General features: G+C 42.8%; 81 protein-coding genes, 1 tRNA gene and 1 riboswitch (1 of these 83 running past the window's edge). Of the genes, 33 read left to right on the forward strand and 49 right to left on the reverse strand.

Going from position 1 to position 115,343, the window contains the following annotated elements:
• The 9 genes from M1L62_RS19450 to M1L62_RS19490 all read right to left on the reverse strand — a co-directional run.
• Positions 1–367 carry the beginning of an ABC transporter permease gene (locus tag M1L62_RS19450; RefSeq protein WP_254561285.1) on the reverse strand. It extends 2,087 nt beyond the left edge of the window, so only the first 367 of its 2,454 coding nucleotides appear in the window; its start codon is at positions 365–367; the stop codon falls past the left edge of the window.
• An 84-nt stretch (positions 368–451) separates the two neighbouring features.
• Entirely contained in the window at positions 452–2,884 is a 2,433-nt protein-coding gene (locus M1L62_RS19455) for an ABC transporter permease (protein ID WP_254561286.1), read from the reverse strand.
• Positions 2,885–2,913: 29 nt separating this feature from the next.
• Positions 2,914–5,322, reverse strand: coding sequence for an ABC transporter permease (locus M1L62_RS19460; RefSeq protein WP_254561287.1), 2,409 nt, complete (start codon positions 5,320–5,322; stop codon positions 2,914–2,916).
• 212 nt (positions 5,323–5,534) lie between these two features.
• Entirely contained in the window at positions 5,535–6,575 is a 1,041-nt protein-coding gene (locus M1L62_RS19465) for a DUF4097 family beta strand repeat-containing protein (protein ID WP_254561288.1), read from the reverse strand.
• Positions 6,576–6,787: 212 nt separating this feature from the next.
• A complete protein-coding gene (locus M1L62_RS19470) occupies positions 6,788–7,150 on the reverse strand; it encodes a hypothetical protein (protein ID WP_254561289.1) in 363 nt (120 codons plus the stop codon).
• Positions 7,151–7,173: 23 nt separating this feature from the next.
• A complete protein-coding gene (locus M1L62_RS19475; protein WP_254561290.1) occupies positions 7,174–7,389 on the reverse strand; it encodes a Kazal-type serine protease inhibitor family protein in 216 nt (71 codons plus the stop codon).
• A 232-nt stretch (positions 7,390–7,621) separates the two neighbouring features.
• Positions 7,622–9,031 carry a GH1 family beta-glucosidase gene (locus M1L62_RS19480; protein ID WP_310589990.1) on the reverse strand — a complete coding sequence of 470 codons (1,410 nt, stop codon included), beginning with the start codon at positions 9,029–9,031 and terminating at the stop codon, positions 7,622–7,624.
• Between the two features lie 262 nt (positions 9,032–9,293).
• On the reverse strand, positions 9,294–11,780 hold the full coding sequence (locus tag M1L62_RS19485; protein WP_254561291.1) for a T9SS type A sorting domain-containing protein: 2,487 nt from the start codon (positions 11,778–11,780) through the stop codon (positions 9,294–9,296).
• Positions 11,781–13,216: 1,436 nt separating this feature from the next.
• Entirely contained in the window at positions 13,217–13,786 is a 570-nt protein-coding gene (locus tag M1L62_RS19490; RefSeq protein ID WP_254561292.1) for an RNA polymerase sigma factor, read from the reverse strand.
• A gap of 280 nt (positions 13,787–14,066) precedes the next feature.
• Here M1L62_RS19490 and M1L62_RS19495 point away from each other — a divergent pair, with 280 nt between their 5' ends.
• A complete protein-coding gene (locus M1L62_RS19495) occupies positions 14,067–14,996 on the forward strand; it encodes a serine hydrolase (protein WP_254561293.1) in 930 nt (309 codons plus the stop codon).
• A 56-nt stretch (positions 14,997–15,052) separates the two neighbouring features.
• Here the strand turns inward: M1L62_RS19495 and M1L62_RS19500 are convergent, their stop codons facing one another.
• The 11 genes from M1L62_RS19500 to M1L62_RS19550 all read right to left on the reverse strand — a co-directional run bounded on the left by M1L62_RS19500 (position 15,053) and on the right by M1L62_RS19550 (position 34,571).
• A complete protein-coding gene (locus M1L62_RS19500; RefSeq protein ID WP_254561294.1) occupies positions 15,053–16,261 on the reverse strand; it encodes a YncE family protein in 1,209 nt (402 codons plus the stop codon).
• Positions 16,262–16,425: 164 nt separating this feature from the next.
• Positions 16,426–16,719: a hypothetical protein gene (locus M1L62_RS19505; protein ID WP_254561295.1), complete on the reverse strand. Its 294-nt coding sequence runs from the start codon at positions 16,717–16,719 to the stop codon at positions 16,426–16,428.
• A 23-nt stretch (positions 16,720–16,742) separates the two neighbouring features.
• Positions 16,743–19,115, reverse strand: a complete 2,373-nt coding sequence (locus tag M1L62_RS19510; protein WP_254561296.1) for an ABC transporter permease — start codon at positions 19,113–19,115, stop codon at positions 16,743–16,745.
• Positions 19,116–19,130: 15 nt separating this feature from the next.
• Positions 19,131–21,554 carry an ABC transporter permease gene (locus M1L62_RS19515; RefSeq protein WP_254561297.1) on the reverse strand — a complete coding sequence of 808 codons (2,424 nt, stop codon included), beginning with the start codon at positions 21,552–21,554 and terminating at the stop codon, positions 19,131–19,133.
• 12 nt (positions 21,555–21,566) lie between these two features.
• A complete protein-coding gene (locus M1L62_RS19520; RefSeq protein ID WP_254561298.1) occupies positions 21,567–22,181 on the reverse strand; it encodes a hypothetical protein in 615 nt (204 codons plus the stop codon).
• A gap of 12 nt (positions 22,182–22,193) precedes the next feature.
• A complete protein-coding gene (locus tag M1L62_RS19525) occupies positions 22,194–24,575 on the reverse strand; it encodes an ABC transporter permease (RefSeq protein WP_254561299.1) in 2,382 nt (793 codons plus the stop codon).
• A gap of 254 nt (positions 24,576–24,829) precedes the next feature.
• Complete coding sequence (locus M1L62_RS19530) at positions 24,830–27,214, reverse strand: ABC transporter permease (RefSeq protein ID WP_254561300.1); 2,385 nt, start codon at positions 27,212–27,214, stop codon at positions 24,830–24,832.
• A gap of 199 nt (positions 27,215–27,413) precedes the next feature.
• Positions 27,414–29,822 carry an ABC transporter permease gene (locus tag M1L62_RS19535; protein ID WP_254561301.1) on the reverse strand — a complete coding sequence of 803 codons (2,409 nt, stop codon included), beginning with the start codon at positions 29,820–29,822 and terminating at the stop codon, positions 27,414–27,416.
• Between the two features lie 106 nt (positions 29,823–29,928).
• Positions 29,929–32,289 carry an ABC transporter permease gene (locus tag M1L62_RS19540; RefSeq protein ID WP_254561302.1) on the reverse strand — a complete coding sequence of 787 codons (2,361 nt, stop codon included), beginning with the start codon at positions 32,287–32,289 and terminating at the stop codon, positions 29,929–29,931.
• Positions 32,290–32,458: 169 nt separating this feature from the next.
• Positions 32,459–33,136, reverse strand: coding sequence for an ABC transporter ATP-binding protein (locus M1L62_RS19545; protein ID WP_090335338.1), 678 nt, complete (start codon positions 33,134–33,136; stop codon positions 32,459–32,461).
• A gap of 184 nt (positions 33,137–33,320) precedes the next feature.
• Positions 33,321–34,571 (reverse strand): efflux RND transporter periplasmic adaptor subunit, encoded by a 1,251-nt coding sequence (locus M1L62_RS19550; protein WP_254561388.1) that lies wholly within the window; start codon positions 34,569–34,571, stop codon positions 33,321–33,323.
• 423 nt (positions 34,572–34,994) lie between these two features.
• On the opposite strand from M1L62_RS19550, the gene M1L62_RS19555 reads away from it, so the two are divergent.
• Entirely contained in the window at positions 34,995–36,359 is a 1,365-nt protein-coding gene (locus M1L62_RS19555; RefSeq protein ID WP_254561303.1) for a sigma-54-dependent transcriptional regulator, read from the forward strand.
• A 974-nt stretch (positions 36,360–37,333) separates the two neighbouring features.
• Positions 37,334–39,283 carry a glycoside hydrolase family 127 protein gene (locus M1L62_RS19560; RefSeq protein WP_254561304.1) on the forward strand — a complete coding sequence of 650 codons (1,950 nt, stop codon included), beginning with the start codon at positions 37,334–37,336 and terminating at the stop codon, positions 39,281–39,283.
• A 68-nt stretch (positions 39,284–39,351) separates the two neighbouring features.
• Here the strand turns inward: M1L62_RS19560 and M1L62_RS19565 are convergent, their stop codons facing one another.
• Positions 39,352–40,269 carry an LEA type 2 family protein gene (locus M1L62_RS19565; RefSeq protein WP_254561305.1) on the reverse strand — a complete coding sequence of 306 codons (918 nt, stop codon included), beginning with the start codon at positions 40,267–40,269 and terminating at the stop codon, positions 39,352–39,354.
• Positions 40,270–40,571: 302 nt separating this feature from the next.
• On the opposite strand from M1L62_RS19565, the gene M1L62_RS19570 reads away from it, so the two are divergent.
• A complete protein-coding gene (locus M1L62_RS19570) occupies positions 40,572–41,111 on the forward strand; it encodes a YciE/YciF ferroxidase family protein (protein ID WP_254561306.1) in 540 nt (179 codons plus the stop codon).
• Between the two features lie 163 nt (positions 41,112–41,274).
• Here the strand turns inward: M1L62_RS19570 and M1L62_RS19575 are convergent, their stop codons facing one another.
• The 5 genes from M1L62_RS19575 to thiM form a co-directional block, all read right to left on the reverse strand.
• Entirely contained in the window at positions 41,275–41,775 is a 501-nt protein-coding gene (locus tag M1L62_RS19575) for a pyridoxamine 5'-phosphate oxidase family protein (protein ID WP_254561307.1), read from the reverse strand.
• A gap of 125 nt (positions 41,776–41,900) precedes the next feature.
• The gene (gene tenA, locus M1L62_RS19580) at positions 41,901–42,551 is read right to left on the reverse strand and encodes a thiaminase II (protein WP_254561308.1); all 651 of its coding nucleotides are present in this window, start codon (positions 42,549–42,551) and stop codon (positions 41,901–41,903) included.
• 19 nt (positions 42,552–42,570) lie between these two features.
• Complete coding sequence (thiD, locus tag M1L62_RS19585) at positions 42,571–43,395, reverse strand: bifunctional hydroxymethylpyrimidine kinase/phosphomethylpyrimidine kinase (protein WP_254561309.1); 825 nt, start codon at positions 43,393–43,395, stop codon at positions 42,571–42,573.
• 14 nt (positions 43,396–43,409) lie between these two features.
• Positions 43,410–44,036, reverse strand: a complete 627-nt coding sequence (thiE, locus tag M1L62_RS19590) for a thiamine phosphate synthase (protein WP_254561310.1) — start codon at positions 44,034–44,036, stop codon at positions 43,410–43,412.
• 292 nt (positions 44,037–44,328) lie between these two features.
• Positions 44,329–45,120: a hydroxyethylthiazole kinase gene (thiM, locus tag M1L62_RS19595; protein ID WP_254561311.1), complete on the reverse strand. Its 792-nt coding sequence runs from the start codon at positions 45,118–45,120 to the stop codon at positions 44,329–44,331.
• A gap of 80 nt (positions 45,121–45,200) precedes the next feature.
• A riboswitch (TPP riboswitch) is annotated at positions 45,201–45,293 on the reverse strand.
• Between the two features lie 105 nt (positions 45,294–45,398).
• On the opposite strand from thiM, the gene hxpB reads away from it, so the two are divergent.
• Together hxpB and M1L62_RS19605 are read left to right on the forward strand one after the other, a co-directional pair.
• Positions 45,399–46,049 (forward strand): hexitol phosphatase HxpB, encoded by a 651-nt coding sequence (gene hxpB, locus M1L62_RS19600; RefSeq protein WP_254561312.1) that lies wholly within the window; start codon positions 45,399–45,401, stop codon positions 46,047–46,049.
• 87 nt (positions 46,050–46,136) lie between these two features.
• Positions 46,137–47,477: a sensor histidine kinase gene (locus M1L62_RS19605; RefSeq protein ID WP_254561313.1), complete on the forward strand. Its 1,341-nt coding sequence runs from the start codon at positions 46,137–46,139 to the stop codon at positions 47,475–47,477.
• A 237-nt stretch (positions 47,478–47,714) separates the two neighbouring features.
• Here the strand turns inward: M1L62_RS19605 and M1L62_RS19610 are convergent, their stop codons facing one another.
• Together M1L62_RS19610 and M1L62_RS19615 are read right to left on the reverse strand one after the other, a co-directional pair.
• Positions 47,715–48,920, reverse strand: a complete 1,206-nt coding sequence (locus M1L62_RS19610; RefSeq protein WP_254561314.1) for a DUF1501 domain-containing protein — start codon at positions 48,918–48,920, stop codon at positions 47,715–47,717.
• Positions 48,921–48,944: 24 nt separating this feature from the next.
• Positions 48,945–50,348, reverse strand: a complete 1,404-nt coding sequence (locus M1L62_RS19615; protein ID WP_254561315.1) for a DUF1800 domain-containing protein — start codon at positions 50,346–50,348, stop codon at positions 48,945–48,947.
• A gap of 244 nt (positions 50,349–50,592) precedes the next feature.
• Between M1L62_RS19615 and M1L62_RS19620 the strand changes: the two genes are divergently transcribed.
• Both M1L62_RS19620 and M1L62_RS19625 read left to right on the forward strand, forming a co-directional pair.
• On the forward strand, positions 50,593–51,021 hold the full coding sequence (locus M1L62_RS19620) for a hypothetical protein (protein WP_254561316.1): 429 nt from the start codon (positions 50,593–50,595) through the stop codon (positions 51,019–51,021).
• Between the two features lie 36 nt (positions 51,022–51,057).
• Entirely contained in the window at positions 51,058–51,474 is a 417-nt protein-coding gene (locus M1L62_RS19625; protein ID WP_254561317.1) for a hypothetical protein, read from the forward strand.
• Between the two features lie 72 nt (positions 51,475–51,546).
• Here the strand turns inward: M1L62_RS19625 and M1L62_RS19630 are convergent, their stop codons facing one another.
• On the reverse strand, positions 51,547–53,247 hold the full coding sequence (locus tag M1L62_RS19630) for an amino acid permease (RefSeq protein ID WP_254561318.1): 1,701 nt from the start codon (positions 53,245–53,247) through the stop codon (positions 51,547–51,549).
• A gap of 273 nt (positions 53,248–53,520) precedes the next feature.
• Here M1L62_RS19630 and M1L62_RS19635 point away from each other — a divergent pair, with 273 nt between their 5' ends.
• The 3 genes from M1L62_RS19635 to M1L62_RS19645 all read left to right on the forward strand — a co-directional run bounded on the left by M1L62_RS19635 (position 53,521) and on the right by M1L62_RS19645 (position 55,788).
• Positions 53,521–54,306: a PI-PLC domain-containing protein gene (locus M1L62_RS19635; protein ID WP_254561319.1), complete on the forward strand. Its 786-nt coding sequence runs from the start codon at positions 53,521–53,523 to the stop codon at positions 54,304–54,306.
• 78 nt (positions 54,307–54,384) lie between these two features.
• Positions 54,385–55,689: an ethanolamine permease gene (gene eat / locus M1L62_RS19640; RefSeq protein ID WP_254561320.1), complete on the forward strand. Its 1,305-nt coding sequence runs from the start codon at positions 54,385–54,387 to the stop codon at positions 55,687–55,689.
• 26 nt (positions 55,690–55,715) lie between these two features.
• Positions 55,716–55,788: transfer RNA gene (locus M1L62_RS19645), tRNA-Lys, on the forward strand.
• An 86-nt stretch (positions 55,789–55,874) separates the two neighbouring features.
• Here the strand turns inward: M1L62_RS19645 and M1L62_RS19650 are convergent.
• The 6 genes from M1L62_RS19650 to M1L62_RS29750 all read right to left on the reverse strand — a co-directional run bounded on the left by M1L62_RS19650 (position 55,875) and on the right by M1L62_RS29750 (position 61,295).
• Positions 55,875–56,519: a hypothetical protein gene (locus tag M1L62_RS19650; protein ID WP_254561321.1), complete on the reverse strand. Its 645-nt coding sequence runs from the start codon at positions 56,517–56,519 to the stop codon at positions 55,875–55,877.
• Between the two features lie 281 nt (positions 56,520–56,800).
• Positions 56,801–58,156, reverse strand: a complete 1,356-nt coding sequence (locus M1L62_RS19655) for an MBOAT family O-acyltransferase (RefSeq protein ID WP_254561322.1) — start codon at positions 58,154–58,156, stop codon at positions 56,801–56,803.
• A gap of 4 nt (positions 58,157–58,160) precedes the next feature.
• Complete coding sequence (locus M1L62_RS19660; protein WP_254561323.1) at positions 58,161–59,396, reverse strand: cytochrome P450; 1,236 nt, start codon at positions 59,394–59,396, stop codon at positions 58,161–58,163.
• Positions 59,372–59,611 (reverse strand): acyl carrier protein, encoded by a 240-nt coding sequence (locus M1L62_RS19665; RefSeq protein WP_254561324.1) that lies wholly within the window; start codon positions 59,609–59,611, stop codon positions 59,372–59,374. Before M1L62_RS19665 ends, M1L62_RS19660 begins: the two co-directional genes overlap by 25 nt.
• Before the next feature lie 444 nt (positions 59,612–60,055).
• Positions 60,056–60,808 (reverse strand): SDR family oxidoreductase, encoded by a 753-nt coding sequence (locus tag M1L62_RS19670; RefSeq protein WP_254561325.1) that lies wholly within the window; start codon positions 60,806–60,808, stop codon positions 60,056–60,058.
• Between the two features lie 253 nt (positions 60,809–61,061).
• Positions 61,062–61,295: a PLDc N-terminal domain-containing protein gene (locus tag M1L62_RS29750; protein WP_374760310.1), complete on the reverse strand. Its 234-nt coding sequence runs from the start codon at positions 61,293–61,295 to the stop codon at positions 61,062–61,064.
• 1,161 nt (positions 61,296–62,456) lie between these two features.
• Between M1L62_RS29750 and M1L62_RS19675 the strand changes: the two genes are divergently transcribed.
• Positions 62,457–63,956 carry a choice-of-anchor E domain-containing protein gene (locus M1L62_RS19675; protein WP_254561326.1) on the forward strand — a complete coding sequence of 500 codons (1,500 nt, stop codon included), beginning with the start codon at positions 62,457–62,459 and terminating at the stop codon, positions 63,954–63,956.
• A 196-nt stretch (positions 63,957–64,152) separates the two neighbouring features.
• The gene (locus M1L62_RS19680) at positions 64,153–64,908 is read left to right on the forward strand and encodes a TerC family protein (protein ID WP_254561327.1); all 756 of its coding nucleotides are present in this window, start codon (positions 64,153–64,155) and stop codon (positions 64,906–64,908) included.
• 121 nt (positions 64,909–65,029) lie between these two features.
• Here M1L62_RS19680 and acnA read toward each other — a convergent pair whose 3' ends face one another.
• A complete protein-coding gene (gene acnA, locus M1L62_RS19685; RefSeq protein WP_254561328.1) occupies positions 65,030–67,780 on the reverse strand; it encodes an aconitate hydratase AcnA in 2,751 nt (916 codons plus the stop codon).
• A 273-nt stretch (positions 67,781–68,053) separates the two neighbouring features.
• Between acnA and M1L62_RS19690 the strand changes: the two genes are divergently transcribed.
• On the forward strand, positions 68,054–68,869 hold the full coding sequence (locus M1L62_RS19690; protein WP_254561329.1) for an AraC family transcriptional regulator: 816 nt from the start codon (positions 68,054–68,056) through the stop codon (positions 68,867–68,869).
• Positions 68,870–68,937: 68 nt separating this feature from the next.
• Positions 68,938–69,408: a VOC family protein gene (locus M1L62_RS19695; protein WP_254561330.1), complete on the forward strand. Its 471-nt coding sequence runs from the start codon at positions 68,938–68,940 to the stop codon at positions 69,406–69,408.
• On the opposite strand, the gene M1L62_RS19700 is transcribed toward M1L62_RS19695, so the two are convergent.
• Positions 69,409–73,500, reverse strand: coding sequence for a hybrid sensor histidine kinase/response regulator transcription factor (locus M1L62_RS19700; protein WP_254561331.1), 4,092 nt, complete (start codon positions 73,498–73,500; stop codon positions 69,409–69,411). It lies immediately after the preceding gene.
• Between the two features lie 273 nt (positions 73,501–73,773).
• Here M1L62_RS19700 and M1L62_RS19705 point away from each other — a divergent pair, with 273 nt between their 5' ends.
• The 6 genes from M1L62_RS19705 to M1L62_RS19730 all read left to right on the forward strand — a co-directional run bounded on the left by M1L62_RS19705 (position 73,774) and on the right by M1L62_RS19730 (position 88,101).
• Positions 73,774–77,166: a SusC/RagA family TonB-linked outer membrane protein gene (locus M1L62_RS19705; RefSeq protein WP_254561332.1), complete on the forward strand. Its 3,393-nt coding sequence runs from the start codon at positions 73,774–73,776 to the stop codon at positions 77,164–77,166.
• Between the two features lie 18 nt (positions 77,167–77,184).
• A complete protein-coding gene (locus M1L62_RS19710) occupies positions 77,185–78,984 on the forward strand; it encodes a RagB/SusD family nutrient uptake outer membrane protein (protein WP_254561333.1) in 1,800 nt (599 codons plus the stop codon).
• Positions 78,985–79,067: 83 nt separating this feature from the next.
• Positions 79,068–82,883 carry a polysaccharide lyase family 8 super-sandwich domain-containing protein gene (locus tag M1L62_RS19715; RefSeq protein ID WP_254561334.1) on the forward strand — a complete coding sequence of 1,272 codons (3,816 nt, stop codon included), beginning with the start codon at positions 79,068–79,070 and terminating at the stop codon, positions 82,881–82,883.
• Positions 82,884–82,977: 94 nt separating this feature from the next.
• Positions 82,978–83,757: a glycoside hydrolase family 16 protein gene (locus M1L62_RS19720; RefSeq protein ID WP_254561335.1), complete on the forward strand. Its 780-nt coding sequence runs from the start codon at positions 82,978–82,980 to the stop codon at positions 83,755–83,757.
• A 179-nt stretch (positions 83,758–83,936) separates the two neighbouring features.
• Positions 83,937–85,358, forward strand: a complete 1,422-nt coding sequence (locus M1L62_RS19725; RefSeq protein WP_254561336.1) for an arylsulfatase — start codon at positions 83,937–83,939, stop codon at positions 85,356–85,358.
• A gap of 25 nt (positions 85,359–85,383) precedes the next feature.
• Positions 85,384–88,101 (forward strand): GH116 family glycosyl-hydrolase, encoded by a 2,718-nt coding sequence (locus M1L62_RS19730; RefSeq protein WP_254561337.1) that lies wholly within the window; start codon positions 85,384–85,386, stop codon positions 88,099–88,101.
• Between the two features lie 170 nt (positions 88,102–88,271).
• Here M1L62_RS19730 and M1L62_RS19735 read toward each other — a convergent pair whose 3' ends face one another.
• Positions 88,272–88,877 (reverse strand): hypothetical protein, encoded by a 606-nt coding sequence (locus tag M1L62_RS19735; protein WP_254561338.1) that lies wholly within the window; start codon positions 88,875–88,877, stop codon positions 88,272–88,274.
• Between the two features lie 57 nt (positions 88,878–88,934).
• Positions 88,935–89,114 carry a hypothetical protein gene (locus M1L62_RS19740; RefSeq protein ID WP_254561339.1) on the reverse strand — a complete coding sequence of 60 codons (180 nt, stop codon included), beginning with the start codon at positions 89,112–89,114 and terminating at the stop codon, positions 88,935–88,937.
• A gap of 379 nt (positions 89,115–89,493) precedes the next feature.
• Between M1L62_RS19740 and M1L62_RS19745 the strand changes: the two genes are divergently transcribed.
• The 3 genes from M1L62_RS19745 to M1L62_RS19755 all read left to right on the forward strand — a co-directional run bounded on the left by M1L62_RS19745 (position 89,494) and on the right by M1L62_RS19755 (position 91,997).
• Complete coding sequence (locus M1L62_RS19745; protein ID WP_254561340.1) at positions 89,494–90,057, forward strand: hypothetical protein; 564 nt, start codon at positions 89,494–89,496, stop codon at positions 90,055–90,057.
• 150 nt (positions 90,058–90,207) lie between these two features.
• Complete coding sequence (locus M1L62_RS19750) at positions 90,208–90,837, forward strand: hypothetical protein (RefSeq protein WP_254561341.1); 630 nt, start codon at positions 90,208–90,210, stop codon at positions 90,835–90,837.
• Between the two features lie 98 nt (positions 90,838–90,935).
• Entirely contained in the window at positions 90,936–91,997 is a 1,062-nt protein-coding gene (locus M1L62_RS19755) for a hypothetical protein (protein ID WP_254561342.1), read from the forward strand.
• Between the two features lie 632 nt (positions 91,998–92,629).
• On the opposite strand, the gene M1L62_RS19760 is transcribed toward M1L62_RS19755, so the two are convergent.
• From M1L62_RS19760 to M1L62_RS19775, 4 genes are read right to left on the reverse strand one after another with little or no spacing between them, the layout of a single operon-like run.
• Positions 92,630–93,385, reverse strand: coding sequence for a LytR/AlgR family response regulator transcription factor (locus M1L62_RS19760; protein WP_256527735.1), 756 nt, complete (start codon positions 93,383–93,385; stop codon positions 92,630–92,632).
• A gap of 19 nt (positions 93,386–93,404) precedes the next feature.
• A complete protein-coding gene (locus M1L62_RS19765) occupies positions 93,405–94,472 on the reverse strand; it encodes a sensor histidine kinase (protein WP_254561343.1) in 1,068 nt (355 codons plus the stop codon).
• A gap of 46 nt (positions 94,473–94,518) precedes the next feature.
• Positions 94,519–95,172 carry a hypothetical protein gene (locus M1L62_RS19770; RefSeq protein WP_254561344.1) on the reverse strand — a complete coding sequence of 218 codons (654 nt, stop codon included), beginning with the start codon at positions 95,170–95,172 and terminating at the stop codon, positions 94,519–94,521.
• 50 nt (positions 95,173–95,222) lie between these two features.
• Positions 95,223–97,376, reverse strand: coding sequence for a TonB-dependent receptor (locus tag M1L62_RS19775; RefSeq protein WP_254561345.1), 2,154 nt, complete (start codon positions 97,374–97,376; stop codon positions 95,223–95,225).
• A gap of 219 nt (positions 97,377–97,595) precedes the next feature.
• Here M1L62_RS19775 and M1L62_RS19780 point away from each other — a divergent pair, with 219 nt between their 5' ends.
• A complete protein-coding gene (locus M1L62_RS19780) occupies positions 97,596–97,943 on the forward strand; it encodes a hypothetical protein (RefSeq protein WP_254561346.1) in 348 nt (115 codons plus the stop codon).
• Between the two features lie 731 nt (positions 97,944–98,674).
• Entirely contained in the window at positions 98,675–99,175 is a 501-nt protein-coding gene (locus tag M1L62_RS19785; protein ID WP_254561347.1) for a hypothetical protein, read from the forward strand.
• A gap of 321 nt (positions 99,176–99,496) precedes the next feature.
• Here the strand turns inward: M1L62_RS19785 and M1L62_RS19790 are convergent, their stop codons facing one another.
• The 5 genes from M1L62_RS19790 to greA all read right to left on the reverse strand — a co-directional run bounded on the left by M1L62_RS19790 (position 99,497) and on the right by greA (position 104,078).
• The gene (locus tag M1L62_RS19790; RefSeq protein WP_254561348.1) at positions 99,497–100,762 is read right to left on the reverse strand and encodes an exo-beta-N-acetylmuramidase NamZ family protein; all 1,266 of its coding nucleotides are present in this window, start codon (positions 100,760–100,762) and stop codon (positions 99,497–99,499) included.
• A gap of 50 nt (positions 100,763–100,812) precedes the next feature.
• Positions 100,813–101,865 (reverse strand): PA0069 family radical SAM protein, encoded by a 1,053-nt coding sequence (locus tag M1L62_RS19795; RefSeq protein WP_254561349.1) that lies wholly within the window; start codon positions 101,863–101,865, stop codon positions 100,813–100,815.
• A gap of 152 nt (positions 101,866–102,017) precedes the next feature.
• Complete coding sequence (locus M1L62_RS19800) at positions 102,018–103,088, reverse strand: M42 family metallopeptidase (protein ID WP_254561350.1); 1,071 nt, start codon at positions 103,086–103,088, stop codon at positions 102,018–102,020.
• 48 nt (positions 103,089–103,136) lie between these two features.
• Positions 103,137–103,460 carry a hypothetical protein gene (locus M1L62_RS19805; protein ID WP_254561351.1) on the reverse strand — a complete coding sequence of 108 codons (324 nt, stop codon included), beginning with the start codon at positions 103,458–103,460 and terminating at the stop codon, positions 103,137–103,139.
• A 135-nt stretch (positions 103,461–103,595) separates the two neighbouring features.
• A complete protein-coding gene (gene greA / locus M1L62_RS19810; RefSeq protein WP_254561352.1) occupies positions 103,596–104,078 on the reverse strand; it encodes a transcription elongation factor GreA in 483 nt (160 codons plus the stop codon).
• 237 nt (positions 104,079–104,315) lie between these two features.
• Between greA and fmt the strand changes: the two genes are divergently transcribed.
• The 3 genes from fmt to M1L62_RS19825 all read left to right on the forward strand — a co-directional run bounded on the left by fmt (position 104,316) and on the right by M1L62_RS19825 (position 107,250).
• On the forward strand, positions 104,316–105,236 hold the full coding sequence (gene fmt, locus M1L62_RS19815) for a methionyl-tRNA formyltransferase (protein WP_254561353.1): 921 nt from the start codon (positions 104,316–104,318) through the stop codon (positions 105,234–105,236).
• 274 nt (positions 105,237–105,510) lie between these two features.
• Positions 105,511–106,002, forward strand: a complete 492-nt coding sequence (locus M1L62_RS19820) for a dihydrofolate reductase (RefSeq protein ID WP_254561354.1) — start codon at positions 105,511–105,513, stop codon at positions 106,000–106,002.
• Positions 106,003–106,272: 270 nt separating this feature from the next.
• Entirely contained in the window at positions 106,273–107,250 is a 978-nt protein-coding gene (locus tag M1L62_RS19825) for an alpha/beta hydrolase (protein WP_254561355.1), read from the forward strand.
• A gap of 193 nt (positions 107,251–107,443) precedes the next feature.
• Here M1L62_RS19825 and hslU read toward each other — a convergent pair whose 3' ends face one another.
• The gene (hslU, locus tag M1L62_RS19830; protein ID WP_254561356.1) at positions 107,444–108,841 is read right to left on the reverse strand and encodes an ATP-dependent protease ATPase subunit HslU; all 1,398 of its coding nucleotides are present in this window, start codon (positions 108,839–108,841) and stop codon (positions 107,444–107,446) included.
• 365 nt (positions 108,842–109,206) lie between these two features.
• On the opposite strand from hslU, the gene M1L62_RS19835 reads away from it, so the two are divergent.
• From M1L62_RS19835 to M1L62_RS19850, 4 genes are all read left to right on the forward strand, one after another.
• On the forward strand, positions 109,207–111,492 hold the full coding sequence (locus tag M1L62_RS19835; protein WP_254561357.1) for a GH92 family glycosyl hydrolase: 2,286 nt from the start codon (positions 109,207–109,209) through the stop codon (positions 111,490–111,492).
• Between the two features lie 271 nt (positions 111,493–111,763).
• On the forward strand, positions 111,764–112,759 hold the full coding sequence (locus M1L62_RS19840; protein WP_254561358.1) for an aldo/keto reductase: 996 nt from the start codon (positions 111,764–111,766) through the stop codon (positions 112,757–112,759).
• Between the two features lie 79 nt (positions 112,760–112,838).
• A complete protein-coding gene (locus tag M1L62_RS19845; RefSeq protein WP_254561359.1) occupies positions 112,839–114,017 on the forward strand; it encodes a PQQ-dependent sugar dehydrogenase in 1,179 nt (392 codons plus the stop codon).
• A gap of 70 nt (positions 114,018–114,087) precedes the next feature.
• Complete coding sequence (locus M1L62_RS19850; RefSeq protein WP_254561360.1) at positions 114,088–114,495, forward strand: c-type cytochrome; 408 nt, start codon at positions 114,088–114,090, stop codon at positions 114,493–114,495.
• The last annotated feature ends 848 nt before the right edge of the window (positions 114,496–115,343 follow it).

Below are 115,343 nucleotides of genomic sequence, written 5' to 3' on the forward strand. Positions count from 1 at the left end.
CGTAAAATGCCTTTTCCTGCTTCCCTGGCTGTGCGACTTTCAGCAGCGTTTTGTCTTCCAAAAAATTTATCCACAATCGGCTCACCTGAACAACCTCTGGAAACTCGGCCTTTACAGCTTGTGCATAAGGGGCCGGGGCTCTGGGATTATCCATTTTCTCACCGTTGGACTGTACGTTTTCACTCCGTAAAAGATACAGATCGTTCGCATGTTCCTGATGTTTATCAAAGGATGTTTCACTCAAAATGTAAAGCAAAAGCAGCATGCAGCAAGTCATCCCAACAGACAGGCCGAACACATTAATGAAGGAGAAAAGCTTACTGGATAGCAAGTTCCGCCATGCGATTTTGAGATAATTTTTAAACATGTCGTTTAGATTTTCAGGCTAATAAGATTTTGAGAATAATTTCTTTTATACCCGTCCGACGGCAAAAAAGCCGTCGGACGGGATTTACTGACTCTTCAAAGTTTTCGCAGGATCAATTAAAGCGGCTTTAATCGCCTGGTAGCTGATTGTCAGCAAAGCAATAGCAGCAGCCAAAATTCCTGCAAAGGCATAAATATCCCAGGTAATATCAATTCTGTATTCATAATCCTGCAACCATTTTTGCATGATATACCAGGCGATAGGCGAAGCAATCACGGCTGAGATAAACACCAGGACCAGGAAATTCCGGGTCAAAAGCCCAAGAATACTTTGCACCGAGGCTCCCAAAACCTTCCGTATACCAATTTCTTTTCTCCGTTGTTCTACCAAAAATGCTGAAAGCGCAAACAAACCGAGTGAGGCGACAATAATGGCCAGAATAGCAAAGCTGCTAAAAATCATCCCCATGCGGTTGATATCATCATACATTCTGGAAAAATTCGCATCCATAAAAGTGTAGCGGATCGGCTGGTTTGGAGCAAATGAGTTCCAAACGCCGGCTATCGACGCAATCGTCCGTTTCGTATCGGAAGCACCTATTTTTATGGAAACAATCGAAGGGCTGGAACCCAGGCTCATGCAAAGACCGCCAATATCTTCTTTCATCGATTCGAAATGAAAATCTTCAACAACGCCGATCACTTCCAGGTCATTGCCAGCCTGATTGGTGATATGCTGCCCGATCGGATTTTTCAGCCCAAGTTCCTTTGCAAGTTTTTGATTGATAATAGCCGCCTTTTCATCGGTTTTCCGGTCTTGCGAAAAATTCCTGCCTTGAATCAGTTTCATACCAAGGGTTTCAATATAATCACAATCCGTTATCCAGAACTGTCCGCTGACGGAAGCCGTTTCCTTCGTTTTCCCATACAGCCAAAATGGATTTCCATTTCGCTTGGTATTTTTTATTGGCAGATAATCGCTTATGGTCGCGTTTTTCACCTGCGGAAGCTTTTTAATTTCTTTTTTGAAAACAGTAACCTGATCACCCAGCGTATTGGCCCCGTGCACAAGCAACACCTGATCGCGCTCATAACCCACTTTTGCATTCAGGATAAAATTGACCTGGCGGTAAATCACAAACGTTCCGATGATCAAAATGATAGAGGTCGTAAACTGAAAAACCACGAGCGTGCTCCGCAGGTCAGCTCCTTTGGAACCCTTAACCAGCTGTCCTTTTAATACATTGATCGGCTTAAAACCGGACAAATAAAATGCGGGATAAAGTCCGGCCAGGAGGCCTATGATCAACGAGCTTAGGATCAACACCGGAACCGGCCACCATTCGGTAAATGGGAATACCAGCGATTTCGAAGAAAGCGTATTAAAAAACGGCAGCAGAATATAAGCGAGAACAAAACCAAACGAGATTGAAACAAAACTGATTAGCAGAGATTCGGTAAGAAACTGACTGATCAAACCACTTCGCTCCGACCCTACGGTTTTTCTCAACCCGACTTCTATGGCTCTGTTTGCAGATTTCGCTGTGGCCAGATTTACAAAATTGATACAGGCCAGTAAAAGTATAAATCCTGCAATAGCTCCAAAAAGCCAGATAAACCGGATATCTCCATGACTCAATCCATCCTGAATGATTCCATTTCGCAAATAGATTTCAGAAACAGGCTGCATTAAATATTTTTTTTCAGCTTCAATTTGCCCCGCGTTAACCTTTTGGCCGCTGGCAATTTTCTGAGGTATGTAATATTTTTTGGTAATCGCTGACAGTTTTGATTCAAACTTCCGCACATCTGTTCCCTCTTTCAGCCGGACATACGTGTGATAATTGGTTGCCAGCCAGTTTGTTTGTTCTCCCTCGTAAAAAACCACACCGGCCATTGTCATCAGAAAATCAAAACCGACGTGAAAGTTCTTTGGAAAATCTTCGATGACACCGGTAATTTTTCTCGGCTTTGAAAGATCATTGTTAATAATCATGATCTTCCCGATCGCGCTTTCACCGGGGAAAAATTTAGCTGCTTTCGATTTTGTGATCACCAGGCTATTGGGCTCATCCAAAGCATGGAGTTGATCCCCTTCAAGCATTTTCAAACCCCAGATATCGATCAGCCCCTGGTCCATATAGACAAAACGTTCTTCATAAACATTTTGCATTTTGTCCGACCTTCTGACCTGGTTAGGACCTGCTCCGAATAATTCGCTGTTTAAGAATCTGCCCGCTTTTTCAACTTCCGGGTAATCCTCCTTAATTACTTTGGCTACCGCGGCCTGCTGCCAGATATAAAATTCCTTTTCCCCCTGATAAAGCTCTTCATTAACAACCCTGAACGTCCGGTCTTTGAAAGGAATATCCCGATCATAACTCAGCTCATCCTTGATAAACAAAGCAATCAGCAGGCACGCCGCAATACCAATGGCAAAACCTCCAATTTTCACAAAGGAGTACATTTTTTGTTTTACCAGATGCCGCCAGGCAAGTTTCAAATAATTGCTGAACATAACGGAACAGGAGTTAAAAGCTGTAAAAGTTACTCTGTTTTAAGCGATTTTACCGGGTTGACGAGCGCTGCTTTCACAGACTCATAACCAGCCGTGACAATGGCGACGATAAACGTAATGGCGATAGCCAGTAACATGATTTCGGCGCCGATCGGGATCTTGTATTCGTAATCCTGCAACCAGCCGCGCATCAGATACCAACCCAGCGGAGCGGCGATGAGAAAGGCGAGACCAATTAAAAGCATAATTTCTTTCCCGAAAAGACTAAGTATGCTGGCGATACTCGCACCCAGCACTTTGCGAACGCCTATCTCTTTCGTCTTTTGGGAAGCCATAAATTTAACCAGACCGTATAACCCGAGGCATCCGATAAAAATGGCGATCATCGAAAAGCCTCTGACCAGTTTCAGCATGATATTTTCCAACCCATAACTTTTGGAGATATTTTCGTCCAAAAATGATTGTTCATAGAGATAATCCGGGAAATATTCGTTCCATAATTTCTCGACGCCCTTCATGGTCTGATGCAAATTGGTTGAGCTCAGTTTTATTGCACAGCGATAGTTCGTCTTATTTCTTGTAAAAACGGCAATCGGGTCAATACCGCCTTTCAGTGATTTATTGTTCCAGTTTTTTAACACCCCATAAACAGGAGCCGTAACGCCCCATATTTTTAAATTCTTGCCGATGGCATCATTCGGATTTTTGAAACCGAGACGTTCCACCACTTTTTCATTGATCAGATAACCGCGGGTGGTATCACTCAGCGGAATATTTTTACCGGCAACAAATTCAAGTCCGAAAGTCTGTACATAATTGTTATCCGCCGTTTTGATGTTGATCTGCCAAACCTCATCTTTCTGACGGGTGTCAAACCTGAGATTGGAAGTATTGTTAGATGTCGCCGTTGGCAAAAAGTGACAAAAAGAAACGTCCGAAATACCCGGTATCTGCATCAGTCTCTGGCGGAACGTTGCCTGATTAATCTTATCAGGAGTTGGAATCTGAATTTCAGCGATGCCCTTGGTTTCATAACCGATAGAATGCGACAACATAAAATCGACCTGATTATTGACCACCAGCGTGCAGATAACCAGCAGCTGAATCAGCACAAACTGAAAAACAATCAGTCCTCTGCGTAATGAAATCCCGCCGATCTGCCTCGTAGAAACACTTCCTTTTAACGCCAGCACCGTTTTGAAGCCAGCCAGAATGCCGCCGGGATAAGATCCTGCCAGAAGAATAACGACACAAAAAAGAGCGGCTAAAAATATCCATAACAAACTGTCAGCCCAGTTGATCGCCTTTGGCCATGCACCCGGCTGATCGAGCCACTGATTTATTTGCGGCATGATCAATGCCGCAAGGAGTAATCCAATAACCAGCGATGCAAGTGTAATCAATGCGGTTTCCGTCATAAACTGAATAAAAACCTGACTTCTTGTGCCACCTACTGCCTTGCGAACACCTATTTCTTTGGAGCGTCTCAACGCCTGAGCCGTTGCCATATTGATAAAATTGAAACAGGCCGTAACGATCAGAAATATTCCGATCGCACTCATAAACCAGATCCATTTCATTGGCATCATGCCATAATACGTTTCGGAATGGTGCATTTCCTTGTAAGGCAGCACCGGGTGCACGTAAGATTTATGATCATCGCCATGGTACTTCTTGTTCAAGGCAGCCATCTGCTTTTCCACGTGCTTCACATTACCATTTTCGGGCAACAAAGTGAAACAATAGGTATTGGAATTTACACCGCCCCAGTGATCCAGCCCGCTCCCGCCGTACCGGTAATCAGGGTTTGCTATGAGCGTTTCATACGACACAAAAAACTCATACGGCATATCGGTGTTGTCCGGGATATTGTCTACAATCCCGGTAACTTCCAGATTGATCTCATTTTCAAGGCGGATTATTTTTCCGATCGCGTTTTCTTTGCCGAAATATTTCCTCGCCATATTTTCACTCAACACCACCGCGTTCGGTTTCGTCAATGAGGTTTTAGCAGTACCAACCTGCCAGTGCGAATCGAAAATTGAAAAGTATTCGGGATGGACAAAAGCCAGCGTCGGGCCCTCTTCTTTGAATTTTTTGACTGCTTTTCCGCTGTTATCCAGGGCTGCTAAAAAGGCATCATACTTTTCGATGCACATGCTTGAAATATTTTCCGGCAATTCTGTTCTCATGGCTTTCCACATTGGAGTCGGGACGCCACGGGAATGACCTATGCCATCAAAATGAAATTCTGTGGTAATCTGATATATCCGGTCAATTTTGGAATGAAAATGGTCGTGGGTCGTTTGAAAACGAATAAACCAAAACACAATCAGCGCACAAGCCAGTCCAATCGACAAACCCGCTACATTTAATAATGCATACAGGCTGTTGCGTCTCAGATTCCGCCAGGCGATTTTGATGTAATTTTTTAACATGGCTAACAGATTATTTATGAGGGAACGGGTTCTTATCTGAAAAAAACGCAGGTTGCTTTACTTCGAGGTAATTAAAGTAAATTTTATGCCAAAACAATAGACAACTATCAATCAATAAGTTACACCACTTTAAACCAACAAAAGTGTCCGTTATCGGACACTTTTGTTCAGGGACGAACGCCCCTTTGAGTAAGAGCTTACGATCTATATTTTTATTGGTTGATGCTTACCGATCCGCCATTTGCAGACAAATTAACCGGAATTCCACCTCCATTCAGTTTTCCCTGAACATGGTCCTTTTCTACCTGCCCGTCAAAATTTTTCAGATTGACAGTCACCTTATTACCTTTCAGGTTCAAATCCATCCCCTTGTCCATCGGCATTGTAACCCGAACGCTTCCCGATGATGTTGACAAGTCTACAAATTTGCCAAGCTGGGAAATTTCAACTTCCATGCTTCCACCGCTTGTATGCGCCTTCACACTTCCCGCAACACCTGCCAAACGAACAGAACCTCCGGAAGTACCGGCATCCAACGCACCTTTGATACCATCGCCTTTGATGCTGCCACCACTTGTGTGCGCCGTTACATCGCCGTCAAGGGCATTTAAAGTAATACTGCCACCGGATGTCTGTAAATTGATTTTCCCGTTCAATTCATTTGCTTTGATACTGCCTCCGCTCGTTTGCAGCGTAATATCCTGTCTGCACTTTTCAACGTCAATGCTTCCACCGGAAGTTTGGCCGTGGATCACTCCATCCAGATCCGACACTTTCAGGCTTCCGCCACTGGTTCTGAAATTTTGTTCACCGCTAAGTGAAGAAATTCGGATACTTCCACCGCTGGTTCTCAAATTGGTAGCGATGCTACGCGGCGTATAAACTTTGAAAGATATAGAAACGCTGTTTTTATCCCATCCGTTTTTATTTTTCCGGTTGGCTGTCGCTTTTACTTTATTTCCTTCGGTACCGATAAAAATATCAAAATCTTCAAGACGGTCTTCGATTTCTTCTTTGCTTAAATTGACTTTGCCATTCCAGTTATTGGGACGAACATACATTTCTACTTTAACGCCACTGGCCTGATCCCCGGCTACTGTGATGGAACCACCGGAAGTTTCCACGACCAGGTTCGAGAATGAAGAACCGGTAAAGTTTTTGGTAACATATGGTTTTTCATCAGAATTCTGCGCACAGGACGTGATGGCGACAAGCAAGGCAAATACAAGCGGTAGTAATTGTGTTCTTTTCATGATCTAATAAGTTTCGTTTGGTATAGGATGTTAATTTCAAAAAGGAGGTTGCGTCAGGGCAAAATCTTTTTTTCGCAACAGAGCAAACAATACCTTTTTTCAAGCAACAATCAAACCCAGCAAACTATTAATCAGCATTTTACACATTCAACAAAAACAAAAAAGTGCCCAATAACGGACACTTTTTTGTGAACTATCTATAACCCTTACTTTTATTTTTTCGATATTTCGTGAATCTCTATTTCGTCGTAGGTGTTGGTCGCGCCCCATCCGCACTGCACATCCTTCTTTTTCCCCGTCAGACTATAACGGATACGCACTTTGGTAAATGAATAACTTTCCTCTTTTTTCCCGAGCACTTTTTCAATCTCTTTGACCGAACTATCATCCGGCAAATAATAAGTCATTGTTTTATCCTCAGACGGGATTTCAAAATGCCAGGAGCAGCCGTCTGTCGCCAACATATTCACCCATTCCCCTTCACTTTCGAAAACTTCAACATCTTTTTTAACAATGGTTTCGTCGTTGCAGCTGATCCAGGCCAGCAAAGCAAATAATATGATCCCGATTTTCATGGCATTTAGGTCTAGGTATAGATTTATTTATTGCAAGCTCCTTTTGTATACTTTTTTACACCTTCTGATTGCGCCTCACAACTGTTACCATAGGTTTTCCCATCGCAACCACAAACCGGGTCGAATAGATCATAACAAGGATTGTGCGACGCCTTCCCGATACAGTCAGATTCCGGTGCATCATCATCCTGACAGCTTTCAAGCGCCAGAAAGAAAAAACATACGAATATTTTTTTCATGTGACCGAATGAAATTTTTAACAAAGATTCATTCGGCACGAAAAAGGTTGGAAGGAGCAGGAAAAATTATGGGGCGGCAGTCGGCCGTCGGCTACCGGCTGTTGTTAACCGGAAGTCGGTAATCGCTATTCATTTGTCAGCCGTCAATGGGCCGCCGCCATTAGCCGGAAGCCTGTGAACCGGCCTTAATTTGCCAGCGGACAATGGTCAGCGGTCAATCGTCAATGGTCATTCACCCCCTCAAAAACCGCGTAAACCATTTTCCGGAATCTTTGACCGTTCTTTGCTGAGTTTCGTAGTTGACATAAACCAGTCCAAAACGCGGGTGATATCCTTCGGCCCATTCAAAATTATCAAGCAATGACCAGGCGAGATATCCACCGACTTTGACACCTTCTTTCTTGGCCCTGAGCACGTGGGTTAGATAATCTTCAAAAAACTGAATCCTTCTTGTATCCTTTATTTCTTCGTTCTGAAAAATATCCTCAAAAGCGGCTCCGTTTTCCGAAATGATAATTTCTTTTATTCCTTTATAACTGCCAAACTGTTTGAGAATTTCATAAATCCCGTCCGGCGCCACTTCCCAGCCCATGGCGGTCAACGGAACGTTTCTTTTTTTAGCAGGAACTTCTTCAAGCCAAAGCACAGGCGCAAAATACGAATGCCTGACAATAACGCGGAAATAATTCTGTAACCCGATAAAATCAAAATCGAAAACAAGTTTTTCTGCATCACCAGGTTTCATGAATTTATTGATCCCTTTCAGGAAAGGAAACACATCGGACGGATATCCCAGTCCCAGCGTCGGCTCAATAAAAAGACGGTTCATAATGGCATCCGCTCTTTGGGCAGCCCTTATGTCCCTTGGTTTGGTAGAAAACGGCTGTACATGGGAGCAGGAAAGTGCCGTCCCGATATAAGCCTTATCAACATTTGCACGAAGAATACGCCCACCCTCAGCCTGACACAAGGCAAGATGATGCACAACAGGCAGAAAATTAAACAAACCTTTTTTCCCGGGTGCATGAAGGCCTGTCGTGTAACCCAGCCCCGCGACCGCCATCGGTTCGTTCAATACGATCCAGTTTTTCACTTTTGCCCCGAATTCCAAAGCACAGCGTGTCACATACTCGGAAAACCAGTCAACAATATCCCGGTTTTTCCAGCCTCCCCGGTCTTCAAGCGCTTGGGGTAGATCCCAGTGATATAAGGTGATCCAGGGTTCAATACCGAGTGCAAGACACTTATCAATAATCCGGTTATAGAAATCAATTCCTTTTTGATTGACCTGCCCGGTTCCCGCAGGCAAAATCCTCGACCAAGAGAGCGAAAATCTGAATTCCTTAAAACCCAGCGCCACCACCAGATCCAGATCCTCTTCGTAACGATTATAAAAATCACAGGCAATTTCGGCATGATGGTTGTTCTTGATCTTGCCTTTCTGCTTTGTAAAAGTATCCCAAATAGACGGACCGCGACCGTCATCAGCAAGCGCACCTTCTACCTGAAATGCGGCTGTTGCCGTTCCCCACCTGAAATCCTTCCCAAAATCCGCGGCGGAAAGCTTTTCGATACCCGGCTCGTCCGACATTAGAGATGGAACGTGAAGTGCCTCGGTATGACCAAAATTAAAATCTTTCAAAACTTACACTAATTACATTTAGTACAGGAAGTTAGCAACGCAAAACTAAACGGAATAATTTCGAAAAAGGTAACAATTTCATAATGATAGAGAAAACTTAATATTGGAGCGCCATAACGGACGGATTTTCATGCAAATCATTGAAAATCAGAAACCCTGTTTTTCGTTTCGAAACAATTCCTTAACACAATCCCTTTCAACAAAAAAATCCTTCACCTGTACAAAACAGATGAAGGAATTTCAAACTAATAACGCTATTTAATTATCTCACTATTTGAATTCTTTGCTTATTCAATAGTCCGCTGCTTTGTTTAAAGGTTACGATATAAGTTCCCTGTGCAAGGCTGCTGACATCGATATCATTGCCATCTTGTGGAACAAAGTCTCTTACTTTAACACCTCTCACATCATAAATCTGGATACTTGCTACTTTATCGCTGCCAGATTTCAGTTTCATGAAATTTGAACTTGGATTCGGGTAAAGTACTACCGATTCTTCTGTAACAAAGCTCTCGCTTACAATCCGGCTGAAAGCGAACGTTTCGTCCTGATCAACCATTCTCAAACGATACAGGTTACTTCCGTTGGAAGGAGTAGCGTGTGTATAAGTGTACGACTTAGTAACTGCGCTTTCGCCCTGTGCGGCAACCACACCAAGTATTTCCCACTGCTTGCCATTCAGGCTGTGCTGTACTTCAAATTCTTTTGAGTTTGTTTCCGATGTTGTGTTCCAGACAAGCGTAGCAGCAGTTCCTTCTTTCTTCACTTTGAAATCTGTAAGGGTTACTGGCAGCGGAGTGCCTGATTCTACTGTTACACAACCAAGATCAAAAACAAAGGTCTCGCCGTTGGAAACAATTTCAATCGAAACATATTTTGTATTCAAAGGTGCTTTATCAGAAACTGTGAACTTTTGCAGACCCAGCGGACTCGTCGAGAACTCCTTGGTTACGTTTGTTTCTTTGAATGAAAGTTCGCTTCTGTCCGCTTTAAGGAATCTCAGTTTAATCTTCTGACCGTTGTTGACATTAAATCCGGCATAGATTGAGAAAGTTACTGTACTACCAGGCGCCACTTCTTTTTCCTGAGCGATCGTCGATTTACCTGTCAATTTACCCGATTTAGTACCACAAACTACATAGTCCTCAGAGGATGCAAATGTACCCACTACCGTAGTCCATGATGCTGTTCCGCTTTCAAAACTTGGGTTAGACAAGATATTGTTGTTACAAGTTTCGCAAGGTGGCACTGAGATCGACAAACAAGCTGCATCCACTTTGAAATAATCACCTGATGCACTTCCTAACACTCTCACATATTTCGCTCCTGCCGGTGCAACGGCTGTCAAGGTATACTGCGTCAATCCGCTGCTGCTTGTTTTTGGCAGGTCGTCAACAGACTTATTCAGCGTTTTCTCATCACCTGCACCTGGTATCACTGTTCCCGAAGGACTGATGAACTGAAGTTTAAAAGTATGTGCGTTTTTGTTGTGATATCCACCCCAGATCGTCAGCGTTGCCGTGCTACCTGCAGCGATTGTCACATCCTGCCAGAAACTTCCTGCACCTGTCAGCAAGCCATTTTTAGTTCCACAAACCGGATATGCGCCATCATCTGTAAAGTTGGCACCGTTTGAATAATTCCAGCTTGTTGGCACTTTCTTGTCTCCAACCTGCGTAAAGTTTTCGAAGCTACCGTTGTTAAGCATATTTACTGTACAGCAAGATACTGGCGGGATAGTCAACTGAACACAACCTGCATCTACTTTGAAATAGTCACCAGAAAGAGAAGTTGCTTCTGCACGTACATAAGTTGTGTTTGCCGGTGCTGTTCCGTTCAAAGTATATTGTTTTAACTTAGGCTGTCCTGCTGGTACTACATCAACATCCCAATCAACGGATACTGTTTTTGTTAACAATGGGCTGTTTGCAGCATTGTAGAACGTCAGCTTAAATGTCTGGCTTTTGAAAACGTGGTATCCGCCATAGATAGAGAAATTAACACCAGTTCCTGCGTTAACAGGGATATCCTGATAGAGTGTTCCTGCGCCATTAAGCACAATGGCTTTGGTACCACAAACTTCGTAATCTGTATTTGAGCTCCATGAACCCGTTTTTTGCCATGAAGTAGATCCGTCTTCGAAACTTGCGTTTTTCAACACGTTACCGTCACATCCGCAGCTGATCGCCGGAGCAGTGATTTGAAGACAGGCACCGTCTACTTTGAACCAGTCACCTGAACCAGATACTGCTTCAACGCGAACATATACCGTTCCTTCAGGCGCTGTTGCTTCCAACGTATATTTTTTAAGAATTGGTCCCGTGTTAGGAGCTGTATCTACATCCCAATCTACCGCAACGGATTTATTGGAAAGTTCGTCAAGGTTGGCGTTAAGAAAAGAAAGTCTGAACGTCTGGTCTTTCTTCACATGGTATCCACCCCAGATCTGGAATTTCGCGACCGTGCCAGGAACTACCTGAACATCCTGATAAAGTTTACCGGCATTCTGAAGTACGACTGCCTTGCTTCCGCAAACATCGTAAGAGGTATTATCATCCCAGCTTCCCGATTTTTTCCAGCCATTGAATGGATCGCTGTCTTCAAAGCTCGGGTTTTTAAGCACATTACCATCACAGCCACAATCAGCTGTAGTCAAGGCAGCGATTGCTGGCGCAGCAGCAGAAAGCTTATTGACTGTTGTGCATAGCAAGACCACGCACGTAAGAACGAGTGAATAAAAAGTTTTCATTAGGTTGTATAGTTTAAACAATAGAGATAATTTAAAAATTTTTGGATTTACGGAGTTTGCAAACTCGATCGTTCAGCCCACATCAAAAAAGTTCTATAAAAAGGCGCTAACCTGTTTCAAAAATGACCGCGAATTGTGGTGGTAAGTTTTTATTAACCGACTTAGTTCTACTTACAACAGCTTAACTGTGAAACGTTTTAGCAACTTCCATCAAACTTCGTTCGATGATGAAAATGAGACGATTAGATGTGCAAATGTAAAAAAATTTCTATTAAATAATCAAGTCGATTTTATGATTAATTTTATATTTACTAAAAATAAAAACTAAATCTACCAAATTTTTTGAAGTACTTCTACACTCAAATTAAACTACCTCTACCATCAAAATCACATAAAATTCAACCTATTAAGTCCTTTCAATATAGAATAATATACTTTACTTAGAAATGTGTCCATTTTACAATCTCAGTTTTAAAATATAACTTTTCCAAGACAACAGAAATATACATTTTGTACTCTCCAATCTTTTAGAAACGAAAAGTGAGGGAACCAATACATTTTGTCTCAAATCGGTATTTTTTTCACTAAACAGATGGTGAGAATCGGTCCGCATCAAATTACTTAAATCCTAAATCATAGAAGCCCGAAATAGTACAATAATCGCACATAAATCACTCCGAGTATAACTTCAGACACAAAATCAAGCATACCTATATAATGCATTAAAACACACCAATTATTTAAAACCTTTATCTATATACGCGAGACCCCATATTACGGAGGCAAAATCCAAAGACCGCGTAATTTTACGTATAGGAATTTAAGCACTTAAATGACAGGTTAACAGACGGGCAAATTACCAATAGGAAGATTTATGATCCACAGGCCCTAAAATTTCAATTAGAAAAATTTCACTACTTCAAGAAATATAAGGTGTTTCAAATGTTCCTTTCTTTCTACATAATCATTTCCAGAGAGGCATTTTTGGCGTAGAACTCATTAGACAGTTAGATTTCATCAAAAAACCGGAATGTAGAATCGTTTGTAACTTCCGCCTTCAAAAAAATTTTTCATTTTTAATCTGAAATTAATGAAAAAATGCTGCACTACTACAAGCCAAGTTGCAGTAAACACACGATGTCGGGAAGAAAAATAATCATTGATGGGCGCTAAAATCCGGAAAGTGTACACATCATAGCGGCTGTTTGAACTTTCCGGAACCTCGTTGCAACATATTTCGACACAGCCGAGCGAAAAATCAAAACTATTAAGACACAATTTTAAAACAATACCAAGAAAAAATTAGACTAAAAATCCAAGCTTAGAAGATACAATGGCCTCATAACCGGACATTTACGAGCGGATCCGTCGATAAAGATTGATAAAAAAGCGTGAGAATAACTTTTCGTGAAGGTAAGGTAATACAAATATATTGCTCAGGCGGCGCCCAAAACCATTGGTTGAACACCGAAAATATCCCGCAATTCGCTCAACGCTTTCCTGATCCGAGATTTGACCGTTCCCAACGGCATCCCTAATTTTTCAGAAACTTCTTCATGCGTATAACCCTGAAAATAGATCAGTTCCACCAACAGACTTTTTTCCGGCATTAACCTTTGTACAATCGCACGAATATCGATGGTTCCGGGCAGCGGATTGAAAACCATACCCTGCCCCATTTCCGACTCTGTCACGTTATCCAGGTTAACCACCTTCTCTCTTTTCACATCAACCCGCAAACGGTCAATAGCCGTGTTTCTCGCCACATTAAGCACCCACGTAAACAGCGTGCCTTTTTCAGCATTGTAGCTTCGGATATTTTTCCAGATTTTCAGAAAAGCGTCCTGCATCACATCAGCCGCTTTTTCCTCATCCTTGACGATCTTCATGATGATGCCATACAACGCAGGCGCGTAATGGTCATACAAATACTCAAAGGCCTCTTTCTTGTTGTTCTGTAAAGATGTTATCAACTCTTTCTCAGTGTAGGTAAATTTCCTTATCATTTTCTCTTTGCTTTGACCGCAGTAAAAATTTTTAAATTCTTAAAACACAGCACACACTAACTGCTCTTGTACAAAGAGCATTCCACCTGCCCGAGCCAATAATATGGGTAACTCTTTCCCGCTAATTTGTGTAAGTAATGATAAACAAGACAGAAAATCTTTCCGGATTTCCCCATAAGACAAGAAAATTGTGGAAATTTCAGTGGCGCCGCGTAGCCACCAGATTATTCCTGACAAACTTTAATTTTTTAGCAAAAAGTTAATAAACAATCCCTTAACCATGAAAAACATACTTGGAATCCTGATTTTCCTGTTAATTTCAATCCCGATTTTCGCGCAGCCTTTTAAAAACAAATCTTCCGGCATTGATAAAAATTTGACCTCAAAACTGGAAAAAGCGATGCTCGCTTTCAACGGGTCAGCTGGCGTTTATGTGCGGAATTTAAAGACTGGTAAGGCCGCCATGGTTAACGCTGACACCATTTTCCCGACGGCAAGCATGGTAAAAGTTCCGATCATGATTGGGGTCTTTAATAAACTTAGCAAAGGGGAGCTCAAATTCGATCAGGTGCTGACTTATCGGGATTCATTGAAATACGACGACGGCGTGGTTGGTTCATTCCGTGACAGCACGAAAATACCATTGCCAAAAGTGATACATCTGATGATTTCCGAAAGCGATAATACGGGCAGTTTGTGGCTTCAGGCACTCGCGGGAGGCGGCATTTCCATTAACCAATGGTTAGAGGAAAACGGTTTCACCAGCACGCGGGTAAATTCCCGGACACCCGGCCGTAAACAGGAACAGGCAACCTATGGCTGGGGGCAGACTACACCCAAAGAAATGGCTGAATTGATGGCCATGATCTGGCAGGGAAAAGTGATCAGTCCTGCTGCCAGTGAAAGAATGTACCGCTATCTGGGTATGCAGTTTTGGGACGGAGAAGCGCTGTCACAAATACCGCCTTACATCAAGGCCAGCGCAAAGAGCGGGGCCGTAAACCAGGCAAAATCCGAGGTTGTTATGGTGCATGCACCACACGGAGATTATGTTTTTTGTATTACCACCAAAAATCAGCAGGACCAGCGCTGGGAGAGAGAAAATGAGGGCTACAAGCTAATCCGGAAAGTCTCCGAGATTATCTGGAACCATTTTGAACCGAAAAACAAATGGAAACCCGTAGCAGGTTACGACCGGTGGTGGTTTTAAAAATAGCCATGGTTATCAATCAGACAACCATGGCATTTGTTTCAAAAAAGTATCGCTTAATGACTTTCGCTCGACTCAATACCTAAAATAGTAAGACGGTAAGGTGTCGTTGAAACCTTTATTTTATTGATCTTGCTAAAATCAGCCACATCAACTTTGAGTAATTCTCCGCTTTTGGGCTGGGTGATATATAAATACTTCGATGTCGCTTCGATCTGCGGCTTCTGCGTTTCATCCTTGGCAGTTGCTCCGATCACATTCCCGCTTTTGACAAGGCTATTGGTTTTCAGATCATAAATTTTCACCTCCCCGTTATGTAAAAGTGCGATCAGTCTGTTTCCGGCATAATCCACTTTAACCTGTATCAGATCAGCGCTTTCGATAATTGGTGTGACCTTATCCGCAACAGGATCGATCAGATAAGCGCCCACCGCGGCAGTATATCCGATAAATTTACCTGCTCCTTTGGCTTCCAGAATTGAGCCGAACCAGGCTGTCCCAAAAGTGGTGGGATGAGCAATCAAATGTTGCTTGCCCGTAGGCTCAACAACCAAAATACCACTGAATGAGCCAAAAAGCGAGATTTTACCATCACTGGCATTACCATGAATACCTTTCGTTTGAACCGTCGATGCAAAAAGTGTCTTGCCAGCCGCGTCGATAATCTTCACCCGCTCAGGTAATACACCCGAGACAGAGCCATCCTTTTCCGTGATCGCATAGGTTCCGTTGTCAAACTTGGTCATAGCGCCATGATGCGCAATGTTGCCGGCGTTAATCGTTTTCATTTTGGCACCGCTTACGTGAAAATCGGCTGCATTGGCAATACTTAACGTTCCGTCGCCGTCATTGAACGTAATGATTTCATCCGATTTACTTTTAAAATGAGTCGGTTTGTTACCGTCTCCAATTAATGCACCAAACTTTGGTGTACCCTTCACATCCACGTGGTCGCCGTGTCCTTCAAACCCGGTATCAAACAGTTGCACCAGATTGTTTGAACTATTCACCAGCGCTCCAAAACGACCCGCCTGTGTAGGATAAAGCGCCGATTTTGGATATTGTGCCGTAAAAGATTCTATCGAAAGTTTTACAGGGTCTACCAGAGAAAGCTGGTTGGTCAGCTCATCGTTGACCAGAATACGAACAAACTTATACTCCGTCTCTTCAACCGGAGTTACTACTTCTTCGTCATCCTTTTCACAGGAAAAAAAGGCTGACGCAATGGAAATGGCTAATAACGTTTTAAATAGATTACTTTTCATCAGGTTTCATTTAAATGCAACAATGATGCAAATATAAATAATACAATCACAAATGCAACATTGATGCAAAATAAACCATCAGGAAATTTGCATAAAAAAATACCCTGCCGAAACAGGGTATCTATGGACATTGAGGTCACTGAACCGATATGTATCTTGTTGTATTAAGCCATTGCTCTGTTGTGTTGCAGGAATCGTCTGCTTTCCTTTTTTACAAACGTGATCGGAACATACTCGTCATTTGGTGCACCAATATAATAAACAGCCCATTCCGGATCCTGATGTGCCAGCATTTCGCTGATACAGTCGGCACGATGCCCTGCCGGATTGGAGCAGTTATCCCAATAAAACAGCTCTACGCGATAATGAAGTTGCTCCTTCAGTCCATTAACCGTTACTTCGATTTCGATCTCATGTCTTCCTGGAATTGTTGGGATCGGTATAGCTATATGGCTCATATAATTAGTTGTTTAAATTATTTCTAGTCTGTTTTAAGCGATTTAACGGGGTTCATAAGCGCAGCCTTTAAACTTTGGAATCCGACGGTCAGGAAGGTAATCACCATCGCCATAAGGCCGGCCGCGGCGAACACCCACCAGGCAATCTCAATCTTATAGGCAAAATCCTGTAACCATTCATTCATGGCGTACCAGGCCACCGGGGTAGCAATGATGATTGAAATAAAAACAAGCTTAAAGAAGTCTTTCGAAAGCAGCGTTACCACACTGGAAACACTTGCCCCCAATACTTTTCTGATGCCAATCTCCTTGGTCCGGGTTTCGGCGGTAAACGTCACCAGACCAAAAAGTCCCATACAGGCAATGAAAATGGCAAAAGCTGTAAAGACCGTGAACATCCGCGACATGCGGATCTCGGTTTTAAAAGTTTCGTTAAATGCGTCGTCAAGGAAATAATATTCAAATGGCTTATCCGCAGCATATTTTTTATAAATTTTTTCGATGGAAGCGATCTTATCCTTGATATCACTTTTCGGGTCCATCCGCGCAAAGAGCACTGCTGAGCCTTGTTCGTCTTTGAGTAAATTGGTAGTGTCACTAAGCACAAAAAGCCCCATTGCTTTCACCTCCTGCTGTACAGAAGTAAAATGGAAATCTTTTAAAACTCCGGCAATCCGCCGGTTGAAAACCTCTTGCCCTATCGGATTTCCTTTCAGCCCAAGTTCCCGGATGGCCACTTCATTCAATAAAACGCCGCGACCATCCTTCCATGAATTCCCCTCAGGTTTAATTTTCCAGGCTAATCCAAAAGTGTTCAAAAAGTCAGGATCGACTTCCGAATATACTATGCTGATGTCTTTCTTGGTATCAGGATTCTGCGAAAAGAACAAGTTATATCCCTTAAACAAACCCGTACCTGACATGGCCACATCCTCAACGCCGGTTAAAGAAGCAATCTCGTTTTTTAGCGAAAAATAATTTTGCCCCACTGAACCGCTCAACGAGATCGCCAGCATCTGATCTTTGTTAAATCCGAGTTTTTTGTTCTGCATATAACTTAATTGCTGCTGCACAATGACGCTGCAAACAATGAGGGCTATGGAAACTGAAAACTGAAATACCATGAAGATCCTCCGTAAGGAAACGCCCTTTTGCTGACTTGTAAACCTGCCCTTTAACACTTCAATCGGAGCAAAACCGGATAAAATTAAGGCCGGATAACTTCCCGCGACAAAGGCGCTGAGCAGCAAAACGCTGATCAAAATCCCGACAAAAGAGGGAGATATCAGAAAAGACGAATCGATCCTGAGGTCTAACAGATTGTAAAAAGGCCGGCGCATTACTTCAACCAGCAAGAAGGACAATAAAAATGCCAGGCAGCAAACCAATACGGATTCGGTATAAAACTGTTTGATCAGTCCGGCTCTGCCTGCGCCTGCAACTTTCCGAACTCCTACCTCTTTGGCGCGCATCGTTGAACGTGCTGTGGTGAGATTCATATAATTGAAAAGGGCCAGAAACAATATCAGTGACGCCACACCGGCAAAAATCTTGATCAGCCGCACATTTCCCGAGCCGGCAAAATCATTTTCCAGGTGTATTGACGAAAATTTTTCTAAAATATATGTGGAGTGTTCATCAAAAGCACCGGTTTTCTTTCCTGCACTGAGAATATTCTTTTCAACAAGAGTAATCGATTTTTCAGAATCCAGTAAAAAATAATTGTTGAAGGCACCGGCATACTCCCACATCGACTTCTGGTTTTCATCAAGCTGCGGTATTGTGTTAACCGAAGCAACAAAGTCAAAATTAAAAGTAGAGTTGGAAGGTGGATTTTCGGCAACCCCCGTGATTTCAAACAAATGTTTTCCTTCGTATAACAGGGTTTTCCCAACCGGATCCTCATCGCCAAAATATTTCGTTGCCGCCCTTTCCGAAATGACTATCGTATAAGGTTTCGTCAAAAAACTATCGCGGTCTCCGCTTTTTACTTTAAAAGAGAAAACGTTAAAAAACGATCCGTCAGCGAATAGAAAGTTCTTCTCGAAGAACTGGCTGGCAGGTTTCTCCGGATTTTTCATCACAACCTTGTTATAAGCAGCCTTTACCCGCACGAAATCTTCAACATGCGGTGTGGACTCTTTGAGCAATGGAGCCAGCTTGGCACTGAAACTTATGGACTGCATGTCATGCCCGTCCATTTTAACCTTCGCGAGCAAACGGTAGATCCGGTTGCCTTTCTCATGGAACTTGTCGTAACTATACTCATGAACCACAAACATGAGGATCAGCATCGAAACGGCCATACCCATTGCCAGACCTGCAATGTTGATGAAGGAATAATCCTTATGCTTCCAAAGATTTCTTAAAGCAATTCTGAGATAGTTCTTAAACATGGCAGTAACATTAGGTTATTCGGAACGAAGCGATTTTACCGGGTTCATCAACGCTGCTTTGATACTCTGGAAACTTACCGTCGCCAAAGCAATGAGGATCGCCGACAGACCTACCAAAATGAATACCCAGACACTTATCTCAATTCTATATGAGTAATTATCAAGCCATTTTTGCATAGCGAACCAGGCTAACGGCGTAGCAATAACAATCGACAAAACAACCATTTTGACAAAATCCTGCGAAAGCGTAAACACAATCCCCCCCACACTGGCACCTAAAACCTTACGGACGCCTATCTCTTTTGTCCGTTGTTCAATAACCATCAGTGCTACGGCAAACAAACCTAAACAGGAAAGCAAAACCGCGATACCTGACGCCAGGGTAAACATTTGTGACATCTTTTCTTCATCCCGATACCAGCTGTCTGTATTTTCATCAAGAAATGTCCCGGTAAATTCGGCCTGCGGAGCAACTTCTTTCCAGACATTCTTAATTTTATCCATAGCGCCAGCCAGACTCTGCGGTGTAACCCGGACAAAAATGTAACTGATCGGACTTGACGGAGAAATAAACATCGTCACAGGTTTCTTGTCCGTTTTAGAAGAATAAAGGTTAAAATCCGGCACCAAACCTATAATCTGATATTTTGCACCGGCTGTATCCGTTTCAAAAAACTTGCCTACCGGTTCTTTTTCGCCGATCATTTTGGCCATGCTTTCGGTTATTACCACCCGATTGAGAGAATCTGTCGGATAGGCAGGATCAAACTCACGGCCGTCCAGCAATTTTATTCCCAGCGTTTTTAAATAGTCATAGTCGATATGCAGCCAGTCGGTTGATATCTCCCGCTCCTTATAAACAAACCCGATCACACTACGCGAAGAACTCCTGTCCTTGCCCATTCCCAGGTTCACCGCACTACCGGAAAGAGAAACAATATTAGGATCGTCATGCAGTAAATTCCTCATCCGCTGCAAAACCTGCTGCCCGTTGACTTTATTCCCGACAGGAATACTTATCACCTCTTCTTTGGTAAAACCGAGGGGTTGAGTCCTTAAATGTTTAATCTGCTGAATGGCAATAACAGTACAGCAAATCAGCAAACTGGATAGCGTAAACTGGGTTACGATAAGTGAATTACGTAAGATTCCGGGACGGGAAAGTGCAATTTTTCCTTTCAGAACTTCAACAGCATTAAACTTCGACATTTGCCAGGCAGGATAACCACCGGCAATTAATGTTACCAATAGAAACAGCCCGATAATAATAGCCATTCTGTCGGGTTGAAAAATATAATCGAGGGTGAGTTTCCCCTGAAACGTTGCATTGAACTGTGGCAGTAAAACATAAGCCAGCAGTAACCCGACGATAAAACCACCAAAACAGATCATGGTAGCCTCGCCCCAGATCTGCACAAAAAGCTGGTTTTTAAGCGCACCCAAAGATTTGCGAACCCCAACTTCCCGTGCCCTTGTGAACGAACGGGCAACCGTAAGGTTGATGAAATTGATACAGGCTATCAACAAAATGAAAAATGCGATACCCAATATCGAATAAACCACGGCCATCGACGATCCGCTTCCACCTGAGATATCTCTGTCGAAATGCAGATTTGCCAGTTTTTGGAGCCTGACCGCAAACAGATCACCGCGCTCATCCGGCTTGGCTCCGTTCTTTTTTAATTGGGTAATATTGTCAGAAAAATATTTGGTAGAAAATGACTTCAACCGATTTTCAAATGCAAGCTGATCCACGTTTGGTTTCAGTTTTACAAACGCCTTATGCGACATCGCATCCCATTGATCCTTTTCCCGATGATATCCTCCGTGGTTTTCGACCCGAATAAACGCATCGGATTTGATCGAAGAGTTATCGGGGATGTCATTCAACACACCCGTTACCAAGTAAGCTTTTTTATTACCGCCATCCGCTCCCAGCTGAATTTGTTTCCCAACGGGATCTTCACTGCCAAAAACGGCTCTGGCCATCGGCCGACTAATGACAATATCACTCAGACCGTTTAGTGCCGATTGCGGATTGCCTTTCAGCATAGGGAAAGAGAAGAGCCGCAGAAAATCAGCATCCACGAGCATCACCTGCTTATCAAAATATTTGCCTTTGTACTCAACCAGACTGCTGCCGTTCATAAGCCGCGTTGCCGCTTCTACTTCGGGATATTCGGCTTTTAGTGCGGGAGTCAGCGGCAGCGGCATAGATCCCGACCTGCCAGCCTTATCAGGATCATTCGAAAACAAATACGTCTGAAAAATACGATCTCCGTCCTTATGAAAATTGTCAAAGGACATTTGAAAATAGGCCGTCATAAACAGGAAAACACTGATGCAAAACGCAACAGACAGCCCTACAATGTTTATAAAAGCATAACCCTTACTCTTCCAGATATTCCGGAATGCAATTTTGAAATAATTACGGATCATATACGACGTTTGTTATTGGATCAATGACAGACCTAGTTCTCTTTCAGTCTCTTCGATAATGCGCAAGCGCTCTTTTTCCGATTTTCCCTTTGCATTGACGGTGCGTTCGTACTCATATTCCTCGCCGTCTTTTACATATTTATAGCGCATAAACAATTCTCCGCAATCGGAACTGTATTTGATTTCCTTATTAAATGGCTGTTTACCATAGGCAGGTTGTGCCGAATAATCATTCGACCAGGAAGCCACATCGTTATTTTCTCTAACGCGATCAACATCCTCACTCCAGTCAGTATCCGATTCCGGTGTCACAGGTTTACGCGGTTTTATTGCTTTCGGAGCCTTTGGTTTGACAGGCTGCTTTGGGGGTTCCGGCTGCTCAAGGCGGTCGGGAATATAAATATCAAGAGAATCGATGATCTTCTCCTTAAATGCAAAACGAAGGGATTTGTCAATCATCGACAGATCGAACTTATGGTCGATATCGATATTCTGGCCATCGATCGTCCCGCTGATGTGAACCGACAACGCATTATCATCATTCTGCACGCTCTTGCATACAATGCGCGATTGAGCAAAAGTCATTGTGTTCGTAACCGATAATAGTAGAATGATATATTTTTTCATGGGTTAAATTAGTTATTCAGATTTTAAAGATTTTACCGGATCCATCATAGCCGCCCTGACGCTTTGAAATCCAACCGTCAATATTGTAAGCAGCAGCGCCGCGGCGCCAACCATAACGTACGTGTACCATTGCATGGTAATGTGATACTCATATTTTTGCAGATAACTTTTTACGAAAGTATAAGCAAGCGGAATGGCGATTACAATGGAAATCAAAACAAGTATTACGAAATCTTTTGATAACAATATCGCAACGCCGTGTACACTCGCTCCCAACACTTTACGAATTCCCACTTCCTTAGTCCTTTGATTGGCTGCAAGGGTTATCAGCCCAAAAATCCCGGCCAGCGCAATCACAATTGAGAGCATCGTAACAAAATTCACCATCTTCCAGATTCCGTCCAGATCATTATACTGACGGCTGAGTTCTTCCGACAAATAGAAAAACTTAAAGGGCTTTTTCGCCGGCATCATTTTCATCTTCTTTTCCAGCCCGGCCATTACTTCTGCGACATGTCTGTCGTCAGTAAACTTAACGGTCAGATAACTGTTTAAAGCCGTTTTTCCTTCGTACCAATGAATTAAGGGTTCAATTTTTTCCTTTAATTCCTGATAGTGAAAATCCTTCATCACACCGATCACCGTGTAAATTTTGTCATTATTTTTCGGGTGAATGCGTTTCCCTACGGCCGTTTTCCAGCCAAGTGCCTTCATGGCAGATTCATTGATCACGACCGGATTATTTTCTCCGTTTTTATCCAGTTCATCAGAAAAATCCCGTCCTTCGATCATGCTGATGTTATACGTTTGAGCATAAGCCGAACTGGTGCCTGCTTGTCTGAGACGCACTTCTTTATCCGGTTCCGACTCGGAAAGATACAGGTTGTAATTACTCCAGTATTTCGTTGGGACCACACCCGACGTTGCCACACTTTTCACATATGGGTTCTGTTTCAGATCATCAAGAATACCGCTGAATTGTCCCATCGCGGCGTCAACGTTCTTGTATTGCATATCCGACTGAACGATCACCACATTCTCCTTATCAAAACCAACATGGGCATTTCTCATAAACCCGGTCTGCATGCGTACGCTCAACGCCCCTAGAATGAGCACAATGGTCAGTACAAATTGCACAACGATAAGACTGTTTTTCGTCCATCCTTTTGACTGCGGTTTACTCGTCAATGTCCCTTTGATCGTATCCCTGATATCCAGCTTGTTAAGATACATGGCCGGATAAGTCCCTGCAATGAATGCAATGGCGCAGATGATAACCAAAAGAATAAGCATTGTAGCGTAATCCTGTTGCCAGTTTACCATGAGCTGCATTCGTCCCTGCCTGAATTCATTGAACTGCGGAATCAGATACGTTACTGCGAAAATGATGGAAAGCGTCAGAGCCGCTACCAACACAATACCTGATTCCAGCCAAAACTGGATTAAAATCTGGCGTAACGTGGACCCTGTCACTTTTCTCACGGCAACTTCCTTAGCCCTTGTAAACGAAACGGCCGTATTTAAATTGATAAGATTTATACTGATAATCAGCAAAATAAATCCGGCGATTGTCATCGCCCCATAAATCATACTTTTGAAAAAAGGATTCTGGAAATGTATAAAATCCTTTATTGGTGCTATATGAATTGTCCGGTCTTTCGCGCCTTCTGCAAAATGTGTTTTGACAAACTTCGGAAACTTTGATTCCAACTTTCCAATATCAGTCCCCGCTTTTACTTTTAGATAAACAGCGGCAAAGGTGTTATACCAATCGGCATTCTCCCTGAAACCTTTGTCGGCTTCCAGATTGGCAATTGGCACAAGCACTTCGAACTGAATCGACGAATTCGCGGGAACAGGTTCCAGCACACCGGTTACTGTAAAATTTAAAGTATCGTTTACGGTGACAGTCTTTCCGACAGGATTTTTATCCCCAAATAAAGCAGCAGCAATATCTCCGTTGATAAGAATTGACTGCCTGTCTTTTAGTGCAGTTGACGGATTTCCATATTTTAGCTGAAAGGAAAAAACATCAAAAAATGTACTGTCTACATACTTTGTATTTCCCTGAATATCCTTTCCGTTGTAGTTAATCCAGACATTGTTCCAACCCTGAATATGTGTTCCCTTTTCTATTTCCGGGTAGGTTTTGAGCAGCTGATCCAAAATGGGATAGACTGTCTGGTTATAACGACTTTCTTTATCAGCAGTCTGAACAAAATAAATCTGGTCATTATCCTTATGAAATGTATCAAAAGTTAATCCGCGCTGGATGAACAAAATCAAAACTACCGCACTTGCCAACCCAAGCGAAAGTCCCAGAAGATTAATGCCCGTAAAAAGGCGGTTCTTCCAAAGCGAGCGAAAAGCAATTTTGATGTAGTTTTTGAACATGTTTAGAGCTCATTTAATAACTTTTGAACACTAGAAAGGAAGACAAATTCCGGAACACGGATTTCACCAATATCTGATATTAAATTATTATACCAAGAAAATTAATCCAACATAACAAATTGATAAACAGAATTTTAGAACAAAACAAAATCAAACAAGGTGTCCGAAATCGGACACCTTGTTCATTAGCGTACTTTTTATTCAACTGAATCTGTTACATCTCGTTACTGATCAGTAAATCAAGGGTTTTCGACTTACTCAGAGCGCAGACTTTTCACCGGATCAACCATCGCCGTTCTTATACTTTGAAAACCTACGGTCAATATGGCTATTGAAATCGCCAGGATTGCAGAAATCGCAAAATACCACCATGAAATCTCAATCCGGTATGGAAAATCCTGCAACCAGATGTTGATCGCGTAATAGGCTATAGGCAACGAAAAAAGGATAGCAACACCTACGAGTTTCACAAAATCTGTTGACAACAGTGCCGTAATACTGGCAACGGAAGCCCCCAGTACTTTACGGATCCCAATTTCCTTAACCCTCGATTCTGCATTAAACGTAGCCAATCCAAATAATCCGATACAGGAAACGAAGATCGATAAAACGGCTGCCAGCGTAATCATTTGCTTCCATTTGGCTTCCTTTTCATATCTTTTTAAATTCGTAACATCCTCAAATTTATATTCAAAAGGCATAAACGGCACATGTCTGCGGAATACCTGCTCCACCGTTTTGATGGTTTCAGGAATATTCTTTGCATCAAGTTTAAGGTAAACGGTACCTAATCTGTAATTCGGATCCTGGGTCAGCAAAAGCGGTTTGATCTTCTCTTTTAACGAAGCGAAATGGTAATCTTTCACAACGCCAATCACCTTATATTTTTGATTTTTCCACTCAAAATCTACTTCCTTCCCAATCGGGTCCTTCCAGCCGGCTTCTTTTACAAATGCTTCGTTGACGATCACTGACTCCACGGGATCAGACCCGAAACTCCTGGCAAAATTGCGTCCCTTAACCACAGGAATTTGCAGCCCAGGCAGGAAATTATCGTCCACGCCGATATATCCGAAATCAATTTTTCCGTGTTCTGTTTTGGCACCGGTTCCATTGTAATTGCCATTAAAAGCAGCCACTGTTTCAACACCCGGCGTATTTTCCAACTCTTGTTTCACACTCTCCAGAACTTCCGCACCCGGGCCTCCACGTCCCAAACTAAACCGCATCAGATTTTTGTCATTATATCCCAAATCTTTATTCGTCAGATATTTAAACTGAGAATAGATAACAATCGTACCGATAACCAGACAAATGGATAAAGCAAACTGGAAGACAACCAATCCTTTTGTCAAATAATTTTTCTGCACAAGTTTAGTCCGGTTGTACAAGGTTTGGGCTGGACTGAATCCGGATAAAACCAATGCCGGATAGATACCTGCCGTTAGCCCGGTGATAAGGAAAAGCGCCAGATAGCCCGAAATAAGTTTGATATCCAACAAATAAGACAACGACAATTGTTTGTTTGCAAGGTTATTAAAAGTTGGAAGTACAAGCTGTGTCAGCAAAATCGCGAAGGAAAAAGCGACGAAGGACAGCAAAAATGACTCTCCCAGAAACTGGAACATCAACTGTTTGCGCTGGCTTCCCACAACTTTCCGAATACCGATTTCTTTCGCTCGCTTTAACGATCTGGCAACCGTGAGGTTGACGAAATTAATGCAGGCAATGAGCAAAATAAAAATGGCGATACCGGAAAGGATATAGGAATAAATCGGGCTGCTGGCACGATCCAGACCATTTCTTAAATCACCGGACTCACTATCCAAATGTATCGTCAGAAAGGGTTGAAGGCCGAAGCTGATTTTTTGACTAAAATCTTTGATCTTGCTGATTTCTTCTGCTGACTTGGTTTTAAAAACCTGATTTAACTTCGGAACAACAGCCCGATAATCCGCTTTGTCGTTCAGCAATACAAAAGTATTCATGTAAAAACCAAGCCATTCCTTATCCGTCCAGCCTCTTGATTCCTGAAATTTGAAAGGCAGCACCGATTCAAACTGGATCGATGAATTTTGAGGGCATTTTTTGGCCACACCCGAAACGTTAAACGTTTCAAACTTATCCCCTATTTTCAGATCCAGGGTTTTTCCAACAGCATCAGTTGTACTGAAATATTTTCTGGCAACATCTTCCGATATTACGATCGAATGAACGTCGGATAAAACCGTTTTGGGATCTCCGGACAAAAGCGGCAAGGAAAATACCTGAAAAAAATTATCGTCGGCGAAAAGTATTTCTTCATTCAACAGGTCGTTGCCTTTTTTGGTAACGAAAGAACTTCCCTGCGTTCTGACTACTTCTTTAATTTCAGGGATTTCTTCCTTGAAAGACGGGCCGTGGATAGCATTCGTACTGCCAATCGTCCGGGTTTCCCTCTCATCAGACATCGTCACTTTTATCCGGTACAGCTGATCCTTGTTTTCCTGGAAACGGTCAAAACTGATCTCGTCCTTTGTATAAAGAACGATCAGCATGCAGCAGGTCAGCCCCAGCGATAACCCTGCGATATTGATAACCGAAAATACCTTATTTCTGGTCAGGTTCCGGATTGCGATTTTGAAATAGTTGGTTAGCATAGCCGTTGGCTTTTAGCTGTTAGTGATTAGCCGTTAGTGATTAGCTTTTAGCCGTAGCCGCCAGCTTTATTTGGGTTTTAGAAATTACTGGCAAGTATTGACTTATTCAAGCATAAAATATTTACTTTAATATCTACCATATTCCGGGAAACGAACCTTCAAACTACCGGCCCCAAAGCTAAAAGCTAATAGCTAACCGCTATTCGCTCCTTAGCGACTTCACCGGGTTTTTCAAAGCGGCCTTAATCGATTGGAAACTTACCGTCAGCAATGCAATGGCAATGGCCAGAATTCCTGCCAGAACGAAAACCCACCAGGGGATATCGATGCGGTAAGCGTAGTCTGCCAGCCACTTGTTCATGGCGTACCACGCAAGCGGAGAGGCTATGACGAAAGCGATCAGCACGAGTTTGATAAAATCCTGCGATATCAGATTAACGATTTGCGCGACGCTCGCACCGAGCACTTTCCGCACACCGATTTCTTTCACACGCTGCTCCACCGAGAAGGAAGCCAGTCCGAATAATCCAAGACAGGAAATCAGGATGGCAAGTCCGGCCAGAATCCCGACAATCTCGCTTACGGTATTATCCGCACGATACAATTCGGCAAAATGCTCATCCAGAAACTCGTATTCAAAGTCATCACCCGGCACAATTTCTTTCCAGACAGACTGAATGCCGGCAATGGCCTCCTTGGCACTTCTGCTGTTAATCCTGACTGACATTTCACCATAACCCCAATCCTTTTGGTTAAAAATGCAGAGCGTTTCTATTTTATGGTGTAACGAATTGAAATTAAAATCCTTGGCTACACCAATTAACACGCCCGTAGAATCCATCCCGCCAAAGCCGAAATTTTTACCGATTAGAAAATCAAGCGATTTCCCAGGCGTTTCTTTTAACAGTTCTTTTGCCAATGTTTCGTTTACGATGTAGGCTTTGCCATTATCGCTATTCCCTTCTTTCGAAAAATTACGGCCAGCAATAACAGGGATTTTATACAATTTCAGATAATCCGCATCAACAACAACCTGTGAAGAGGTAAGCTCCCGGACAGGGCCGTTTCCGTGAAATTTCACACCCGTCTGATGCAGGTTATTACCCAATTTCTGCTGAGATCCTGTAACAGCCGCAACATGAGGACTGGTTAACAATTGTTCCTTTAATGCCTGAAAATTTTTGTTTGCGATAGGGCTTAGCGGAATGGTTATTACCTGTTCTCTGTCAAATCCGATATTGGCCTGCTGCATGTAATTGAGCTGACGAACCGTCAATACGGTGGCAATCATCAGGAATATAGCGCCAGCAAACTGACCGACCACCAAGACATTCCTGAAAGACATTTTTTTCTTTCCTGTTTGCATCGTCCCTTTCAAAACGGTTGCGGCGTTAAAAGAGGAAAGATATGCTGCCGGATAAAGTCCGGAAACAACGCCAACCACAACGGCCCCGGCAATCAGCGAAAGCAAAAGAAGCGGATTTGTGAAAATCGAAAAAGTCATTTCCCTTTGACTGAGCGTATTAACGTAGGGAAGCAGGATTAAGACAAAAGGAATAGCGAGCAAAAGAGCAAAAAAACACAACATCACCGATTCTCCAAGAAACTGTAAACCCAACTGAAACCGCCCGGAACCACTTGCTTTCCGTATCCCGATTTCCTTCGCTCTGCCAGCCGACCGCGCTGTGGAAAGATTCATAAAATTGATACAGGCAATCAGCAACACGATCAGTGCGATCACTGAAAAAACGTAGGTATAAGTCTTGTCAAATTTCTGATAATTCTGGTAGTCATGCGTGATACTCATCGAATTGGCATGAACCTCTTTAAGTGGTTGAAGGAAAAGCTCATAAAATTTCCAGTTGCCTTCCTTCATATTTCTTTTAAGAAATTCCGGAAACTGCTTTTCCAGAGAAGCTACATTGGCATTTTTCGACAGTTCCAGGTAAGTTACAAGCCAGTTTCCTCCCCAGTTATTCATAAACTCGGGTTTGGCAAAAGTGTTGAAGGAAAACAATGCTTCAAATTGAAGATGTGAATTTTGAGGCGTCGTTTCCATTATCCCTGTTACGGTAAAACGCGTTGTATCGCCTCCATATGTCGTAATAATTTTACCAAGCGGATCTTCGTCACCAAATATTTTCTCAGCACCAGACTCCGTAAGCACAACACTGTTAGGCTTTTGCAGCACCAGCTTACGATCTCCTTTCAACAATTTATAATCGAACAAGTCCAGAAATGTAGAATCAACCCATAGCGCCTCCGGTAATTGAAGCCGTTTTTCATTATATCTGAGCTTAACCTTCCCCATCCCTTTGACACGGGTAAAATTCAAAATTTCAGGGTACTCATTTTTCAGCGTGGGACCCATCGGATACATGGACAAAGCCACGTTTTGCGGCGCAACCATCCCCTCGAACTTCTGAACCTCATCCAGACGATAAATATTTTTGCTGTGGATCCCATCAAAGCTTTTTTCATAAAAAACGAACAGCATGATGATGATACAGGCCGTTATCCCGGTGGAAAGGCCAAGAATATTCAGAAGAGAATACACCTTGTGTTTCCAAAGGTTTCTCCAGGCTATTTTCAGGTAGTTCTTTATCATTTTTCAGGTTTTGGCTTTTAGAGGTCAGCTATTAGCTTTCCGAAATTTCGTACATATCAGATATAAAATATTCGATTAAGAGCTAACTACCAATAACTAACAGCTCTCATTCGCTTTTTAAGCATTCCAACGGGTTAACATGAGCCGCTTTCACTGCCTGCATACCTACCGTCAGCCAGGCTATACATAACGCTGCAACACCTGCCCCCAGAAAATACCACACTTCCAGGCTAATGTGTAATGCGAAGCTTTGCAGCCAGTAACCGGTGATCAGATAACTGACGGGTAATGCAATCACGATAGCTGCAATGACCAGTTTCGTAAAATCACTGGAAAGCAGATATACAATACTGAAAACACTGGATCCTAACACTTTACGAATTCCAATTTCTTTCAATCTTCTTTCTGCTGTAAACGCGGCAAGGCCAAATAATCCCAGACACGAAATGAGGATTGCCAAACCTGCAAAATATTTTGAAAGTGAGGCTACGCGTTGTTCCGCTGCATATTGCGCCTGATATTCCTGATCGAGAAATTTATAATCAAGCGAAAATCCAGGATTGTGCTTTTTATAAAGTTCTCCCATCGACGCTAAAACAGGTTTTTCCTTTCCGGCTGCAATTTTAACCATGATGATATAGGTATCACCTTGCGATAAACGGAAAAACAACGGTTTTACATTTTCATGAAGTGATTCAAAATGGAAGTCTTTAGCAACACCCACAATCTGCATGTCATCCCCCCAAAGTTTGATCGTTTTTCCAATAGGATCTTTTAACCCCATGAATTTGACAGCCGCTTCATTAAAGATTATTTTGGAACTGTCCGCACTGAAATCCCTGGAAAATAAACGACCTTCTTTCATTTGAATTCCCAGCGTCTGCATCATTTCATAATTCACACCGACATTTTCAAATTCAGTTTTGTTATCTTCAGTTTTACCTTCCCACCAGATCCCGTAAGTCCCCGAATTATGCCCGGTCATGTCGTGACCAATACTTGAAGCGTTTACGATGCCTGGTGTATTTTTTAGTTCAGAAAGGAAAGTTTCCATTTTCGCATCATCCCCCATTTTTCCTTCCCTGGTAAAATAGACAAGATTGTCTTTATTATATCCCAGGTTTTGGGACTGAACAAATCCAACCTGTTTGTAGACAACAATCACCGAAACAATCAGAATAACGGAAATCGTAAACTGAAAAACGACGAGACCTTTTCTTGCCCAGACTTCGCCAGCAGAGACATTTAATCTTCCTTTTAAAACGGAGATCGGATTGAATCCGGAAAGATATAAAGCAGGATAACTACCTGAGATTAAACCCGTAACAATAACAACACCAAGAAGCGAGAAAACCAGTTTAGGATCATAATGGAGTGTCAGATCCTTGCCTGTTATTTCATTAAACTGAGGTAAAAACAATAAAACGATCAACACAGACAGAAAAAGCGAAAGGAAAGTCATCAGCATGGATTCTCCCAGATATTGATAAATCAGCGTTTCCCTGTATGCACCAATAGCTTTTTTTATACCCACTTCCTTCATTCTGCCCGAAGCTTTGGCGGTGGACAAATTCATAAAATTGATGCACGCGATCATCAATATGAACACAGCAATGATTGAAAATAACCGGACGTATTCTATTCTTCCACCAACCGGCAAGCCATTTTCGTATTTTCCATGTAAATATCCGCTTGAATAAGGGCGAACAAATGGCGTTCGGTGTGTGACTTCACCATTACTTTTCACCTTAACCAGATTAGCAATTTTCTTATTAAACTGATCAACATCAGCTCCGCTTTTCAGCAATACAAATGCATCAGGACCTGAATTTCCCCATTTGACACTGTTTGGATACTTTTCTATATACTGTTCAAAAGAAACAACAAAATCGAACTGTTCAGAAGAATTTGGCGGTGTTCCTTTAAAAATCCCGGAAACTACAAATTGCTTTTCATGCTCAAATTCGATTGATTTCCCGATGATATTTTGTGTAGTATGAAAAAGATTCCGAGCCAGCTTTTCTGAAATGACTATGGAGCTTTTATCATTTAAAACCTGGTTTGCATCACCTTGTTCGAGGTTATAAGAAAACATATTAAAAATATCCTTTCCCGCATACCTTCCCTTGCTTCTGAAATCGTTATTTCCCGCCGATAAAGTCGCGGCAAACAGCTTTGACGAAATTGCGTACTCGACTTCCGGCATCTCACTTTTCAGCGTTTCAGCCAAAGATCCCGACGTCGATTGTGCCGTAAGAATGCCCTGAGCCTGTATCCTGTTTTCCATCACCTGAAAAAGCTGACCGTCCTTTTCGTGAAATTTATCAACGTTTAGTTCATCATTAACCCAAAGGTAAATCAGCAACGAACAGGCCAATCCGGCGGAAAGACCTGTCAAGTTGATAAAAAAGGTACTTTTAAACCGTTTGAAGTTACGGTAGATAACGAGAAGGTTGTGTCTGAACATTGTTCAAGATTTTAAGAGATGACTTTGACCCTGACTCAGAAATAGTTTTTCTCTGTCACGATCTTGTCTGGCTAATAGCGCAAACGTGAGGTTTAGTATTCCAAAAAGCTTTTGAAATACTAAACACACCCAATAGGTATCGAAGGATCCGGAACGTTCCGAAAATTATCTACACGTGAATTTTTTCTGTAACTACCTTACCATCAAATAAGTTGACAATACGGTGAGCGAAACCTGCGTCATACGGTGAGTGAGTAACCATGATGATTGTGGTGCCGGCAGCATTTAACTGGCTCAGCAAAGCCATTACCTCTTCACCGTTTTTCGAGTCAAGGTTACCGGTCGGCTCATCCGCAAGGATTGTTTTTGGTGTTGCCACCACCGCACGGGCGATCGCTGTACGCTGCTGTTGCCCCCCTGAAAGCTGTTGCGGAAAGTGATTGCGGCGGTGCATCATATTCATACGGGTAAGCGCCGCTTCCACTTTTTCTTTACGCTCAGCTGGCGGCGTTTTAAGGTATAACAATGGCAGTTCCACGTTCTCATAAACGGTAAGTTCGTCGATCAGGTTGAAGCTCTGGAATACAAACCCGATGTTACCTTTACGAATTTGTGCCCGTTGGCGTTCCGACATTTTACCAACTTCGGTACCATAAAACTCATACGAACCATCACTTGGATTATCCAGCAAGCCAAGAATGTTCAACAGCGTAGATTTACCGCAACCGGACGGTCCCATGATAGCGACAAATTCTCCGTCTTTAATTTCCAGATCAATGCCATTGAGGGCGGTGGTTTCTACTTCCTCGGTAGAAAAAATTTTCTGTAAGTTGTCAATTTTGATCATATTTCTTAGCTGTTGGCTGCTAGCTTTTGGCTTTTAGCTTGGTTATGGGTATTTCTTACGTCTTGGTTTGTTACAATTATTTCGTTACTCTTCGGTGCTTTTTTAATTCTCTGTTAGTAAATCTACTTGCTAAAAAGTTCAATTATTCGATCTAAAAACCAATCATTAAAAGCTAACCGCCAAACTAAAATTCCAGCACCTCATTATCTCCAAAGTTCTCGTAAGAACTTGTAATTACTTTTTCGCCAGGCTGAAGTCCTTCAAGTACTTCGAAATATTCAGGATTTTTACGTCCCAATGTGATTTTACGTTTCGCCGCACGCTTTCCATCGGCGCCTAAAACAAACACCCAGTTTCCACCTGTTTCGGAGAAGAAACCACCTACTGGCAATAAGGTTGCTTTGGACGGCTGTCCAAGTTGCAAACGGATCGGTGCCGATTGTCCGCGTTTGATCAGTGCCGGTGCCCCGCCTTTCGGGAACTCCATATCGACTTCAAATCTGCCGCTTAAAACTTCCGGATAAATTTTGATGATTTTCAGATTATAGGCCTTGCCATTGAAGTCCATACTTCCCTGCAAACCTGCAAAAATCCGGGAGATATAATGTTCATCCACGCTCACACGCATTTTGAACCCATTCAAATCATCAATCTGACCAATGTTTTGTCCCTGATTAATGTTCGAACCAACTTCCACATTCATGGACGAGAGCATACCAGACACCGGTGCTTTTACAACCAGGTTATCAAGCGTTTGTCTCCACAAATCCACATTTTTCTTTGTATTCGCAAGCGTTCCTTCAAGCTGCGTGATTTGCATTTTGGCATTTTCCTCCTGGTATTTCTGCGATTCTATCTCAATTTCACGCTGTTTCGTCAGACGTTCAAGCTCACGTTTTGTTTTAAGGTAATCCGCATCAGGAATCACCTTATCTTTATATAACTTGATGTTTCGCTCATGAGCATCTTTTGCCTGATCAATCTGAAAATCAAGCTCACTCAAACTTTTCTGCAATGTAAAACGCTCAACTCTCAAACGCTGGCGGGTATTCTGAAGGTCATTCACCAGTCGGCTTGCCTCCGTTTCCGATTGCAAAAAGCTAAGTTTCAAACTTTGATTTTCAAGTTTTAGAAGCACATCACCCTGCTTCACCATATTACCACCCTCAATCAGTTTCTGGGTCACATATCCTCCTTCAATCGCATCCAGCTGAATTGTTTTCAATGGCTGAACAACACCTGTAACAACGATAAACTCATCGAATTCACCTTGTTTTACCGTTGAAATCGTCAGTTTGTCCTGCTCTACATTCAACTTGCTTCTTTTATCGACAAAGAAAAACTGGTAAACCAAGAAACTAACCAATAAAACACTTCCGGCTATAATTCCTATACGTCGGCTGTTCCAGAATTTTTTTGGCTTTACTCTGTCCATTGTCGAACCTCCGGTGAAATTAGATCCGTTGCTCCCGGAAACTGGTGTTTTAACTTCCATTATATTGTCAGGCTATTTAATTTCATTTAAATCTTCTTCCCTTTTTATATCCAATCACTATGCCAGAAGAGAAGAAAGGTCATAACTATTTGAAAATCAACAAAAACAAATAATCAAACATTAGCCAACATGTTCGTTATCGGACACTTTTGTTCGGCTTCGGACAAGGAAAAATCATACACCGATCCGGCCTCGTCTCAGCCATCTTTCAACCCAAAAGTAAGTTAGCAGCAATACTTTTGTTCATAAGTGCCTTATTAACTTAAAAATTACACAAAAAATAGCCAATATTGCTCAATGATTTAATTATCATTGCGCCGCAACTCCAAAATTTTTACCAAAATATTAGCCAAAGCCCAGAATATGCTCCTCTCCGAAGCCAAAATTCTTATCATTGATGATGACGTTGACGTACTAAGTGCAGCCAAACTTTTGCTTAAACGCCATGCAAAACTTGTAGATATTGAAAAGAATCCTCAGAAATTACCATTTCTGGTAACAAACGGGACTTATGACCTGATTCTGCTGGACATGAATTTCACCCGTGATGTGAACAGCGGAAGAGAAGGTTTTCATTGGCTGGACAGGATTCTGGACATCAACCCGAATATCAAGGTGATCATGATCACGGCTTATGGTGATATTGAAATGGCGATCCGGGCGATCAAATCCGGAGCTACTGATTTTGTATTAAAACCTTGGGAAAATGATAAACTCATTGCGACCATCGAAGATGTTTTAAAGGAAAAGAAAGGTGATAAACTAGCTTCGGGAACGGAAGAAAAATCGGACAACAAAAAAGAAAAAATCTCTTCTGACGCCATTATCGGCCAAAGTGAGGGAATGCAACACGTTTTAAAAACATCTGAGAGAGTAGCAGCGACCGATGCCAATGTTTTGATCCTGGGAGAAAACGGTACGGGAAAAACCCAATTGGCACGTTATCTGCACCAGCATTCCCAGCGTTCCGAAAAACCTTTTGTTGTTGTGGATTTAGGTGCATTAAGTGATTCCCTTTTTGAAAGTGAGCTGTTTGGCCATGTGAAAGGTGCCTTTACAGATGCCAAAGAAGATCGTGCAGGGCGGTTTGAAGAAGCAAAAGGCGGAACTATTTTTCTGGATGAAATCGGAAATTTAACACTGTCTCTACAAGCAAAATTATTAACTGTTTTGCAGGAACGAAAAGTTACCCGCGTCGGCTCCAACAAACCGATCCCGCTGGATGTTCGTCTGATCTGTGCAACAAATATGAATATTGAGAGCATGGTTACCGATAAATCCTTTCGCCAGGATTTGTTTTACCGGATCAACACCATCGAACTCGACCTGCCCCCGCTACGCGAACGCCCCGAGGATATTGCACCGCTGGCAGAATTTTACCTGAAACAATTCCGTAAAAAATATAACCGCCCGGTGACGGACATCAGCAGCGCATTGATCAAAAAAATGCAGCAATATAACTGGCCAGGGAACATCCGCGAATTGCAGCACGCCATTGAACGCGCCGTCATCCTATCTCAGGAAAAAACCCTGCAACCGGATGACCTTTTCCTAAAAAGTTCGGGCGGACAGCCGACCACAGCTACCGGCTTCGATCTGGAAGATATGGAGAAAAACATGATCATTCAGGCCCTCAAACGTTTCAACGGAAACATCACCGACGCTGCCAGAGAACTTGGACTAAGCCGGGCTGCTTTGTATAGGCGCATGGAGAAGTATGGGCTTTGAGAGGGATTTGAATGAAGAATTAAAAATGGAGAATGAAGAGTAATATGTCGCCCAAACATCAATTACCATTTTGAAAATTGGTGGTGATGTTTTGTTTAGAAAATACGGTTCGGGGGGGCAAATTTATCGTCAGGTTAGTTCCAAGCGTTCAAAATTACATAGGTACCATTCTTATGAATCTTTTGTGCCGTAGGCACAACTCGTCGGTAGAAATTTGTTTGTGATGTTAGTTCCATGCATTCAAAATTACATAGGTACCATTCTTATTGAATCTTTTGTGCCGTAGGCACAACTCCCGGGTAGAAATTTGTTTGTGAGGTTAATTCCAAGCGTTCAAAGTTACCTAGGTACCATTCTTATTGAATCTTTTGTGCCGTAGGCACAACTCGTGGGTAGAAAATCATTCGTGAGGTTAATTCCAGGCGTTCAAAGTTACCTAGGTACCATTCTTATGAATCTTTTGTGCCGTAGGCACAACTCCCGGGTAGAAATTTGTTTGTGATGTTAGTTCAATGCCTTCAAAATTACATAGGTACCATTCTTATGAATCTTTTATGCCGTAGGCACAACTCCAGGGTAGAAATTTGTTTGTGATGTTAGTTCCAGGCGTTCAAAATTACATAGGTACCATTCTTATGAATCTTTTGTGCCGTAGGCACAACTCCCGGGTAGAAATTTGTTTGTGATGTTAGTTCCAAGCGTTCAAAATTACATAGATTCCATTCTTATGAATCTTTTGTGCCATAGGCACAACTCGTGGGTAGAAATTTTTTGGGCGGATTATTCGCACGCGTTCCAATCGGAACGCTTCGTGACCTGAACAAATTCCCTACCCGCGAAATCTGCCAAAGGCAAATAAATTTTACTTTGAAATACCTGAAAGCCAATTACTGACAACCGAAAGCCCCACCCTGGCATATTTTTTACACCTTTTCGCGTTATGATATCGAAGTTCTCATTTCAATCCATAACTAATGACAAAGTATTGCCTGCCTGCCATTCTTCTTTTTTTAGCACAATTGAGTTTTGCCCAGCATAAATCGATTCAATCGGTACCGTTAAAAAATGTAAAACTTCAACAGGGATTTTGGCACCAGCGTATGGAAACAGCGCGAACCGTAATGATCCCCCACGTTTTGCATCAATGTGAAGAAACTGGCCGTATCGATAACTTTGCGGTCGCCGGAGGATTAAAAAAAGGTGTTTTTCAGGGTACCCGATTTGACGATTCCGACGTTTTCAAAGTCGTTGAAGGTGCGTCATATTCTCTCCAAAATCATTACGATGCCAAGCTTGACCATTATCTTGACAGTTTAATAACGCTTTTCGCAGCGGCGCAGGAACCCGACGGATATCTCTACACCATCCGGACGATCAACAAGGATACAACCGGGTCTTATGACTGGATTGCAGGGCCCACCCGTTATTCTTTCGAAAACGGAAGCCATGAACTCTACAATGTGGGGCATCTTTATGAAGCAGCCGTTGCCCATTACCAGGCCACCGGTAAGAAATCTTTGCTGGAAGTAGCGACCAAAAATGCCGATCATCTCGTGAGAACGATCGGACCAAAACCGGGGCAGCTTATTGTAGTTCCCGGCCATGAAGAAATTGAAATTGCCCTGGTGAAATTATACCGGACAACCAATAAAAAAGAATATCTGGATCTTGCACATTTCTTTGTGGATATGCGTGGTCGCTCCGACAAACGTCCACTTTTTCTGGATGAACACCGCCTTGGCCCCTCGTATTTTCAGGATCAGAAACCGGTTGTAAAACAAAAGGAAGCTGTCGGGCATGCCGTGCGCGCACAGTATTTATACGCGGCCATCGCGGATATGCTCACGATTGAAGATAACCCTCAGTACAGCAACGCCATCCACCAGATTTGGGATGATGCTACTACTAAAAAGCAATACATCACGGGCGGCGTGGGCGCCAGGGAAGATGGTGAGGCATTTGATGCTGCCTACGTTTTACCGAATGACAATGCCTATGCGGAGACATGTTCGGCTGTTGCCAATCTGATATGGAATCACAAGATGTTCCTTTACACAGGCGAATCCAAATACATGGATGTTTTTGAACGGGTTTTGTATAATGGTTTTCTGGGCGGTATGTCCGTTTCCGGAAATCAGTTTTTTTATGTGAATCCGATGGCATCCAACGGACTTAATGACTTCGGACGCGGCGTTGGAGCCACCCGTCACGAGTGGTTTGGCTGCGCGTGCTGCCCTACAAACGTATCGCGTTTTTTACCATCGCTTCCCGCTTATGTTTATGCAACAAAGGCCAATGAAATTCTTGTGAATCTTTTTATGGATAGCGATTCGGATTTAAAACTTGAAACTACGTCGGTAAAAATCAGTCAGAAGACGGCTTATCCATGGGATGGAAATATCAAACTGACTGTTTCCCCTGCAAAATCAGCGGCATTTCCGGTGTCGATCAGGATCCCGGGCTGGGCAAACGGACAGGCTATACCCGGTGATTTGTACACATACGAAAATAAGCAGGCGAAGGCAGTTCAGGTAGCTATAAATGGGAAAAACACGCCTGCTGTTATTGAAAACGGATATCTCAAACTTTCCCGCACCTGGAAACAAGGTGATGTTGTGACGCTGGCACTGGATATGCCCGTACGAAGGGTCATTGCCAACGAAAACATCAAAAACAATATTGGAAAAGTAGCTATTGAACGCGGACCTGTATTGTATTGTGCCGAAGGAAAAGATAACAATGGAAAGGCTCTTTCCATCGCCGTAACGCCGGATCAGAACTTTAATGCAGAATACCAGAAGGATTTTCTTGGCGGATTAACCGTTCTTAAATCAACCGGAGAAAAACCGGCAACGCTTATCCCCTATTACGCATGGGCGAACCGCGGTGCTAATGAAATGACAATCTGGTTTGATAAAAAATAAACATACTGAACTCAGTCAAAGCAATACTCTTGAACTTGTTTTGACAGTGTTGCTTTGACTGAGTTTACTTACTTATCCATATTTTTTTTCAGCGCATCGAGATCTTTCAGCTCGCCGTCTACAACAACATTTACGTCGCTGTTACGCAAAACCTCATTTTCCGAAACCAGCTTACATTTGAAATACAACGTAAATGGCAGGTCTTTCCCTTTGAAAATCATCTGACCGGCCGTTTTTAGTAAATCGCCCATGTTTATTTTGAGCGGAATCTCGTATATCTCACTGCTCTTTGACTTAACCTTTGTAAAACCCTTCACAGCACCTTTTGCCAGACCTTTTTGGTTGCCCAGATCTACAACATAGGAAGGATTTTCAAATTGAACCGGAAAAACATTCTGATTTGTAAATCTCAGCTGTATGACCACATCGGACTTACTGAGACGAAATTTCTCCATGTCATAACCAACCAATTCCACTTTGGGCAAACGATAAAGAGGCAGTCTCTTATCCGAATGCAAACGCAAGGTATCCTTGCCCAAAAAAGGCTTTTCCAGGTTTAGCGCCACTTCAAAATGATATTCAGCGCTGTCTTCTCCAATAGCCGCACTCTTTTTACTCACCGCCGCCAGCTTCTTAATTTTCAACTGAGTCGGCAAAGTGAGCACGGTGCTGTCCTGTGATTTGAGTTTTAACGGGTCTGTATGCTCACTTTCTATAATCCGGACATGATTCATGTCTACGGCATAAGTAAAATTTTTGACATCCAGACCTACCGGCAGCGGGTTGTCTACCAATAAGTTCAGCGACAGGTCAATCGTGCTATCGGTGATATTGCTGATCCTGCCAATGCCCATTTCGACCCGCGGTTTTAATCCCGAAACCGGGTTGGCATATTTTGACTTGTAAAGAAAATAACCAATTACGCCAGCTACTATTATTCCTGAAACGATTAATACAATGATTGGTGTCTTCGACCGGTTTGCCATAAAATGGAAGTTTTGTGCCTGAATAAATCGGTTACGCAAAAAGCATTCCTTTCATCAAATTGAGAAAAACAGGCAACAAATCGTTTTAACTAATTGATTTTCAAACCAATTAATCATCATGAGGATTTTATTACGCCTAAACGTCGGCTCAAAATTCAAAGTTGTGGATATATATCTGCACTAAAAATATCCGAATCGTGCGTAGCAATTTTTAAGGGTTCGGGTACGGATGTTTTATATCCGAGCAGTACAATTGAATTCTTCAATTGCCACAACAAACTAGCAATTAAATAATTACACTTATGAAAACTGCAAAAAGCAAATCGACCAAAACAATCAACGAGAAGGATCACGAAAAACTGACAGAACTTTTTGTGGACGGTCTGAAAGATATCTACTGGGCGGAAAAACATCTTGCAAAAGCCTTACCCAAAATGGCAAAGGCAGCTACGTCTGAGGAACTAAAATCGGCATTCGAGGCGCACACCACAGAAACAGAAGGTCATGCCAGCCGGTTGGAAGAAATTTTCGGCATAATAGGCGAAAAGGCTCAGGCAAAAAAATGCGCGGCTATGGAAGGGTTACTTAAAGAAGGTGACGAGATTATCGAAAGTACAGACAAAGGCACGATGGTACGTGATTGCGGGCTGATTATGGCTGCTCAAAAGGTAGAACATTATGAGATAGCATCGTATGGTACGTTACGAAATATTGCCAGAACACTGGGACACGAGGACGTAGCAGATATTCTTCAGACAACACTCAACGAGGAAGGTGAGACTGATCATAAGCTGACGGATCTCGCTGAAGCCTATGTCAATGAAGAAGCAGGTCAGGAATAATATTTCTGGTCTTTGAAAACCGTTGGTCAGAGTGCAGCAATGCCGTTGATCAGCGGTTTTTTCATGTGGTAACTTCGTCAATGCTAATACAAATCGCCCGCCAGGTCTGTTGATAACAACAAAGCCTGACGGGCGATTTTAATCAACTATATGAGTCAGATTATTATACCAGATTCAATTTCCCGTGGTCACCCGGGTCAGTCGGCTGGCCCGTTACGGCAGCTTTGACCATCGACAGAAAAACAACCATTTTTGAAGACGGACTATCCCAATATGCCGCTTCGTCCGTCGTGACCTTCAAAACTACAAGATTCGGATCGTCCTTGCCCTCTGGAAACCAGGCTTTTGACAATGGACTCCATAATGCTTCTTTCTTCGCTTCGTCGTCAACGATGGTGGCATATCCGGAGACACTCAGGTAAGTATTGTCCCCAGGATGGGAATAAATCAGGGTAACTTCTTCACCATTGCCGGTTTCATTGGCAATTTCGGTGTTTCTGGATGTAAAAAACCAGGCATTTCCTTCCTCATCCACATCCAGGGTCGTCATAGGACGCGATTCAATTTTCCCGTTTTCAAATGTGGTATACATGCAAAACCGGATATCCTCAACCAGGGATTTGAGCTTTTTTATTGCGTCTTTATTTTCAAGATCCTTTTCCATGATTATTTCAATTTTAGTCTGTTATGAATATTGTTTCACCGACTGCCTTAAAATAACCGTTCCAATCAGAACAGGCTCATGTACCGATAACTTGTGATAAATTTATTCCTTGAAAGATACCGACATTAGATTTCCCACCTCTCCAATTGATATGCACTGTCCCAGAATACATATTCCAGCCTGGATGCCGTCACATAAGCCTCCGTCATCTTTTTCCTTGTAGCTTCGGAGGCATTTTCCGCGAGTTCATTGCAGATTGCCAGTGCCTTGTTTACTGAAACTGCAAAATCTTCCCCTGCATAGGCATCGATCCAGTTTTGATACGTGTTCGGCGAAGTTTGGTTCGCATAAATGTAATCGCCTATCTTTTTATAAATCCAGAAACAGGGAAGTAAAGCCGCCACAGCCACTTCGAAAGACTCGTAGGCACTGACTGTCAGCAGGTAATTGGTATAAGCAAAACAACCGGGGGCCTTTCCGCTTTTAAATTCAATGGCATATTCCTGAAAATAGCTGTCGTGCAAAACGCGCTCAACGATGATTGCATTTTGGGCAAAACCCAGGAATTCAAGCAATTGCTGACTCGTTCCGGCACGGGTCCCGGCCATTGCCAATGCCCTTGCAAAATCGGCAAGATAAAGTGAATCCTGATAGATATAGAATTTAAACTTTTCAAGCGGCAAGGTCCCCGATTTCAATTCCTGATTAAAGGGATGTTCAAGAATGTTGTTGTAAATGGGCAACGCCTCGTTCCAAAGATGATCTGTGAAAGTCATGTATATCGTTAATTTAAAATCAAATGGATTTAATCACCATCACCTGCGGTGAAAAAGAATGGTTCAGCGGCCCCGAGCCCTTACCCGTCGTAATGTCTTTTCCTGCGGTAATTGCCCCGGCAACATATTTTTTGGCCAGCTGGATTGCGTCAGCCAGCGTATTACCGAGCGCCACATATGAGGCTATCGCCGAAGAAAGCGTGCAGCCCGTGCCGTGCACGTTTTGACTGGCTATATACTCTGTCTCAAAAATCTGAGGCGATCCGTTCTTTTGGTCGAAAACATCAAAAAGTTTCGGTGCGATCAAATGTCCGCCTTTTAATAAAACGCCCTGGCAGCCCCGATCGATCATTTCCCGAGACGCTGTTATCATGTCTTCCACATTTTCAATTTTACGGTTGACCAGAATCTGTGCTTCGTCCAGGTTCGGTGTAATTAGCGTGGCCCGGGGAAATAACTCCTTCCATAACACTTCAATGGTTTCATCCTGAATGAGTTTTGAACCACTGGTCGACACCATAACCGGATCGAACACAACAAACTCCGGCTGAAAGCGATCCAGAATTTCGGCAATAACCTGCGCGACTTCAATCGTATTGATCATCCCGATTTTAACGGCGTCAATTTTTATGTCTTCAAAAACCGCTTCCAGCTGGCTCTTCAAAAAAGCCGGCGGAACCGGGTGAATGGCGCGCACCCCTTGTGTATTTTGTGCCGTAAGGGCTGTGATGGCGGAAGTTCCGTAAGCACCCAACGCGGCAATTGTTTTCAGATCAGCCTGAATACCTGCCCCGCCCCCGCTGTCGGAACCCGCTATGGTTAACACTGTTGGATATCGTTGCATTGTATCAATGTCAGTTAAATACGCGTTAAAGATTTTAAATAGCTTGCGGCTTCAAAAGGTGATTCCGCACTGCAAATGGCCGAAATAACCGCGATACCACTGGATCCGTGGTGCATTACTTCCGAGGTATTTGACGCATTAATTCCGCCAATAACAACCAGGGGATGTTTACTGTTTTCTTTTACCCACTTCAAACCTTCCATCCCCCACGGCTCTGAATGATCCGTTTTTGAAGGCGTGGAAAACAACGGACTGACTGCCAGATAACTGAGCTCCCAGTTTTCGGCCTCCACCACATCCTCTTTCTTCTCTGCCGACAAACCGATGATTTTTCCAGGAGGTAATATTTTTTTTAGTACGGAATAAGGCATGTCGCTCTGACCCACATGCACACCGTCTGCATCACTGGCCAATGCCACGTCAACGCGGTCATTGATTATTAACGGAACGTTGTAAGGAGCCAATAGCGCTTTCATTTTTATGGCCCGCTCAATAAAAGCCCGGGTATCCAAAGATTTTTCACGAAGCTGTACCATCGTGACGCCGCCCTTGACGGCCTCCTCGACAACCCAAAATATGTCCCTGCCAAGACAGGCAGATTCATCGGTTACGAGGTATAATTGTATTTGTTCATTCAACATTTTGAAACTTGTTATAAATACCTGGCATTCGTAGTGTCACCTCTTCGAGGTTAAACGGTTTTGGGGATCGATTAGTCGCTATAATACTGTCATCCCTTCGGGATTGTTAAGTCAGGGCGATTTTGGCGGTTGATGGTTTTAAAATTAATCGATCATTACGAGCAACAATCTCAGCCCATTTACCATAATCCCGGAGGGATGAAAGTATTATAGCAAACCGGCCAACCGTATTAGAGCTAAACCCTGAAAGGGTGACATAACTTTTTTCGACCAACGCAACGATGGGGCAAATTCACTTAATAATCGCTAAACGCTCCAACACTTCCGGTGTAACTTCGGCCAATGCATCTAAAAAGGCGATTTGGAACGAACCGGGTAACTTCGCTTTTTCAAATGCTTTCTCCCCGCAAACACCCATCAATGCCGCTGCCGAAACTGCCGCCTCAAAAGCATCCGGCTGAACTGCACTAAATGCCCCGGCAATGGCTGAAGCCGAACACCCCATACCGGTTACCCGTGTCATTAATGGCACGCCATTTTCCACATAGGCGACCTTTTCTCCGCTCACAATAACATCCGTGGCTCCGGAAACACTTACCACACAGCCGTATTTGTCGCTCAATAACCGGGCTGCCTGGATACTGTCGATTGAACTTGCCGTGCTGTCCACACCTTTTGTCTTAATATTTACACCGGCCAGTGCAAGAATTTCAGAGCCGTTGCCACGGATGAGCGTTGGAGCGGCCGTTGCCAGTAATTCAGACAAAACCTGATTACGATAAGGTGTTGCTCCTGCACCTACAGGATCGAGAACAATGGGTTTGCCCAATTTCGCCGCCGCCAGCATCGCCTTTTTCATTCCTTCCACCCAAAGCGGTGATAATGTTCCGATATTGACCACGAGCGCACCTGCGATCGCCACCATATCTTCAACCTCTTCAACGGCATGAGCCATGACCGGAGAAGCGCCAACGGCCAGAAGCGCGTTCGCCGTATAATTCATGACGACAAAATTCGTGATGTTATGAACAAGAGGCGAACGTGCTCTCAGCTCTGCAAGATTTTCAGCTATATTAAATTTCATTTACATCGGGATTTGAAGAAAAACAAACCGAATTGGCGCTTAGGCAGCGATTCCCGAAATGAGATGACAGAAAGAAGCACTTCTGTGTAAACGCTTTTTCCTACGACAGTATCAACTGTTTCAGGTTCAAAGGGTATTTCTCAGTCCAAATTGGGACACCCCTAAAGCCATTCTTAACTGCGAATGTAGTAGTTTTGGTCATTATTAAAAACAGAAAGGAGTTTTACTATTACTTTCCTGTTCTTACTTACTCACTTTAAATCTCTTTTTTCTTTCAAATGATTAAGGCGGCAATATTTGACATGGACGGATTGCTTATTGATTCAGAGCCGATCTGGACGGAAGCAGCAACGGAGGTGATGCAAAAAGTAAACTTCAAGTTAACCCATGACTTAAAACTTCAGACAACAGGCTTATCCATCAAGTTATTTCTGGAGTTCTGCTATCGGATCCAGCCGTGGAACACTCCCGATCGTGCAGAGCTGGAACACGATATTCTGACGATTGCACACCGGAATATCATCGCTCATTCCAAGCCGATGCCAGGAGCCATTGAGCTCGTTAAAAATCTTTACCACGAAAACATAAAACTTGCCGTGGCGTCCGCATCCCATATGGAGCTTATTGAGGCGGTTTTGAAACGCCTTGAAATTATTGACTACTTCGAAACCTGGCACTCGGGAGAGCTCGAAGAACACACTAAGCCGCACCCTGCCGTGTATATTTCGACGGCTGCCAAACTGGGCATTCCTCCTCACGAGTGTATCGCTTTTGAAGATTCGTTTACCGGGCTTCGTTCTGCACACGGTGCCAAAATGATCACCATCTGCGTTCCCAACCCGGAAGTATACGATGACCCCAAATTTGACCTGGCGCACTACAAACTGCGGTCCCTGGAAGAATTTGATATTCTGGCGGTGGGCGTTTGAGAATAAATACGATATTAGCTTTGAGAAACAGCCTTCCGGCTATTCCCGAATTTCATTTTTCCTGAACCAAGATTAACCCGCAAAAAAATGACCGGTCTGCGCCATTTCAGCATCATGATTGCCGTAAGGATTACGATTATTATTCTGACCATTATAGGGCTGTTCTGGTTGACGAAATACCATACCAATGTCGGGTTAATCTGTATTCTGGGAGCAATTATTGTTTTTGTGCAGGCCTCGATGCTGTATAACTACGTGACAAAAGTCAACAGGAAACTGATTTACTTTCTTGAATCCGTCCGTTATTCCGATTTCACGATAAACTTCCGGGCCGACAATACCATGGGAGCTACTTTTCGTGAACTCAATCAGCAGTTCAACGAGGTTTTGCAGGCCTTTCGCCAGGCACGCGCGGAGAAAGAAGCCAGTCTCCAATACCTCAACACGATTGTCCAGCACATTGGAACCGGGCTTATCACCTTTGACGGAACCGGACAGGTAAACATTATCAACAGCGCAGCGCTGCGCATGTTAGGCATTTACCGTCTGCATAATTTGAGCGAACTCGAAGATAAACATCCCCGGTTGTATGAGTTGCTCGCGGACCTGAGTTCCGGGGTCAGGGAGTTATATCGGACGCCGTCGGATCAGCCGCTCGCTTTGCAGGGAGCGGCCATTCAGATGCATGGAAAATGGGTGCGCATCGTAGTCTTGCAAAATATCCAGACAGAACTTCAACAGCAGGAGGTGGAATCCTGGCAAAATCTTACACGTGTTTTGCGTCATGAAATCATGAATTCCATGACACCGATTGTTTCCCTCGTGGGCACGATGAGGTTGATTGTCAATGAAGATATTGAAAAAAGCACAACCAATCAGGAAGCGGTCAGCGATTTAAAAGAAGCGTTGCAAACCCTTGAAAAACGGAGTAAAGGGATGATGCAGTTTGTGAATGCATACCGAGATTTCACGACGCTGCCCAAACCAAATTTTGCCAGTCTGAATGTGAAGGAATTGCTGCATGAAGTTATACAACTGCTTCAAACGGACCTCACAGCCGTTGGTGTTTTATGGCAGGTCAATGTAAAACCGGACAACCTGACCGTAAAAGCCGATAGCAGCCAGATTCAGCAAGTATTGATCAACCTGATCAAAAATGCATCCGAATCTTTTTCCGCACAAACCAACCGGATGATCTCGATTAATGCTTATATCACCGACAGTGTTACCGTTATTGAAGTGAGCGACAATGGCGATGGCATTGAGCCAGAGGCGCTTGACAACATTTTCATTCCCTTTTACACAACAAAAAAAACAGGCTCAGGTATCGGACTAAGTCTTTCACGACAAATTCTTCAGCAACACGGAGGACAGCTTAATGTTCATTCGGAAGTTGGAAAAGGTACTGTTTTCTCTTTGGTAATCTAATGTTGTTGTAGGTTACACAGAGGTGTCCACAGAGAAAGAAAGAGGGACACAGAGTTTTTTGCATGGATATTTCAATACAACTACTTGACTTCATTGATAATAAAATTTTGTAGAAATTTGATAAATCATTCAAAATTTCATTACCAATACAAAACAGAGCCATGAAAGAAAAAAACTCCGTGCCCCTCTTTTTAACTCCGTGTACCCGCGCGGCGTCCGCTCTGTGTAACCTACACATCAAACCAATCCTCTTAACCCGGCAAACGATTTTCCCAGAATGGCCTTATCATCCGCGACAAGCCAGTCTTTTAATAGGGAAGAATACAAGTCTCTGAAATCCAATGAATATCGAAGATCCCCGCCATCCAGATCAATAAGATTTGGAGCTTCATTATAAATCACAGAACTTCTTGCCGGACCACCTATCAGAAATACATTGTTTGCCGTTCCATGATCCGTTCCGTTACTCCCGTTTTGCTTAACGCGCCGGCCAAATTCACTGAAAGTCATCACCATTGTTCTGTCGAGGTGCCCTTGTTTTTTCAGATCATCCACGAAAAAACTGACAGCCTCTGCATATTGTATCAACAACTTATCCTGCTGATTTCGTTGCCCCACATGCGTATCAAACCCCGAAAGAGAAACATAATAAACCTGTGTATCGACGCCCGAAGTGATCAGCTCAGCAATTGTCCTCAGGCTTTTTCCAAGTTCGGAATTTGGATAGTCAGCCAGTCGGTGTTTCAGATTTCCTTTCTCAAATAAATACTCGGCGCTGGACTCCGTATCGGCCAGTGTTTTGTATAAATAACTGACCTGATCATGTTCATCACCGTGACCTTTATAGGTTTTAGCAAGATTCTCCGCCATTCCATTCCTTGTCTGCCTGTACAATTTCTGAGGGTCGAGCATGGCCAGCCCATTGGCTTTTTGCCCCTTCATCGCCAAACTTAACGTATCATCAATTTCCAGCATATGATGCGGTTTTATCGTACAGCCAGCGCAACTGGCATCCAGGTAACGACCCAGCCATCCCGTGGTAAGATATTCATCCGCATTGCTGCCCGTTTGCCAGATATCCATGGACCGGAAATGGGAACGGTCGGGATTTGGATAACCTACATTATTTAAAATGCTGACGCGCCCCTCGTCATACAGGCGACGTAAAGATTCCAGCGCAGGGTTAAGACCAATCTCATCTGTCAATTTCAGAACCTTGTCGTTTCCGATAGCCAGCGCCGGACGCTCCCGATAATAAATATCATTACGATACGGAATAACAGTATTCAAGCCATCATTACCGCCGGAAAGCTGAATTACCACCAGTATTTTCCCGTTCTGATCCTTCTTTATCCCGTACTCCTGCGCTTGCAGAAACTGCGGGATCAACATCGTTCCTACCGTGGTGAAAACAGAGTTTTTAAGAAAATTTCGTCTCTTCATTTTTCTGCTATTTTGTAATGAAAATCAACTGATCTGATATTCCGGCAAGCCCATAATGGCCAGCGTAAGCTTTTTGATCCGTTCCGTCCTGTCTGTTATTCCCGCATTTTTGTTAACTACCAATGCCATCACAGAAGCAGCCGGTGGCAACGCCAGCAAAGTGCCAGCCAGCGAGTCAGGTAATTTTTCGTCAGAAATTTCCTCAAAATATTTCACCCATTTCCCCCAATCTATCCTGACCCTGGTATTCTCCCCACTTCGCCTCACAAACTGATCATTGACATCACCGCTATCCTTCGCCTTCACATTTTGAGTAGCGACACCAAACATCAGATTAGGCAACTGCATTCTGAATAGCAGACTTGAACTGTCAATCCAGTTACGACCTCCCGGCCAACCGGCTACGTTGGGAGGATAAAACAATACTTGTCCGAGAACTTTCTGGATGTATAAAACCGGTTCCTTTTCAATAAAATCAGCTCCCAAAGTCCGTTGAATTCCGATTAGCAGCTCAACCGGAGACTTAATCAACAAGGTTTTGGGGGAATTTTCGTAGAACCATTTTGAGGTAAAAATATTGTGCATCAGCTTGCCGATGTCGTAACCGGATCTGTAAAAATCATCCGCAAGTTCAGTGATGTTTCGCTCGTCAGGAGTTTCACTGACAAAACTCTTATAAATTTTGGTTGTGATAAACCTGGCCGTCTGCTTCTGTTCCAATAAAATCCTGATAATATCTTCTCCCTGGAAATTCCCGGTCTTGCCCAGAAAAATTTTCCCATCAGAATCATGCAAACGCTCCCTGAATTGAAATTGCTCATTCAAATCAAAACCCCAGCCAGTAAAAGCTCTGGCACCTTCCCTCACGTCCTTTTCTGTATAATTTCCACGCCCCAATGTGAATAATTCCATGACTTCACGGGCAAAATTTTCATTTGGTTTATTTTTCCTGTTTTGCTGGTTATTCAAAAATTGCAGCATCGCAGGTTCTTTGGAAACGGCCATGAGTAAATCGCCGAAATTACCCAACGCATTTTTTCTGATCGTGTTAAGATAACTTTGGACAAAGGCCGCGTTTTGAACGCGACAAGCGAAATGTCCATGCCAGAAAAGTGACATTCTTTCACGCAGGGCCGTTTTTCCGTCTGCCATTGCGGACATCCATGCGACGTTAAGTGCACGGATATCTTCCCGATTTTTTTTCATCCGGTCCTTCTTCGTCACCTCGTTATCACCGGCCATTATCGCTTCTTTGACCCCGGTTTTTTCCGTTTCCTTGCTGACGATCTCGATCGGCGTGAAAGGTTTACTTTCAATAAAAAGCTTTGAAACTGCTTTCCTGATTGATATATCCTTTTCCGGCAAACCTCCCAATCCGGCCCTTCTGTACAGATGCAGTAAGTTATTGTTATTCAAGGCATCCTTCATAGCAACGTTGTTTCCTTCTTCGACTTACCGCCAGGGAAAAGGTTTAAAACAAGGCATTAAATACCCAGAAATCCAGGGCAAGCAAACACACTGAGGCCCTGACTATTTTTTAACATTTTTTAAATGATAAATAGTATTAAAATATCTTAAATTAAAAATTATTCAAGGAAATTTTCACGAGTTACCAGTAGTGTTTACAACCATTTTCATTTGTTATCAGTCTTCATTGAAAACCAGCATTACTATGAAAAAAATTTACATACTTCTTTTCACCAGCCTGATGCTGTCGGCCTGTCAGAAATCATCGGTCGATAAAAAAGAGGAAGGACTTATTCATTACAAGAAAATCGTTCCAATTAATGACGTACCGATAGCAACACTGACGTTTTTCGATGTTAATGACAGCCGCTGCCCGGAGGGGGGACAGTGTATCACGGCCGGAAACGCAAACATTGATCTGGCACTGGACGGTGTAACGACAGAAGGAAGGATAACCAAACACGTCAAAATGTGTCTGGGCGATTGCTCCAACTTTCAGCCGGACACACTCGATGAAGCGTTTGCAGGATTAAAATACAGATTTATATTAAAAGCCGTCAATCCGTATCCAAAAGTCAACACGGCGAACAATAAACCTGCTTACAATATTTCACTGGTTATTGAAAAGAAATAAATCTTTAAGATGATGTATAAATCAACCTGCTTCTTCTTGTTTATAGTCTTTTTGACATCTTGCAAAACTGAAAAGATATCACTAAAAGAAGGTACCCGGATATTTTATTACCAGCAGCCCGATTTAATGGATTCTAAAACACAAACATTGGTGACTTTAACGCAGGTAGAAGATGCCCGCTGTCCAGAAGATGTTGTTTGCATTTGGGCAGGATATGTTTCAGTGAATCTGGAATTTGATCTTCGGGAATTAAAAAAGAAACACAATTTAAAACTGTGTCTCGGTTGTCCGTCTTTAAAACCTGGCGATACACCGACTCCTGCTTATTCAGAAATAGATTTAGAAGGAACAAGATATCAAGTAAGCCTGCAATCCGTTAAACCAAACCCTAACACCAAAACGCCTCCTAAAAAGGAAGACTACGAAGTGTCCGTTCAAATAGAAAAGTTATAAAAATGGGGTTAACAACGCCAAAAACGTCATTAACCCCCATTTAAATTATTCGTAATTTTTCATTCTTAATTCTTAATTCTCTCCATCCCCTGCCAGCTTGCTCTTGCGGTAACCGTAGCTAAAATAGATTACAAGACCGATTGCAAGCCAGACCACAAAAATGAACCAGTTGGAGGCGCCAAGTTCGGTCATGAGGTAAAGATTTGTCAGGATTCCGGCAACAGGAAGCACCGAGAAATTGTATTTAAAACTCATTACCGACAAGGTTATCCAGGCAATCCAGAATATTATTGTCAGCAGTTTGTGTTCAAAAATTGCACCTATCGTTAACCCTTTCCACTCCGCTACAACGTTTTCGCCATAAAGCGCTAACCCTACGACAGCCACCAACAAACTGAATCCTACCAGAAATTTACCGTTGATATACGGCACTCTGAATTTTGAACGCTCCGATATTCCTGAATGGTCCAGATAAAGCACGCCGCCACAGACCAGGATAAAGGCAAAAAAAGTACCGACGCTGGTTAGATCAACGAAGAAATCCATTTTGAAAAACAACGCAGGAATACCTACAACCAAACCGGTAACGATGGTTGCAAAAGATGGAGTTTGATATTTCGGGTGGATTTTTGAAAACTTTTTCCATAGTAAACCGTCGCGGCTCATCGTCATCCAGATTCTTGGCTGTCCGAGCTGATACACAAGTAACGCACTGGTAATGGCAATTACAGAGCTTACGGAAATTAGGCCCGCCATAAAATCAAGACCAATATTTTGAAAAACAAAGGCCAGCGGATCGCTCACATTAAGCTCTTTATAATTGACCATACCGGTTAGCACCAGTGTTATCAATACATACAAAACGGTGCAGATCAACAAACAATAGATCATCGCTTTGGGCATATCACGTTGCGGATCCTTACACTCTTCCGCCGTCGTAGAAATGGAATCGAAACCGATAAAGGCAAAAAACACTGCTGCCACTCCACTTAATACACCTTTAACCCCGTTGGGAGCGAAAGGCGTCCAGTTCTCAGGTTTTACATAAAATGCTCCGGCAAAAATGACAAGCAATACCACGCCAATCTTCAAAGCCACCATGATGTTACTGGCCGTTCTTGATTCGCGGATACCGATATAAACCAGGCTCGTTACCAACGCCGTAATAAGTCCGGCTGGAAGATCAAGAATAAGATGAAAACCGCCGATAACCGGCGCGATTTCGTAGGCATGAGCAGCCAGTTTTTCGGCTCCGCTTAAAGAAGCAATGCCGCTGGTTTGCAATTTGGCAAAGGCATCAGCAGCCGAGCCCGGGTCAATGGTAAGATAACCGGGAATGACAATCCCGAAACCTTCCAGCATGCTGACAAAGTATTTAGACCAGGAAATGGCCACGACCATATTGGAAACTGCATATTCGAGGATCAATGCCCAGCCGATAATCCACGCGAACAATTCTCCAAAAGCTACGTATGCATAAGTATAGGCGCTGCCGGATACGGGTACCGTACTGGCAAACTGCGCGTAAGAAAGTGCCGTAAAAACACAGGCGATTGCCGTAAAAACAAATAAAAGTGAAACCGCAGGGCCTCCATTATAACTTGCCAGTCCGATGGTGCTGAAAATACCCGCTCCAACGATGGCCGCTATTCCGAGGGAAACCAGATCGCGCACACCCAATATTTTGGCCAAACCGCCACCTTCATTCGCATGTGCATCCAACAGGATCTGATCAACTGTTTTTTTACGAAATAGAGAAGCGTTTTTTTTCATTGGGTTTGAGATTACTGGCGAGTTTTTTTAGTTACATAAAAGCGAAAATACTGATATTCCTATATCATCATGGCATACAGCCAAAATTTGTTGAATTAATCATCCAATTTCCAGGGATAATTCCTTGTTTTTGGTTGTTCCTGTATCAAATTCAAAACATTCATTCGTTATCTGCCGGCAATGTGTTGAATAAGGGTTTCTCCCGGTTCGGTTGTCACAATTTAAGTTTATATTTACTGATACTTCTTACCAAGCCCCGATTACGTATTCGTTATGAAATGTGTACTGATTTCACCTCTTATCGTATCCATGTTTTTAAATAGTACGTTTGCGCAAACCGTACTGTCCTACTCGACCGCGCAAGCGCATTCACATAACGACAACCGCCAGCTCAGACCTTTTTCAGAAGCCTACGACCAGCAATTCGGCTCTATTGAAACCGATGTAATGTTAGAAAAGGGAAATCTTTACGCGATAAATAACGCTGTGGATGCATCGCCGTCGCGTATGCTCAACAAGTTATATCTGCAACCTGTTTCGGAGCAGATTGACAGAAATGCCGGTCAGATATACACCCAGCGGGATATTATGCTGCAACTCATTTTTGATTTGAAAACGCCTGCTGCCGAAACATTACCTGCGCTGATAAAAGAAATTGAAAAATTTAAAAACCTGACCGACCCGAACGGAACGTTCAAAATTGTTATCACAGGAAATATTCCTTCGCCCGACGCATTTGACCAATATCCTTCCTATATTAGTTTCGAAGGTCTGCCTGATGCGGCATACACCCCGAAACAACTGGAACGTATTGCCCTCATCGGACAGTCATTTCAGAAGTATACCAGCTGGAATGGTGAAGGAGCATTGCCAAAAAATGACCGTAAATTAATCAACAAGGTCGTTCAAAAGGCACATGAGATGGGGAAAAAAATCCGTTTTCGTGACGCGCCTGACAATATCAATACCTGGAAGATTATGATGGGCCTTCAGGTTGACTATCTGGATACCGGAAAAGTAATACAAATGGGGGATTATCTGCGTACCGCACCACGCTGACAAATTAAATCCCAACACAAATAGGCCGAATAAAGATTTTATAAGTAATATTTAAAATTCTACCTAAATCATTCGTGCATGTCTCAAGACCAGGTTGTTGCGCTTAAAAAAGTATTGAAACCCATACATCTTTGGGCAATTGCAGTGGGGCTGGTTATTTCCGGTGAATACTTTGGGTGGAATTATGGCTGGGGCGTGTCCGGAACCATCGGTTTTTTAATTGCCACGCTGCTTGTTACGGTCATGTACGTAACCTTTATTTTCAGTTTTACCGAACTGACCACCTCGATCCCCCAGGCTGGCGGTCCTTTTGCATATGCCCACCGGGCGTTTGGCTGGTGGGGCGGGCTTATTGCAGGTTATGCCACACTCGTCGAGTTTCTTATCGCACCTCCGGCCATCGCATTTGCTTTGGGGAGTTATACACATTTCCTCTATCCGTCGGTTACCGTGCTGGAAACCGCCTTTGCCTGTTATGTGATCTTTATCGGAATCAACATGCTGGGAATCAAAGAATCTGCTTTATTTTCCCTGGTAGTTACCTTGCTGGCCGTGGGTGAGTTGCTTTTATACGTTGGTATCATATCTCCGCATTTTTCCTACGAAACCTTTGTCACCGACCCCATGCCTTTTGGCTGGCAGGGAGTTTTCGCAGCGCTGCCTTTTGCCATCTGGTTTTATCTGGCTATCGAAGGCGTGGCCATGGTGGCAGAGGAAGTAGAAGACCCCAAACGTACCATCTCAAAAGGTTATATCCTCGGCATACTAACGCTGGTGGTTCTGGCACTTGCCGTTATGATTTTCACCGGTGGCATTGCGCATTGGAAACTGTTAAGCACCATCGATTATCCCCTGCCGGCAGCGCTCGGCATCGTGTTAGGCCGTGACAATAGCTGGACCCAGCTTTTTGCAAGTCTGGGCCTCTTCGGACTTGTCGCTTCTTTCCATGGGACCATCATCGGTTATTCCCGTCAGATCTTCGCCCTGGCACGCAGCGGCTACCTTCCTTCTTTCTTAGGGCAGGTCAATTCCCGTTTTCAAACCCCGCATTGGGCCCTGCTGACCGGTGGATTTATTGGCTGTCTTGCGTTAAGTCTCGGAACCACCGATCAGGTTATTATTCTGGCAGCGCTTGGCGCCGTGGTCATGTACATTATCAGTATGGCCGCTCTGTTTGTGTTGCGAAAAAAAGAGCCAGATCTGGATCGCCCTTTTATTGTTCCGGCCTATCCCTATTTTCCGTTGATCGCCCTTATCCTGTCAGTCGTTTGCCTGATCGCCATCGTCTGGTACAACCTGCTTTTAAGCCTTTGGTTCTTTGGCGGACTGGTTTTATTGGCGGTTGTATTTGTTTTAACAGGAAAGCATAAAAATCTAAATTAATAATTGTATTTTACAGTTACTTTCCCGACTCCGTAGCTCAGCTGGTAGAGCAACAGACTCTTAATCTGTGGGTCCTGAGTTCGAACCTCAGCGGGGTCACCTCAGTTAAAGACTTAACACTCTGATAATTAAAAAATTACACCACAATAATTTTCTTATTTCAAATAAAGGTTTACGCTACCGTCTCAAAATTGACTTCCCATCGTACGAACGATATCTTTATACAACTCTAACGTGTGAAGGTAAGCTCCCTTGGAATTGAGATGATTTAAATCCCTAAGAAAAGAATCACTATGAATTTTTTCCAGGAAACCTTTTGGGTAAATCCACTTATCTGCTGTCGGGATATGATTGTAAATGGCTATCGTTTGGCTTCGCTCGCTTGGTTTTTCAATTGTCACCGATAAAATGAATTTCACTTTGATATGTTTTTTTTTACCTTTCTCAACCAATTCACCGAGCATATCAAGGTATTTTTGTTGGAAAATAGTCAATTCACCCGGAGCCGATCTTAGATCGTTTTGAGTAATAATTGATGAGGAACCACCGTGAAAATTAATATTGTCTTCCTGATATTCAATTTCGTTCAAGACCGCTTTTTCGTCAGCAAAACTATTTTTCACTTCTACTCTATAATTGAAAGTTTGCAAAATCAATTCATCTAGTTCCGCAAATGAAAATCTTAACGCAAAATGTTTTTTTAGTATTTCCAGATATTCATTCAACGAATAAAAATATTGGTGCTGAATAGGCGGAGTTATCAGTAGATCGGAAAGTTCTACATATATAACGCTATTTTCAGGCGAAATTTCAATCAGCTTTTCTGCCATTCGGCAATTAAACAGAATACTGGATCTTGTATTGCCGAGGTTATAGAATTCTATTGTCCCATCAATTTTTTCTAGTTGATCTGTTACTATTCCTACCCTAGTTCTACTGGAACCTACAAAAAATATCTTTGGTGCTGATTTACTATGGCTTCCTATATATTTTAACAAATTCTTGGAAGGGTCACTGTATGACCTTGTCTTTATTATCAATGTAAATATTAATAATATTATCGTCAGCAATATAAACTTGCAAATGGATTTTCCTATACCCTTTTCCATTCCTAAAAACGGACGTAATAAGCATCATTACTCGTCGGTATCCCCATAATGACAATGAGCAAAATTAGTGACACATAGAAACACCATCTTGTAGAGACATTTAAAGAACTAACATATTCATCAATTCTTTTTTCTCCCGCTTTCCGGTTAACCAGATCCATCAAAACAAAAAGAGGTAAAATGTAAATAAATTGTTTCATCACAACCCAATCGTAGGGAATTTGCCAATGACTAAATGAGAACAGGCTTTTCATCGAACCAGCCAGGTCATTCGTTCTAAAAATAACAGCCAGAAATGACGCTATCGTGATATGATAAACAATCCCCAGCGGTCCTTTTAGATTGTTGGGTACAGAGGAAAAATAAGGCCTCACCTGATTCTCCGTCAGTATCCAACACGCGTTTAGCATTCCCCAAATCAGAAATTTAATAGATAACTCATGCCATACGCCTATCAAAACAAAGGTCAATATCATTAAAATATTGTTTTGCCATTTTGTTCTGAAATACCTACTTAGAGGGTAGAAGAAATAATCCCGGAACCAATGATTAAGCGTGACATGCCAACCCGCCCAAAAATGTTTTCTGGAATGAGATGCATAAACCTGATTTCTGAAATTCGATTTCAGTTTTATTCCAAATGTCTGAGATACTCCTTGAAAAATATCTACATAAGAGCTGAAATCACAATACAAGTATAAAAAAAAAGCGAAACCCCCAATGTAAACATAGACTCCCTGATAGGTTACTCTGTCATTGAAAATAGTTTCCACAATAATATTTAACCTCTGAGCCAATACCCAATGCTTAAAACATCCCCACAAAACCAGCCTGAAACCATTTGAGAAATTTAGATTGTTCAAAGAAATATTTTCTTTGAACTGTCTTGCAACCTCTCGATATCTATGCAATGGGCCAATAAAAATATAGGGCAAGTAGATTAAATATAATAAGAACAAACAGAAATTAGTCTCCGGCTTTAGATATCCCTTTTTTATATCAAACAAATAGCTTAATCCATTAAAGCTTATATAAGAAATGCCTATCAGTTTAAAATAGTCATTGATTTGTAATTTTGAGGTGAAATAAATTTTGTCAATAAGTAACGGTGTCAGACAAAGAAATATAATAGCGAAATAATGTATTTTACCAGGCAGTTTCTCAATATGTTTTCCTGATATAAAAACAAGCACCGAAAAGGCAATGAGAACAAAAAATGCCAGTTTTGCAATTGATAAGTAAAATATCAGGCTTAGAATCAGTAAAACATAGTATCTCTTTTGATGCTCCGAGAAAAGATAAAGCCCTATAATGCCTAATAAAAGAAAGAAAAATAGCAGAGAAAAATTAATAAACATACTATTAATTTATATGAATCGCATTTAAAGTCTTTATTCCCCGCATGAAAATCGACTGATACCATTCAATTCCGGATTCTTCATCCAAGCGATAGTTTTTTAGAATTTTCGCCAAAGGCTTTAACAGGGACCTTAGCTCAATCCGTGCCAACTTTGCACCCATGCAAGAATGAAGCCCGTTCCCAAATGAAAGATGTGGATTATTGCTCCGGTTAGGAACTATTGTTTGTGGATTTTCAAAGACAGCCGGATCTCGGTTGGCCGACGAAAGGCACAAAAATATCCTGGAATTTGCCGGTATAAGTGTGCCATCAATTTCCAACGGATATTTATTTATACGAATTGTATATTGCTGAGGGGTTGCAAATCGGAATAATTCCTCTGCAAATATATTTATTTGCTTAGTATCTGCCTGGAGAATATAGTCCAGTAACTCATTATTCCTTAAAAATTCATAGATGCAAATTGTCAATGTGTCAACAGTCGTCTCGTTAGCCGCAAAGAACAAAATAATCACAATTGAGATAAGTTCATCATCGGTAAAAGGAGTGTTCATATCCTCATTGCACGACTTTAAGCGCGAGATTAAAGCAGTATCAGGCAAATCTCTTTTTTCGAAGTCAAGACGAATTGTATCAAACAGCCATTTAGCATCTGCATTATATTCTTGATATTTTTTAATTGACACAAAAATATCCTGAGAATTAGCCAATGAATGAGAGACTTTTTTCAGCTTTTCAAAATTACGCCAATCATCCGATTCGACTTGGTATAACTCACTAAAAATCAATGACGGAAGTACCGAGGCGATGTACGAGAAATCTGCCGTCTCCTGATTAAAAAAGCTATTGAACCAAACCTCTAACGACGAATCAACAATAGCATTCAACTGAAAGGAATCCAAAACCTTTTCAAGCAAACTATGGGCAGAACGATGTTGGTCGTCATCCAGATACATCAACCATTTTTTTGTACTCTTCGAAAGAAAAGGACATTGACCTGTATTTTTCAAAATAACAGGTTCTTTACTTTCAAAAAATCCGGATAAATCCGCGGTTAAAAAGTCATCGCTACGGAGAATTTGCTTAACATCGTTATAGCGAAACAATACCCACTCACCAAATGCCCCTTTTTGAACAGGGCTATTTGTGAGACAATCATGTAAATGTGGGTAAGGATTCTGTAAATAAGATGGCGTGCCCGGGCTCCACTTTGTTATTTCTCTTTTTGGAGAATCCATTCGATTACGTCATCAATAGTTTCAAATTCACTAAAAATGTTAGGTTCGATATAGAACCCTACTAAATCTTCCAGGTCTTGCGTAAGAGATATAGATGAAAGGGAGTCTAAGCGATAACTTGCTATCGGAGATTCAAGCGAAATCTCATTTTTACTTGTTCCTAATTCTTCGGATAGTTTTTGCTTAAACCAATCGGCTAGTAACTCTTTTTCCATAAATTGCCTGATATAACGTTGTTCTTTATGATTTTCGTTGACTATGTTCTCTAAATCGCCGAGGTGTCTTTTATGAGCTTAAACCCTGGTAATTTTATATTACCTATCGAAAGCACCAAATAGTAAACATCTAATGATTTTGAAATGCTTTGTTTTCAGTAACTGACCATTTCCCCTCTCAATTTTACTCATGTACTCCTCCAATGACCGGCAGCAATAATAGTCTAAATATATTCTATCAACACTGATATCAGAGTAAGAACTATTTAAGTGGCGACAAAATTCTTTAAAGAGTTACATAATACCATAAAAAAGTGTATCGATTTATGCAAAAAATTAGATTAATCTCATTTTTTGCTTCTTCTGCCAAAGGTCCATGACCTATGAAGTTTGATTAAAAGTCTATGGAATTATGAAAAAGCCTTCTTTCGCAAATTCCTTTCTCTACTTAACATTCGACAATCCCCCATCAACCAAGATTTCGACTCCCTGAATATAGGACGCATCATCAGACGCCAGAAAGAGAACTGTTTTCGCAATTTCTGACGGTTCGCCAAAACGTTTTAGTGGAAGTGTTGGAATAATGCTTTGCACTGTTCCTTCGATCTGATCCGGTGTAAGGCCTGTATTGTTAAAAATATTTGTCTTGATATGACCCGGACTTATTCCATTTACCCTAATTTTCCTTATTGTACATTCAGAAGAAAATGTCTTCACAAAAGATTGAACCGCTGATTTCGCGGCAGAATAAACGGAGAAATTTTCTATGCCAAATCCGGTTACAAAAGAAGTATTTAAGATGATAGCACCGCCTTCGTTCATTATCGGTAACATTTGCTGGACGGTAAAAAATGTTCCTTTTACCAGCATATTGAACAATTCGTCATAATGGTTTTCGTCTACCGCTTCAATGGGGGCGAACTTTCCATACCCTGCGTTGACAAACAAAACATCCAGCTTATCGGTGTATAGTTTTATCTTTTTTTGCAATTCAAAAACGTCGGACATCTTTCCCGCGTTTGACACAAAGCCAATGGCATTCGCACCCAAATTATTTACTGCTTTATCTACCTTTTCCTGACTACGCCCGGTAATAATTACAGTCGCCCCTTCATTGATAAATTTTTGTGCTGTGGCAAAACCCATTCCGCTTGTTCCGCCTGTGATAAAGGCTACTTTATTTTTAAATTTTTGCACTTCTGTCCGGTTTAATTTGAATGCAAATATTTATATAACAGGATAGCGATGAAACCCGAAACTTGCTATCCCCGGAGACATGCTGTTAAGAGGTTAAAGAATAGAATTAGTTGATGCGCGCGGTTATTCTATCCGGGAGTAAATTGTGAGAAGTCTGTTGTGAGTACCGTCACAGACGGTAATTTATTGGGATTCGTAGTTTAAACTACGAATAACGAGTAACGAAGGAATAACATTAAGGTCTTTCAGTAGCTTATTTTACTGAATATTTGCTTGCTCTGCCAAAATACAAATACAGCAAAGTCCCCAAAACTGGAACAAAAATGATTAAGAGCATCCAGCATAGCTTACTTACAACATCGAGAGTTTTACTTTTTAATATCTCAACAAATACCCAGATGATTTGCAAAAAAACTGCGACTGCACAGATCATCAGTACTATTTCCGAATTGCCATACCCAAGGATTGTCAAATATAGATTTCTCATTATTGCTGCGAGTTTGATAATATCATAGCCAATATAAAAATATTTACACAAATACCCGATTTAAAAAGTGAAAGAAAAATCACAGCGATGAAATTTTAAGAACACTTTGCACTTCCGTGCTCCGCTAATATGTCCTTAAAATTATACTATTCCCAAATATCCCGTCGGTTAGATGTTTGTTAAATCTTATGTAATCATTAATAATGATCTGGATACATGGCAATTCAAAGATTAAAAAAAAGATTCTACGCCATCGGTCACAACATTCTACATTTTAGCTCGGTCAGTCAATATATCTTTGCCCATGATCCAACCAAGACGCAGCTTTAACAAACTGAATTTCTGTCCATTTTAATTTGAATACAAATATTTACATAACGGGATAGCGCTGAAACCAGAAACTTGCTACGCTCGACAACATGGTGTAAAGAAATTAAAGAATAGAATTAGCAGAAGCAGGAGATTATTCCTTGCAGGAGTAAATGGCTAGAAGTTTCCTGTGAGTACCGTCACAGACGGTAATTTATTAGGATTCGTAGTTTAAACTACGAATAACAGGGAATAACGGGAATAACAGAAACAGATAATGAGTATGCAGATGAAGTGAGCATTTTTATAACTCTCGAAAACGATCTAAATAGGTTTGATAGTCAAAGCATATTAAGATGAAAAAGCAGAGACTTAAAATTATGCTATTCCCCAATATTTCGTCAAGTAGATGTTTTTCTAATCTTATGTAATTATTAATAATAATCAGGGTACACCAAAAGTCAAAAAAATTCTACATGATTTGTCACAACATTCTACGTTTCAGATCGGTTAGTCAACATACCTTTGCGCGTAATCCAACCAACACACAGTTTTAACAAACTGAATTACTGACAATTCAAATGATTAATATGCTTAAAAACAGAAAAACTCTTTTGAATTGAAGTAAACTATATCCGGACATCTTATCAAATATTATTCAGGCCATCCATGATGGCTGCTAGAATAACTGTACACTAAAAGTCCAATTTTAATTTCCGGTTTCGGAGCATTTTTTTTGAAAGACCTATACTTTCAAAACAGATTTCTTGTGCCCGAAAACCGCCATGAATCAGTCATTTCAAATGAATATTTCAACGCTCATAATTACCATAAACCACAAAAAGTAAAACAATGAAACGAACATCTATTTTCCCTCTGCTATTTATTCTGATTTCCAATACCTTGTTTGGCCAAACGGCTCCACCCCTTACCAGTTCCATCAGCGGTATCGTATGGCAGGAAAGCAAACCTTTCAACGGAACCCGTAGCATTTCTGAAAAAACGATACCGGGAATTCTTGTCAAATTGCTGGACGCAGATACGCAGGAAGTCATTGCAACGTCTCTCAGTAATGCCTCAGGGGCTTTTGTTCTTAAAGCCAACGCAGGTACGTACATCATCGAATACGTTTTCCCGACAGACGGATTTGCTCCTGCCGACCAGCGCGTAGGATCCGATAATTCCATCAACAGTGCATCCGACGCGGATAATTTCTCGCTTCCTTTCACGATTGCCAACAACGAAACTGTCACTGATTTCGGGCTGGGGCTTACGCCGAAAGACAATACCCTCACCTATTGTACACAAAAAGAATCTGTCGTAACGGAGTGGAACGAGGCTTTGGTTTTACCAAAATCTACGGTGACGCCACTACCAATCAACGTCAAGATTTTCGCGGCAGAATCGGTTTTCCATCCAAGTATCGGTTTTGAAAATACCGCCAATGCAAACGCGTACTCGGTAACCACAGCTGGAAAAATCACCATGACCATGCCTATTAACCCGGCAACATTCACGATGAGCAGCGACGTGACCATCGACGGATTCCTGGAAGATTATGATGGAACCACGGATTACGAGGGATTATCAGGTATTACTTATTATAACAAATCATCATTTGCGTCCGCTTACCCGGCAAGAAATACAAGCAGTGCTCCGACCATCTCGAATACATTTGTAGGTGCAGCGAACAGTACTTTTCAGATACCTACAAAAGCTCAGAGTTCTGTAATCCTGACAGGCAGCGGAAACCTTCAGACGCTTATTCAGACTTACGTCAGTGCAGGTGCCTGCGTTGTTTATACCTATGCAGGTGGCGCATTACCCGTGACTCTTACCTCTTTTAATGCCAAAGCGGAGGGTAAAACTGCCAGTTTAACCTGGAACACAACGGCCGAAACCAACAGCGATCGTTTCGATGTTGAAAAAAGCCAAAATGGAAAAGACTGGAAAGTAATCGGGAGCGTAAAAGCAAGCGGTAAAAGCCAGAGTATTTTAAGCTATTCCTTTTCTGACCAGAATCCACAGGGAGGAGAGAATTTGTATCGTCTGAAAATGATTGACCTTGACAATACGTATGCATACAGCCGTATCAGCAGTGTTCAGTTCAAAGACCTTTCATCGGTAGTTATTTTCCCAAATCCGGTAACGAGTACATTATTTGTTCAGGCAGCAGTCGACAATACTCCTGTCAGTATACAAATTTTGAATAACAGCGGTCGGGTAGTAAAAGAAACGACAAATGTTTCTCAGCCAGTCGATATAAGTAAAATCCCGGCAGGTACTTATTTTGTTAATACACTGCTCACAAATGGTTTTTCTGAAAAACAAAAGATCGTTATCGCGCATTAACACTACAATTACAACCTGACAAAAACCCGGGAGCCATTCATTCCAGATGAATAGTCCCCGGGTTTTTACTTTTCAAACAAGTGGAAAAGCGCCTCATTCATTTTCTCTTCAGTCCAATATTGGTTATTTTAGAACGTTGAACTTATGCTGGCACGATTTTACAGCCTGCAAATTACTTATCCTTAACCAGTAAAAAATGGATTTTGAAATCATAGTATCCCTGCTCACCCTTGTGGCGCTTGAAGCCGTTTTGGGAATAGACAATGTCATTTTTATTTCAATTATTGCAGCCAAACTCCCCGAGGAACAGCAAAAGAAAGCCCGGCAATATGGTCTGATTCTAGCGGGCGCGCTCAGACTTGGTCTGCTACTGCTGATTTCATTCATCCTCAAACTGGATGAAGATCTGTTCACACTGTTCGGCAACGGATTTTCAGGAAAAGATCTCGTTCTCCTGGCCGGTGGGTTATTTCTGCTTTATAAAAGTGCCACCGAAATTTATCACAAAATGGAAGGTGAAACCGGAGATCAAAGCAAAAATATAAAGGTCACGTCCTTTGGACAGGTTATCGTCCAGATACTGATTATGGATATGGTTTTTTCCATCGACTCGATTATCACGGCGATTGGGATGGTTAAGGAGGTTTGGGTAATGTATGTGGCAGTAATTGTGACGGTTGCCATCATGCTGTTTGCCGCCGAAAGTATCAGCAATTTTGTAAACCGCCATCCTGCTTTTAAAATGCTCGCCTTATCATTCCTTTTACTGATCGGATTTTCGCTGATCAGTGAGGGATTTGGTGTTGAGATACCAAAAGGATATATCTATTTCTCAATGGCGTTTTCTTTACTCGTGGATGTATTCCAGATGAAAATGAACAAATCAGGCGGCGATCCTGTGGTGACGCATGAGCATTATGTTCCCAAAGAGGACAGAGAAAAAATTGGTTAACATTTGAATCTGATTCAGTTCGTTTTTAAGAAAAATGATTAAAAATACAAAATAAAACAGGCATGCCGGGGTATTCCGACATGCCTGTTTTGTATCAATTTTAGTAAAGGTAAAATCAGCACTATTTTTCGTCCAGAAACTGCCTCAGCATATATTGAAGAATTCCTCCGTTTCTGTAATAGTTAATTTCCATTTTACTTTCCAGACGGCATCTTACGCTGAACGTTTTAAATGAACCATCCGGATGGCGGGCAGATACAACCAAATGCTGATTCGGTTTTATCGAGTCATTGAAGCTCCCTATTGTAAATTCCTCAGTACCGTCCAGCCCTATACTCTCACTGTTTTCGCCCTCAAAAAATTGCAATGGCACAACGCCCATCCCCACCAGATTACTACGGTGAATCCTTTCAAAACTTTCAGCGATAACTGCCCGGATACCCAGAAGATAAGTTCCTTTTGCAGCCCAGTCGCGCGAAGAACCGCTGCCATATTCCTTCCCGGCAATCACAAGCAATTGCCTCCCTGATTCTTTGTATTTCAGCGAAGCCTCGTACACGGACATTTCCTCACCATCAGGCAAATATTTTGTAATACCTCCCTCCTTCGAAGCCAGCTTGTTTTTGATCCGCACATTAGCAAACGTGCCGCGAATCATCACCTCATCGTTTCCTCTTCGGGATCCGTATGAATTAAATTCCTCATAAGTAATGCCCCGCTCCGTCAGATATTTACCAGCAGGAGATAATTTACTAAATGAACCGGCAGGCGAAATATGGTCAGTTGTGACAGAATCGCCCAGCATCAGCAGCACGCGGGCATTTACCAACGGGCGAATCGGCTCTGGTTCTGCGGGTAGGTTTACAAAAAACGGGGCCTCTTTAACATAAGTGGATTTTACATCCCATTTATAGGCTTTGTCCAGAGGGACATCGAGGTTTCTCCACAGGTCATTGCCATCAAAAATTTCGCCATAACTTTTCCGGTAAAATTCTTTTCTAACCACGCGGTTAACAACCTCATTGATCTCGTCCGTAGAGGGCCAGATATCTTTCAGAAAAACAGGTTTCCCCCCGGGATCAATCCCAAGCGGCTCCCTTTCCATATCAAAATCCATTCTCCCCGTAATTGCATAGGCAATAACGAGCAATGGCGACATCAGAAAATTCATTTTAATCTGTGGATGAATGCGCGCCTCGAAATTCCGGTTACCCGATAAAGCTGCGGAAACAACCAGATCATTTTCTGTAACCGCGTTGGCAATCGGCTCCGGCAGAGGTCCAGAGTTGCCTATGCAGGATGTACAGCCATAACCGACCACATTAAATTTCATCGCTTCCAGACTTTCCAGCAAACCCGATTCCTGCAAATAATCCGTCACCACTTTTGAACCCGGCGCAAGACTCGTTTTCACCCAGGGTTGCACATTTAATCCTCTTGCCAGCGCTTTTTTGGCAAGAAGCCCGGCACCGATCATCACGTCAGGATTGGAAGTATTCGTACAACTCGTAATAGCAGCAATCACCACATAACCATCACTCAGCTGAAACCGCTCTCCGTTATACGCTACATCAGACACCCGTAAGTCGGAGGACTCCGGATGTGGAACCTGCGATGGTTCTACATTCCCACCTTCATCGGCCCAACGGCTTAACGGCCGGTCAGGGAATTGTATGTATTTTCTCGCGTACTTTTTTTCCAGAATATCAGTAACAACCTCCTTCACGTCCGTCAACACAATCTTGTCCTGCGGCCGACTCGGGCCGGAAATTGTCGGAACAACCGAACCAAGATCCAGCTCGACAACCTGGTTATAGCCAATCGCATCCTCATTTTCCCGCCAAAGTAAATTTTCTTTGGCATACAATGCGGTAAGTGCTATCACTTCCGCAGGCCTGTTGCTTTTTTCAAGATACTGGAGTGTCTTTTCATCAATGGGAAAATAGGTGATCGTACATCCAAACTCAGGGGACATATTGCCGATCGTGGCCCTGTCCGGAACAGACAACGACGCCAATCCCTCACCAAAAACCTCCACAAATTTGCCAACAACTTTTGTCTTCCGCAGCAATTCAGTAATAGTCAAAACCATATCCGTAGCCGTGGTGCCCACCGGAAGTTTCCCTGTCAGTTTCAACCCGATCACTTCGGGAACGGCAAAAAACTGCGGTTGCCCCAGCATAGCCGCTTCCGCTTCAATACCGCCAACACCATAAGCAACAATCCCTAAACCGTTGACCATTGGCGTGTGAGAATCTGTTCCTACCAGCGAATCCGGGAAAACTAATCCATCCTTTTCAACCACACATTTGGATAAATATTCAAGATTCACCTGATGGCAGATACCCATCCCCGGAGGCACGACCGAAAAATTATCAAACGCATTTTGCGCCCATTTCAGGAACCTGTAACGCTCGCTGTTGCGCTCATACTCTTTTTCGACATTATGTAGATATGAGTCCTGATCTCCAAAATAGTCGACCACCACCGAATGATCAATAACCAGATCGACCGGAATAAGCGGGTTAATCCGTGACGAGTCCTTGCCCTGACGTTCCATTTCAGCCCGTAACGAAGCAATATCCACGATAGCAGGTACACCGGTAAAATCCTGCATCAGCACGCGCACCGGCATGAAAGGAATTTCCTTTTCAATAACCTCCGGTTTCCAGTTCATCAGGGTTTCAACATGGGCTTTGGTAATCACATTGCCATCAAAATTCCGCAGGACATTTTCCAGCAATACCCGTATACAAAAAGGCAGCTTCGAAACGGCAACACCTTTCTCTTCCAGCGCCCGTAAGCTGTAAAAAGATAAAGATTTGTCACCAAGATTTATTGTTCTTCTTATATCCAGATAATCCTGACGCATGGTATATGTTGTTTAGGAATTAAAAATAAAACGCTGATCGGTGCCGGGCTAACGGAAACTACCCTGGTGCCCATTGCATACAAAACTATGCCATATACCAGGGTAGGTCAATGTATATTTTACAGAATTAATGGTCTGAAAAGAGGCTACGTCCATTTGAGACCGGCTTAGTTGTAACCAAGAGTAAAAATAACGAATACAGTAGTGTTTGTTGTATATGAACTTGTTACGCTACTGAACTACAAAATATCAAAAAATATCTAACTTGCCAAAATGAAAAATCCGGCGAACATAAGACAGCTTTACACGCCCATTCAGCCAACTGTGAAACAGGCTGTTAATGATGTGATGTATCAGGAGTTTTTACCTTCGCCGGCTCTTCAAAGTTACATTTATTGTTACTGGCAGCTCAAAACAACACAAACACTTTCCGAACAGTTTAACTACCGGGTCGTCGCTGATGGCTGTATTGATATCTTTTTTGAGCTGGATAATCCGCAGGAAAACTTTGTGATGGGTTTCTGCAAAAAATTCACAGAATTCCCTCTGAATAATACTTTTAATTACGCAGGAGTCCGGTTTTTACCGACATCTTTTCCACAGTTATTTAAGATAAATGCCTCAGAGCTCAGCAATCGTTTTGAGGATTTAAGCATTGTGCTTCCTGAATTTTCCCGTTTTATCAAAAACAACTTCAATCTCCGAAATACACCGCAAGAGATCACAGATCGGCTTGATCAATACTACATCCGTCTGCTTTCAAACGTCAAAATTGAGAATGATGTAAGACTGGACAATGCGCTGAACCTTATTCTTCAAAATGGTGGCGTCATTGATATTGAAAAAGGCCTCGACACCGGATTAAGCCCGAGACAACTCCGTCGGCTTTTTGAATTTCATATAGGCGATTCGGCCAAAACTTTTAGCCAGATTGTCCGTTTCCAGAACTTTTTACGTGTAAAACCTACACAACTTTCCCTTCGAAAAGACAAACTGTTTTTCGATGCCGGTTATTACGATCAGGCTCACTTCATCAGGGAATTCAAAAATTTCTATGGGGTAACGCCCGGCAAGGCATTTGGAGAATAAGTTTGTCCGATTTTTACAATGTTGAGTCCTTCGAAATGTAGAATTTTGTTTTGTTAACCGACAGAACAATGAAACCAATAAGCATGCTATTCATAGCGATTTGTCTGAGCACAAACGCTTATGCACAAACAGATTCAGCCATTAAAATCCAAAAAAAGATGAAATTAAACGCAGGTATCATCACCACAAAGCTGGCAGCAAGCAAAGCTTTTTACACCGATGTTTTAGGTTTTGGTGTAACATTTGAAAACGACTTTTATCTTTTGCTCCATACACCCGGCCGCACTTCCGAAATAAGTTTTCTGCTACCGGATCACCCGTCTCAGCAAGCCTTATTTCACAAACCATTTCAGGGACAGGGTATGTATCTGACAATAGAGGTCGAAGATGTCGACGAGATTTATCAGGAAATCCGGAACAAAGGGATTGACATAAAAATAGCGCTCCGGGACGAACCCTGGGGCGACAGGCATTTTGCTATCGAGGATCCAAACGGGGTGGGAATTGATATTGTAAAATACTCGCCGGACAATAAGTAATTATTCCGCAACGGAATATTCAGTGGGCGTCTTCCCAAACTGCTTTTTAAATTCCTTGCTAAAATATTTCCTGTCGTCGTAGCCAACCGCATATGCGACCTCATAGATCGTCATCTTATGCTGTTGCAACAGCAGGGCTGCTTTTTTCAGCCTAATCGATTTTAAAAAGTCATGAACCGACATATCCGTAACGGCTTTGAGTTTCTTATAGAGCACCGACTGGCTCATGCCGATTTTTTCCGAAAGCATCGCAACACCAAATTCGGGATTGTCCATGAGCTCTTCGGTGATCTGAATAATTTTGTTGATAAACTGTTCATCGACCGTGTTGATCGGAACATTTTTCGGCTCCAGGGTTACCTGACGGCTATATTTTTGCCTCATCAACTCACGCGCAACCAATAAGTTCCGGAGGTTCAGTTCCAAAACCTGGATACTGAAAGGTTTTGAAATATAGGCGTCGGCGCCCGTTTTCAGTCCGCTTACCTGGTGACTGACAGAAGCCTTTGCTGTCAGTAATATCACCGGAATATGACTTGTCCGTTCATCTGTTTTCAGTTTTTTGCATAAAGTGAGCCCGTCCATTTCCGCCATCATCACATCGCTGATGATCAGATCCGGGATCTGCTCCGTAGCCGCATCCCACCCTTGCTCACCATTTTCTGCCTGGATAACTTCATACGTTCCACACAAAGACTCGGCCAAAAATGCCCTGACTTCCGCATTATCCTCCACCAGCAAAACGGTCGGTTTTTGGCCCGGTGTGATTTGAATCAAGGTATTTTCAGCGAAGTTATCGTCTGTTAAAGTTTTTCTGTCCTCCCTCAAAACCATGTCTGTTCTCAACTGCCCCGGAGCGAAATGAACATTTCCCTTCAACAGTGTAATGGTGAAGCAAGTCCTGCCCGTTTTGTTGTTTTGCGCAGGTTTACTTTCCACGGTCAGGCTTCCCTTATGCAGTTCCACAATACTTTTGGACAAAGCAAGTCCGATGCCATAACCCGTATTCTGGTTTCCCTGATCATAAACCTGGAAAAAATTCACAAAAAGTTTGTTCAGATATTGAGGCGCTATACCCTTTCCATTATCCACAACCCGGATGTCAACCGAATTTTCCTTTTCCTCAACAAGCATTTCAATCCTCCCGCCGTCCTGTGTAAACTTGTAAGCATTACTCAGAATGTTGAAAACGACTTTCTCCATTTGCTCGACATCAAAATAAACATCAATTTTTTCAGCATTGGATTCAAAAACCGATTTGATGTTCCGGTATTCAGAGGGGAAACTAAAATCGCCAAATATATCTTTCAGAAATGGAATGATATTGTTTTGAGTAACCTGTAATTTGAGATGGTTCGTTTCCGCCTTGCGAAAATCCATAAGCTCGCTGACAAGTTTGAGCAACCGGTCCGCATTTTTCCTCACCTGGATCAGATGCGACTGAATAACAGAATCTTCTTTTTTAGTCAGGATCAATCGCTCCACTGGTCCCTGGATCAGCGTAAGGTGTGTCCTGATTTCATGGGAGATATTGGTAAAAAAATCCAGCTTGATCTGGTGCAGCTCATGCTCCCGGCGGAACAAGGCGCTGACATAGAAATAGCGCGTCACAAACAAAATGGCAGATGTGATGATGATAAAATACAGACAGTAAGCCCACCAGGTTTTCCAGATCGGCGGCAAAACGTGAATGACCAAACGCGCCGGCTCTGTACTCCACACCCCGTCGTTATTAGCGCCCTTGACCACAAACGTGTAGGTCCCGGAAGGCAGGTTGGTATAAGTTGCCGAAGACGTTCGCACATAATTCCAGTCCTTTTCAAATCCTTCCAGCTGATAGGCGTACTTATTTTTGTCAGGTTTGATGTAATTCAGGAGGGCAAAATCGATGGTAAAAATGTTCTGATCATGGGAGAAAGTTATTTCCTTGGTCACGCTTATATCTTTTTTAAGCAAACCATCCTCTGCACCAATGGCGACCGGTTTGTTAAAAAGTTTCAGAGAAGTAAGCACTACCGGCGCAACAAATTCATTGATCTGAATTTCATTTGGAAAAAAGCTGATCAGACCGTTAAGTCCGCCAAAAAACATTTCACCGGATTTATCTTTGTAAAACGTGTTGGCAGTAAATTCATTTCCTGGTAAACCATCCGTTACCGTATAGTTTTTAAAATTCCCTTTTTTTGTATCAAACCGTGACAGACCGTTCGAAGTGCTCAGCCACAGGTTCCCCTTGTTATCATCCAGGATACCGAGCACGTTGTCGTTGGGCAGGCCGTGTTTTTGTTTATAGGTGACAAAAGTGTTCGCTTTCCTGTCAAAACGCGTTAGTCCGCCATAGTAAGCCCCTATCCAGATGACGCCCGAAGCATCCTCGCGTACACAGTTGATTATGGCCGGGAATCTCCTTTTTGAAGTTTTATTGTTGGACGTTACCCAGATAATCCCACTGGAATCGGTAGCGAGCATATTCAGCCCTTCGGTCGTACCAATCCATATATTCCCCCTTGAATCCTCGTAAAAATTCCTGACAAAATTCCCACTGAGTTTGAAGGGCTCCTTATTTCCAATATTAAAATGACTAAACTTTCCCGATTTCCGATCCAGCAAATCAACGCCACGCTGGTCCGTACCCACCCAGATTCGCCCCCGGCTATCCTCCATCACAGCGCTCACATTATCGGAGCTGATGGAAGAAGTATCGTCAGAGTTATTTCTGAAAACCGTAAATTTCTTAGTTATCGGATTATAGCGGTTTAAACCACCCAGATGTGTTGCAATCCATAGGTTTTTGTCATTATCCTGCGCAATGCCTTTCACAAGATTGGACGAAATACCCGCCGAAGGATTCGGACCACTCTTAAAATTCGTAACAATTCCGGTCTTATCATCCAGATAGTTAAATCCGCCACCCTCAGTTCCGACCAACAGATTTCCGTTTTTATCCCGGGTAACTGCACTTACCACATTATGGTTAATGCTATACTTTGATTTACCCGTGCGAAAAATTTTAAAAGGTGTTTCGTGCGAGTACACCACATTGACGCCGTTGTAATAAGTCCCGAGCCAGATGCATCCGCTTTTGTCCTGAAAAATAGCATACAGAGAGTTCTGGCTCAGACTCGTTCTGTTTTCCGGCTCATGCTGATACGACTCAAAAGTGCGGTTTGCAGGATTCAGAATACTTAGCCCTTCGAGCGTCCCGATCCATAAATTACCTTTTTTATCAGTCAGAATTTTCCGGATGTTATTATGGATCAAACCGCTGCCGTTACCAAGACTTTGAAAATGTGTAAAATTGCCCTGAGCCGGATTGTACATATTAAGTCCGCCATGTTTTGTCCCAATCCAGATATTCTGTTGCTTGTCCTCCGCTATCGACGTGACAAAATTATCACTCAGACTGCCGGGATTGGAAGCACTATTTTTGAAATTATAATACCGGATTCCTTTCTCTTCGAAAACCATTTTGGTAAGTCCGTCCGACGTCCCGATCCATAACTGATGCCTTGAATCTTCAAAAATGATTCGCACGTCAGGTCCTGCCAGCCCGTTTTGGTAAGATTTAAAAGTATGTTTATTCCGGTCATTCAGTCGGTTCAACCCTTTGTTTGTCCCTATCCACAGTATACCCCTGCTATCCTCAAAAAGACAATTGGTGATATTACTGCTCAGCTTGTTTTTTTCGGTGGAGTCTGCCGCCAGAAATGAAGTAAAAGAATCCGTTTCCGGAACATATTTATTTAAACCATGACTTGTCCCAAACCACAATTCATTTTTAGAATCGTTAAGGGCACACAGGACATAATTCCCGGATAAGGATGTCTTATTGCCCGGATCATTCTTGTAGATTTTGAATCCCCGTCCATCGAATTTATTTAAACCATAACTCGTGCCCAACCATATAAAACCTCTATAATCCTGGGCAATAGCCAGCACGGAATTTTGCGACAAACCATTTTCAGAATTGAGATTATTAAAGACCAGCTGCTGGCCAAAACCATTCATCCGAAAACACAGAACCCCCAGAAGCATTACCAAAATGCTCAGCTTATTTTTTCCCGGAAAGGATAAAAAACAAAACGGGTTCATAGATATTCAACCATATTAATTTTCAGAAAAAAGGATACAAATATAGATCACTAAAAGACACAAAATCCCGATCACTATTTAATTATTTACCGATTGGATTGTAATCTTCGGAGCACTCTTTTATCACTAAAATAGGATAGAATTGTCTCTCCGCTGAAAAACACCCCCATTCCAACGGAATATTCACCCCATGAGCCCGAGGCATTTACGGAATTTTGTTTGACTGTTCCTAAACCAAACAAAATAATCCACTTTTAAAACCCCAAAAGCTCTATGGAGTATTCTACCAATTCAAAAAAACACAAACTTTGGCCACCGTCGCCATTCAGGGGGATCCTGAACAGCCACCGTCCAATGCGCTTTAAAACACGTCCGGGGCTGATTTTATCAATCCTCAGCCTGCTGTTTATTTCTGTTCCTTTTGATGTTGCCTATGCTTCCGCAAATGTGATTTTTGCAAACAATAATATAGCAGAAATCGCCGGTAAAGTAACAGACGAAAAAGGTGAAGGACTTCCCGGAGTGAGCGTGATCGTAAAGGGATCGCAGCAGGGAACTGTTACGGACGTTGAAGGTAAATTCAAACTATCACTGACAGACGCGAAAGACAAATTTCTTGTATTCAGTTTTGTCGGTTATGAATCAAAAGAACTGGAAATCGGTACCCAGAGCAACTTCAATGTAAGCCTTCTTCCTTCTACAAGTACCTTAAATGAATTGGTAGTAGTCGGATACGGTGAACAGAAAAAAGTTAACCTGACAGGTTCGGTTACTACCATCGATTCAAAAAGTATCGAGAGCCGTCCGGTTACCAACCTTTCTTCGGCACTTGCGGGTCTTGGACAAGGCGTTTATGTACGTCAGGGTTCGGGAAAACCGGGCAGCGATGGCGCTACGATCCGAATTCGTGGTACAGGTACGCTGAACAGCAATGGCCCCTTAATTTTGATTGACGGAATTATCGGCGAAATGGATGCCGTTAACCCAAATGATGTCGAAAACATTTCCATTCTTAAAGACGCAGCATCTTCCTCTATTTACGGTTCGCAGGCGGCCAATGGCGTCATTTTAATCACAACAAAAAAAGGCTCAAAAAACAAAACCACGGTTTCTTACAGCGGTCTGTTTTCTACATCAAGCCCAAGTAATTTACCAAAATTTGTTTCGGACTACCCCCGTCACATGCGCTTGTTCAATGAAGGTGCCGCAAATATTGGCCGTGCCGTGCCCATTTATTCCGCGCAGACGATTAAAACCTGGGAAGACGCAAAGGCAAATCCCGATGGACTCAATGCAAACGGTGTTCCAAACTGGCTGGCATATCCGAATACGGACTGGGGAAAGGAAATTTTCGAAAACAGCGTGGTACAAAACCATAACATTTCTGTCAATGGCGGCAGCGAAAAAACACTTTTTAATATTTCTCTGGGTTATCTGGATAACCCGGGCGTGATGCAGAACACCGGCGTTAAAAGATATCAGCTTCGCGCAAACGTACAGACCAAAATCGGAAATTTCCTGACTTTGGGAACACAAACTTTTGCCCAAACCCAGTCGAAAGACATGGGAAACACCGATAACGCTTTTAACTTCCTTCGCCAGACTGTACCGGGAATTATTCCGTATTACGACGGCAAATACGGTTTGCCGGTTGCTTCGGATGAAATTCAAACTGCAAACGGGATTCTTGCCTATCTGCATACCACCGGCGGCGATGATAAGGAATCCCGTTTCAACTCGACACTTTTCGCCAATGTAGACATAGCCAAAGGACTGACATTCGAAACAAAAATGAATTATCAGCTGCGGTTTACAGAATACAACTCACATTCCATTCCGGTTGTAAGATGGAATTTCGCTAACAATGTCGGTGATGATGTAAACCAGACAAATGATCCGACTACGATGAGTACGGGTTATAAATTCACCAAAAACTATCAGATCACTTTTGATAACGTTTTACGGTATAATACCACCTTCGGAAAAGATCACGATTTTGGCGCACTGGCCGGATACAATCAGTACTACTACAATTATTACGATATAGACGCTTCCAAAATCGGACTTATCGACTGGACAATCACAACGCTGGAATCGGCTACGGATATGAAAAATATCACCGGAACCGAGTACGACAGAGCGATGCGCTCTTTCTTCGGAAGACTTAACTATGCGTTCCGTTCAAAGTACTTATTTGAAGCAAACATCCGCTACGATGGTTCATCACGCTTTTCACCGGATACACGATGGGGAACTTTCCCATCATTTTCTGCTGGCTGGCGTCTTTCAGAAGAAAACTTCTTTGCAGGTTTGAGAAACCATATATCCAATCTGAAATTAAGGGCATCGTGGGGACAGCTGGGGAATAACGCTTCGGGTGACTACGATTATCAGGCTGCGTATGGAAAAGTGGGTTATGCTTTTAACGGCGCAATTGCATCTGGTTTAAGACAAAGAAAAATCGCTAACCCATTGTTGAAATGGGAAACAACCACGGTGACCAACTTTGGTCTGGATGCCAATGCATTCAACAACCGCGCCAGTTTTGAACTGGAATGGTATCAAAAATATACCGATGGAATTTTGACGACACCTCCGATTCCGTTAACTGCCGGAACCGTTACTGCGCCAACTCAAAATACGGCCGCTGTACGTAACCGCGGTCTCGAATTTTCGATGGGATGGAGAGATAAAATCGGTGACGTTAACTTTTCTGTCAATGGAAACTTCGCCTACAATATCAACCGCATCATGACCTACAAAGGTAAGTTGAAGGAAAACTGGACAACCAACGCGGACGGGACCAAAACTTACACGACCAATCTCGGTGATGTAGCTACAACCGACCCCGACAATGCCAATTACTGGGTTGCAGAGGACCATCCTGTTAATTCATACTACCTGCGCGAGCGGTACAAAGGAGACGGAAGTTACACCACTGGCGGAGAGCTGAACATAAACGGCGGTCCAAAAGACGGAATGATCCGTACAGAAAATGATCTGGCCTGGGTGAATGCCATGAAAGCAGCCGGTTATATTTTTTCACCTGTGAACGGAGTAGGAAAATCACAGCTATACTACGGTGATTTTGTCTTTGCCGACCTTAATGGTGACGGTAATTATGGGAACTCATATGACCGGAAGTTCAGCAATACGACAGCCGCTCCAAAATATGTATTCGGTCTTAATCTGAATGCAACGTGGAAAGGGTTCGATTTTTCGATGATCTGGGCAGGTTCAGCAGGTATGCAGTATTACTACAATCCGGAAGGTTATAACAACTCGATCGTGAGAGACGGGAACGGTATCGCGCTGCGCGTAGCCGACGATCATTACTATTACAATGACGCAAACCCGAACGATCCTGCCAATAACATCAACGGATCTTTCCCGCGCTTGAAATATGGTGGGGACGCCATCAACACAACGGCCAATACCTCCTGGCTTTACAACGCATCCTATGTGAAGTTGAAAAATCTTCAACTGGGTTATTCTATCCCGGATATGCTTGTAAGAAAGTTAAAAATGAGCCGTGCCAGAGTATTTGTTTCGGGTGAAAACCTGCTGATTATCACCAAATATCCGGGCCTCGATCCTGAAATCGGTCCGAATGTAGGTTATCCGACCATGAAGCAATATTCATTGGGTATCAATGTAACACTTTAAGTTCTCAAACAGGAAATCATGAAATTAAATATAAATACATTAAAACTGCAAAAAGGAATACTGCTTCTGGGTATTCCGGCGCTCACAATGTTCTCATTGTCGGGCTGCGAACCTGATTTGCTGGACACGGCGCCTTATAGCTCTGTTGCCTCAAGCAACATGTGGACGAGCGATAACCTTACCAATCTCGGGATGACAGGCGTTTACCATGCGCTCAGGCTGGGAATTTCAACAAGTTCTGCTTCCGGCCGCGAGCTTTATCATTTCGATCGCCTCGGACTCAGTGGGCAGCAAAGAGACGGAGAAGCGTTTATGACAGGAACTGCAACAGTCGGTAACGGAACTGTGAGCAGTGTGTGGTCTGAGTTATATGAAGGTGTGAACCGGGCCAATGATGCCATTAAAAATATTACCGAAAAATCACCGTCCACTGCTGAAAAGAAGGCAAGGTACATTGCTGAAAGTAAATTTCTGCGGGCCTACTATTACTCCCGTCTCAATCAGTTGTTCAAAGGGGTGCCGATTTATCTCGAACCCGTTCAACTGACCGAACTTACCAAAGGCCGCGAAACCGAAGCGAAAGTTTGGGAGCAGGTAATTCAGGATCTGACTGATGCGATCAACGAGCCAAACCTGCCGTTAAAATATGCCAAAGGGAATGCCAGCTATGGTCATGCAACCAAAGGAGCAGCTTATGCTTTACGGGGAAAAGCCTATATGTACACCAAACAATGGGATCTGGCCATTGCTGACTTCCAGAATGTAAAGGCAGCTGGTTATGCTCTCTTCACTGGTTCCGGGGCTGATAGCTATCGTCTTTTGTTTAAAGAAGCCAATGAACAAAGTGACGAGATGATTTTCTCGATTCAGCATATCGGTGTAAGTGATTATGGATCAACCACACAGTTTTTTTGCGGCACCCGCTCTTCCACCGGCTCATGCTGGAATACCTATCTGATCTCTCCCAATGTCGTTGAGTTGTACGAGAATAAGGATGGCAGCAAGTTTGATTGGGATAAAATTATTCCGGGATATAATGCCATGCCGGTTAACAAACGAGAAGTTTACTTTTTGAGAAATAACCTGACGGCTACCGAAATTGCCGCCATGACAGCCAAAGGGCTTGATATGTCGCTATACCTTCCAACCGGAAATGAAGAGCGTATCTTGAAAGCCTATGAAAACCGCGACCCGCGTTTGAAAGCCAACGTAATTACTCCTTACGCAGATTACAATGGACTGACGCCTGTAATTTCACGCTGGCCTTATCGCGTTACCAATGGCCTGCCTGTTGCAGACCTTCGTACGGATACCGGAAACTTGTTCTATTACCTGCACCGGAAGTTTGTTTATGAAGGTGCAACGGGTGTAGAGATTATCAATCGTGCCTACGGACCAACCGATTTCCCATTGATCCGTTATGCTGATGTTTTGCTCATGTGGGCAGAAGCACTGAACGAAAAAGGATCGACGGATGAATCCATAGCGTTGGTAAATCAGGTCAGAGCAAGAGCAGGCGTGGCCTTGCTGAATACCTCGGCAGCTACTACCGTGGCCGGACAGGCCGATCTTCGTCAGCGTATCCGAAATGAGCGCCGCGTGGAATTTGTCAATGAGGGCATCGACTATTTTGATGAATTACGTTGGGGAACGCTGAAAGAATCTGTTTTCTATACCGGAAATGGAGTAAAACAAATCTGGGGAACCGTGGTTGTGCCTTATGTCTGGTCGGGAGACCAGCTGAACAGCTGGCCGATTCCCCAGGCTGAAATTGAGCGAAACAGAAATCTCGTGCAAAACCCAGGCTGGTCAAATTAAATTCAAAAAAGCGGAGTACGGAAATTGTCGTGCTCCGCTTTTTCATGCAGTAAAAGACTTATCCATTCTATTTCGACGCAATCATGAAAATATATAAGTCCCCTATCCAACTGTTTTTTCTGGCCGGAATAATTTCTGTCCTGTTTTTCCAAAAAGCCCAAAGTCAAACGCCTGCCGATTTCACAACCATCTCCAACCGGATTTTTGACAACTTCCAGTCCTCCGGAGGTTCTGCGCTGGACACACAGGTGACATCGCTACTGAGCACACTGAACGCCTCCTATGCCTGGACGGATATAGATTATACCTCCACAAGCCAAACCGACTGGGTGCCGGGAAACCACCTCGCCAGAATGGGAACACTGGCCAAAGCCTATTCCAATCCATCGAGCACTTATTATGGCGATGCCAGCCTGAAAGAAAAAATAGAAGGTATCATGAATTACTGGCTGACGTTAAGCCCTGCTCCAAGCAGTACCAACTGGTTTTATCTGTCGATCAGTGTACCCAAGGATATTGGTAACACACTGATTTGTCTGCGGAAGTCTCCATCCGGAATTTCTACTGCGCTGGAAAACCAGATGCTTGCCTGGATGACCAAAGGCGTTGCCATTACTGCTTCTCCGGCCAAAGACGGCTCCAATTTAACCGACGTCGCGCAGCATTACATCATGCGTGCCTGTCTGACCGAAAACCAGACATTGCTTAATCAAACGATAACGGCCGTCACCAATTCAATTGTCGTGACAACGGGAGAAGGTATCCAAAATGACAATTCCTACACCGCTCACGGACCACAGTTGTATGTATATGGTTATGGAAGAGAATATGTTTCGGGCATCAGCAATATTGCCATTTATGTCGCCGGGACTTCCTATGCTTTCGCTGCCGACAAACTTGCTATTTTTTCAGATTTTGTAAGAAAAGGTTTTATCAAACCTTCCCGCGGTGCCTATGCGGATTTCAACTTATACGGGCGCGGTGTCAGCCGTGCCAACGCGGGAAAGGCCGACGTAGCCCTGATCGAAAAAGTGAAGGGATATGACCTGCCCATCCACGCGACCGAATATGACAACGCAATACAGCGAATGCGGGGATTCCAGCCTCCTTCCTACAATGTTTCACCGGAACATATTCACTACTGGCGCACAGACTACACGGTTCACCATCGCCCCGGATACATGTTTGGTCTGCGCAGCATTTCCTCCCGAAACGCCAAATCAGAAATGGGAAATGGTGAAAATATCAAGGGTTATTACCTGACCGAAGGCGTTAACTACATCGGCGTAACCGGTGATGAGTATTACAATATTTTTCCGGTTTGGGAATGGAATAAAATACCCGGCACCACGGTTCCTGAGATTACAACCTATCCAGTCAGAACTTCCTGGGGCGTTAATTTCGGTACCGTTCCCTTCGTGGGCGGTGTTTCCGACGGAACCTACGGCGCCAGTGCATATGCTATGAGCGATTATAACACGACAGCAAAAAAATCCTGGTTTTACTTTGATGAAGAAGTGGTCTGTCTGGGTGCCGGTATAAATTCATCGGCAGCACAGGCTATTAACACGACCGTTAACCAATGTCTTTTAAAAACAGATGTGACCGTAGCCGATGCCTCCAATAATATCAGCATTTTGACTGGTGGGACTCATGATTATACCAACAATTTAAAATGGGCATTGCAGGGAAATGTGGGCTACTTTTTCCCGGCAAACGGTACCGTTTCAGTAAGCAATCAAACCCAGACCGGAAGCTGGTCGTCCATCAATACGACCGGATCTGCCACAGCCGTTTCAGCTGATGTTTTTAAGTTATGGTTCAAACACGGAACCGCTCCCGCCAATGCTTCCTACGCCTACATTGTAACACCGGGGAAAACATCTGCCGCGGATATGCAAAATTACAACACAGGCAATATCAGTATTTTATCAAACACGGCAACCGTACAGGCCGTACGTCATAATGGTTTGGGTATCTGGCAGATCGTGTTTTATCAGGCCGGAGAATTTACTGCTGATCAGGTTACGGTAAAGGTAAACAAAGCTTGTGTGGTGATGCTAAAAAATGTAACCGGTACCGATGTTACAGTCCACGTTGCTGACCCCTCGCAAAGTACCGCTCAAATATATCTGGGAATTAAAACCCCACAGTTCACAGCGTTAAGGGCCGCTACTCTGGCCATGCCACAGGGCGCCAACGCGGGAAGCACCATAAATACCACCATTTCAAACGCAAATCCTGTTTATGAAGTGCCGATAGAACCCTTGTTGAAAGTAACCAGCATAGCAGACGCATTTGTGAGAAGTGGTGGCACGGGCAGCACGGCAGCGTACGCGACCACGAACTATGGCACTGACGCCGTTTTGACGATCAAAAAAGAGTCGGCAGGGTATGACCGGGAAGTGTTTGTCAAATTTGATCTCAGCAGTTTTGCAGCAAATCTTGACAGCGCCGTCGTCCAGTTGCGGGTGAATAACGCCAATACTTCGGTTACCAGTACGAAATGGGCTTTTTATTTGGTTGAAAACAATACATGGACAGAAACCGGGATCAATTGGAGCAACAAACCGGCCCACACGACCAAACTCGGGGAAATTTCCGGAACATCTGCCGGGAGTATTGTAAAACTGAATATCACGCCTGCGGTGATTGGCCGACTGGCGGCAGATAAAATTTTATCTGTGCATATTGCCTCCGAGCCCACTACCACGGATGCCACGATCATCAGCAAAACCGACGGTGCTTTTAATGCCCGGGAAAATACCAACGCCGACTACCGGCCGCAGATTTTGCTTTACGGAAAGATCCCGGAGGAAGCAAAAAAGGACTCGATACTGGCCGTCGCAGATTCCTACGTGAGAAGCAATAGCAACGTCGCGAACAATTACGGAACGCAGGGTTATCTTGTTGCTAGAAACAAATCCGATGATATTCAGGAGGTTTACCTGAAATTCGATATGCACGGGTTGCGCAAAAATATTGTTAATGCGAAAGTCAGGTTGTATGCGCTCGAAAACGGGATAACAACGGGCTGGAATATTTCAAAAGCAGGAAACACCTATTCAACCAGCACAGACGCCTGGCTCGAAACGGGTATCAACTGGAACAACAAACCGGCAACCGGCGACCTTATCACCAACGCTACTTCCCAGGCATCAGCAGGGTATATTTATTTTGATATAATCACCGCCATGGGCAGTATTTCGTCAGACAGTATTCTGACGCTGAAAGTTACGGCAACGACCGATGTTTACAGCTCTTTCCGGTCCCGTAATTTCGCAACGGATCTTTTGCGTCCCAAAATCATCTACGAATACACCGCGCAAACACAGACAACTCCCCTCCCGGTTGAGCTCATATATTTCAAAGGTGATACAAAAAATGGCATGGTAAACCTTTCATGGGAAACGGTCTCCGAGAAAAACAATGATTATTTTGAGGTTGAACGCAGTGAAAATGCCCGAACTTTCGAGGGAATCGCAAAGATATCCGGTCATAAAACCACGGGTTCTGTTAACAAATATGCATATGAAGATCGTGAAGCTGTTTCAAGAGATAACAGTCTTTTCTATTATCGTTTAAAGCAGGTAGACCTTGATGGCACGAGCACGTTTTCTTCCATCATCGCGCTTTCGCTACCGAAGAAGGACAAGGTATTTGCAATAGGCCCCAATCCTACTTCAGGAAAGCTGACCATTTTTGCCAACGAGACTTATTCGGGAGCGGTGACCTTCGTCATCCTCAACAAGGAAGGACGCATTGTGACCGAAAAACAGCTGACAAAAGCCGTACAAACCGATCTTAATCTTGAACATTTTCCGACTGGGATTTACTTTCTCAAAATCAAAAAGGATAATCTCGAACCACAGATTTTCAGGTTTCTATTAAATAAGTAATACCTGCAAGGGGAACCGTTTCCGGCGTAATGCCGATCACGGTTCCCTTCCTTTTAAAACCGAAACAATTAACAGACATACTTTTTCAATGCTCATGCGATTTTCACTGCCATTTACATTTTTAATATTACTTATCAGCTTTTTCTTTCACCCTGCAAGTGCCCAGCGAAAGCTGGTTTGGAGTGATGAATTCAATTACAACGGACATCCCGACAGCACCAAATGGGATTACGAAGTCGGATTTGTCCGTAACAAGGAACCTCAATATTATACATACAAAAGACTGGAAAACTGCCGGGTTGAAAACGGGAACCTGGTGATTGAAGCAAAAAAGGAATCATACCAAGGTGCCGGTTATACGTCCGCCAGTCTCATCACGCTCGGGAAACAGGAATGGACTTACGGGCGGATCGAAGCCAGGGCAAAGGTGCCCAAGGGAATCGGGACATGGCCGGCGATATGGATGCTTGGAAAAAACAGAACCGAAGTAAAATGGCCGCATTGCGGAGAAATTGACATTCTGGAATTTATCGGAAAAGACTCAACCCGCGTTTTCGGAACAGTGCATTACTCGGATTCACTGAACAAATATCAAAGCGAAGGAAAAAGGCCGGTTGTTGGCGCGCCTTATGAAGATTTTCACATTTATGCCGCCGAGTGGTACCCGGACCGGATCGAGTTTTATTATGACGATCTGAAATACTTTGTTTTCGATCTGAAAAAATCGGATAAACTTTCAGGAAACGCATTTCAAAAAGAATTTTATCTCCTGCTAAATCTCGCCTTGGGCAGAGAGGGAACACTGCCGGGGCCTTTATCTGACAATGCGCTCCCGTCCAAATACTTAGTGGATTATGTAAGGATTTATCAGTAAAGAGATTAGGCCCCTTTTTCGAATTATAGTAGTTAAATATTTCGCTAAAACTTCAATTTCACAATCCTGACAGGTAATTTGATGCGGCGGATTGCTTTTTAAAACAGGTAAAAATCATTAACCTATTAAATTTCCGCTGACTTGGCGTCCTATGCCGCAAGTCAGCGGAAAATCTTTTTATGAAAACGTTATTATTCATTCTGGCCGGGTTATTTTCGTTCTGTTCTGCCGGTTATGGGCAAGTTAAAAAAGCAAAGCCCAATATTGTATTCATTTTAGCCGACGACCTGGGTTATGGCGATCTGGGTGTTTACGGGCAAAAGATTATCAAAACCCCGAACATTGACCGGCTTGCCAGGCAAGGGAAAATTTTCACACAATTTTACGCCGGCACCACGGTTTGTGCGCCTTCGCGTTCATCGCTTCTGACGGGGCAACACACGGGACATACCTACATCCGGGGCAATAAAGAGCTTGAACCGGAGGGCCAGCAGCCATTGCCCGATTCGGTTGAAACCTATGCCCAGCTGCTCCGCGAGGCTGGTTATGTCACAGGCGCTTTCGGCAAATGGGGACTTGGTATGGTCGGCACTTCGGGCGAACCGGCGAAGAAAGGTTTTGACCAGTTTTTCGGATATAACTGCCAGCGTCAGTCGCACCGCTACTATCCGACGCACCTCTGGCAAAATGATAAAAAAGTGGTTCTGGATGGAAATGACCTGCAACACAAAGCCGTGTATGCACCGGAATTAATCCAGCAAAAGACACTGGCTTTTCTGGATCAGAACAAGGACAAGCCATTTTTTCTCTTTATACCAACCGTATTACCGCACGCCGAATTACAAGGTCCGGACGATCAGTTCCTGAAAATGTACAAGGGCAAATTGGCCGAAAAACCGTATAAAGGGAACAACTACGGACCTGAGGGAACCATCGCAGGGTACGCTTCCGAGCCCGAAGCCCACGCCACTTATGCAGCAATGGTGAGCCGGATGGATCATTACGTCGGTGAAATTCTTCAAAAACTGGATACTCTCGGATTGACAGAGAACACCATAATCATTTTCAGCAGCGATAATGGTTCTCACCGCGAGGGCGGCGCCGATCCTGAATTTTTTAACAGCTCGGGCGGGCTGCGTGGCAATAAAAGAGATTTATACGAAGGTGGGATCCGTGTCCCTTTCATCGTGAAATGGCCGGGTAAGATCAAAGCAGGCAGCCAAAGCAAATTTGTGGGTGCTTTCTGGGATCTTATGCCCACTTTCACCCAACTGGCAGGGGCAGCAAAACCCAAACAATCAGACGGCATTTCGATTGTGAACGAGTTGCTGGGAAATAAGACGCAGAAACAGCATGAATATCTCTACTGGGAATTTCACGAAGGCGGCGGGCGTCAGGCTGTGCGTTATGGTAACTGGAAAGCCGTAAGACTAAATGTTGACAAAAATCCGGACGGCACACCTGAGTTGTATGACCTGACAAAAGATCCAGCCGAGATCAATAACATCGCTGCCGGACATCCGGACGTGGTTTCAAAAATGGTAAAATTCATGAAGGAAGCACACCGCGAAAGTGATTTATTCCCTTTTGCAGCCAGATAAAATAACCGACCAAAATACAGATTCGATGACAACAGCTACGATCAAACGCAGGGATTTTTTACGTCAGGGAAGTTTGCTGACAACAGGATTGTTCATCATGCGTAACGCAGGCTGGGCCAACGCACTGAAACCGGACGGATATCCGCTTCATAACATTCCTGTAAATAAAAATCTGAATCCGGCGTGGATCAAAGATCTGTATAAACGAGGTAAGGCAACCATATATCTCAAAAGCAAAAACGAGCTGAAATATATTGGCATGCCGGTGGGCGGTCTCCATGCCGGAACGGTCTACCTCGGAGGTGACGGGCGGTTATGGTTATGGCAAATCTACAACGAAACCGAGGAGTCTAAAAATGAGGGAATTGATCCTAAAACGGTACTTTGGAACGATGGAAAAGAAGTCAGAAAAATACGGTCACGTGACGGCTCGGCTTACATAGAACCCGCCATTGCCAATAACAAAAGAGTTTTGGAGCAGGGTTTCGCCATCCGGATTAAATATCAGGGTAAAACCATCATCAAGGAACTCAATGAAGAGCATTGGGATGAAATAAGTTTTGAAGCGACCTACCCCATCGCAACCGTCAAGTACATCGATGCGAAATTGCCAGTTGAAGTTACCCTGAAAGCCTATTCGCCCTTCATTCCGCTGGATGCGGATAACTCGTCACTTCCTGCTACCATTATCCGCATATCCATCAAAAACACTTCCAGGGAAAAGGTTGATGTTTCGCTGATCGGATGGATGGAAAACGGAGCGAGCAAGCTTTCTGCGAAAACGGGCGACGGTTTTAAGACAAGCAGCCTGAAAAAATCGGACAAATTCACCGGCATTTTTTCAGCGTTTAATACTTCAAAACAGGAGTTAACCAGGGCAGTTGATTATGGAACAACCAGTTTTGCAATCATCAATAATCAGGCAGGTGTAAATACCTCTTTTTCTCCGTGGCCGGTTTCCGATGGCAGTTTTGATATTCTTTCCGATGAAAACGCTGAAAAAGATGCGACCGAAATATTAACCGGTGCCTTGGTTTCTGCCAAAAGTCTGGCTCCCGGCATGTCACAAAATGAAGATTTCGTCATCAGCTGGCATTTTAATAATCCCAATGAAAATTTAAAAAAACTGGTAAAGGATGCACACGAAGGTTATTACTATGGCAAGCGTTTTGCCGATGCCCAGGCTGTAACGCACTACATCGCCGATCATTTCGAAAAACTCACTTCCGAAACCGAACGCTGGCAACAAACCTGGAACGACTCGACGCTGCCACACTGGTTTTTGGAAAGGACTTTTGTCAACATCGGAACACTTTCTACGGCCAATACCTATCGTTTTGCGAGCGGGCGTTTCTGGGCATGGGAAGGCGTAGGCGCCTGTGCCGGAACCTGTACGCATGTATGGCAATATGCCCAGGCTATGGGCAGGATTTTTCCGGAATTGGAGCGGACGCTTCGCCAGCATGTAGACCTTGGTGTGGGTTTCAAAGATTCGGGTGCGATCATTTTCAGGGCTGAAAACGAAAACCGTCCGGCCATCGACGGGCAGGCTGGCACGATTCTCCGTTTTTATCGCGAACATCAGATGTCGGCCGACAGTCAGTTCCTGGAAAGCAACTGGCCGAAAATAAAAACCGCTATCCGGTTTATGCTCGCCCAGGACAAAAACGGGGACGGTATGACGGACACGCCCATGGAAAATACGCTGGACGCAGTTTGGGAAGGAGAAATTGCCTGGATTGTAGGACTTTGCATCGCTGCTGCCAGAGCCGGACAAGCGATGGCGGAAGATATCAGCGACACTGATTTTACCAAAATCTGCCAGGAATATGTGGCGAAAGGGAAACAGAACATGGAAGAAAAACTGTTTAACGGCGAGTACTTTATCCATAGGCCCGATGCCAAAGAAGGCCGTAAAAGTCTGGGCTCTTACAATACCTGCCACATTGATCAGGTTTATGGACAAAGCTGGGCGCATCAGGTTGGTTTGCCGCGGGTTTTGGATAAAGACAAAACCATTTCCGCGCTGAAAGCTTTATGGAAATATAATTTCACGACCGATGTCGGGCCCTATATTAAATCACATCACGGCGGTCGTCCCTACGCCGTTGCGGGAGAAGGCGGGATGATCATGAACACCAATCCCCTGAATGAACCCAAACCCTTCGGTGAAAATGTGACCTGGCAGCTCGGTTATTTTCATGAATGTATGACCGGTTTTGAGCATCAGGTTGCCGCGCATATGATGGCGGAAGGCATGACTGACGAAGCATTAACCCTGACACGTTTTATTCATGACCGTCATCATGCCGCCAAAAGAAACCCGTACAACGAAATTGAATGCAGCGACCACTATGCCAGGGCAATGGCCAGTTATGGGACATTCATTTCGGCTTGCGGTTTCGAATATCACGGTCCTAAAAAATACATGAGATTTGTTCCAAAAATCTCTCCTGACAACTTCAAAGCACCTTTCACAAGCGCCAAAGGCTGGGGTACAATTTCGCAATCGCGCTTGAATGGAAAACAAAGAAACGTAATCAAAATCGTTTATGGAGATCTTTCGCTCAAATCCGTAGGACTAGCGCCGGCACCCGGTTTAATTCCGAAAAACGCCTTGGTCACACTAAACGGCAAAATTCAGAAAGCAACTTTGCACCAGCAGGAAAATAGATTTTTAATCGAATTGGAAAGCGAGATTCATATAAAAACTGGCGGTTTGTTAGAAATAAATCTGAGCTGATTTTCGGATTAGATCACTGCCCCAGCCAGCTCTTGAAACTTTGCACTTTCTCACGACTTATTGAAATATCGTTTTCATGACAATGCGCTAAGTGAATTTTCTGGTTTGCGTTATAAACGTGAAACTGTACCAGAGCCGATTGCAAGTCGTGGTTAATTGTTATTTAATTTTCAGTAAAACCGGCCGAAAACAAGATTCAATTCCAGTCCGTTTATCATTTTTACCTTATTAACATTAGAATACAATCCCAAACCTATACCGATGTTTTTGTGAGGACTAAAAATAACTTTCACTTTGGCAGCCAACCCAATGCCTGTCTTTGACAAACGGTATTCGTCGTAGTTCCGGCCAAAAAAGCTTGGGGAAATTGCTTTGAAATATGTTTGATTATAGATGGTCACGGAAGGACCCGCTTCCAGAATATATGCAGTACGCTTATCAAGAGAATTAAATGCCTTTAGCGCACGCGAGGAAAAAATAAATACGTCATCTTTTGGGGTACAATTCCCGAACAAACACAAACCAGGCTTATAACCCGAAGGTAAATTTTGAGCTTTAATAGCAGCAAAAGTACCGTCCAAACTAAGTCCCAGACCTTTATTAAAAACAATACTTACACTCCCTTGCCCAAATACTCCGGGAGCACTTATCACCGCACCTAACCCTCCATAAAATTTGCGTACCGGCCAAGTCGTACTTTTAGTTTTGTAGTCTTGCCCCATAAGGCCAGAACTGACTAACAAAAGGTTAAAAAAATAAAGTATAGTTTTCAACATCGCTCGATTAATCTTAAAAATGGAACACTTTTGAAGTTCTGCCTACGAAAACCTCTATTAATCGCCTTGACTATACCAATCCCAAGTACCATCCGGTATCCACACTTTCCCATTCACCTTACAGGAAAAGGTGTTCTTCCCTTCCTGTGTAGTAGGCGTCAGATCTGGTCCTTTGTCACAGCCCCAGAAAAGCAGCAGAAGTGCTAACGCCGGTAGATGTAGGTTTACATCTTTCATTTCGGTTGTCTAGTTTAGAAGTGAGATATCTATTTGACTTACCTGTATTTCAGTGTATTTTCATAGGCTAAGTATTTATCTTGTCGATTTCTGAGAACATGGGAAAGTTAATCCCATCAAAAGGATTTACATCTTGTGATACAACAACATTTCAGCTTGTTCTACGACAATATTTTTACTTGCTTTGATTTGCAATCGGAGCGGTTATCGCTCAACATTTATAGCGCTGCTATTACAATCATTACAACTGACCCGGATCGAAAATCGGGGCGAGCCGGGTCAATCGTTGTCATGACAGAGCGCTAACTGGATTTTACAACTAATCGTCACATAAATGTGTCTGACGTTAAATGAGTTAGCAAACCAAACGATTCATAACATGATACCTTTCAGATACTTCGGAAAATTACTATTGTCAACCTTTGGAATTCTGCTAATAGCCGTCAGTTGCAATAATGCAGATGTAGATGCGAAAAAAAGACCGGTTTCTGTTGTATATGGTATAGTAAATAAGGAGGGAGTCAGGACAAACAGAGTAAACAAAGGCGAAAATTTTGTTTTCAGCCTGGTCATCACCAATACTTCGGATGAAGATTGGTATGTAGATCATGGATCGGTCATTAGCTCCAATTTCACAGAACTATACAAAAAGTCGGGTAGCGGATCAGATAGCTTACTTGGTCCAGCCTATTTATCCGCGTTGTGTTCTTTTCAGAGTGGGGTATTCATACCTGCTAAGGGTACGTATGAAGTTAATATTCCCTGGGTTGAGGACAAATCCCTTACAAAGGTTCCTTCCTGTGGTTTATCAACAAAACAAAATAGTTATTTGAGTGAGGGCCAATACACAACCAAAATAGAGGGTGCAATTAAAGTATTCCGCGCCGACATTACCCGCGAAATTTCTCTAAATGAATATAACCTTACCTTTCAAGTGCAGTAGTTGGTCATGAGGCTTTGATTGTAAGACTTGTCCTGTTCGCGTTCTGTTACAATGGTAGTTTTCAGATTCGCGTTGTAAACGCTGGCCCATATCCGCCCCGATTGCAAATCGTGGCGAACGTGGTTTATCAAATTTTAAACTATTTGCAGTATGTTGAGTTTATTCAAAAGATCTAAAATAGAAGATTGGGAAATTCTGCTTTTAAAAAATACTATAAAACAACTACCAGAAGAATTTCACATCTTCATTGAACAAATTAATGCTCAGGTGTTCAGTGGAGTGTTAACCGGTATGAGTGATCTTCCGGGTTATGTAGCTTTTTCATATAACTCAAAAGTCATATCTCTATTTGAGAAAAAGGAAGAGAAAAATTATAAAATAACCGGTATCAAAGTTTACGATAGCAGATCTAAGAGTAATTTAAAATATTCAATTTATATTTCATCAGGAGTTATCAACGGTTATTCTATTGAAGGGGCCGATAAATACTCCTTAGATCTGGTAAAAATAGATGTCTCTAGGTTTAAATTAGTATTAATAAGTAATAATGATTTTAAAGAAATAAGCCAGTTATTGGATTCTTTGGAAGTTAAACTTTTAAATCCCGCTGACATATATACCGTATTATTAAATGATAAGGTGTATTATCATTTAATAGACTTGGAGGATGGTGACTTTATTGGAATGGATACGGGAAAAATGTTTTATAAAATAACTCATGACCCCTTTGAAATAATTCAAATTCATAAGAGTTTAAATCAAATACTTGAAACCTTTTAAATTGTTTTAACATCAACCTTTGCAAATCGGAGCGAGCTGGTCATCGCTTAATCCTCAAACCCAACTCGCTCCATAAAATCAAAATTAAAGAAGGAACCATGAGAGAAATCTATTTCAATTCAGATATTACCCCTAAGGCGACAAATGAAATAAAGTTATTGGCACTGTATTACGATAAAATTAATATAGTGAATGATGCCGTTTACAGCCCGAAATTTGAAAATATCAACGGAGAATTTAAGTATACAGGAATTGACGACCTTCAGTTTATTCCCAAATCTTTTGAAACGGACTATAAGATGCTCATTGACGAAAATCTAATTTCAATTACTAGGAGAAATGAAAACGAGGAGGATGAATATGAAAAAATGTTTTCAGAAAAAATTAGCACCTTGGTAAATGGAAATTTTGATTTAATTTTCCCCAATCACCCGACAGAGGATAATAGTAAGATAATCACGGAGGAAGTCTATGATATAATGAAACACATGTTAGGTTTTGATTGGGGTAAGCCAGTTGAGAGGGACTATATTTGGTGGTATTATGCCTTTAAACTTAAATGGTTTGTCAAACTTCTGATAGAAGGAAAAACCTGTATTAGCAGTAGCAATAATTTGAATACCTTGCTTTCTAACTTTCTAAAGGAGATAAACGTATCAAATTTTGATTTTGGAGCAAGTGGTGTAAGAAAATCTCTCGCACTTGATGCATTAAAAATCAGTTTACCAAATCCAGACATATTAAGTTTTGAAGACATTCTGGAATTGAAATACAGGCTTAAAGACGAATTAAGTTTATTCTATCAAACTATAAATTCAATTGAGGTTAAGCATAAAGAGCTATTTAGTACAAAAATAGATGACAAGGAGTATCAGAGCATTTTTTTTAGCGAGATTCAGAAACCATTCACTGAATTGGAAAGCAAAATGAAAAATCTAAAAAGCAAGACCTTTAGAAAATTCATTGAAAAAATGCAAAATCCCACAACCTACGTTCCATTAATAGGAACAGTTGTTGCGAGTGTGCCCATTCATTATGCGTTACTTGCTTCGCTGGGGATGACTAGCGGACTATCATATCTGGAATATAAAGAAGAGAAAAGAGACGCTTCCAACAACGGGCTTTATTTCTTGTTAAAAATTAGCCAGCAACAAATCTAAAAATCTTCACTATTGGTAAAAACTATGTCCCCTCTCACTTTAACAGAACAATACGAATAACTATGGATACCCGATTTGGACACGTTACGTATACAAAATTATGTATTAGGCATTCGACGCTGAATTCGTTTTGTAAAGATTTTGAAATTGAAATAGAAAAAAATACTAAATCAACTTCGCAGTCATTCAAGGATCATCTGCTGGAAGACAATTTTGTATATTTCTTGTTGGAAAATAAAACGTTCATTCTAATTTATGATTTAGACTATTACAGTGACAAGACTATCGAAATCATTGCTAATAAAATTGGAAGGAAAGAACAGGAAATAGAAGAATATTTAAAAATTCGCAAGTATAAAATTGACCCGAAGTATCCATTTCGCTATATTTCTTCTTATAAAATTGATTATGATTTAGGGGGATATTACAATTTCCTTAAGTATAACAAAGACCTTTTATACGAAGGGAATTTTGAATTTAGACGAAGACCTTCATAACCAATTCATATACCGCGCTCGCCCCAATTTGCAATCGGGGCAGTTATGGCTTAGCGTTTATAACGCGGCTATAACAATTATTTAAACTGACCCGGATCGCAAATCGGGGCGAGCTGGGCTAATTTTCAGATCAAATCACTGCCCAAGCCACCCCTTAAAACTCTGCATTTTCTCACGGCTTATTAAAATATCATTGTCATGACAGTGCTCCAACTGAATTTTCAATCGGCTGTTGGAGTAGGTAAAAACCCCATTGATGGCTGCTACGGCACTGATATACTTTCTGTTTAACCTGAAAAAATGCTCCGGATCAACCATCGTTTCCAGTTCATCGAGGGTATAGTCGACGATGTACTTTTTTCCTTGTCGGGTCATCAGAAAAGACACCTTGTCTTCGCTGTAAAAAAAGCCGATCTCATCAATGGCGATGGTCTGGATACGCTCTCCTATCTTGACGAGAAATCTGTTTTTATAAACTTTTTGAACCGGTTGCAGCAAAAGCCGGATTTGGTCGAGCGAAATTTCCGGCGCTTTTCTGCCCGACTGAAATTTGTTCAGGGCGTGTTTCAATTCATCCGGATCAACCGGTTTTAGCAGATAATCAATACTATTCAGCTTAAAGGCTTTGATGGCATACTGGTCAAAGGCAGTACAGAAAATGATCGGTGCCGTAACTTTTACATGTTCAAAAATCTCAAAACTGATCCCGTCGGCAAGCTGAATATCCAGAAAAATCAGATCAGGCTGGGGATTGCTGTTCAGCCAGGCCACGGCGGAAGTAATCGTATCCAGATTTCCGAATATTTCGCAGTCGGGCAGAATCTCCTTTATCAGTTTTACCAGACGCCTGGCAGCCATGTTTTCATCTTCGATGATGAGAATTCGTATCATTTCTTCTAACAATAAAACGTCAAATCTGACTGCTGACCAGCAAAGGTAGTTTTACAATAAAAAAATCAGCATTTTCTTCGATTAAAACGGGTTCCGCGCTGAGCAATTCATATCTTTTTCGAATGTTGGAAAGGCCTATCCCCGTAGACTCTTCCGTCAGACTGCTCTTTAACTGAAGGTTATTTTTGATCACCAGCGTATTCCCTTCCCGAAATATTTCGATGCGAAGCGGATCTGCCATCGAGGCGACGTTATGCTTGATCGCGTTTTCCAGCAGCATCTGAAGAGATAACGGCGGCAGGTAAAAGTCGGGCCGCTGATCTACATGAATATCATACAAAAGTCCGTTCTCAAATCTTATTTTCTGAAGAGAAAGAAAGTTCTCTGCAAACTCCAATTCACTTGAAAGTTTTACCAATTTTTCTTGCTGCACTTCCAAAACGTACCGATAAATTTTCGACAACTGCCTGATAAATTTCGCAGCGGTATCAGGATTTTCATACACCAGATTGCTCAACACATTAAAAGAATTGAACAAAAAATGAGGATTAAGCTGATCTTTCAGCGTCTGGTATTGCTGGGCATACTGCTGTGTTTTAAGCTGTTCCGCTTCGATAGCCGATTTCCTCCATTCCAAAAGAAACGAACGACTGATCAGCACAAAGGAAATAAATGCGGAGATCTGCATCGGAAATTTGGTATAGGCCAGCAGTCTTTGCCACGGAATATCATCCAGTGTAAACGTGCGCCTGCCCAGGAGTTCGATCATCGCCGTGATCACAAAACTGACCACAAAAACATACAAAAGATAGGCTGATGTCTCTAAAACCAGTCTTTTGACAGGATATTCAATCCAGGAAATGGTTTTGTCAAAATACACTTCGACCATAAAACCGCCATAACTCAGCGCGCAGGAAAGGATAAATGAACTCAGAAAATTGTAAATGGCCAGTTCATACCCGTCATTCCGTGTAAAGCAGGAAGGGCAAAAAACAACCGTCAACACAACCGCGATCAGCAGGTTTATCCCAATAAAAGCCGGGGAAAAATTCCAGAATTTTGCTGATCCTCTGATGTGTGACGGCATATTTTAGTCCTTTTGTTACGTTAATTCAACTTTCTATGATTATCAGTTATTGACATGCCTTGGCAAGCCGTCCTGCAAGGCTTCCACCCCAGGTTGGCAGTAAAGATGCCGTAAGTGTTTCCACCGGCTGTTCCTCAAACAAAGTCTGGCTTTTTTTCACCAGTCCGCAAGCCTTTTCTGTTCCTGAATGGAAAAATTTCGCTGTGCCATACTCCATTTGCCCCATCAAAACGGTCGCTCTCGGATTTTTCGGATCAATGCTGAGCGCCTTTCCAAAGTTATACATCACGGCACCGGACAGGCTCTGGCCCCGGCTGCCCGGATCCGCACTTACCTCCGCCATTACTTTAAATCCTTCGAGGGTGACAATCTCGGAATTATTAGGCGAAATAACATCGGCTTTTTTTATCAACTCTTCTGCTTTGGCCAGTGCTTCATCTTTTTTATGCAAACTTAGCGAGCCATCGAGTCCCTGGTAAATATAAGCCAGCGCACCATAATAATAGGGCTGCCACGCTCCCGGATTAAGCTGACTGATACGCGCGAACGCATTGGCCGACTGCTGGAATTTGGAAAGTGAGTCGGCCTTTTCCAGATTGGAGATCTCCTTTTTCATGGCTTTCTGATAAGGGGAATCCTGCGCCAAAACGGATAAAACAGCACAATAAACAAAGGCGATTGTTAAGATTAATTTTTTCATGTCATTAAAATTTATGGTTTGTAAAAGAGATGTTCAAATCGTTGACGGCTTTACAGATTGTTTAGCTGATTGGCATTTTTATCCTTCGAAAAAGTGATAAACAACCCGACAAACACCATACGGGTAGCACCCTGACCAACCGGGATCCCCGAAAAAGTACCCGTTTCGTCCACCTGGCCGGCATATTTATACCCAAAAACATTGTTGCGGCCAAGGATATTGGAGCAAGCCGCATGCAATATGACATTGGGCCGCGGCAGATAACTCCAGCTGATACTCAGGTCACTGTAAGCCTTTGTTTTTCCCTTCATTTCACCGGCCAGATTGGGATCATTGTAGGTATAACCACTGTTCCACGACCAGGAAGTGCCAAGCTGCGATTTCAGCGCACTCACAAAATGTTTGACGACAACCGAGCCGTTATGTTTTGGAGCGAACGAGGGTTGTATTTTTGACTCATAAATGGCATAACGGCGCTTGCTGTCGACAAAACTGTATGTGATCCAGAAGTCCGTGCCTTTCAAAGTGGTTTTGTCACGGTAAAACAAATCCGCTCCGCGGGCATATCCCGAGCCCTTTTGGGCGATTGCAACCGGTGCCTGGTCTGTTCCCTTGTATGTGGCAAGGTTTTCATAAGTCTTATAAAAAGCCTCTGCACGTAATGTCCGGTTGTTACTGGTTATAAAATAGTTCAGGATGTAATGGCTCGCCTCTGCATTTTTCAAATCGGTCTGCAAAACCCTGAGTTTTTCATCGGGAAGCTGATGAAATCTCCCCGCGGCAATCGAAAACTGTCCCTGATTATTCAGCTTATAGGCCAGCGAAGCCCTGGGATCTATCCAGAATTGTTTGGCCGCCGTACTGTATCCGCTCCTTAACCCACCCCGAAAAATCAACCGGTTACTGAAATAATAGTCTGCTTCCACAAAATGGTTAAACTGGTTGTCACGGATATCTCTTTTCAAATGATCAGCGACCAATGCTTCCGAATAAGATTTCAGATACCATTCCAAACCGTTTTTCAGCGAAAACTGAGGACCAAGATCTTTTACAGCCACCACTTTCGCATGCCCGACCTGATTGATCTGACGGATCGGTTCCTGATTCAGGTTAATAGCATCGCGATTGTGCGAATAGGCGAGTCCGCCATAAAACGACCAGTCATTTTTGCCCGTTTGACGAAAAGAGAGATTACCATAGGAATAGCGATTATTGATATGGACCCGATCGCCACGCCCCGGCTCACCCGCATTCTTCTGCCAGATCGTCATGGAATTTCCCTCCGTATGCCCATATGCCTTAATAAAACCCGCTTTGCCCCATTTATGCTTCAAAGCGACTTCGCTGTCCCAGCTTACCGGGCTTTTTTCCCAGTCAAACTTTTGGTTTACCAGTGACTGGTAAGGGGCCAGGTTGTAATAATTTGCCGAAGCCATTAACGCATCTTTTTCCCCAACCCAGGTTTGTGTGTAACCGCCTCCGAGAGACATAATGCTCAGGTCGCCCTGATTTCGTAATGGCAGGTCGATCGTATTAAGCGACAAGGCAGAAGAAAGCGCCTGACCATATTCAGCAGAATAACCACCGGTGCTAAAAAAAGATCCTTTAAATAAGTTGGCACTAAACCGGTTACGTGTCGGTACGTTGGTCGCCGTGCTTCCATAGGCATTGCCGACCTGCAAACCATCGATAAAAATGCTGGTTTCGGAGGCATCACCACCGCGCACAAATAAACGTCCGTCGTTGCCCACCGTAGAAGTGCCGGGCAGGGTGAGCATGGCAGCGGTAATGTCACCCATAGCGCCGGAGGTCGTCACAATATCCAGTGGTTTCAGCACAACCGCCTTTTTTACATCGCTGGCCTCCATGGCTCCGGCTGTAATGGTCACCGCCGTTAATATGTTAATACTTTCAGCAAGTGTTATCTGATACCGGATCGGCTGGCCTGTACATTCAATTTCGCGTTCCTGGGACTTGTAACCCATTGCCTGAAAATTGAGCACATGCTTGCCCGTTTCATTCGTCACAAAACTGAAATTTCCGTTTTCATCGGAAGAGACACCGTCATAAGTATCTTTGATGAATATATTGGCACCGGGCATCGCAACACCTTTCTGGTCTGTAATTTTCCCGGAAATTTTTGTTTGTCCCAATACACAACCGGCTAAAAAAAGTAGCGACAGCGTAGAAAACAATACTTTCATTTTGACTTTCCGTTTAGGTTTATGTCAAAATTGATCAATGCGCAGTATATGAAAAATTACGGTTTACCGAAGTGTAAAATGATAGCGATGGAGTTTAGAATTATCCTACCCAATTGATTGTCCCATTTGACAAATATTTAGAGATTCAGCTGAATCCTTTCTGCGGGAATAATATTTTTAATACAAAAAAGATCATCATCACTTATCAAACTGATCATCATGAAAAAACTGAAAACTGCCATACTAATCGTCATATTGGCCGCTCCTTTGTTTTCGTACGGACAAAGTACAACGTCTTACAAAAAAAGGACATACAAAAAAACGACCATCATTGACACAGCCAAGGGCACAGACTTACAAAAAATTCCTGTGATTAAGGAAAATGCTCCTGTGTTAAATGATAACGGCAATGTAAATTCCTCCGGCTCCGTGGAAGGAAGCAGAAGCAGCACCGGCCGACCGGGAGCAGATACAACGGGAAGTTATGTCAGAAAGAGAAAAAGAACTATCACGACCGGAGGTGTTATTTATCCGGATACAACCAGAAAAAAAAGCGGAAAACCATAAGATTTCTCCTAAGTAAACTTGCGAAAACTGTATCTTTTAATAAATTTGTGGTTACATAGTAAGTAAATTTAGCCGTTCCGGAGACTTTACTCTGAAATAATTATCAGAACGTTTGATAATTACAGAAAACACGCGTCAGTATTCAAAAGTATTTTTAATATATCACTATGAAAAGATCATTAAAATACCAACACTTTTGCGATAAGTTATTTAACGGTTTGTAAGGCAATTCAGAAAAAACTAATCTTGTGTCACCGTTGAGCAACATCAATACACACTTCCTGGATCATAGTATACACCCGCTAAATAATTTTACCATGGCTCTGTTAACAGACCAGAATTTCACTGTTTACCGCTACAATATTTAACAATCATGAAGGATTCGCATGAAGACCAGCCTGTTTTTGCAGGGCGGGCCAAAGTTGTTGTTTCTATGATTGGATTGTTGATATTGGTTTTGATACTCTACAATATCTTAGAATATGTCTGGTGGTAAGCCGTGCGGTTAAAACCGGCTAATTTCCGATCATTAAGTATGTGTGGAAAACAAAATAAGCAAAGCATAAAACACGTCAAGTTTTTGTTTTCCAATAGCTTAGTCTAATCCCTTCTCCTCCTTATTTTCTGCATATTCAAATTTTGATTATTTTTTGGCTAAAAATTTAAGCGAACATAGTATTCTTACTACGTCTGATGCTTTTATTTGCAGTTCTCAACGTAATTCGAAAAAAATGCCGTCAAGAAAACGTAAAAGTTCAAAATTCAAAAAAGTAGCGATAGAGTGGCTTAAATGGACCAGCGCGATCGTTCCGATATTGGCTTTCATTTATATTTTGTACTACTACAAACAGCTCGATTTTTTAAAGAAAAACGAAGAAGTTAAATCCGTCACCACCGTGCTCGACGCGAAAGACTCTGCCAAACTCGCTGAGGTTATTCAAAAAAATAAGATTAACGACAACATAAAAATCGTAGAAAATGAGTGGCATCTGGTTGGTGGTATAGCCATCCACAATATGCTGGTTGAAAACAAATCCACTCAGTCAGCCAAGAGCTTTGAAGCCGAATTCAAATATTTATCCGACACCCAGGAGGCTTTAACAACCAAAGTGATCACAATCAAAAGAGATCTGCCAGCCGGAAAATCAACAAAAATTACAGATTTGAGTGTTGGTTTTGTAAATAACGGAGCCGTAGGCTGCGATACCAAGGTCATAACTGCAAAGTTTTAACCGGAACCTTTCTCCCTATAATTCAACTAGTTCTGAAAATAAAAATAAGGACCGTGATAGCTGGCTGTCACGGTCCTTATTTTTATTACAAAAAAAATTAATCTTTTTTTGGTTCCATCGATCTATCGGCACGATCCAAGCGTATATGAGTCGAAAGAATCTAAAGATTCTTTCGGAGTTAAAACGTTACGCCTGAAAATCAATGTAACTAAACAGTTACTAAAAGATAATATCTAATCTCGTTGAGTAATAATTAAAACATCCCTGTGGTTTTGCCGCAGGGATGTTTCGTTTTTAATCAGAAGTGAGTTTTCAGCATGCTTAGGGATACAGAAGATATTTCTTTCGCATGTTTTTATAATCGGATAACCCCGGCTCCCAGCTTTTTCGGATTTCTTCTTCGGAGGTTCCGGCTATGATCTGTTTTTTCAGATTTTCCGTTCCTGCCAGCTTATCAATACTTCCCATTTGCTTGCTTTGCGACATATCGAAAAACTTCGCTTTGTCGGGATAGGCGTTATACATTTCAATCAGCCATTTCAAATTGATCTGCCTGCTTTTTCGCAACGATGCAACATCGTACTTCCTTAGATCGAGTCCATAACATTCCTGATTCTGATGCAGTGGCGTTTCGCTCATCCCCTGAATACTTTTCGGCATAAACGAAAACCCGAATTTCCCTTTCAGTAACGGGGCACCCAGGACGGTAAACGGCATATAGGTGCCTCTTCCCTGACTAACAATAGTGCCTTCAAAGGGGCAAATACTCGGATACAACAGAATGGATTGCTGGCTGTTTAAATTCGGTGAAGGGAAAACCGGCAGCTCATATGGCGTGTCGTGGGTATAATTTGCCACCTTAACAATTTTCAGCTTACACTGTAACTGTCCAGGAAGCCATTTTTCACCATTTAACATTTGTGCAAATTCACCCATGGTCATTCCATGTGTGATCGGTATTTTGTGCATACCTATGCCCGAATGCAGGTGATCTTCCAGAATCGGGCCGTCGACAACATAACCGTTCGGATTGGGACGGTCCAGGATCATCAGCTCCTTGTTGTTTTCAGCACATGATTCCATAACGTGATCCAGTGTGTTGATGTAGGTATAAAAACGGCAGCCAACATCCTGAATGTCAAATATCACCAGATCAATATCCGCCAGATGTTCTTTGCTCGGTTTCTTTAATTTTCCGTACAGTGAGATAACCGGAATACCGGTCTTGGGATCTTTCTCATCATTAACTTTTGCTCCGTTACTGGCATTCCCGCGAAACCCGTGTTCCGGCCCGAAAATCCTGACAATATTAATACCAAGCGCCACCAGGCTGTCTACACTGGGTGTTTTACCAATGATTGAAGTCTGATTGACCACCATCGCTACTCTTTTACCCTTTAAATATTTGAGGTATTCGGAGGTCTGGTCGGCCCCGGTAATGATTGCTTTTGCAGGAGTTAGAATGCTGTTTTCCAGTGAATCGGAAGTTGCCAGAAACGTGCTTTTATTACCGGTCGTACTTGCGCAAATATTTGTACCGATGCCAATGGAAGCAAAAAAAACTAAGGCGAGGATTACTTTTTTCATGAAATAAGGTTTAAGAATAATTGGGTACAATAAACAATTTCTATGCCGGACTAAAAAAGTTTCATTTGTCCGCCCTTTATAAACTGTGAAGTGTCGAGTGTGGTAAGCTCTTTGTTTCCGAAATATTTACGGCATGCAAGGGCATGCAGCTGTCTGATATGCTCTGCATATTTACCTTCGCCGCTCATACGCAGCCCGAACCGGGAATCATTGACCTGACCGCCGTGACATTCTTTGATCTGATTCAATACTTTTGAAGCTTTATCCGGAAAATGATGGTTGATCCATTCTTCAAACAATTCTGCAATGGCCCCGTTCAACCGCACGACTGTATAACCAGCCCAAACAGCGCCGACTTCAGAAGCCGCCTGAATGATCGATGGGATTTCGTGATCATTTAATCCCGGAATGATCGGAGCCGTCATAACGCCCATTTGTACGCCCGCTTCATGTAATGTTTTTATGACCTGCAAACGACGTTTCCCAGTAACTGTCCTTGGCTCCAGTTTCCCTCTTAAATCTTCGTTCAGTGAGGTAATTGAAATCGCGCCATGTACAAGGTTCAGCTTCGCAAGCTTTTCCAGAATATCAATATCTCTTAAAATCAGCGCATTTTTGGTCAGGACACTTACCGGATTTCTGTATTTCAGACAAATTTCCAGCATCTGCCGCGTCAGCTGATATTTTTTTTCAGCAGGCTGATAACAGTCGGTATTCCCTGAAAAGAATATCGTCTCCGGTTGCCATTTTTTAGAATTAAGAAGTTTTTCAAGCAGCTGCGGAGCATTTTTTTTCACAACAATTTTGGTTTCGAAATCCAGTCCGGCCGAAAAGCCCCAGTACTCATGTGAATTGCGCGCATAGCAATAAATACAACCATGCTCACAACCCCGGTAGGGATTGATCGAATTGAAATTCCGCAAGTCGGGACTATCCGAAGTGCTGAGAATCGATTTGGATATTTCCTCAATAAACAAGGTTTTGACATTGGTTTCCGGCTCTTCCCATTGCTGCCAGTCTTCCTCCGTATATTCGATTTCCTGTTTCCTGAACCTGTTGTTGGTGTTAATTCCCGCCCCTCTGCCTCTCGCTCTGTTGTCCATGTGATGAAGTGTAAAATATGTTTCAAACGCAAACGGGGAAGAACATAGGGCTTGTTCACTCTATTTCCTCCCCCGTTTGTTTACCAATCGTTCATAGCGTTCATTGTAAAGTCTCGTCCAGGCTCTCCCTGCCCTAAGCTCTACTCCTTCTGCTACTTGATATACCTGAAATCTTCGTTTCCTTTTAAAGAAAGAAGCACGTCGTACATAAGCTGAATTACGTTTTGAACGTCATCCTTGTGTACCATCTCTACCGTTGTATGCATGTATTTCAGCGGAAGAGAAATCAACGCCGAAGCTATTCCTTCCGTTGAATAAGCAAAAGCATCCGTATCAGTTCCCGTAGAACGGCTCACCGCCTGACGCTGATAAGGGATTTTCTTATCCTCAGCCACATTGATCAGCAAGTCGCGTACGTTGTTCTGTACCGCCGGTCCGTAACAAATCACCGGTCCGCTTCCACATTTCAGGTCGCCCTGCTCCTTCTTATTGTACATCGGCGACTGCGTGTCGTGCGTTACATCCGTACAAATAGCAAGATCCGGTTTCAGTCGACGGGAAATCATTTCAGCGCCTCGCAAACCGATTTCCTCCTGCACCGCATTAACGATGTAAAGGGTAAAAGGCAGATTTACATTATTCTCATGCAGCATCCGCGCTACTTCCGCGATCATAAAACCGCCCATTCGGTTGTCCAGTGCACGCCCGATGTAAAATTTGTCATTCAACTCATCCAGACCATCCACGAAAGTTGCAACCGTACCCACATGGATACCCATTTCAAGCACTTCTTCTTTTTTTGAAGCGCCCACGTCAATGAAAAGCTCATGCACTTTTGGCACCTGGTCTTTCGCCGTGTCGCGCACGTGGATTGCCGGCCAGCCAAAAACGCCTTTTACAACGCCTTTTGAAGTATGTAAATTAACCCGCATGGAAGGCGCAATCGCTGCGTCCGAGCCACCGTTACGACGAACGTGGATATACCCGTCCTCAGAAATATAATTTACAAACCAGGAAATTTCATCCGAATGCGCTTCAATAACGACTTTATATTCCTGTCCGCCACCGATAACCCCGACAGCCGTTCCATAAACATCAATAATCTGGTCCTCAATGTAAGGTTTAATATAATCCAGCCAGATCTGTTGTCCGGACGCCTCAAATCCTGTTGGCGACGCATTGTTTAAATACTTGTATAAAAACGCTTTGCTTTGTTCGGTCATACTTTTTTAATTGAAATGTAATCACTCTATGTAGTCAGGAAATTTCCGTCACAGATATTTCAGAAATCCCCAGAATTTTCGGTTCTCAAGATATTCAAATTCGCGCTCATTTGCATAAGCTTCACGCTCAAAAGATATATTAAGATAGGCCAGATGATGTTCGCGATATTGAATTAACCGGATCAGATATTCTAAAAAATACCATATATAAAAAGGCAGCAGGCCCAGTTCGAGCTGTTGGCGCAAATGAATACATTCATGATACAAAAGAACTTTCCCCGGTGCTTTTTTCTTCAAAAATATAAAAGGGAAAATAGCCATACCTTCCACCCACAGGAACGAAAATGTCAGCAAATATCCCTTAAATTTCATATCCGGCTTTTTTGAATCTTAACCCAATGTTAAATAAAAAATGTTGAATTATTGAAGGAATACCAATCAACAATTCAACATTTCTTCCTGGTCATTTTGTCTCAAAGCCGAGACCGATCCAGTTGTTTTGAAAGCCTATTCGCTGAACCGGCTGATATCCAAAACCTCAAATTCCATTAAGCCTGCCGGTACTTTTATTTCAGCTGTTTCGCCTACTTTCTTGCCCAGCAATCCCTTTCCGATGGGCGAACCTACGGATATTCTTCCCGCCTTCAAATCCGCTTCCTCTTCCGAAACCAGCGTGTAAGTTACCTCCATGCCGTTTTTACGGTTCTTGATCTTCACTTTGGAAAGAATTGCAACCTGAGAATTGTCCATCGATGATTCATCAATCACCCTGGCATTTGACATAATTTCTTCCAGCTTGGCAATCTTCATTTCATGCATTCCCTGTGCGTCTTTTGCGGCGTCATATTCAGCATTTTCACTTAGATCACCTTTGTCGCGTGCCTCTGCAATTTGTGCAGCAATGGCAGTACGGCCTTTGGTTTTCATATCATTCAATTCATTTTTCAGCTTGTTTAATCCTTCCTCGGTATAGTATGAAATTTTAGCCATTTCTTAATTATGTTTAATATTTTCCGATGTTTAAAATTGGTGCCGGGGCAAAAAAAAAAGAACGGTTCCAAGACCGTTCTACAAGAGTTCGTTCCAACCCGTAGTAGAAGACTAGAAAACCTTAGCTTTTCGACAGCAATATCTTTTTATCTTTTCCATTGTTTTTAATATGAACGACAAAAATAGCAATATTTGTAAATGGTAACAAGCCAAAATTGTTAAAAGCAGATACAATCCATGCCTGATAAATTACGAATCATTTTTATGGGAACGCCTGAATTTGCTGTCCCCAGTTTAAGAAGTCTGGTAGAAAGCAATTCTAATGTAATTGCTGTAATTACCGTGCCAGATAAACCTGCCGGACGTGGTCAGAAACAAACGTCATCTCCCGTGAAAATATATGCAGAAGAACAGGGAATCCCGGTTCTTCAACCTGAAAAACTCAAAAATCCTGAGTTTATTGCCCAATTAAAGGCTTTAAATGCAGATTTGCAAGTAGTAGTCGCATTTAGAATGCTGCCGGAAATTGTATGGAGTATGCCAAAATATGGCACATTTAACCTGCACGGCTCGTTATTGCCACAATATCGTGGTGCTGCGCCGATTAACTGGGCCGTAATAAATGGGGAAACTGAAACGGGTGTCACCACATTTTTTATTGAAAAGGAAATTGATACGGGTAAAATTATTTTCCAGGAAAAAGATCCGATCCAGGCGGATGATGACGCCGGTTCGGTGTATGAACGACTGATGGAGATCGGGGGAAAACTGGTTGTAAAAACCGTGAAGGCGATTGAAGATGGCAACTACCCTCAGGAGGCGCAGGACGAGTCGAAAGAAATAAAAATGGCTCCGAAAATTTTCAGGGAAACCTGTGAAATTGACTGGACACAGCCCGCCGAAAAAATACACAATTTCGTACGCGGCCTTTCTCCTTATCCTGCCGCATGGACCACGTTAAACGGACTTTCCTGTAAAATTTTCAAGACAAGTATCACGGAAGACAACAGCGACGGACAACCTGGTGAATTTAAAACCGACCATAAAACTTCCCTGCAATTCCGCGCTGGTGATGTGTGGCTTTCGATTGAGGTTTTACAATTGGAAGGCAAAAAGAAAATGGCAACTGGCGATTTTTTAAGGGGTGCTAAATTGTAGTCAATATGATCGGTTATAAAAATTGCTACAAATATTTTGGTGCTCTGCACCCGTCGTTCAACTTTCAGATCATCACGATATTTGTACATTTCATTTATAACACATAAGGAAAATCTTACAGGAAACGTCATGTCACAAATATTACGGCATTCCATACCCCGGCGCCCAAAGAGCGTAACACCACAATATTTGTAACATATGATTTATGCGACAAATAAGATGTATCGCACCGAAATAATGACAAACATCATTCTGACTAAAAAGTTATAAACAAATGCTTCTTTCCATTATCGTTGCCGTATCTGAAAATGGCGTTATCGGGCTTGACAACCAGCTTATCTGGCGATTGCCGGATGACCTGAAAAGATTTAAACAACTGACGCTCGGCCATCCGATGATCATGGGCCGAAAAACCTTTGAATCCATCGGTAAACCACTTCCGGGCAGACAATCCATTATCATCACCCGCGACAAAAATTTTTTTTTCGAAGGCACTATCGTGGTCAATACCCTCGAAGACGCTATTGAAGCAGCAAAACAAACAGGCACAGACGAAGCTTTTGTCGTGGGCGGAGGAGAAATTTACAATCAGGTTCAGCCTATTTGTGACAAACTGTATATCACAGAAGTTCATACTGATATTGAAGGAGATACATTTTTCAAAATAGAAAATCCTGAGTTATGGAAAGAGTCTGAACGAATTCATCACGAGTCTGACGAAAAGCATGCTATTTCTTTTGATTTTGTCGATTTTGTCAGAAAATGAACCACATCTGATTGGCACTGACCGATACAAATCGTCTTGCCGGTGACAGATTTTTTTTTGTTAAACTATTCATTCTGTTACCATTCGTTACAAATTTCCTGTAAATTTGACACTTATATTGACCCAGTGCGACCATAAAGAATGCTTAAAGAATTAGATACGTTAAAAGATACGCTTACTATAACGTTAACGACACCAGACTCAGACAACCGTCCTATATTTATTACAGGTAACTTTTGCAAATGGCTACCGGACCTGCCTCATTATCAAATGAAAAAGATAGCTCCGGGACGTTATAGCTTCGAATTCCCATCCGATTTCGGATTTCCGTTCCCTCTTGAATATAAATACACGCGGGGCGGCTGGGACCAGGTGGAACTTGACCGTTACGGACAGCCTTATGGCAACCGGACTATTGCTAAAAATACCGGTGTCATTGCAGATTTTGTAACCAGATGGCAAATTGACAACTCCACGAAACTGGATTTGATGCCCATTATTGAGGTACTTTCCGAAACTTTTGAAATTCCTCAGCTGCATAAGGATCGCCGTGTGCACGTGCTTTTACCTCACGATTATTACGCGCAGCCCGACCGCCGGTATCCGGTGTTGTACATGACGGATGCCCAAAATCTTTTTGGCGAAGGTTCCCCTTATGGAAACTGGCAAATTGACCGCAGCCTTGCAGCATTGGCAGGTGAGGATAAAGCAAACGTTATCATCGTGGCAATTGACCATGGCGGAGACGAACGTGTGCAGGAATTTTCCCCTTACGACAATCCGAATTTAGGAAAAGGGTTGGGTAATCTGTTCCTGAAATTTGTTACGGAAACGCTCAAACAGCAAATAGATGCAACGTACAGAACGCTCCCGGATCGCCTGAATACCGGTATGGGCGGCAGTTCGGTTGGCGGTTTGTTAAGTATGTATGCGGCACTGATGTATCCGAATGTTTTCGGGAGATTGATGATCTTCTCGCCTTCGCTCTGGATTTCGCGAAAGATTTATTTCGATGCGATTCACTTCTTTGAGCCTTTTGAAACCCGGATCTATCTGTACGGCGGCGGACAGGAAGGTTCTGAAATGATCCCTAACATCACAAAATTACAGGAAACACTTGCCAATCAGGGATTTGGATATAGCCGCGTAAAAATCAAAACCTCACTGAATCCGAAAGGAAAACACTCCGAAGAATGCTGGGGAAAAGAATTTCCAAAAGCATTGAAGTGGCTTTACGGAGGAGAATAGTTTGAGCCACAGGTTGCTTTGGGCATGGAGCTCAGGGCATGGATGGCCTCGGTACAAAACCTTAAAACCCCTGTTTTCTGTCTTTCTTCCAATTTCACGGAACAAGACAATAAACAGGGGTTTTTCAATAAATCAGTAAAGGGAAACGCCAGGAAGCACATTTTGTGCAATCCCCTTGCCCCTCCCCCCAAGCCTACAAAATAAACTGGCTAAGGTCTCTGTTCTTCACCAAATGAGATAATTTTTCGTTAACCAGATCCGCCGTTACGACGATCGCTGAGTCTGGTCCGATCACATCCGGGATATCAAACATAAAGTCATTCAAAAGCAGGCTCATCACCGTCTGCAAACGACGGGCACCGATATTTTCAACTTCACTGTTAACTTCAAAAGCAATACGTGCCATTTCACGAAGTGCGCCATCTTCAAATTGTAAATCCACGCCTTCGGCCTCCATCATTGCTTCATACTGTTTTGTCAAAGCATTTTTCGGCGTCTTCAAAATTTGATAAAAATCGCTTTCCGTAAGACTGTTGAGCTCAACCCGGATCGGGAAACGCCCCTGTAATTCAGGAATTAGGTCAGACGGTTTCGCCACATGAAAAGCACCCGCTGCGATGAAAAGGATATGGTCTGTATTGATGACGCCATGTTTTGTATTAACAGCACTGCCTTCCACGATCGGAAGCAAGTCGCGCTGTACGCCTTCACGGCTCACATCCGGTCCACTCCCGCCTGAACGGCTTGAAGCAACCTTATCGATTTCGTCAATAAAAATAATACCCAGGTTTTCCGCTTTCTGGATCGCCTCCATTTTCACCTCATCCATATCGATCAACTTTCCTGCCTCTTCGTCCAGGAGGAGTTTTTTAGCCTCACCCACGGTCACCTTGCGTTTTTTTCCACGACGCGGCACCATGTTACCGATCATTTCCTGAATATTCATCATCGAAATATCATCCATCGCGCCGCCGATCATGCCCACACTGGGTGACTGGTTTTGCTGGATTTCAATTTCTATTTTCCGTTCATCCAGTTCGCCGTTACGTATTTTCTCACGGAAACGTTCGCGCGTGCGCTGGTTCAGTTCGTTATCATCGTCCGGGATGGCGCCATTGGCATCGCCGTTATCCGGGCGGGGTTTGATGACATTGCTTCCATGGATTGGCGGAATCAAAGCATCCAGAATAATATCTTCAACGGCCTGTTCAGCCTTAATTTTTACCTCTTCCTTTTTCTGGGTGCGTACCATGCCCACGGCCTGTTCCACCAGGTCTCGCACCATACTTTCAACGTCACGACCTACATAACCAACTTCTGTAAATTTGGAAGCTTCCACTTTTACGAAAGGTGCATCGGCGATTTTTGCCAGTCTTCGTGCAATTTCAGTTTTACCAACACCGGTCGCCCCGATCATCAGGATATTGTTCGGAATAATTTCTTTTTGAATATCCTCTGGACTATTCATGCGCCTCCATCTGTTCCGCAAAGCGATCGCGACATTGCGTTTTGCGTCATTTTGTCCGATTATATACTGATCCAGTTCAAAGACAATTTGTCGTGGCGTAAGGCGGTTTAAGTGTTCGGTCATAGTGGATTTATAAAATATACTAAACTTAAATTTTAAAAGATGTGCTCAGAACGAAGAAAAAACCTGTTTTCCTGTTAAAAAAGCAGTCATAAACTACCCTTTTAACGCTAAAATGCAAGCCTGGATATTTCAATGCCTAAATATATTCTGCACAGTTTAAACTATAAAAAAATGATACCAAGCGGAAATAATTCAGAACGGTAATTGCAAGTGAATCTTTTTAGTAAATTGCCGTCCGAAAAGCATTTTGATAGTCATTAATATCATTGGTGAAATTTACTTTTAAATAAAACTAAAAGGATTTAGCAATTGATTAACTGATTATAAACTGCTACCATAAACATCAAAAAAGGTTTTCCCTTGACATGAAAAAAATTATCTCCTGTTTCGCTTTTTTTGCCCTATTAACCCAATCCTACGTTTTTGCCCAAACGGCCCCGACATCAGCCAATCTGATTGATTATGTAAATCCGCTGATGGGGACGCAGTCGAAATTCAGTTTATCATCGGGGAACACCTACCCTGCCATTGCTTTGCCGTGGGGGATGAATTTCTGGATGCCTCAAACCGGAAAAATGGGAGACGGATGGAGTTACATGTACGACTCTGAAAAAATCCGCGGGTTTAAACAAACCCACCAGCCAAGTCCCTGGATCAATGACTACGGCCAATTTTCGATCATGCCGATGACGAGCCTGAAAATTGACGAAAATGCCCGTGCCAGCTGGTTTTCTCACAAAGCAGAAACGGTTAAGCCAAATTACTACAAGGTATATCTGGCAGATTATGACGTTACGACCGAAATTGCACCGACCGAACGCGCTGCCCAGTTCCGTTTCACGTTCCCAAAATCAGACAGTTCCTACGTTTTGCTTGACGCTTTTGACAGAGGTTCTTATGTGAAAATTATTCCTTCTGAACGTAAGATCATCGGTTACACAACCAAAAACAGCGGTGGCGTACCAGCCAATTTCAAAAACTATTTTGTATTGGTTTTTGATAAAGCCTTCAAGTTTTCTTCTGCCTGGAACAACAAGAAAATTGCAAAAGACACACTTGAAGTTAAAGCAAACCACGTGGGTGCTATTGTCCGTTTTGAAACAAAAACAGGCGAAAAAATTGGTTTGAAAGTGGCCTCCTCTTTCATCAGCTACGAACAGGCTGAACGCAACATGACAACCGAACTTGGCAGTGATACCTTTGACCAGACACAGGAAAAAGGCCGTAAAGTTTGGAATCAGGAGCTTTCACGCATCACCGTTGAAGGTGACAACATCGACGAAATCCGTACATTTTACTCTTGTCTGTACCGCGTTTTGCTATTCCCAAGAAAATTCTACGAATTTGACGCAAAAGGAAAAGTAGTACATTACAGTCCATACAATGGCGAAGTTCGTCCGGGATATATGTTTACGGATAATGGTTTCTGGGATACTTTCCGCGCCGTTTTCCCGTACTTCACATTGATGTACCCTACCCTGAATGCCCACATCATGGAAGGTTTGGCAAATGCATATGACGAAAGCGGATTTTTGCCTGAATGGGCAAGTCCAGGTCACCGCGACTGTATGATCGGCTCAAACTCTGCATCGCTGATCACGGATTCGTACGTAAAGGGTATCCGCGGTTACGACATCAATAAATTGTACGAAGCAATTATCAAAAATACCAACAATGCCGGTCCGGTAAGTTCAGTAGGCCGTTTCGGACATGATTATTACAACAAATTGGGTTATGTTCCTTATGACGTAAAAATCAACGAAAACGCAGCCCGCACTTTGGAATACGCCTATGCGGATTTCTGTATTTCCCAATTGGCGAAAGAATTGAAAAAACCACAGGCTGAAATTGATCTATACCTGAAAAGAAGCCAGAACTACCGTAATCTGTTTGATCCGCAAACCAAATGGATGCGTGGAAAAAATGAGGACGGAAAATTCCAGACACCTTTTAACCCTTTCAAATGGGGTGATGCATTTACAGAAGGAAACAGCATTCACTACACGTGGTCAGTATTCCAGGATGTGAAAGGTCTCGTAGGTTTGATGGGCGGCAGAGAAGCGTTTGTTCAGAAACTGGATTCTGTATTTACCATGCCTCCGATTTTTGACGACAGCTATTATGGTTTCCCGATCCATGAAATCCGCGAAATGCAGATCATGAATATGGGTAATTATGCACACGGTAACCAACCGATCCAGCACATGATCTATCTGTATAACTATGCAGGAGCGCCTTCAAAAGCACAATTCTGGTTGCGTCAGGTAATGAAAAAACTGTATCAGCCAACACCCGATGGTTATTGCGGAGACGAAGACAACGGACAGACTTCTGCCTGGTATGTGTTCTCTTCCCTGGGTTTTTATCCAGTAACGCCGGGGACAACCCAGTACGTGATCGGTTCGCCGCTATTCAAAAAAGCAACGATCACGATGGAAAATGGCAAGAAATTTACCATTGAATCCCCAAAGACAAGTGCAGCAAACCTGTATGTTGATGGCGCGACGATGAATGGAAAGCCATACGGCAATACGTATCTTGAACACAAGGATATCCAGAACGGTGGAACACTTCAGTTCAACATGATCAGCGCGCCTTCAAAAGCGTGGGGTATCAAACCGGAAGCGGCACCGTTTTCGTTGACAAAATAGCAATCGGCTATCGGCTTTCAGCAGTCGGCTCTTGCTAATTCATATGATTTTTCCCAAAACCACCTTTTAGGTTTAGACCGAAGGTGGTTTTTTTTCGTAATGTCATCTATTAAACAGTAAAATCACCCTTTAAAAGATCTTTTTAAGGCATCTCTTGTCAATGGAATAATTCTTTTGACATTCCTGCTCTTTATCGAGACCATCCTGAAATTAATTCATTCCTAGAACTGGCTGATCGCCGATTGCCGACAGCCGAAAGCATCAATAAAATATGATTTACAGAAAACTTGGACACTCCGATCTTGAAATTTCCGTGGTAACTTTTGGTGCCTGGGCGGCTGGGGGCTGGATGTGGGGAGGCACGGAACGCAGTGAAGCCGTAAAAGCGATTCAGGCTTCTTACGACGCCGGCGTAACATCGATTGATACGGCACCGGTTTACGGACAAGGACTCAGCGAAGAAATTGTGGGGGAAGCCATCAAGAAATTGCCCAGAGACAAAGTCCAGATTCTTACGAAATACGGCATGCGCTGGGATTTGGCGAAAGGCGATCTGGCGATGCACAGCAAGGATAATGCCGGCAAAGCGATTGATATTTATAAATACGCTGCCAAAGATAGTATTATCCAGGAATGTGAAGAAAGCCTGAAACGGCTCGGCACGGACTATATAGACCTCTACCAGATTCACTGGCACGACAAAACGACACCGATCGAAGAAACCATGGAGGCCGTATCACTCCTCATCAAACAGGGAAAAGTACGTCATGCCGGCGTTTGTAATTATGACGCAAACCTGATGCGGGAGGCTGCAAAGTATATCAATCTGGTATCTGACCAGGTTCCTTACAGCATGGTCAAAAGGGGTATTGAAAAGGAAACCGTGCCCTATTGCCTCGAAAATAACAAGTCAATTTTGGCTTACAGTCCATTGGAGCGTGGACTATTGACGGGCAAAATGAAACCCGGTTATAAATTCGGGGCGGACGACCACCGCGCGGGAATCTATTTTTACAAAGATGAAAACCTGAAACGTGTGGACGCTTTCCTGAACAAGATCAGCCCCCTGGCTGATGAAAAACAAGCCAGTTTGGGTCAGCTGGTTATCCGCTGGACGGTTGAGCAGCCGGGCATCACCATTGCACTGGTGGGCGCACGGGATGCCGAACAGGCAATCCAGAATGCGAAGGCCATGGATATCAAGCTCAGTACGGAAGAATTAAATTTCATCACCGACGAGCTCAACAAGCTGGATCTGGTCAAATAGAAAATAAAAAACTCCACCCGATATTGTTATCTTTGAACATTGTCCATTCCAAAAAATCGTTATTATTCATCCTGAACTTATGAAAAAGAATTTTTTATCGTTAAAAAAGAATGTCCCTCTGATGTTGGGAAGCATGCTTTTGCTCGCTTCACTGGGCTTAATGAGTAATAACTTTTCGCACCCGGAAGAAAAAAAGGCCGGAATATCAGAAGCCGATCTAAAAGTGGATACCGTTGCAAAAGGGCTGACCATGCCCTGGGCAACTGCGTTTTTGCCAGGCGGCGACTTATTGGTAACGGAACGTGGTGGCAAGTTGCGTCTGGTAAAAAATGGAGTACTGGACCCAACACCTATTTCGGGCGTTCCGGAGGTGTATTATAAAGGTCAAGGCGGTTTATTGGACGTTGCGCTTCACCCGGATTATTCAAAAAACGGCTGGATTTATATCAGTTATTCTTCTCCAAAACAGGCAGGTGAAGAAGGTGACGACAATGGTGCCAATACGGCGTTGATCCGTGCCAAATTGAAAGACCATGCGCTTGTCGAAATTCAGCACTTATTCAAGGCAATTCCAAATGTGAAAGCAAATGTTCACTTCGGCGGACGTATTGTTTTTGATAAAAAAGGTTACGTATTTCTGTCTCTTGGCGAACGTGGCCAAAAGGAAAACGCACAAAATCTGAGTAAAGATCAGGGAAAAGTTGTGCGCTTGCATGAGGATGGAAAAATTCCGACGGATAACCCGTTTGTAAAAACAGAAGGCGCAAGACCTGAGATATGGAGCTACGGCCACCGCAACCCGCAGGGAATGGTGATTAATCCGACCACGGGTGTGATCTGGGAACATGAGCACGGCCCGCAAGGAGGTGACGAGCTTAACATCGTTGAAAAAGGCAAAAATTATGGCTGGCCACTCATCACTTTCGGGATTGATTATGACAACAGCATCATTTCAAAAGATACTGCCCGTGCAGGTTTGGAGCAACCTGTGATCTACTGGCGCCCATCCATCGCACCATGCGGAATGACTTTTGTGACGAGTCCGAAATTCAAGGACTGGAATGGCGATTTGCTGGTTGGTTCATTAAAATTCGCTTACCTGCAACACCTCAAAGTAAAAGGCAACAAAGTATTGAGCCGGGAAATTATTTTTGAAAAACTAGGCCGCGTTCGCGACGTTCGTCAGGGGCCGGATGGCAATATTTATGTAGTGCTTGAAAACTCCGGAAAGATCGTCCGCATCAGCCCGAAAGCTTAAAAATTACTTTAAAGAGGCTTTATCCATAATTTGGTAAAGCCTCTTACCATTTATCAAGGCAATTATTCACATGAAATCTATCATATTGCTCCTTTCAGGAGTTGTTTTTTGCTCTGCCGTTTTTCCGGGCCAGGAAGATGAACTTGAAAAAAGCATTGCACGGGGAAAAGGGATTTATTCAGAAAACTGCATCACCTGCCACATGGGAGCAGGCGAAGGTATCCCGCAAACGTTCCCGCCCCTGGCAAAAGCAGATTATCTCACCAAAACACCCGAAAAAGCAATCCACGCAATCAAATTTGGTTTGCAAGGCAAAATCGTTGTTAACAATGTAGCGTTTGATAACATGATGCCAACACCCGGACTCGACAACGAAGAAATCGCCGATGTAATGAATTATATCCTGAACTCATGGGGTAATTCGTCTGAAAAGAAAATGATTACGGAAAAGATGGTGGAAGCGGTGAAAGAAAAGTAACCATCGAGGAATAATGATATTAAGACCAGAGGTATTTGTTCGCTTAGAATAAATACCTCTTTTATTTCAGTCATGTCAAAGTTTGTTGCTATTGTGTTGCCAACGGGGTGGTTAATTGATAGAGACATCATGGCAAATCCGCACGAAGCGTTCCACAGGAACGCCTCCGAAAACACTTCCACTAAATTTTCTACCCACGAAATCTGCCGAAGGCAGATGATAACACTATATATTTATAACCACCAAAAGCCCGGAACGATTTATCTTGTGCCTTAGGCACAATTGGTTGGTAGAAAAGGCAACCATCAACTAACCACGCGTTCCGAAGGAACGCCCCCTAAAATACATCCACGAATTTTCTACCCACGAAATCTGTCGAAGGCAGATAATGACACCATATTGTTTAGCTTCCAAAAAGCTTGGAACGATTTATCTTGTGCCCTAGGCACAACTCGTTGGTAGAAAAGGTAACCATCAACCAACCATGCGTTCCTATCGGAACGCCTCGTAAACCTCACTCACAATCAGTAACCAACCAGATCTGCCAAAGATCGATAACATATCTCCAAACAAATCCCCAACGCCATATATTAAAATAACATGTTAGAATACTTATTTTTAAATATTCTAAATAAATTCTTGCTACCTATTAAATCCACACATACTTTTGTATTAATTAAATTTAGTCTAAATAATAACCGATGATTTGAAATTCTGGTTTTTATGTATTAGTGACTTTAAAAACTGCTTGTTCAAAACGCATAAATATCCCTTAACATTCGATTTTCATCGGTTGCTAATCAGAACTTTCAAACGCGATTAAATCCAATTTTATAAATAAGTTAACC

The sequence above is a fragment of the Dyadobacter diqingensis genome (genome assembly GCF_024220585.1).
Lineage (GTDB): Bacteria > Bacteroidota > Bacteroidia > Cytophagales > Spirosomataceae > Dyadobacter > Dyadobacter diqingensis.

Bases quoted from the DNA above. Each gene is read 5' to 3' on its own strand.
- M1L62_RS19740 (WP_254561339.1), bottom strand. From the start codon at position 89,114: ATGAAAGATGTAAACCTACATCTACCGGCGTTAGCACTTCTGCTGCTT.
- M1L62_RS19805 (WP_254561351.1), bottom strand. From the start codon at position 103,460: ATGAAATTTAAGGGATATTTGCTGACATTTTCGTTCCTGTGGGTGGAA.
- M1L62_RS19825 (WP_254561355.1), top strand. From the start codon at position 106,273: ATGAAAAAGATAGCTCCGGGACGTTATAGCTTCGAATTCCCATCCGAT.
- M1L62_RS19505 (WP_254561295.1), bottom strand. From the start codon at position 16,719: ATGAGCCATATAGCTATACCGATCCCAACAATTCCAGGAAGACATGAG.
- hslU (WP_254561356.1), bottom strand. From the start codon at position 108,841: ATGACCGAACACTTAAACCGCCTTACGCCACGACAAATTGTCTTTGAA.
- M1L62_RS19820 (WP_254561354.1), top strand. From the start codon at position 105,511: ATGCTTCTTTCCATTATCGTTGCCGTATCTGAAAATGGCGTTATCGGG.
- M1L62_RS19530 (WP_254561300.1), bottom strand. From the start codon at position 27,214: ATGCTAACCAACTATTTCAAAATCGCAATCCGGAACCTGACCAGAAAT.
- M1L62_RS19755 (WP_254561342.1), top strand. From the start codon at position 90,936: ATGAGAGAAATCTATTTCAATTCAGATATTACCCCTAAGGCGACAAAT.
- M1L62_RS19630 (WP_254561318.1), bottom strand. From the start codon at position 53,247: ATGAAAAAAAACGCTTCTCTATTTCGTAAAAAAACAGTTGATCAGATC.
- acnA (WP_254561328.1), bottom strand. From the start codon at position 67,780: ATGCGTCAGGATTATCTGGATATAAGAAGAACAATAAATCTTGGTGAC.
- M1L62_RS29750 (WP_374760310.1), bottom strand. From the start codon at position 61,295: ATGAGAAATCTATATTTGACAATCCTTGGGTATGGCAATTCGGAAATA.
- M1L62_RS19615 (WP_254561315.1), bottom strand. From the start codon at position 50,348: ATGAAGGATGCCTTGAATAACAATAACTTACTGCATCTGTACAGAAGG.
- M1L62_RS19500 (WP_254561294.1), bottom strand. From the start codon at position 16,261: ATGAAAAGTAATCTATTTAAAACGTTATTAGCCATTTCCATTGCGTCA.
- thiM (WP_254561311.1), bottom strand. From the start codon at position 45,120: ATGAAATTTAATATAGCTGAAAATCTTGCAGAGCTGAGAGCACGTTCG.
- M1L62_RS19705 (WP_254561332.1), top strand. From the start codon at position 73,774: ATGGAGTATTCTACCAATTCAAAAAAACACAAACTTTGGCCACCGTCG.
- M1L62_RS19735 (WP_254561338.1), bottom strand. From the start codon at position 88,877: ATGTTGAAAACTATACTTTATTTTTTTAACCTTTTGTTAGTCAGTTCT.
- M1L62_RS19490 (WP_254561292.1), bottom strand. From the start codon at position 13,786: ATGATAAGGAAATTTACCTACACTGAGAAAGAGTTGATAACATCTTTA.
- M1L62_RS19795 (WP_254561349.1), bottom strand. From the start codon at position 101,865: ATGGACAACAGAGCGAGAGGCAGAGGGGCGGGAATTAACACCAACAAC.
- thiE (WP_254561310.1), bottom strand. From the start codon at position 44,036: ATGTTGAATGAACAAATACAATTATACCTCGTAACCGATGAATCTGCC.
- M1L62_RS19515 (WP_254561297.1), bottom strand. From the start codon at position 21,554: ATGATCCGTAATTATTTCAAAATTGCATTCCGGAATATCTGGAAGAGT.
- M1L62_RS19555 (WP_254561303.1), top strand. From the start codon at position 34,995: ATGCTCCTCTCCGAAGCCAAAATTCTTATCATTGATGATGACGTTGAC.
- M1L62_RS19765 (WP_254561343.1), bottom strand. From the start codon at position 94,472: ATGCCGTCACACATCAGAGGATCAGCAAAATTCTGGAATTTTTCCCCG.
- M1L62_RS19695 (WP_254561330.1), top strand. From the start codon at position 68,938: ATGAAACCAATAAGCATGCTATTCATAGCGATTTGTCTGAGCACAAAC.
- M1L62_RS19605 (WP_254561313.1), top strand. From the start codon at position 46,137: ATGACCGGTCTGCGCCATTTCAGCATCATGATTGCCGTAAGGATTACG.
- M1L62_RS19535 (WP_254561301.1), bottom strand. From the start codon at position 29,822: ATGATAAAGAACTACCTGAAAATAGCCTGGAGAAACCTTTGGAAACAC.
- M1L62_RS19560 (WP_254561304.1), top strand. From the start codon at position 37,334: ATGACAAAGTATTGCCTGCCTGCCATTCTTCTTTTTTTAGCACAATTG.
- hxpB (WP_254561312.1), top strand. From the start codon at position 45,399: ATGATTAAGGCGGCAATATTTGACATGGACGGATTGCTTATTGATTCA.
- M1L62_RS19520 (WP_254561298.1), bottom strand. From the start codon at position 22,181: ATGAAAAAATATATCATTCTACTATTATCGGTTACGAACACAATGACT.
- M1L62_RS19710 (WP_254561333.1), top strand. From the start codon at position 77,185: ATGAAATTAAATATAAATACATTAAAACTGCAAAAAGGAATACTGCTT.
- M1L62_RS19715 (WP_254561334.1), top strand. From the start codon at position 79,068: ATGAAAATATATAAGTCCCCTATCCAACTGTTTTTTCTGGCCGGAATA.
- M1L62_RS19790 (WP_254561348.1), bottom strand. From the start codon at position 100,762: ATGAAAAAAGTAATCCTCGCCTTAGTTTTTTTTGCTTCCATTGGCATC.
- M1L62_RS19460 (WP_254561287.1), bottom strand. From the start codon at position 5,322: ATGTTAAAAAATTACATCAAAATCGCCTGGCGGAATCTGAGACGCAAC.
- M1L62_RS19610 (WP_254561314.1), bottom strand. From the start codon at position 48,920: ATGAAGAGACGAAATTTTCTTAAAAACTCTGTTTTCACCACGGTAGGA.
- M1L62_RS19495 (WP_254561293.1), top strand. From the start codon at position 14,067: ATGAAAAACATACTTGGAATCCTGATTTTCCTGTTAATTTCAATCCCG.
- M1L62_RS19725 (WP_254561336.1), top strand. From the start codon at position 83,937: ATGAAAACGTTATTATTCATTCTGGCCGGGTTATTTTCGTTCTGTTCT.
- M1L62_RS19655 (WP_254561322.1), bottom strand. From the start codon at position 58,156: ATGTTTATTAATTTTTCTCTGCTATTTTTCTTTCTTTTATTAGGCATT.
- M1L62_RS19690 (WP_254561329.1), top strand. From the start codon at position 68,054: ATGAAAAATCCGGCGAACATAAGACAGCTTTACACGCCCATTCAGCCA.
- fmt (WP_254561353.1), top strand. From the start codon at position 104,316: ATGCCTGATAAATTACGAATCATTTTTATGGGAACGCCTGAATTTGCT.
- M1L62_RS19485 (WP_254561291.1), bottom strand. From the start codon at position 11,780: ATGAAAACTTTTTATTCACTCGTTCTTACGTGCGTGGTCTTGCTATGC.
- M1L62_RS19660 (WP_254561323.1), bottom strand. From the start codon at position 59,396: ATGGATTCTCCAAAAAGAGAAATAACAAAGTGGAGCCCGGGCACGCCA.
- M1L62_RS19575 (WP_254561307.1), bottom strand. From the start codon at position 41,775: ATGGAAAAGGATCTTGAAAATAAAGACGCAATAAAAAAGCTCAAATCC.
- M1L62_RS19780 (WP_254561346.1), top strand. From the start codon at position 97,596: ATGAAAAAACTGAAAACTGCCATACTAATCGTCATATTGGCCGCTCCT.
- M1L62_RS19475 (WP_254561290.1), bottom strand. From the start codon at position 7,389: ATGAAAAAAATATTCGTATGTTTTTTCTTTCTGGCGCTTGAAAGCTGT.
- M1L62_RS19525 (WP_254561299.1), bottom strand. From the start codon at position 24,575: ATGTTCAAAAACTACATCAAAATTGCTTTTCGCTCGCTTTGGAAGAAC.
- M1L62_RS19840 (WP_254561358.1), top strand. From the start codon at position 111,764: ATGATTTACAGAAAACTTGGACACTCCGATCTTGAAATTTCCGTGGTA.
- M1L62_RS19730 (WP_254561337.1), top strand. From the start codon at position 85,384: ATGACAACAGCTACGATCAAACGCAGGGATTTTTTACGTCAGGGAAGT.
- M1L62_RS19540 (WP_254561302.1), bottom strand. From the start codon at position 32,289: ATGTTCAGACACAACCTTCTCGTTATCTACCGTAACTTCAAACGGTTT.
- M1L62_RS19760 (WP_256527735.1), bottom strand. From the start codon at position 93,385: ATGATACGAATTCTCATCATCGAAGATGAAAACATGGCTGCCAGGCGT.
- M1L62_RS19675 (WP_254561326.1), top strand. From the start codon at position 62,457: ATGAAACGAACATCTATTTTCCCTCTGCTATTTATTCTGATTTCCAAT.
- M1L62_RS19545 (WP_090335338.1), bottom strand. From the start codon at position 33,136: ATGATCAAAATTGACAACTTACAGAAAATTTTTTCTACCGAGGAAGTA.
- M1L62_RS19550 (WP_254561388.1), bottom strand. From the start codon at position 34,571: ATGGACAGAGTAAAGCCAAAAAAATTCTGGAACAGCCGACGTATAGGA.
- M1L62_RS19775 (WP_254561345.1), bottom strand. From the start codon at position 97,376: ATGAAAGTATTGTTTTCTACGCTGTCGCTACTTTTTTTAGCCGGTTGT.
- M1L62_RS19570 (WP_254561306.1), top strand. From the start codon at position 40,572: ATGAAAACTGCAAAAAGCAAATCGACCAAAACAATCAACGAGAAGGAT.
- M1L62_RS19470 (WP_254561289.1), bottom strand. From the start codon at position 7,150: ATGAAAATCGGGATCATATTATTTGCTTTGCTGGCCTGGATCAGCTGC.
- M1L62_RS19635 (WP_254561319.1), top strand. From the start codon at position 53,521: ATGAAATGTGTACTGATTTCACCTCTTATCGTATCCATGTTTTTAAAT.
- eat (WP_254561320.1), top strand. From the start codon at position 54,385: ATGTCTCAAGACCAGGTTGTTGCGCTTAAAAAAGTATTGAAACCCATA.
- M1L62_RS19770 (WP_254561344.1), bottom strand. From the start codon at position 95,172: ATGAAAAAATTAATCTTAACAATCGCCTTTGTTTATTGTGCTGTTTTA.
- M1L62_RS19650 (WP_254561321.1), bottom strand. From the start codon at position 56,519: ATGGCAGAAAAGCTGATTGAAATTTCGCCTGAAAATAGCGTTATATAT.
- M1L62_RS19785 (WP_254561347.1), top strand. From the start codon at position 98,675: ATGCCGTCAAGAAAACGTAAAAGTTCAAAATTCAAAAAAGTAGCGATA.
- M1L62_RS19565 (WP_254561305.1), bottom strand. From the start codon at position 40,269: ATGGCAAACCGGTCGAAGACACCAATCATTGTATTAATCGTTTCAGGA.
- M1L62_RS19700 (WP_254561331.1), bottom strand. From the start codon at position 73,500: ATGAACCCGTTTTGTTTTTTATCCTTTCCGGGAAAAAATAAGCTGAGC.
- M1L62_RS19850 (WP_254561360.1), top strand. From the start codon at position 114,088: ATGAAATCTATCATATTGCTCCTTTCAGGAGTTGTTTTTTGCTCTGCC.
- M1L62_RS19745 (WP_254561340.1), top strand. From the start codon at position 89,494: ATGATACCTTTCAGATACTTCGGAAAATTACTATTGTCAACCTTTGGA.
- M1L62_RS19800 (WP_254561350.1), bottom strand. From the start codon at position 103,088: ATGACCGAACAAAGCAAAGCGTTTTTATACAAGTATTTAAACAATGCG.
- M1L62_RS19465 (WP_254561288.1), bottom strand. From the start codon at position 6,575: ATGAAAAGAACACAATTACTACCGCTTGTATTTGCCTTGCTTGTCGCC.
- M1L62_RS19620 (WP_254561316.1), top strand. From the start codon at position 50,593: ATGAAAAAAATTTACATACTTCTTTTCACCAGCCTGATGCTGTCGGCC.
- M1L62_RS19720 (WP_254561335.1), top strand. From the start codon at position 82,978: ATGCGATTTTCACTGCCATTTACATTTTTAATATTACTTATCAGCTTT.
- tenA (WP_254561308.1), bottom strand. From the start codon at position 42,551: ATGACTTTCACAGATCATCTTTGGAACGAGGCGTTGCCCATTTACAAC.
- M1L62_RS19680 (WP_254561327.1), top strand. From the start codon at position 64,153: ATGGATTTTGAAATCATAGTATCCCTGCTCACCCTTGTGGCGCTTGAA.
- M1L62_RS19845 (WP_254561359.1), top strand. From the start codon at position 112,839: ATGAAAAAGAATTTTTTATCGTTAAAAAAGAATGTCCCTCTGATGTTG.
- greA (WP_254561352.1), bottom strand. From the start codon at position 104,078: ATGGCTAAAATTTCATACTATACCGAGGAAGGATTAAACAAGCTGAAA.
- M1L62_RS19665 (WP_254561324.1), bottom strand. From the start codon at position 59,611: ATGGAAAAAGAGTTACTAGCCGATTGGTTTAAGCAAAAACTATCCGAA.
- M1L62_RS19510 (WP_254561296.1), bottom strand. From the start codon at position 19,115: ATGTTTAAGAACTATCTCAGAATTGCTTTAAGAAATCTTTGGAAGCAT.
- M1L62_RS19835 (WP_254561357.1), top strand. From the start codon at position 109,207: ATGAAAAAAATTATCTCCTGTTTCGCTTTTTTTGCCCTATTAACCCAA.
- M1L62_RS19455 (WP_254561286.1), bottom strand. From the start codon at position 2,884: ATGTTCAGCAATTATTTGAAACTTGCCTGGCGGCATCTGGTAAAACAA.
- thiD (WP_254561309.1), bottom strand. From the start codon at position 43,395: ATGCAACGATATCCAACAGTGTTAACCATAGCGGGTTCCGACAGCGGG.
- M1L62_RS19750 (WP_254561341.1), top strand. From the start codon at position 90,208: ATGTTGAGTTTATTCAAAAGATCTAAAATAGAAGATTGGGAAATTCTG.